The organism is Dietzia sp. 2505 (genome assembly GCF_040546785.1).
GTDB lineage: Bacteria > Actinomycetota > Actinomycetes > Mycobacteriales > Mycobacteriaceae > Dietzia.
In genome coordinates, this window is the sequence record NZ_JBEPON010000001.1 from 283,616 (window position 1) to 398,958 (window position 115,343).

92 protein-coding genes, 3 tRNA genes, 1 pseudogene and 1 riboswitch (2 of these 97 running past the window's edge) are annotated in these 115,343 nt (G+C 70.1%); of the genes and pseudogenes, 51 read left to right on the plus strand and 45 right to left on the minus strand.

What is annotated here, in order from left to right:
* Together ABIE38_RS01325 and ABIE38_RS01330 are read right to left on the minus strand one after the other, a co-directional pair.
* Positions 1-99, minus strand: partial view of a LuxR C-terminal-related transcriptional regulator gene (locus ABIE38_RS01325; RefSeq protein ID WP_354053649.1) — the start only. The gene continues 597 nt to the left of window position 1, outside the view; only the first 99 of its 696 coding nucleotides appear in the window; its start codon is at positions 97-99; the stop codon falls past the left edge of the window.
* Positions 96-923 (minus strand): sensor histidine kinase, encoded by an 828-nt coding sequence (locus tag ABIE38_RS01330; RefSeq protein WP_354053650.1) that lies wholly within the window; start codon positions 921-923, stop codon positions 96-98. The genes ABIE38_RS01325 and ABIE38_RS01330 overlap by 4 nt, the downstream gene beginning before the upstream one ends.
* Positions 924-1,025: 102 nt before the next feature.
* Here ABIE38_RS01330 and ABIE38_RS01335 point away from each other — a divergent pair, with 102 nt between their 5' ends.
* Both ABIE38_RS01335 and ABIE38_RS01340 read left to right on the plus strand, forming a co-directional pair.
* Entirely contained in the window at positions 1,026-1,733 is a 708-nt protein-coding gene (locus tag ABIE38_RS01335; RefSeq protein ID WP_354053651.1) for an ABC transporter ATP-binding protein, read from the plus strand.
* Entirely contained in the window at positions 1,730-3,124 is a 1,395-nt protein-coding gene (locus ABIE38_RS01340; protein ID WP_354053652.1) for an FtsX-like permease family protein, read from the plus strand. Before ABIE38_RS01335 ends, ABIE38_RS01340 begins: the two co-directional genes overlap by 4 nt.
* Before the next feature lie 54 nt (positions 3,125-3,178).
* Here the strand turns inward: ABIE38_RS01340 and ABIE38_RS01345 are convergent.
* The 5 genes and pseudogenes from ABIE38_RS01345 to ABIE38_RS01365 all read right to left on the minus strand — a co-directional run.
* A pseudogene (locus tag ABIE38_RS01345) lies at positions 3,179-3,637 on the minus strand (gluconokinase); the annotation flags it as partial.
* A 40-nt stretch (positions 3,638-3,677) separates the two neighbouring features.
* Positions 3,678-4,541 (minus strand): maleylpyruvate isomerase family mycothiol-dependent enzyme, encoded by an 864-nt coding sequence (locus tag ABIE38_RS01350; protein WP_354053653.1) that lies wholly within the window; start codon positions 4,539-4,541, stop codon positions 3,678-3,680.
* A gap of 48 nt (positions 4,542-4,589) precedes the next feature.
* Positions 4,590-6,101: an alpha/beta fold hydrolase gene (locus tag ABIE38_RS01355; RefSeq protein WP_354053654.1), complete on the minus strand. Its 1,512-nt coding sequence runs from the start codon at positions 6,099-6,101 to the stop codon at positions 4,590-4,592.
* Between the two features lie 203 nt (positions 6,102-6,304).
* On the minus strand, positions 6,305-6,442 hold the full coding sequence (locus ABIE38_RS01360) for a methionine/alanine import family NSS transporter small subunit (RefSeq protein ID WP_354053655.1): 138 nt from the start codon (positions 6,440-6,442) through the stop codon (positions 6,305-6,307).
* Between the two features lie 3 nt (positions 6,443-6,445).
* On the minus strand, positions 6,446-8,065 hold the full coding sequence (locus ABIE38_RS01365; protein ID WP_354053656.1) for a sodium-dependent transporter: 1,620 nt from the start codon (positions 8,063-8,065) through the stop codon (positions 6,446-6,448).
* Positions 8,066-8,235: 170 nt separating this feature from the next.
* Between ABIE38_RS01365 and ABIE38_RS01370 the strand changes: the two genes are divergently transcribed.
* The 3 genes from ABIE38_RS01370 (at position 8,236) to ABIE38_RS01380 (ending at position 18,956) form a co-directional block, all read left to right on the plus strand.
* Positions 8,236-8,730 carry a hypothetical protein gene (locus ABIE38_RS01370; RefSeq protein ID WP_354053657.1) on the plus strand — a complete coding sequence of 165 codons (495 nt, stop codon included), beginning with the start codon at positions 8,236-8,238 and terminating at the stop codon, positions 8,728-8,730.
* 318 nt (positions 8,731-9,048) lie between these two features.
* The gene (locus ABIE38_RS01375; protein WP_354053658.1) at positions 9,049-18,441 is read left to right on the plus strand and encodes a fatty acid synthase subunit beta domain-containing protein; all 9,393 of its coding nucleotides are present in this window, start codon (positions 9,049-9,051) and stop codon (positions 18,439-18,441) included.
* A complete protein-coding gene (locus ABIE38_RS01380; RefSeq protein ID WP_354053659.1) occupies positions 18,441-18,956 on the plus strand; it encodes a holo-ACP synthase in 516 nt (171 codons plus the stop codon). Before ABIE38_RS01375 ends, ABIE38_RS01380 begins: the two co-directional genes overlap by 1 nt.
* 29 nt (positions 18,957-18,985) lie before the next feature.
* On the opposite strand, the gene ABIE38_RS01385 is transcribed toward ABIE38_RS01380, so the two are convergent.
* Positions 18,986-19,696, minus strand: coding sequence for a TetR/AcrR family transcriptional regulator (locus ABIE38_RS01385; RefSeq protein WP_354053660.1), 711 nt, complete (start codon positions 19,694-19,696; stop codon positions 18,986-18,988).
* Between the two features lie 8 nt (positions 19,697-19,704).
* Complete coding sequence (locus tag ABIE38_RS01390; RefSeq protein ID WP_354053661.1) at positions 19,705-20,205, minus strand: peroxiredoxin; 501 nt, start codon at positions 20,203-20,205, stop codon at positions 19,705-19,707.
* Between the two features lie 148 nt (positions 20,206-20,353).
* Here ABIE38_RS01390 and ABIE38_RS01395 point away from each other — a divergent pair, with 148 nt between their 5' ends.
* The gene (locus ABIE38_RS01395; protein ID WP_354053662.1) at positions 20,354-20,629 is read left to right on the plus strand and encodes a DUF3618 domain-containing protein; all 276 of its coding nucleotides are present in this window, start codon (positions 20,354-20,356) and stop codon (positions 20,627-20,629) included.
* Between the two features lie 178 nt (positions 20,630-20,807).
* On the opposite strand, the gene ABIE38_RS01400 is transcribed toward ABIE38_RS01395, so the two are convergent.
* A tRNA-Lys gene (locus ABIE38_RS01400) sits at positions 20,808-20,880 on the minus strand.
* Between the two features lie 200 nt (positions 20,881-21,080).
* On the opposite strand from ABIE38_RS01400, the gene ABIE38_RS01405 reads away from it, so the two are divergent.
* Positions 21,081-22,313, plus strand: a complete 1,233-nt coding sequence (locus ABIE38_RS01405; protein WP_354053663.1) for a L,D-transpeptidase — start codon at positions 21,081-21,083, stop codon at positions 22,311-22,313.
* A 51-nt stretch (positions 22,314-22,364) separates the two neighbouring features.
* Here the strand turns inward: ABIE38_RS01405 and ABIE38_RS01410 are convergent, their stop codons facing one another.
* Positions 22,365-23,600, minus strand: a complete 1,236-nt coding sequence (locus ABIE38_RS01410) for a cation:proton antiporter domain-containing protein (protein WP_354053664.1) — start codon at positions 23,598-23,600, stop codon at positions 22,365-22,367.
* A gap of 125 nt (positions 23,601-23,725) precedes the next feature.
* Here ABIE38_RS01410 and ABIE38_RS01415 point away from each other — a divergent pair, with 125 nt between their 5' ends.
* Complete coding sequence (locus tag ABIE38_RS01415; protein WP_354053665.1) at positions 23,726-24,715, plus strand: DUF2804 domain-containing protein; 990 nt, start codon at positions 23,726-23,728, stop codon at positions 24,713-24,715.
* A gap of 19 nt (positions 24,716-24,734) precedes the next feature.
* On the opposite strand, the gene ABIE38_RS01420 is transcribed toward ABIE38_RS01415, so the two are convergent.
* Genes ABIE38_RS01420 through ABIE38_RS01440 form a run of 5 tightly spaced genes read right to left on the minus strand, consistent with a single transcriptional unit; the run spans position 24,735 to position 30,349 of the window.
* Positions 24,735-26,093, minus strand: a complete 1,359-nt coding sequence (locus tag ABIE38_RS01420; RefSeq protein ID WP_354053666.1) for an ABC transporter ATP-binding protein — start codon at positions 26,091-26,093, stop codon at positions 24,735-24,737.
* A 2-nt stretch (positions 26,094-26,095) separates the two neighbouring features.
* On the minus strand, positions 26,096-26,893 hold the full coding sequence (locus ABIE38_RS01425) for an ABC transporter permease subunit (RefSeq protein ID WP_354053667.1): 798 nt from the start codon (positions 26,891-26,893) through the stop codon (positions 26,096-26,098).
* On the minus strand, positions 26,890-27,828 hold the full coding sequence (locus ABIE38_RS01430) for an ABC transporter permease (protein ID WP_354053668.1): 939 nt from the start codon (positions 27,826-27,828) through the stop codon (positions 26,890-26,892). Before ABIE38_RS01430 ends, ABIE38_RS01425 begins: the two co-directional genes overlap by 4 nt.
* Positions 27,828-29,348, minus strand: a complete 1,521-nt coding sequence (locus ABIE38_RS01435) for an ABC transporter substrate-binding protein (RefSeq protein WP_354053669.1) — start codon at positions 29,346-29,348, stop codon at positions 27,828-27,830. The genes ABIE38_RS01430 and ABIE38_RS01435 overlap by 1 nt, the downstream gene beginning before the upstream one ends.
* 53 nt (positions 29,349-29,401) lie before the next feature.
* On the minus strand, positions 29,402-30,349 hold the full coding sequence (locus ABIE38_RS01440) for an NAD(P)/FAD-dependent oxidoreductase (RefSeq protein WP_354053670.1): 948 nt from the start codon (positions 30,347-30,349) through the stop codon (positions 29,402-29,404).
* A 174-nt stretch (positions 30,350-30,523) separates the two neighbouring features.
* Here ABIE38_RS01440 and ABIE38_RS01445 point away from each other — a divergent pair, with 174 nt between their 5' ends.
* From ABIE38_RS01445 to ABIE38_RS01470, 6 genes are all read left to right on the plus strand, one after another.
* Positions 30,524-36,382 carry an amino acid adenylation domain-containing protein gene (locus ABIE38_RS01445; RefSeq protein ID WP_354053671.1) on the plus strand — a complete coding sequence of 1,953 codons (5,859 nt, stop codon included), beginning with the start codon at positions 30,524-30,526 and terminating at the stop codon, positions 36,380-36,382.
* Entirely contained in the window at positions 36,379-44,820 is an 8,442-nt protein-coding gene (locus ABIE38_RS01450) for a beta-ketoacyl synthase N-terminal-like domain-containing protein (protein WP_354053672.1), read from the plus strand. The genes ABIE38_RS01445 and ABIE38_RS01450 overlap by 4 nt, the downstream gene beginning before the upstream one ends.
* Positions 44,817-45,962 (plus strand): class I SAM-dependent methyltransferase, encoded by a 1,146-nt coding sequence (locus tag ABIE38_RS01455; RefSeq protein ID WP_354053673.1) that lies wholly within the window; start codon positions 44,817-44,819, stop codon positions 45,960-45,962. Before ABIE38_RS01450 ends, ABIE38_RS01455 begins: the two co-directional genes overlap by 4 nt.
* Positions 45,959-47,704: an ABC transporter ATP-binding protein gene (locus ABIE38_RS01460; protein ID WP_354053674.1), complete on the plus strand. Its 1,746-nt coding sequence runs from the start codon at positions 45,959-45,961 to the stop codon at positions 47,702-47,704. Before ABIE38_RS01455 ends, ABIE38_RS01460 begins: the two co-directional genes overlap by 4 nt.
* The gene (locus ABIE38_RS01465) at positions 47,701-49,401 is read left to right on the plus strand and encodes an ABC transporter ATP-binding protein (protein WP_354053675.1); all 1,701 of its coding nucleotides are present in this window, start codon (positions 47,701-47,703) and stop codon (positions 49,399-49,401) included. The genes ABIE38_RS01460 and ABIE38_RS01465 overlap by 4 nt, the downstream gene beginning before the upstream one ends.
* A gap of 83 nt (positions 49,402-49,484) precedes the next feature.
* Complete coding sequence (locus ABIE38_RS01470; RefSeq protein WP_354053676.1) at positions 49,485-49,907, plus strand: hypothetical protein; 423 nt, start codon at positions 49,485-49,487, stop codon at positions 49,905-49,907.
* A 34-nt stretch (positions 49,908-49,941) separates the two neighbouring features.
* Here ABIE38_RS01470 and ABIE38_RS01475 read toward each other — a convergent pair whose 3' ends face one another.
* The 3 genes from ABIE38_RS01475 to ABIE38_RS01485 form a co-directional block, all read right to left on the minus strand.
* Entirely contained in the window at positions 49,942-50,679 is a 738-nt protein-coding gene (locus ABIE38_RS01475) for a haloacid dehalogenase type II (protein WP_354053677.1), read from the minus strand.
* Positions 50,680-50,742: 63 nt separating this feature from the next.
* On the minus strand, positions 50,743-51,456 hold the full coding sequence (locus ABIE38_RS01480; RefSeq protein WP_354053678.1) for a flavodoxin family protein: 714 nt from the start codon (positions 51,454-51,456) through the stop codon (positions 50,743-50,745).
* A 166-nt stretch (positions 51,457-51,622) separates the two neighbouring features.
* Positions 51,623-52,780 carry a CoA transferase gene (locus ABIE38_RS01485; protein ID WP_354053679.1) on the minus strand — a complete coding sequence of 386 codons (1,158 nt, stop codon included), beginning with the start codon at positions 52,778-52,780 and terminating at the stop codon, positions 51,623-51,625.
* 45 nt (positions 52,781-52,825) lie between these two features.
* Here ABIE38_RS01485 and ABIE38_RS01490 point away from each other — a divergent pair, with 45 nt between their 5' ends.
* Both ABIE38_RS01490 and ABIE38_RS01495 read left to right on the plus strand, forming a co-directional pair.
* Positions 52,826-53,800 carry an enoyl-CoA hydratase/isomerase family protein gene (locus ABIE38_RS01490; RefSeq protein ID WP_354053680.1) on the plus strand — a complete coding sequence of 325 codons (975 nt, stop codon included), beginning with the start codon at positions 52,826-52,828 and terminating at the stop codon, positions 53,798-53,800.
* A complete protein-coding gene (locus ABIE38_RS01495; RefSeq protein ID WP_354053681.1) occupies positions 53,787-55,157 on the plus strand; it encodes an amidohydrolase family protein in 1,371 nt (456 codons plus the stop codon). Before ABIE38_RS01490 ends, ABIE38_RS01495 begins: the two co-directional genes overlap by 14 nt.
* Here ABIE38_RS01495 and ABIE38_RS01500 read toward each other — a convergent pair.
* On the minus strand, positions 55,120-56,754 hold the full coding sequence (locus ABIE38_RS01500; RefSeq protein WP_354053682.1) for a diflavin oxidoreductase: 1,635 nt from the start codon (positions 56,752-56,754) through the stop codon (positions 55,120-55,122). The genes ABIE38_RS01495 and ABIE38_RS01500 overlap by 38 nt on opposite strands.
* A 253-nt stretch (positions 56,755-57,007) precedes the next feature.
* Between ABIE38_RS01500 and ABIE38_RS01505 the strand changes: the two genes are divergently transcribed.
* The 6 genes from ABIE38_RS01505 (at position 57,008) to ABIE38_RS01530 (ending at position 62,690) form a co-directional block, all read left to right on the plus strand.
* Positions 57,008-57,502, plus strand: coding sequence for a nuclear transport factor 2 family protein (locus ABIE38_RS01505; RefSeq protein WP_354053683.1), 495 nt, complete (start codon positions 57,008-57,010; stop codon positions 57,500-57,502).
* Entirely contained in the window at positions 57,495-58,727 is a 1,233-nt protein-coding gene (locus ABIE38_RS01510) for a cytochrome P450 (protein ID WP_354053684.1), read from the plus strand. Before ABIE38_RS01505 ends, ABIE38_RS01510 begins: the two co-directional genes overlap by 8 nt.
* Positions 58,724-59,752: an NADP-dependent oxidoreductase gene (locus ABIE38_RS01515; protein ID WP_354053685.1), complete on the plus strand. Its 1,029-nt coding sequence runs from the start codon at positions 58,724-58,726 to the stop codon at positions 59,750-59,752. Before ABIE38_RS01510 ends, ABIE38_RS01515 begins: the two co-directional genes overlap by 4 nt.
* A gap of 4 nt (positions 59,753-59,756) precedes the next feature.
* Complete coding sequence (locus tag ABIE38_RS01520) at positions 59,757-60,992, plus strand: acyl-CoA dehydrogenase family protein (RefSeq protein WP_354053686.1); 1,236 nt, start codon at positions 59,757-59,759, stop codon at positions 60,990-60,992.
* A 22-nt stretch (positions 60,993-61,014) separates the two neighbouring features.
* Positions 61,015-61,797, plus strand: a complete 783-nt coding sequence (locus ABIE38_RS01525) for an SDR family NAD(P)-dependent oxidoreductase (RefSeq protein ID WP_354053687.1) — start codon at positions 61,015-61,017, stop codon at positions 61,795-61,797.
* A gap of 110 nt (positions 61,798-61,907) precedes the next feature.
* Positions 61,908-62,690, plus strand: a complete 783-nt coding sequence (locus ABIE38_RS01530; protein WP_354053688.1) for an SDR family NAD(P)-dependent oxidoreductase — start codon at positions 61,908-61,910, stop codon at positions 62,688-62,690.
* A gap of 128 nt (positions 62,691-62,818) precedes the next feature.
* Here ABIE38_RS01530 and ABIE38_RS01535 read toward each other — a convergent pair whose 3' ends face one another.
* The 4 genes from ABIE38_RS01535 to ABIE38_RS01550 form a co-directional block, all read right to left on the minus strand.
* Positions 62,819-63,913, minus strand: a complete 1,095-nt coding sequence (locus tag ABIE38_RS01535; protein WP_354053689.1) for an ABC transporter permease — start codon at positions 63,911-63,913, stop codon at positions 62,819-62,821.
* Complete coding sequence (locus tag ABIE38_RS01540) at positions 63,910-65,418, minus strand: sugar ABC transporter ATP-binding protein (RefSeq protein WP_354053690.1); 1,509 nt, start codon at positions 65,416-65,418, stop codon at positions 63,910-63,912. The genes ABIE38_RS01535 and ABIE38_RS01540 overlap by 4 nt, the downstream gene beginning before the upstream one ends.
* 2 nt (positions 65,419-65,420) lie before the next feature.
* Positions 65,421-66,560, minus strand: a complete 1,140-nt coding sequence (locus ABIE38_RS01545) for a sugar ABC transporter substrate-binding protein (RefSeq protein WP_354053691.1) — start codon at positions 66,558-66,560, stop codon at positions 65,421-65,423.
* 233 nt (positions 66,561-66,793) lie between these two features.
* The gene (locus ABIE38_RS01550; protein WP_354053692.1) at positions 66,794-67,636 is read right to left on the minus strand and encodes a FadR/GntR family transcriptional regulator; all 843 of its coding nucleotides are present in this window, start codon (positions 67,634-67,636) and stop codon (positions 66,794-66,796) included.
* 251 nt (positions 67,637-67,887) lie between these two features.
* On the opposite strand from ABIE38_RS01550, the gene ABIE38_RS01555 reads away from it, so the two are divergent.
* The 16 genes from ABIE38_RS01555 to ABIE38_RS01630 all read left to right on the plus strand — a co-directional run bounded on the left by ABIE38_RS01555 (position 67,888) and on the right by ABIE38_RS01630 (position 83,376).
* A complete protein-coding gene (locus ABIE38_RS01555; RefSeq protein WP_354053693.1) occupies positions 67,888-69,225 on the plus strand; it encodes a CaiB/BaiF CoA transferase family protein in 1,338 nt (445 codons plus the stop codon).
* Positions 69,225-70,442, plus strand: coding sequence for a CaiB/BaiF CoA transferase family protein (locus tag ABIE38_RS01560; protein ID WP_354053694.1), 1,218 nt, complete (start codon positions 69,225-69,227; stop codon positions 70,440-70,442). The genes ABIE38_RS01555 and ABIE38_RS01560 overlap by 1 nt, the downstream gene beginning before the upstream one ends.
* Positions 70,435-71,628 carry a thiolase C-terminal domain-containing protein gene (locus ABIE38_RS01565; protein WP_354053695.1) on the plus strand — a complete coding sequence of 398 codons (1,194 nt, stop codon included), beginning with the start codon at positions 70,435-70,437 and terminating at the stop codon, positions 71,626-71,628. Before ABIE38_RS01560 ends, ABIE38_RS01565 begins: the two co-directional genes overlap by 8 nt.
* Entirely contained in the window at positions 71,625-72,053 is a 429-nt protein-coding gene (locus ABIE38_RS01570; RefSeq protein WP_354053696.1) for a Zn-ribbon domain-containing OB-fold protein, read from the plus strand. Before ABIE38_RS01565 ends, ABIE38_RS01570 begins: the two co-directional genes overlap by 4 nt.
* Positions 72,050-72,481, plus strand: a complete 432-nt coding sequence (locus ABIE38_RS01575) for a Zn-ribbon domain-containing OB-fold protein (RefSeq protein ID WP_354053697.1) — start codon at positions 72,050-72,052, stop codon at positions 72,479-72,481. Before ABIE38_RS01570 ends, ABIE38_RS01575 begins: the two co-directional genes overlap by 4 nt.
* On the plus strand, positions 72,478-73,626 hold the full coding sequence (locus ABIE38_RS01580; protein WP_354053698.1) for a thiolase family protein: 1,149 nt from the start codon (positions 72,478-72,480) through the stop codon (positions 73,624-73,626). The genes ABIE38_RS01575 and ABIE38_RS01580 overlap by 4 nt, the downstream gene beginning before the upstream one ends.
* Before the next feature lie 34 nt (positions 73,627-73,660).
* Complete coding sequence (locus ABIE38_RS01585; protein ID WP_354053699.1) at positions 73,661-74,968, plus strand: acyl-CoA dehydrogenase family protein; 1,308 nt, start codon at positions 73,661-73,663, stop codon at positions 74,966-74,968.
* Entirely contained in the window at positions 74,965-76,065 is a 1,101-nt protein-coding gene (locus ABIE38_RS01590; RefSeq protein ID WP_354053700.1) for a phosphotransferase family protein, read from the plus strand. The genes ABIE38_RS01585 and ABIE38_RS01590 overlap by 4 nt, the downstream gene beginning before the upstream one ends.
* Positions 76,062-76,355 (plus strand): hypothetical protein, encoded by a 294-nt coding sequence (locus ABIE38_RS01595; protein WP_354053701.1) that lies wholly within the window; start codon positions 76,062-76,064, stop codon positions 76,353-76,355. The genes ABIE38_RS01590 and ABIE38_RS01595 overlap by 4 nt, the downstream gene beginning before the upstream one ends.
* A gap of 6 nt (positions 76,356-76,361) precedes the next feature.
* Positions 76,362-77,861: a class I adenylate-forming enzyme family protein gene (locus ABIE38_RS01600; protein ID WP_354053702.1), complete on the plus strand. Its 1,500-nt coding sequence runs from the start codon at positions 76,362-76,364 to the stop codon at positions 77,859-77,861.
* A 5-nt stretch (positions 77,862-77,866) separates the two neighbouring features.
* Positions 77,867-78,943 carry an acyl-CoA dehydrogenase family protein gene (locus tag ABIE38_RS01605; protein ID WP_354053703.1) on the plus strand — a complete coding sequence of 359 codons (1,077 nt, stop codon included), beginning with the start codon at positions 77,867-77,869 and terminating at the stop codon, positions 78,941-78,943.
* 34 nt (positions 78,944-78,977) lie between these two features.
* Positions 78,978-80,468: an aldehyde dehydrogenase family protein gene (locus tag ABIE38_RS01610; protein WP_354053704.1), complete on the plus strand. Its 1,491-nt coding sequence runs from the start codon at positions 78,978-78,980 to the stop codon at positions 80,466-80,468.
* A gap of 26 nt (positions 80,469-80,494) precedes the next feature.
* Positions 80,495-81,250 carry an SDR family NAD(P)-dependent oxidoreductase gene (locus tag ABIE38_RS01615; protein ID WP_354053705.1) on the plus strand — a complete coding sequence of 252 codons (756 nt, stop codon included), beginning with the start codon at positions 80,495-80,497 and terminating at the stop codon, positions 81,248-81,250.
* Positions 81,251-81,324: 74 nt separating this feature from the next.
* Positions 81,325-82,581, plus strand: coding sequence for an MFS transporter (locus ABIE38_RS01620; protein WP_354053706.1), 1,257 nt, complete (start codon positions 81,325-81,327; stop codon positions 82,579-82,581).
* A 260-nt stretch (positions 82,582-82,841) separates the two neighbouring features.
* On the plus strand, positions 82,842-82,967 hold the full coding sequence (locus tag ABIE38_RS01625) for a hypothetical protein (RefSeq protein WP_354053707.1): 126 nt from the start codon (positions 82,842-82,844) through the stop codon (positions 82,965-82,967).
* A gap of 115 nt (positions 82,968-83,082) precedes the next feature.
* Positions 83,083-83,376, plus strand: a complete 294-nt coding sequence (locus tag ABIE38_RS01630; RefSeq protein WP_354053708.1) for a glycine zipper domain-containing protein — start codon at positions 83,083-83,085, stop codon at positions 83,374-83,376.
* Positions 83,377-83,620: 244 nt separating this feature from the next.
* On the opposite strand, the gene ABIE38_RS01635 is transcribed toward ABIE38_RS01630, so the two are convergent.
* The 3 genes from ABIE38_RS01635 to cmrA form a co-directional block, all read right to left on the minus strand.
* Positions 83,621-83,693, minus strand: a tRNA-His gene (locus ABIE38_RS01635).
* Positions 83,694-83,801: 108 nt separating this feature from the next.
* Complete coding sequence (gene orn / locus ABIE38_RS01640; RefSeq protein WP_354053709.1) at positions 83,802-84,470, minus strand: oligoribonuclease; 669 nt, start codon at positions 84,468-84,470, stop codon at positions 83,802-83,804.
* Positions 84,471-85,046: 576 nt separating this feature from the next.
* Entirely contained in the window at positions 85,047-85,865 is an 819-nt protein-coding gene (gene cmrA, locus ABIE38_RS01645) for a mycolate reductase (RefSeq protein WP_354053710.1), read from the minus strand.
* A gap of 234 nt (positions 85,866-86,099) precedes the next feature.
* Here cmrA and ABIE38_RS01650 point away from each other — a divergent pair, with 234 nt between their 5' ends.
* On the plus strand, positions 86,100-87,440 hold the full coding sequence (locus tag ABIE38_RS01650; RefSeq protein WP_502914706.1) for an MFS transporter: 1,341 nt from the start codon (positions 86,100-86,102) through the stop codon (positions 87,438-87,440).
* Between the two features lie 30 nt (positions 87,441-87,470).
* Here the strand turns inward: ABIE38_RS01650 and ABIE38_RS01655 are convergent, their stop codons facing one another.
* The gene (locus ABIE38_RS01655; RefSeq protein ID WP_354053711.1) at positions 87,471-88,145 is read right to left on the minus strand and encodes an HAD family hydrolase; all 675 of its coding nucleotides are present in this window, start codon (positions 88,143-88,145) and stop codon (positions 87,471-87,473) included.
* A 101-nt stretch (positions 88,146-88,246) separates the two neighbouring features.
* On the opposite strand from ABIE38_RS01655, the gene ABIE38_RS01660 reads away from it, so the two are divergent.
* The 3 genes from ABIE38_RS01660 (at position 88,247) to ABIE38_RS01670 (ending at position 91,389) form a co-directional block, all read left to right on the plus strand.
* Entirely contained in the window at positions 88,247-89,239 is a 993-nt protein-coding gene (locus ABIE38_RS01660; protein WP_354053712.1) for a TIGR03557 family F420-dependent LLM class oxidoreductase, read from the plus strand.
* 124 nt (positions 89,240-89,363) lie between these two features.
* Positions 89,364-90,611 (plus strand): MFS transporter, encoded by a 1,248-nt coding sequence (locus tag ABIE38_RS01665; RefSeq protein WP_354053713.1) that lies wholly within the window; start codon positions 89,364-89,366, stop codon positions 90,609-90,611.
* Positions 90,604-91,389, plus strand: a complete 786-nt coding sequence (locus tag ABIE38_RS01670) for a MerR family transcriptional regulator (protein WP_354053714.1) — start codon at positions 90,604-90,606, stop codon at positions 91,387-91,389. The genes ABIE38_RS01665 and ABIE38_RS01670 overlap by 8 nt, the downstream gene beginning before the upstream one ends.
* A 60-nt stretch (positions 91,390-91,449) precedes the next feature.
* On the opposite strand, the gene ABIE38_RS01675 is transcribed toward ABIE38_RS01670, so the two are convergent.
* The 4 genes from ABIE38_RS01675 to ABIE38_RS01690 form a co-directional block, all read right to left on the minus strand.
* Positions 91,450-92,505: an ABC transporter substrate-binding protein gene (locus tag ABIE38_RS01675; RefSeq protein WP_354053715.1), complete on the minus strand. Its 1,056-nt coding sequence runs from the start codon at positions 92,503-92,505 to the stop codon at positions 91,450-91,452.
* Positions 92,502-93,281 (minus strand): ABC transporter permease, encoded by a 780-nt coding sequence (locus ABIE38_RS01680; RefSeq protein ID WP_354053716.1) that lies wholly within the window; start codon positions 93,279-93,281, stop codon positions 92,502-92,504. The genes ABIE38_RS01675 and ABIE38_RS01680 overlap by 4 nt, the downstream gene beginning before the upstream one ends.
* Positions 93,278-94,117, minus strand: a complete 840-nt coding sequence (locus ABIE38_RS01685; RefSeq protein WP_502914698.1) for an ABC transporter ATP-binding protein — start codon at positions 94,115-94,117, stop codon at positions 93,278-93,280. Before ABIE38_RS01685 ends, ABIE38_RS01680 begins: the two co-directional genes overlap by 4 nt.
* A riboswitch (TPP riboswitch) is annotated at positions 94,100-94,197 on the minus strand. Its footprint overlaps the gene before it by 18 nt.
* Before the next feature lie 400 nt (positions 94,198-94,597).
* Positions 94,598-94,670: transfer RNA gene (locus ABIE38_RS01690), tRNA-Arg, on the minus strand.
* Positions 94,671-94,777: 107 nt separating this feature from the next.
* Between ABIE38_RS01690 and ABIE38_RS01695 the strand changes: the two genes are divergently transcribed.
* From ABIE38_RS01695 to ABIE38_RS01730, 8 genes are all read left to right on the plus strand, one after another.
* The gene (locus tag ABIE38_RS01695) at positions 94,778-96,808 is read left to right on the plus strand and encodes a bifunctional copper resistance protein CopD/cytochrome c oxidase assembly protein (protein ID WP_354053718.1); all 2,031 of its coding nucleotides are present in this window, start codon (positions 94,778-94,780) and stop codon (positions 96,806-96,808) included.
* Between the two features lie 168 nt (positions 96,809-96,976).
* Positions 96,977-97,489 carry a single-stranded DNA-binding protein gene (locus ABIE38_RS01700; protein ID WP_354053719.1) on the plus strand — a complete coding sequence of 171 codons (513 nt, stop codon included), beginning with the start codon at positions 96,977-96,979 and terminating at the stop codon, positions 97,487-97,489.
* Positions 97,490-97,615: 126 nt separating this feature from the next.
* Complete coding sequence (gene ettA, locus ABIE38_RS01705; protein WP_354053720.1) at positions 97,616-99,289, plus strand: energy-dependent translational throttle protein EttA; 1,674 nt, start codon at positions 97,616-97,618, stop codon at positions 99,287-99,289.
* Positions 99,290-99,294: 5 nt separating this feature from the next.
* Positions 99,295-99,744 (plus strand): acyl-CoA thioesterase, encoded by a 450-nt coding sequence (locus ABIE38_RS01710; RefSeq protein WP_354053721.1) that lies wholly within the window; start codon positions 99,295-99,297, stop codon positions 99,742-99,744.
* On the plus strand, positions 99,741-100,202 hold the full coding sequence (locus ABIE38_RS01715; protein WP_354053722.1) for an acyl-CoA thioesterase: 462 nt from the start codon (positions 99,741-99,743) through the stop codon (positions 100,200-100,202). Before ABIE38_RS01710 ends, ABIE38_RS01715 begins: the two co-directional genes overlap by 4 nt.
* Positions 100,199-100,684 (plus strand): acyl-CoA thioesterase, encoded by a 486-nt coding sequence (locus ABIE38_RS01720; protein WP_354053723.1) that lies wholly within the window; start codon positions 100,199-100,201, stop codon positions 100,682-100,684. The genes ABIE38_RS01715 and ABIE38_RS01720 overlap by 4 nt, the downstream gene beginning before the upstream one ends.
* Complete coding sequence (locus ABIE38_RS01725; RefSeq protein WP_354053724.1) at positions 100,681-101,388, plus strand: DUF8185 domain-containing protein; 708 nt, start codon at positions 100,681-100,683, stop codon at positions 101,386-101,388. The genes ABIE38_RS01720 and ABIE38_RS01725 overlap by 4 nt, the downstream gene beginning before the upstream one ends.
* Positions 101,385-102,575 carry a site-specific DNA-methyltransferase gene (locus ABIE38_RS01730; protein WP_354053725.1) on the plus strand — a complete coding sequence of 397 codons (1,191 nt, stop codon included), beginning with the start codon at positions 101,385-101,387 and terminating at the stop codon, positions 102,573-102,575. Before ABIE38_RS01725 ends, ABIE38_RS01730 begins: the two co-directional genes overlap by 4 nt.
* Positions 102,576-102,594: 19 nt before the next feature.
* Here the strand turns inward: ABIE38_RS01730 and ABIE38_RS01735 are convergent, their stop codons facing one another.
* Genes ABIE38_RS01735 through ABIE38_RS01745 form a run of 3 tightly spaced genes read right to left on the minus strand, consistent with a single transcriptional unit; the run spans position 102,595 to position 105,365 of the window.
* The gene (locus ABIE38_RS01735) at positions 102,595-103,338 is read right to left on the minus strand and encodes an SDR family NAD(P)-dependent oxidoreductase (RefSeq protein ID WP_354053726.1); all 744 of its coding nucleotides are present in this window, start codon (positions 103,336-103,338) and stop codon (positions 102,595-102,597) included.
* A gap of 15 nt (positions 103,339-103,353) precedes the next feature.
* Complete coding sequence (locus ABIE38_RS01740) at positions 103,354-104,934, minus strand: glycoside hydrolase family 13 protein (protein ID WP_354053727.1); 1,581 nt, start codon at positions 104,932-104,934, stop codon at positions 103,354-103,356.
* 35 nt (positions 104,935-104,969) lie between these two features.
* Positions 104,970-105,365, minus strand: a complete 396-nt coding sequence (locus tag ABIE38_RS01745; protein WP_354054064.1) for a globin — start codon at positions 105,363-105,365, stop codon at positions 104,970-104,972.
* A 204-nt stretch (positions 105,366-105,569) separates the two neighbouring features.
* Between ABIE38_RS01745 and ABIE38_RS01750 the strand changes: the two genes are divergently transcribed.
* Positions 105,570-106,181 (plus strand): HNH endonuclease, encoded by a 612-nt coding sequence (locus ABIE38_RS01750; protein WP_354053728.1) that lies wholly within the window; start codon positions 105,570-105,572, stop codon positions 106,179-106,181.
* Positions 106,182-106,301: 120 nt separating this feature from the next.
* On the opposite strand, the gene ABIE38_RS01755 is transcribed toward ABIE38_RS01750, so the two are convergent.
* The 10 genes from ABIE38_RS01755 to ABIE38_RS01800 form a co-directional block, all read right to left on the minus strand.
* Entirely contained in the window at positions 106,302-107,093 is a 792-nt protein-coding gene (locus ABIE38_RS01755) for a TSUP family transporter (RefSeq protein ID WP_354053729.1), read from the minus strand.
* Positions 107,094-107,100: 7 nt separating this feature from the next.
* Positions 107,101-108,117 carry a sulfate/molybdate ABC transporter ATP-binding protein gene (locus ABIE38_RS01760; RefSeq protein WP_354053730.1) on the minus strand — a complete coding sequence of 339 codons (1,017 nt, stop codon included), beginning with the start codon at positions 108,115-108,117 and terminating at the stop codon, positions 107,101-107,103.
* A complete protein-coding gene (locus ABIE38_RS01765) occupies positions 108,107-108,991 on the minus strand; it encodes a sulfate ABC transporter permease subunit (RefSeq protein ID WP_354053731.1) in 885 nt (294 codons plus the stop codon). Before ABIE38_RS01765 ends, ABIE38_RS01760 begins: the two co-directional genes overlap by 11 nt.
* Positions 108,984-109,832 (minus strand): ABC transporter permease, encoded by an 849-nt coding sequence (locus ABIE38_RS01770; protein ID WP_354053732.1) that lies wholly within the window; start codon positions 109,830-109,832, stop codon positions 108,984-108,986. The genes ABIE38_RS01765 and ABIE38_RS01770 overlap by 8 nt, the downstream gene beginning before the upstream one ends.
* Positions 109,833-109,834: 2 nt before the next feature.
* Positions 109,835-110,863 (minus strand): sulfate ABC transporter substrate-binding protein, encoded by a 1,029-nt coding sequence (locus tag ABIE38_RS01775; RefSeq protein WP_354053733.1) that lies wholly within the window; start codon positions 110,861-110,863, stop codon positions 109,835-109,837.
* A 207-nt stretch (positions 110,864-111,070) separates the two neighbouring features.
* Positions 111,071-111,784 carry a class II aldolase/adducin family protein gene (locus ABIE38_RS01780; RefSeq protein ID WP_354053734.1) on the minus strand — a complete coding sequence of 238 codons (714 nt, stop codon included), beginning with the start codon at positions 111,782-111,784 and terminating at the stop codon, positions 111,071-111,073.
* Positions 111,781-112,986 carry an LLM class flavin-dependent oxidoreductase gene (locus tag ABIE38_RS01785; protein WP_354053735.1) on the minus strand — a complete coding sequence of 402 codons (1,206 nt, stop codon included), beginning with the start codon at positions 112,984-112,986 and terminating at the stop codon, positions 111,781-111,783. The genes ABIE38_RS01780 and ABIE38_RS01785 overlap by 4 nt, the downstream gene beginning before the upstream one ends.
* The gene (locus ABIE38_RS01790; protein WP_354053736.1) at positions 112,983-114,071 is read right to left on the minus strand and encodes an LLM class flavin-dependent oxidoreductase; all 1,089 of its coding nucleotides are present in this window, start codon (positions 114,069-114,071) and stop codon (positions 112,983-112,985) included. The genes ABIE38_RS01785 and ABIE38_RS01790 overlap by 4 nt, the downstream gene beginning before the upstream one ends.
* Positions 114,068-115,129 (minus strand): substrate-binding domain-containing protein, encoded by a 1,062-nt coding sequence (locus ABIE38_RS01795; protein ID WP_354053737.1) that lies wholly within the window; start codon positions 115,127-115,129, stop codon positions 114,068-114,070. Before ABIE38_RS01795 ends, ABIE38_RS01790 begins: the two co-directional genes overlap by 4 nt.
* Before the next feature lie 2 nt (positions 115,130-115,131).
* Positions 115,132-115,343, minus strand: partial view of an ABC transporter ATP-binding protein gene (locus tag ABIE38_RS01800; RefSeq protein WP_354053738.1) — the end only. The gene runs 655 nt beyond the window's last position; 212 of the gene's 867 nt are visible here — the last part of the coding sequence; its start codon lies beyond the right edge, outside the window — the gene reads right to left on this strand; the stop codon is at positions 115,132-115,134.

Below are 115,343 nucleotides of genomic sequence, written 5' to 3' on the forward strand. Positions count from 1 at the left end.
GGAACAGGCCTGCGCGATGACCTCATGGCCCTGCCGTTCGAGGATTCCGGCCAGGCCCTCGCGCAACAGGGCCGTGTCGTCCGCGATGATGAGTTTCATCCGGGGGGTGTCCCTTCGCCGTGGCGCTCAGCTGTCGACATCAGTGGGCTTCCGGCGGCGAGGAGTAGGGGCACTCGGCCGCTGAGGGTGGTAGGTCCGCCCGCAGGACTGGCGAGCTCGAGGCTGCCGCCGAAGGCCGCGAGCCTCTCGGTCATACCGGCCAGGCCGTGACCGGGTCGGATGCGAGCCCCGCCGGCACCGTCGTCGACCACGGTGACGTGGAGTTCGTCATCGACGCTGAGCAGGATGGTGGACCGGGCATCGGGGGCGTGCTTGGCGATGTTGGCCATCGCCTCGGAGATGAGAAAATAGGCGGTGGCCGCGACCGCCTCGGGCAGCGTCGGCAGCGTGTGCGGAACGCGCACCACCACGTCGACAGGGGAGCGCGCGGCCATCTCACGGACCGCTGACTCCAGACCATGGTCCGAAAGGACGGTGGGATGGAGTCCGGACACCGTCTCGCGCAAGGCGGCGAGGGCGGAGTCCGCTGCGTCCTGGGCTCCGGTGAGCAGGTCGGTGACCCGGCGGAGGGTGCCGGGCGTATCCCCGGCCGAGGCGAGCAGCAGGAGCGCCTCCCCGATTCTCAACGACGACACGACGAGATGCTGCTGCGCGCCGTCGTGGAGATCGCGCTCCACCCGCCGACGTTCGATCTCGTAGGCGTTCACGATCTCCATCCGGGAGGACCGCAGGTCCCGCACGTGCCTCGCCCATTTCTTGGGGGAGATGGAGGCCGCGGACCGCCTCTCACTCGCCAGGAGAGCGAGAAGCCCGAGGCAGCAAAGAACCGACAGGCAGAGCAGGGCCACCAGTGTGCCGGTCATGTGCGAAGCATATCGAGGGGTGGTCGGGGGTGGAGCTGGCTCTACCTCGGGACGGGAGGTGTCGTCATGGTGCCCCTGCCGTGACTGGTGTGGAGTGGAGACATGGATTCACCGACTTCACCACCCGTACTCATCGGCCGGGATCTGACCAAGCTTTACGGTTCGGTCCGAGCGCTGTCCGGGGTCTCGATCGAGATATCCCCGGGCGAATCCACGGCGATCATGGGTCCTTCCGGGTCCGGCAAGTCCACCCTTCTGCAGTGCCTCGCGGGCATCCTCCCGCCGGACAGTGGCAGGGTCCAGCTCGGCGACACCGTGGTCTCGGAGCTCTCTGATGCGCGTCGCTCCCGGTTGCGGCGCGAACGGCTGGGATTCGTGTTCCAGGACGGGCAGCTCCTCCCAGAACTGCCCGCCAATGAGAACGTCGCCCTGCCCCTTCTTCTCGCGGGCAGTTCTCGTGCGGGCGCTCTGCGCGCGGCTGAGCACTGGCTCGAGCGTCTGGGCTTGGCGGGACTCGGGGGTCGGCGCCCCGGGGAGATGTCCGGCGGGCAGGCCCAGCGTGTCGCCATCGCCCGCGCGATGGTCCACTCACCGGCCGTGGTTTTTGCCGACGAACCCACCGGTGCCCTCGACCAGGCGACCGGTCACGAGGTGATGCAGATCCTCACGACGACCACAGGCATGTCGGGGACCACCCTGGTGGTGGTGACCCATGACCGGAAGGTCGCGGGATGGTGTTCCCGACTCGTCGAGCTCCGCGACGCCATGATCCACTCCGACCGACTCCTGACGGGAGGTGAAGCGGGATGAACTCTGCTCTGACGCTGGCACCCCGACTGGCGCTGGGGCGGATCCGCGGCTCACGTGGCGGTGGCACCCTCGATGTGCTGGCCGTTGTCGCGTTCTCCGTCTCGACTTTCCTATCCCTGACGGTGACGGGTGGGGCGTGGATGTTCCTCCAGCGCTGGAGGGCGCCGGACGGTGACCTCCTGGGTGGGCTGGGTATGAGTCCGGCCGCGGTTGAGGGGACCCTGGAGAACTACGTGATTCTCGCGGTGGGCGCCTGCGCCCTGTTGGGCGTCCCGCTGCTCACCCTGGGTGCGGCCGCCGCACGGCTAGGAGCCCGCGGACGAGCCCGCCGGCTGGCATCGCTGCGCCTCGTCGGCATGACCGGTCGCGAGGTCCTGGCGATGTCCGTCGTCGAGACCCTGGTCCAGGCTGTCGCTGGGTTGGTGGTGGGGGCGGGTCTGTGGCTGCTGAGCGTGCCCGCCTGGCAGGCGGTGTCGTTCCAGGGGCAGGACATCGCCCCGGGTGAACTGTTTCCACCCTGGTGGGTACTGGTCGCGCTGGCCGCCGTGCTGTTGGGTCTGGCAGCGGCCTCCACCGCGGTGGGGCTGCGGCGGGTGCGGATCTCGCCCCTGGGGGTGGCTCTCCAGCAGACTCCCCGGGGACTCCGGGCCTGGCGGCTGCTCGCCTTCGTCCTAGCCCTGCTCGCCTTCGGCCTGTTCAGTCGGTTCTTCAGTCCCGGATCCCTCGATCTACTTCCGTACGTCTTCCTGGCGGTCATGGTGCTGATGGTGGTGGCGACCCTGAACCTCGTCAGTCCGTGGGCGCTCCAGTTCCTCGCACGTGGCGGAACCCACACCGCGTCGGTACCGCTGATGATCGCGATGAGGAGGATCATCGACGACCCCCGCGGCGCCTGGGGCAACGTCTCGGCCATCGCGCTACTCGGTCTGATCGGGGCCTACCTCTCGGTCTTGCCCGCCGACGATGAGGCTCTGGGGGCGTCTCCCGCCTCCATACTCATCATCACCGACATGCGAACAGGTGCGGTCATCACCTTCGCGGTCGGCTTGGTCCTCGCCGCCACCTCCACTCTGGTCAACCAGGCCGCGTCGGTGGTGGACCGCGCGGAGGAGAGCATCACTCTGGACCGGATGGGGGTCCCGCGGAAGGTCCTGGTGGCAACCCGTCGTCACCAGGTTCTTCTCCCGCTGCTGGTGACCCTTACCATCTCGATCGGGGTGGGACTGCTACTCGCAACGCCATTCATCGGCGAGTTCGGGGCCAGTTCCTCCGGGGTGGCGTTGATCGGAGTGACCGCCGTCCTGGGTGTCGCGGTGATGGCGGGTGTCACCGAAGCCTGCCGGCCCCTCGAGCGGCGCATTCTGCAGAGCGCGGCCCGGCGCAACGACTGACTCCGGCGGAGATCGATCAGCGCGGAGCGCGACCAGGACGGTGTCGGCGATCTCCTCCACAGGCAGCGCGATCGGGCAGCCGATCCCGTCTTCGTCGGGCCCCAGGGGCTCCAGGGTGGCCAGTTGAGATTCGAGGATCCGGCGGGACGCGAAGTGCCCCCGGCGGGCGGCGAGTCGGGCGGCGAGGAGCTCCGGGTCCGCACCGAGTTCGACGAAGAACACGGGCCGGTCGACGTCCCGGAGGACATCGCGGTAGGCGCGGCGCAGAGCCGAACACGCGACGACGACGCCGGGGTCCGGGCCGGCGCGGGCTCCCACCCGGTCACGCTCCCGCATCCTGTCCCGGACCGCCTCGAGCCACGGTCCACGGTCGAGGTCGGTGAGCGGCTCTCCGGCGCCGAGCTTCCGGCGGTTGGCGGGAGGATGCAGGTCGTCGGCGTCGAGGAACAGAGCACCTTTCCGCTCGGCGATCGCGCGGGCGACGGTCGACTTACCGGCCCCGGACACTCCCATCACCACGACGTGCGGACCTGTCGGAGTCGCCACCGGCCTGTCAGATCGTGAAGGCCATCGACCGGAGGATCTTCCTGCCCAGGTCCTCGTCGCCACTGATCTCCACACCGTCGCCGGGTTCCGCGGTGATCCTCCCGGTCGCCGCACGCACGAAGGTCGGGGTGTCGAAGACCAGCTCGACCGTGATCCGCGCGGAGTCGTCGACGTCCACGAGTCCCGCCCGGCCGGCGACCATCACATCGGTGGCGAGTGACAGATCGGTGTCGGACTCACCCGTGACCCGGAACCGGACGCGGGAGCCGTCCGGTGCGCCGGCGTTCTTGCCCACGATCCTGGGGAGGGCGCGCACGATCTCCTCGAGGGCGAACCGCCCCGGGCCGCTGCCGAGGTGGTGCTGCATGCCGAGGGCGTGTCGGATGTCGTCCTCGTGGACCCAGCAGTCGAAGACGCGCACGCCCATGAAGCGGCGGAACGGGACGCGACCGACGGGGGAGTCGGTCTCGGCCTCCAGGTCCTCGGCGGTCATCTCGGAGAGCTGCTCGGTGCGCTCGGCCACGACCTCGCGGAAGTCCGCGAACGCGTCCTCGACCGCCAGGGACCGGGCCTCCTGCACGAACTTCTCGTTGAGCTCCCCGATGGGGTTGCGGACGTACTCGTGGACGGAGGCGGGCAGGTCGATGTCCGGCACCGGCTCGCCGGCCAGCAGGTGCTCGGTCCCCGCGATGTGCGCCACCACGTCGCGGACGGTCCATCCCGGGAGGGCCGTCGGCGCGGTCCAGTCGTCTCTCTTTAACCCCGCCAGCAGCTCGTCGAGGCGCTTCCATTGCTGGATCAGGTGGCGCACCTCCACGGGTGCGCTGCCGGTGGGTTCTGTGGTGGTGGCGTCGCGGCCCTCGGTCTCCATGGTCATCAGGCTACTGCCGAGATGGGAACGGACCCGGCGACTTGAGCGTCAGCGTCCTGCGGCGGACACCGCGAGGACGACTCCGGTCATGAAGTCGTGGAATCGCGAGGGTTCGTCCAGATGCGGGGTGTGTCCGGAGAGGGGGAAGACCTCCAGCTCCTTGGCCGGGGCGTCCAGCAGGTCGAACCACTCCCGGGCCAGGTCGGAGCGGCCCGGGGATTCGAACTCGCCGAGCACCACGAAGACCGGGACGTCCAACCGCGGGACGTCGCGGCGGAAATCGATGTCCTGCAGCTGCGGGTAGAGGACCGAGAAGGTGTCGATGATCCCGCCCATGCCCCGGATCTGCTCGGTGAGTGTGTACTCGGGGACCAGCAGACTGGCGGGGTACGCCGACGCCGGGTCGTAGTCCTTCCCGTGTGGGAACTCCCGGTACTCGGGATTGGTGGACAGCGCGTCCGGGTAGGCCAGCATGTCCTCGTAGGGGGGTGGGCCGTTGTCCCGCAGGCGTTGGGCGAAGTCGTCCTCGCCGGCCCGCTCCGCCCAGTCCAGGGTCTCGGCGTACATCCTGCGGTCGGTCTCCTGCTGGTCGACCATCTGCCCGGTGCCGACGAAGGCGTGGTACTTCTCCGGTGCGCGCTGCGCCGCGAGCACTCCCAGGGTGGAGCCCCAGGAACTGCCCACCAGGTAGATGCGCTCCTGCCCGAACCGCTCGCGCAGATGGTCGGTGACCTCGAGGGTGTCGGAGATCATCTGCTCCACCGTCAGCGTGTCCGTCGGCTCCAACGCGGACAGGGATTTGCCGGTCCCACGCTGATCCCACACGGCCAGAACGAAGTCCTCCTCCAGCTGCTCTCCGGAGGCCCTCATCGCCCCGATGGCCGTGCCGCCGGGCCCGCCCTCCAGGAACAGCAGCACAGGCGCGTCGCGGTCGTGGCCACGGAGCATCACCGCCTGCTCGTGACCGCCGACCGGGAGGGTGACCAGCTCGGCCACACCGGCCGGTAGCTCGCGCCCGTCGGGTCCGGTGATCGGGGCGGTCGACGCCGGGCGAAGCAGAGCGATGGCGAGGACGACCACGGGCAGGGTCACCAGGACCGCTCCGAGTGCACGGAGTCGCCGGCCCGCCACCGACCGCCGAGGCCCGGCGACGGCACGTCGCCGACGGCCGGCCGCGGCGCCCCACAGCGCCCCGACCGCCAGGGGCAGGCCCATCACCAGCAGGTCGAAGCCCCGCCCGACCACCAGTGCCATCGCCCCGTAGATGCTGCCGAGATAGATCCCGTCGACCGTGGGCCCCTGCGCCGGGATCCGTGCCAGTTCGAAGGCGGTCAGGAAGGCGACCGGTGCCACGAGCGTGGCCCAGCGGGTGCCGGAGAGAGAGCCTGCGGCGGCGCCGAGTCCGAGGCAGACGAGCAGCATCGTCACGGAGTGGACGGTGGTGACCGGACCGCGGGGCAGGATCACGCCTGTCACCAGACCGGCCACGGCGATCGCTACCGCGGCCCCGGCGAGGACGAGCCACAGGGGTCGGTTCGGAGGTCCAGGAGGAGGAGTCATCGCGGGTCCCGGTCGGTCGATCGTGCGAAAATAGCAGATCAAGCGTGCCCGGGAGGGCTGTTCGGAACACGATGGGGTCACAGGACCGACCCCCTCGACGACTCCGGCCCCCTCGACGACTCCGGCCTCCTCGACGCCGCCGGCCCCGGCGCCGCTGTGGTGTGCGGACGCCGGGGCCGGCGATCAGGTCGTGCGGCGAAGTGTCAGAGTTCGCGCGCGGGACGGCCTGTGGTCCCGTCCGGGTCGTCGGGGTGACCGACGTAGTGCACGATGCTGGCGACGAGTCCGCCCCAGATCACGAGCAGGAACAGCACCATCATGATGATCGCGGGAGCGTCCATGGCTCAGGCCTCCTTGGGCGTGTGGGTGGGTGCCGGGTTCTCGTCGGGACGGGTGAGTCCCTCCTCGTAGCTGTAGTCGCTCGGGTCGTCGTCGACGCTCGGCGGCCCGTCGAGCTGGCGGGCCCCCCGCCAGGGTAGGGCCGACAGGACGATCGACAGGACGAGGATCGTCCCGATCATGCCCCAGCCCCAGACGCCCAGGATGGCGGCGTCGTATCCCTCGTAGGGCTCGGAGACGAGGGTCATGATCTCGCGGATCAGGGCGTAGCCCAGGACGATCGGCGTGATGACCGCCAGGCAGACGATCCAGAACGTGCCGACCTTCCACGAAGACACCGAGTTGAGGTGGTCGCGCAGAGTGGGGGCCAGCCGCATCACGAAGATCACCACGATGAGTGCGATGAGGGTGATTCCGACGATGCCGAGGCTGTTGACGAACTTGTCCATCACGTCGAGGTTCTGCAGCCCGGTCTCGGTGGGCATGAGCAGGATCGAGGCGCCCGCCATCGGGATGCCCACGGCCAGGACCGAGACGGTGCGGCTGCTGCCCATCTTGTCCTGGAAGGACGAGATGACCACCTGGACGATGGAGATGAGCGAGGTGATGCCGGCCAGGATGAGGCAGATGAAGAACACCACGCCCCAGATCGGGCCGCCGGGCATCTGCGAGATCAGCGCCGGGAAGGCGATGAACGCCAGACCCGGACCGCCGCCGACGTCCTCCCAGCCCGCGCCCGCCGACGTGGAGACGAGGAAACCGAGCGTCGCGAACACGCCGATGCCGGCGAGGACCTCGAAGGCGGAGTTGGAGAAGCCCACGACCAGGCCGGAGCTGGTCAGGTTGGACTTGCGCTTGAGGTAGGACGAGTAGGTGAGCATGATGCCGAAGCCGACCGAGAGCGAGAAGAAGATCTGGCCATAGGCCGCGATCCACACGCTCGGCTCGGTGAGCACGCCCCAGTCCGGGGTGAAGAAGTTGTTCAGGCCGTCCATGGCGCCGTCGAGGAAGAGCGACCGCACGACGAGGGCGGCGAAGAGCGCGACGAGGAGCGGGACGAAGAGCAGTGCGGTGCGGCCGATGCCGTTCTGGACACCAGCCAACAGGACACCCAGCGTGACGATCCACACGACCACCAGGACGATCGCGATGCCGGGAACGAAGTCGATCCCGAAACCGCTGCCGGCGCGGAGGAAGTCCTCGGCGAAGAACGAGGCCGATTCCTCGTAGGTCTCGCCCCACCGTTCGTCGACGGAGAACCAGGCGTAGGACGCCGCCCAGGCGATGATCACCGCGTAGTACACGGCGATGACGAAGGACACGAGGACCTGGATCCAGCCGATCGGCTCGGCGAACCGGTTCATCCGCCGGAAGCTCAGCGGCGCGGAGCCGCGGAAGCGGTGGCCGATGGCGTAGTCGAAGAACAACAGCGGGAGACCCGCGGTGAGCAGTGCCACCAGGTAGGGGAGCAGGAAGGCGCCGCCACCGTTGTCGTACGCGACGAAGGGGAAACGCCAGATGTTGCCGAGGCCGACGGCGGAGCCGATGGCGGCGAAGACGAAGACGGAGCGACGGGAGAAGGTCTCTCTCGGTGTCACCCCACTTCTGGTGGGCGGGCTGGTCATGGTCGACTCCTCGTAGGGCGATCGGGCGGCGGATCCGCCGGGTGTGACGGAACGACGATAGGTGTGGTCTCCTCAACTCCCCACATCTTCTCGGCGGGTTGACGTTTTGGTGACCATTTCGACGCATTCGCGGCATCAGTTTGTGTTACTGGCGGGACTACAGTGACCTCATGAGGACGCAGCGAACGAGCCGGAGGGTGGGACGCGGGTTGGCCGCGGCCGCGTTGGCGGTGTCCATGGCCGGGGTGTCCACCCTCGTCGCCGCCCCGACGTTGGCCGTCCCCGTTCCCTCTCCCGCCGAGGTGGTCCGCGAGACCGGGTCGTGGTACTCGCACGGGTACACCCTCGACCTGCGCTCGGACGGGACGGGGATGCTGGCGGCCTGGGTCGGTGCGTTCGACGGCACCAGGGTCCAGTTGCGTCTGATCCCCGCACCGGGTCCGGCGACCGTCGCCGAGGTGACCGCGGTCGAGACGGTCGGGCTGGGGGGACTGTCACCGGACGAGCAGCCGGGCGTCGGGGGACTGGTCACCATCGCCGTCGGTGAGGCCGTGCGTACGGCGCACGTCGAGTGGTCGTCCGGACCGCGCCGCCTGGCCGCCGACCTGTGTCCCACCGAGGGTCTCGACGCCGAGATGATGGCCGTTCTCCGGTGCGGCGCCTGACGGCTGCGCGAGGTCGCGCGGGGCGTCGGCGACACGCCGTGATCGGGCGGATCACCCCTGAGAACGAGATAACGATTCGGTAACGTAGGTACCCCGAAACCTGAGGTGCCCCTCACCTGTGTATATGAGGTAACCATCAGCTCCGTAATGTGATCGGGGTCACGCGTGGGCCCTCTCGGGCAGCCCCCGAACGGACGGTCGTACCCCCTCAAGCTGAGGGGTGCCTCAACTTCCTGTGGCAGTCTGTGCCCTGCGTCGGACCAGCAACTGGTCTCGGCGCGGAGATGTCCCAGACGAAGTTGCCAAGGAGTTCCACACGTGACGATCGACGACCGCGACCTCACACCCCGCCCGCTCGAGACCGGACACGCGGCCCGCCGCCAGGCCCGCGCGCTCGCGGACGACCTGCGTGAGGGCACCGCCTACGCCCTCGCCTTCGGGGGACAGGGGATCGCGTGGCGCGACGCGTTGAGCGACCTCATCGACGGCACCGGGATCGGCCCCGAACTGCAGGACCTCGTCGACTCCTCCGTCGCGCTCACCGAGCCGGTCCACGACGAGATCGCGGTGGTCCGCCCGCACGGCTTCCGGCCCATCGAGTGGGCCAACACCACCACCGGCGAGGACGAGGACCACGGTGACCTCCCCGACGAGGCGTCGCTCTCCTCCGCCGCGGTCTCCCTGCCGGCCGTCCTGCTCACCCAGGTGGGCGCCGTCCGCGCGCTCGCCGCCGAGGGCTTCGACGTCAACGACACCGCCCCCGCCGCGGTGGTCGGACACTCCCAGGGCATCCTCGCCGTGGAATCCGTCGAGACCTTCGGGTCGATCGACGACCGCCTCCTGGCGATGGCCGAGCTCATCGGCGCCGCCGCCACCCTGATCGGGCGCCGCACGGGCCTGTTCCGCCGTGGTGAGGCCAGCCCCATGGTCGGAGTGTCGGGCATCGACGGCGCGGACCTGCGAGCCCTCGTCGACGAGGTCTTCTCCGCGGTCGACCCCTCGCTGCGGCCGACCGTCTCCATCCGGAACGCGCAGCGCCGTCACGTCGTGGTGGGCCTTCCGGACGATCTCGAGGACCTGCGCCGCCACTGTGCGGACCTCGAGGCCGAGTCCCGCCGCCGTCGCGAGGCCAAGCTCACCGGCGGCGAGGTCTTCGCCCCCGTCTTCGACCCGCTCGAGGTGGAGGTCGGCTTCCACCACCCCGCGATGGCCCCCGCGGTGGACATCGTGTCCGACTGGGCGGCCCGCTGTGGCCTGGACGCCGACCGGGCGGCCGCGTTGGCCCGCCAGGTCTTCGCCGAGCCCGTCGACTGGGTCGAGGAGATGGCCGAGACGCTGCACTCCGGCGCGGAGTGGATCCTCGACATGGGTCCGGGCGAGGCCCTGACCCGCCTCAACCGATCGGTGGTCCGCGGGCAGGGCGTCGGCGTGGTCGCCGCCGCCACCCGCGGCGGTCTGCGCAACCTCTTCACGCCGGGTGCCACCCCGTCGATCGAGCGCCCGTGGACGGCCTACCAGCCACAGCTCATCACCCTGCCCGACGGCAGCGTGCACGTGGAGACCTCGTTCACCCGCCTCACCGGCTGCTCGCCGATCCTGCTGGCCGGGATGACCCCGACCACCGTGGACCCGGAGATCGTCGCCGCCGCGGCCAACGCCGGCCACTGGGCCGAGCTCGCCGGCGGCGGTCAGGTGACCGAGCCGATCTTCGCCGAGAACACCCAGCGCCTGACCGAGCTCCTCGAGCCCGGCCGCAGCGCCCAGTTCAACTCCCTGTTCCTCGACCCGTACCTGTGGAAGCTGCAGGTCGGCGGCAAGCGACTGGTCCAGAAGGCCCGCGCCGCGGGCGTCCCCTTCGACGGGGTGGTCGTCACCGCCGGCATCCCCGAGCTCGACGAGTCCGTGGCCCTCATCGAGGAGCTCACCGAGGCGGGACTGCGCCACGTGAGCTTCAAGCCGGGCACCGTCGCCCAGATCCGCCAGGTCGTGCGGATCGCGGCCGAGGTCCCGCACATGCCGGTGATCGTCCATGTCGAGGGCGGCCGGGCCGGGGGACACCACTCGTGGGAGGACCTCGACTCGCTCCTGCTGGCCACCTACCCGATGCTGCGCGACCGGCCCAACGTGGTCCTGTGCGTCGGCGGCGGGATCGGCACCCCGGAGCGGGCCGCCGACTACCTCACCGGGTCCTGGGCCAACGCCCACGGCTACCCGGCCATGCCCGTCGACGGCATCCTCGTGGGCACGGCCGCCATGGCGACGCTTGAGGCCACCACCAGTCCGCAGGTCAAGCAGCTCCTCGTGGACACCGTCGGTGTGGACCACTGGGTGGGCGCCGGCCAGGCCGAGGGCGGAATGGCCTCCGGCCGCAGCCAGCTCGGAGCGGACATCCACGAGATCGACAACACGGCCGCCCGTACGGGGCGTCTGCTGGACGAGGTCGCCGGCGACGCCGAGGCCGTGGCCGAGCGCCGCGAGGAGATCATCGCCGCGATCAACGGCACCGCGAAGCCGTACTTCGGTGACCTCGAGACCATGACCTACGAGCAGTGGCTGCGGCGGTTCGCCGAGCTGTCGCTCGCCTCCGCGCCCGCCGCCGGCACCGCCTCCGAGGCGACCGCCGACAGCGCCCGCTCGGTCTGGCTCGACCCCACCATCCGTGAGCGCTTCCACCGCATGGTGCAGCGCACCGAGGCCCGGCTGGACGCCGCGGACTCCGGTCGGATCGTCTCGGCCTTCCCCCGCGTCGAGGCGATGGAGCGCCCCACCGAGGTCGTCGACGCACTCGCCGCCCGCTACCCGGACCTGGCCACCGCGACCCTCCACCCCGCCGACGCCGCCGAGTTCCTCGACATCTGTCGCATGCCGGGCAAGCCCGTCCCGTTCGTCCCCGTCATCGACGGCGACGTCCGTCGCTGGTGGCGCTCGGACTCGCTCTGGCAGGCCCACGACGCCCGCTACAGCGCCGACGCCGTGTGCATCATCCCCGGCACCACCGCTGTCGCCGGGATCACCCGGGTGGACGAGCCGGTCGGCGAGCTGCTCGATCGCTTCGAGTTCGCCACCGTCGACCGCGTCCGCGGTTACCTGCCCACCACCGAGGCCGTGAGCAGCCGCCGCCGCGGCACCGTGACCACCGAGCAGGGGCCGGTCGCCGACGTGCTCAACGCCCCCGACGTCTCGTGGGCGGGCCGACTCGTGGTGAGCCCGGTCCACCGCCTCGGCGTCCTGCACGCCTGGGAGATCGATTCGAACGGCGTCGGCCACCATCCGGTCTCCGGCGCGGTCCTGACCCCGGCCGCGGACGGGCGCACCGTCGACCTGACGCTGCCGATCGGGCCGACCCAGATGACCATCACGATCACCCTGGGCGACTCCGTCGCCACGGGCGCCGCGCCGGTCGTCACCGACGCCGCCGCGGAAGCCGCCATGCGCACCCTCCTGAGCACCGCTGCCGGCGTGGGCCGCGGCGGAGCCGGTGGGACCGCGATCGAGGCGCTGCCCGAGGTCGCCGATGGTGTCGCCACCGCACGGTTCACCTTCGATCCCACCCTCGCCTCCGACCACACCGGCGTCACGGCCGGCAGCCTGCCCACCCCGCTCATCACCTCGGACGGCGTCCCGGACGCCCTCGTGGGTGCGGCGTGGCCGGCGGTGTTCGCGGTCCTCGGCGAGGCGCGTCGCCCGCGCGGCGCCGGAACCGTGGTCGAGGGCCTGCTGGACCTGGTCCATCTGGACCACGGGGTCCGCATGCACTCCGCGCTCCCCGGGCGGTCGACCGACCTCGTCGTCGTCGCCCGGTCGGGAGACGTCCGCGACACCGACCTCGGACGTGTGGTCGAGGTGTCTGTCGAGGTCGCCTCGGTCTCCGCCGACGGTGCGCAGGCCCCCCTGTGCACCCTGTCGGAGCGGTTCGCGATCCGTGGCCGCACCGGTGGTGCCGAGGTGGGCGACCCCCGCCCCGCCGGCGGCGCACTGGTCAACCCCGAGGGCGCATCGGTCACCCCGGCCGAGACGTCCCGCCAGCAGCGGGTGTCCACCTCGCTCATCGCGCCGCACGACATGACCGCCTTCGCGCTGGTCTCCGGCGACCACAACCCCATCCACGTCTCCGACACCGCGGCCGACCTCGCCGGCCTGGGCGGCGTGATCGTCCACGGCATGTGGCTCTCGGCCGCCGCGCAGCACGCGGTCCAGGCCTCGGACGGGAAGACCCCCGCACTGCGGATCGCCGGCTGGACCGCCCGCATGCTCGCCCCGGTCCGGCCGGGCGACCACATCAAGGTCCGTGCCGTCCAGACCGGCCGTCTCGCCGGTGGCCAGGTCCTCGAGGTCACCTGCACGGTCGACGGTGCCACCGTCATGGCCGCCACCGCCCTCACCGAGGCCCCGCGCACCGTCTACGCCTTCCCCGGCCAGGGCATCCAGGCCAAGGGGATGGGCATGGAGGGACGCACCCGCTGCCCGGCCGCCCGCGAGATCTGGGACCGCGCCGACGCGCACACCCGCGAGGCCCTCGGCTTCTCCATCCTGGCGCTCGTCCGCGAGAACCCGACCGAGGTGACCGTCCGCGGCACCGTCCACCGGCATCCCGACGGCGTGCTCTACCTGACCCAGTTCACCCAGGTCGCGATGGCGTGCCTCGCCGTGGCGCAACGCGCCGAGCTCGAGGCCGACGGGTTGTTCATCGACGGTGCCTACTTCGCCGGCCACTCGATCGGCGAGTACGACGCGCTGGCGGCCATCTCCGGCACGCTCGAGCTCGAGCCGCTTCTGGAGATCGTCTTCCAGCGCGGAGCGACCATGCACGAGCTGGTCCCGCGCGATTCCGAGGGCCGGTCCGACTATCGGATGGCCGCGATCCGGCCGTCGCAGATGGGCATCAGCGACGACGAGGTCGTGGACTGGGTGGCCGCTGTGGCCCGCGACTCCGGCGAGTTCATCGAGATCGTCAACTACAACCTCGCGGGATCCCAGTACGCGCTGGCCGGCACCGTCGCCGGATGCAAGGCGCTGGAGAAGGCCGTCGAGCGGGAGCTCGAGCGGTCCGGGGGCAAGAACGCCTTCATCCTGGTGCCGGGCATCGACGTGCCCTTCCACTCCACAGTCCTGCGAGGCGGCGTCCCGGACTTCCGGGCCACCCTCGACGCGCTGATCCCGCACGACATCGACATCTCGGTGCTCGTGGGCCGCTACATCCCCAACCTGGTGCCGCGCCTGTTCAGCCTCGAGCGCGAGTTCGTGCAGGAGATCGCCGACCTCGTGCCGGCCGACTCCCTCGCCGAGGTCCTGGCCGACTGGGACTCCTGGTCCGCCACCCCGACGCGCCTGGGGCGTCTGCTGCTGGTCGAACTGTTGGCCTGGCAGTTCGCCAGCCCGGTCCGCTGGATCGAGACCCAGGAGCTGCTGTTCACTCCCGTCGAGCGCGGCGGACTCGGCATCGAGTGCTTCGTCGAGGTCGGTGTGGCGAACGCCCCGACCGTGGCGAACCTCGCCTCCAAGACCCTCGACCTGCCCACGCACCGGGGCCCCCGCGCCCAGGTCCTCAACGTCGAGCGCGACTCGGCGGCGTTGTACGGCACCCTGCCGCCCAGCGTGGAGGTCGACGACGACGACCCGGTGGACGCCACCGAGTCCGCCACCGGTTCGACCACCACTGGTTCGACCACCACCGCGGCCGCCGACCAGGCGGCCCCCACAGACCCCGCACCGGCCGTCAACACCCCCGGCACGGCCGGTGCGGACCGATCCACCACCCCGGCGGCAGCCGAGGCCGCCCCCGGCGCACCCCGCCCGGACGACCTGGAATTCGGCGCCCCCGCGGCCACCCGCATGCTGGTGGCGCTGCGCACCAAGGTCCGTCCCGAGCAGATCGCGCCCGGTGACTCCATCGAGACGTTGTGTGACGGCGTCTCCTCGCGCCGCAACCAGCTGCTGCTGGACCTGGGCACGGAGCTGAGCCTGGGAGCCATCGATGGCGCCGCCGAGGCGGACTTCCCGACCCTGTCCGACCAGGTCTCGCGCCTGGCCCGCGGCTACGCACCCTTCGGCCCCGTCCTGTCCGACGCGGTCGGCGAGGCGCTGCGTGCGGTCCTGGGCCGCACCGGTAAGCGGGCCGCGTACATCACCGAGCGGGTCACCGGCCCCTGGGAGCTCGGGTCCGGCTGGGCGCAGCACGTCACCGCCGAGATCGCCCTCGGTACCCGCGACGGTGCCTCGATCCGCGGCGGCGACCTGGCGACGCTCGACGCCTCGGGCGTCAAGGACGTGGCCGGGCTGGACGCGCTCATCGACGCGGCCGTCCGCTCGGTCGGGGCGGCGAACGGCGTGGCCGTGGCCATGCCGTCCTCCGGAGCCGGCGGCGGCGGGGTCGTCGACTCCGCGGCACTGACCGAGTTCGCCGACGAGATCACCGGGACCGACGGCGTCCTGGCCCGGGCCGCGCGTGGTGTGCTCACCCGTCTGGGGCATCTCGAGCCCGACGCTGTCGACCTACTCGCGGAGGCCGACCCCGACACCGAGCTCGCCGACCTGGTGGCCGCCGAGCTGGGCGCCGACTGGCGCCGCGTGGTGGCCCCGGCCTTCGACTCCGGTCGTGCGGTCCTCATGGACGACCGTTGGGCCTCGGCACGCGAGGACCTGGCCCGGCTCTGGACCCGGACCGACGTCCCCGCCGACGCCGCGGAGGCCTTCCGCGGTGCCGGCGACATCGTGGCCGAACAGGCCCGGTGGTGGGCCGAGCGGGCCGCCGGTGCCCGGCGGGACTCCCTCGCGGTCTCCTACCGGGAGATCTCGGAGGCGGCCTCCGAGGAGTTCGTCGGCGAGTACGCGGGCGACGTCGCCGTCGTCACCGGTGCGGGCAAGGGCTCCATCGCCGCCGCCGTGACGGGTGCGCTCCTGGCGGGAGGGGCCACCGTGGTGGCCACCACCTCGAACCTGGACCAGTTCAAGCTGGCCTTCTTCAAGGACCTCTACCGCTCCCACGCCCGCGGCGGTGCGACCCTGTGGGTGCTGCCGGCCAACCTCACCTCGTACTCGGACGTCGACGCGCTGGTCGAGTGGGTCGGATCCGAACACGCCGAGTCGGCCGGGGGCCAGACCACCGTCCTCAAGGCGCCGCTCACACCGACGCTGCTCTTCCCGTTCGCCGCCCCGCGTGTCCAGGGCTCGATGGCCGACGCCGGTCCGCGGGCCGAGACCGAGATGCGCGTCCTGTTGTGGGGCGTGGAGAAGCTCGTCACCGGGCTCGGCGCGATCGGCGCCGACACCGACGTCGACTCCCGACTGCACGTGGTGCTGCCGGGCTCGCCCAACCGCGGGATCTTCGGCGGCGACGGCGCCTACGGCGAGGCCAAGGCCGCGCTCGACGCCATGATCGCCAAGTGGGGCTCGGAGAAGTCCTGGTCCGAGCGCGTGACGTTCGTCCACGCGATCATCGGCTGGGTCCGCGGCACCGGGCTGATGGGCCACAACGACCCGCTCGTCGACGCCGTGGAGGCCGCGGGCGTGTCCACCTGGTCCACCGCGGGGATCGCCGCCGAGTTGCTGGACTCGTGCACCCCGGACGTCCGTCGGTCCGCCGGCGAGGCGCCCCTCACGGTCGACCTCACCGGGGGTCTCGGCACCGCCGACCTGGACATGGCCGCGCTCGCCGCGGACCGGCCGACCCCGGCCACCGAGGCCTCGACCGAGGACGCCGACGGGACCCTCGCGGCCCTGCCCTCGCTGCAGACCGTCACCGCCGACGAGCGCCCTGAGTGGGGCCAGGTCACCCAGGACCTCGAGGACATGGTCGTGATCGTGGGGTCCGGCGAGGTCGGGCCCTACGGCAGCGCCCGCACCCGCTTCGAGGTGGAGACCACCGGCGATCTCAGCGCCGCCGGCGTGGTCGAGCTGGCCTGGTCGACCGGGCTCATCACCTGGGAGGACTCGCCGCGCGCAGGCTGGACCGTGACCGAGTCCGGTGACCCCATCGACGAGGCCGACATCGCCGAGCGTTTCCACGACGAGGTGCTCGCCCGGGTGGGCGTGCGCACCTACGCCGACGATTCGCGCGCGGAGATGTTCGATAACACCTCGCCGCAGCTGACCTCGGTGTTCCTGCCGGAGGACCTGTCCTTCGTCGTGGACGACGAGGGCCAGGCCCGCGCGTACCAGGAGGACGATCCGGAGAACACCGTCGTGACCCGCAGCGAGGACGGCGAGTGGACGGTCACCCGCAGGGCGGGCACCGAGATCCGCGTCCCCCGCCGCACCACGCTCACCCGCATCGTGGGTGGCCAGATCCCCACCGGCTTCGACCCGACGGCATGGGGCATTCCCGCCGACATGGTCTCCGGTATCGACCGGGTGGCGGCGTGGAACCTGGTGGCCACCGTGGACGCCTTCATCTCCTCGGGTTTCACCCCGGCGGAGCTGCTGGCGCACGTACACCCGGCCGATGTCGCCAACACGCAGGGCACCGGCATGGGCGGCATGACGAGCATGCGCTCGCTCTACATCGACGGGATCCTGGGTCGCAGCCGCGCCAACGACACGCTGCAGGAGGCGCTGCCCAACGTGGTGGCCGCCCACGTCATGCAGTCCTACGTCGGCGGCTACGGCTCGATGGTCCACCCGGTGGCGGCCTGTGCCACCACCGCGGTGAGCGTCGAGGAGGGGTTCGACAAGATCCGCGCCGGTAAGGCCGAGTTCGTGGTGGCCGGCGGGTTCGACGACCTGTCCACCGAGGGCATCCAGGGCTTCGCCGACATGTCCGCCACGGCCGACTCCGCGGCGATGGCCGCCAAGGGGATCGACGAGCGCCACTACAGCCGGGCCAACGACCGGCGGCGCGGCGGGTTCGTCGAGTCCCAGGGCGGCGGCACCATCCTGCTGGCCCGCGGCGACGTCGCGGCCCGCATGGGGCTGCCGGTCCACGGGGTGGTGGCCTGGGCGGGGTCGTACGCCGACGGCGCGCACACCTCGATCCCGGCACCGGGGCTGGGCGCTCTCGGCGCCGGGCGCGGTGGGACGCGGTCGCCGCTGGCCCGGGGTCTCGCAGAGCTCGGACTGACGGCGGACGACCTGGCCGTGGTGAGCAAGCACGACACCTCCACCAAGGCCAACGACCCCAACGAGTCGGACCTGCACGAGCGTCTCGGGGCGGCGATCGGTCGTTCCGACGGCAACCCGTTGTTCGTCGTCTCACAGAAGTCGCTCACCGGGCACGCCAAGGGTGGCGCGGCCGCGTTCCAGCTCATCGGGCTGACCCAGATGCTGCGCTCGGGGACCCTGCCCCCGAACCGGGCCCTGGACTGCGTCGACGACGTCCTGGACCGGCACCGGCACCTGGTGTGGCTGCGCGAGACGCTGCAGCTGGGCGGGGACCTGCCGCTCAAGGCCGGTCTGCTCACGTCGCTCGGGTTCGGTCACGTGTCCGGACTCATCGCCGTCACGCACCCCGAGGCGTTCCACCGCGCGGTCGCGGCGCAGCTCGGCGAGCAGGAGTCGGAGCGCATCCGCGAGGCGGCGCTGGGACGCGAGCGGGACGGCGCCCGGCGTCTGACCGACGCGATCTACGGCGGCGAGTCCCTCTACAGCCGTCCGGAGTCGCGTCGACTGGGCGAGGGGTCCGCCGACGAGGTCAAGGAGCGCGAGGCCGCGATGCTGCTGGACCCCGCGGCCCGGATCGACGCCGACGGCGTGCTCGCGGCGAGCGACTGGGTGTAGTGAGCCCGGCGGTACGGGGCGTCGGGGTCGACATCGTCGACCTCGGCGCCTTCGCCGCGTCCCTGGCCGAGCCGGGGACGCGCTTCACCGGCGCCTTCTCCGCCACCGAGCGGCGGCAGTGCCGCGAGCGGGCCGAATCCCGGGGGGCCGGCCGCGGCGCCGCCACGGCGCGGGCGGACGGGCCGGATGCGCGCACCTCGTCGTCGTCATCGGACCGGTCCGACCCCCTGGCCCGCCACCTCGCCGCCCGGTGGGCGGTGAAGGAGGCCGTGGTCAAGGCCTGGTCGGCCGCGCTCTACGGCGCGCCCCCGCCGATCGCCCCGGACCTACTGGTGTGGTCGGAGATCGAGACCGTCTGCGACGCGTGGGGCCGCCCCTCGGTGCGACTGAGTGGTGAGGTCGCGCGGCACGTCGCGGCCACGGTGGGGGAGGGCGTCCGCTGGCATGTCTCGCTGAGCCACGACGGAGACTCGGCGCTGGCGTTCGTGGTGCTCGAGGGCCCGGTGGACGGGTAGCGCCGCCGACCCGCCACCGCCGACGGACGTCAGCCGACCTGCGCTTCCTTCTCCGCCAGCCACAGGTAGGCGGTGAGCATCCGCTTGAGTTCGGTGACGGTGGCGTCGTGGATGTCCTCGCCCGTGGCGGAGCCGGCGCTGACGGAGAAGTTGAGCATCGAGTAGGACACGTGGACAAGCACGTCGGCCATGAACGCGCGGCGCTGGCGCTCTGTGGCCGGCATGAGCGGGGCGAGCACGCTGGCGATCATCCTGGCCAGTTCGCGCTCGTTGACCGCGGCGGTCGCACGGGTCGCCGGGGTGGCCTGCGTGGCCAACCAGACCGCACGCCGGGAGGGATCGCTCAGCCACAGGTCCGCCAGGTGGTCGAGGAAGTCGTTGAGCAACTCCGGCCAGTCCAGCGCGGGGATCTTCTGCGCGAACCGCTCGATCTCCTCGATCACGCCGTGGGCGTCCTGGCGATCCAGTTCGCACACGAGAACGTACTTGTTGGCGAAGAACTGGTACAGCGTCCCGATGGGGACCCCCGCGCGGGAGGCCACCTCTTCGCAGGTGAAGGAGTCGAAACCGACCTCGACCAGGACATCCCTCGCCGAGGACAGCAGAGCCTGGAACTTGCGGCGGCTCCTCTCCTGGATGGGCCGGCGGCGGGGCACCAGGATGTTGGGCTCGTCCTGGACTGCCTCGTCCGCGGGATCCCGTGTCGGTTCCTGCACCCGCTCGGGCTGATCGGTGGGCATGGGTTGGCTCAGCCCTCCGTGGGTTCGGGCAGTTCCACGCCGAGGAGCTTCGCGAGCATCGCCACGTGGCCCTTGGCCCGGACGTTGTACCGGGCGAGGGAGAGCGTCCCGTCGGACTCCACCACGAAGGTCGAGCGGATGACACCCATCACGGTCTTGCCGTAGTTCTTCTTCTCCCCGAACGCACCCCACTCGGTGAGCATGGTCTTGTCCGGGTCGGACAGCAGGGGGAACGTGATGCCGTGCTTGTCCCGGAAGCGCACGAGTTTCGCCGGCGGGTCGGGGGACACACCCACGACCCCGATCCCGGCCTCCCGCAACTCCTGGAGGGCTCCCTCGAAGTCCACCGTCTCCGTGGTGCATCCGGGCGTCATGGCGGCCGGGTAGACGTACAGCAGCACACGTCCGTGCGCGGCGAGCAGGTCCGCGAGCGACGTGGGGGTTCCGTCGGCGTCGGGGAGGGTGAAGGCGGGGGCCGTCTGGCCCGCCTCGAGCCGAGGTGTGCTCACCGGTGCTCCTGATTCGGGTCGGGGTCTGTGATCACTCCAACCTATCCGATGCGTCGGCGCGTGGGCGCGGATCACCGACGGGTGCAGTAGCGTGGGCGGGGTCCAGAATCCGCGGCTAGCCGCGTGACGAGCGATCGACGGAGGTCTCGTGTCCAGGAGTTACGACAGCATCGAAGGCGACATCGCCAAGGCGCGTGACGATCTAGCGACGACGTTGGACGAGATCGTCGACCGGGTCAATCCCAAGAACCTCGCCGAAGAGGGCAAGGAGAGGGCCGTCGCCGCCCTCACCGATCCCCGGGTCCTCGCGGTGCTCGGCGGAGTCGCGGCGCTGGTCATCGGGGGCATCACGGTGTCCATGGCCAACAAGCGCAAGGAACGTCGGCGCATCGAGGCCTACCTCGAGGCACGTCGGGCCCTCTGAGCGGCCGCCGCTCACCACAGCCCATCGAGAAGAGCGTTTCGCACATTCCCACTCGGGAAACGTGTGCGGAACGCTCTTCTCGTTGAATGACGGGGGTCCCGGTCGCGCTGCCGACACGACGAAGCCCCGGGCGACACGACGAAGCCCCGGGTCGTGGACCCGGGGCTTCTCGGTGTTGTGCGCCATCAGGGACTCGAACCCCGAACCCGCTGATTAAGAGTCAGCTGCTCTGCCAATTGAGCTAATGGCGCCCGCGTGGTGCGAGAGAAACAGTAACAGGACCCCGCCGCGATCACGAAATCGGCAGGTCAGGGCGGGGGAGGCGCATCGACGGCCGACCATCCTTTATCAATTCGATATCGAATACCGCCGGATACACATGCATACTTGTGAAGACTTCCCGCGGTCCGATCACGGCCCGGCGGGAGAAGACGCTCGAAGGGAACTGTTGGTGACGTTGCGCGGTACGGATCGGCTCGGACGACGTGACCGGCGAGCTCTGTCCAGAACCCGTCTCGCTCTGGCCGCCGTGCTCGCCGGTTCGCTCGTGTTGACGGGGTGCACGATCGGCGCCGGTGGCGCGGGTGAGGCCCAGGTCGCCGAGGCTCCGGCGGAGCCGGCCGCGGTCATCGACCTGTCGGTCGAGGACGGATCATCCGACGCCAACCCCGCCGAGCCGGTGGTTCTCACCGCCAGCGACGGTCGCCTCGACACCGTCGTCATGCGGAATCCCGAGGGCGTCCAGGTCCAGGGCGAGTTCAACCCCGACCTCACGGAGTGGCGGACCACCGAGGACCTGGGGTACTCCCGCCAGTACACGCTCGAGTCCACCGCGACCGACGAGGACGGCCTGGTCACGCGGAAGAACGTGACGTTCAGCACCCTCACCCCGCGCATCATGACTGCGGCCTATCTCACGACCGGCCAGGGATCGACGGTCGGCATCGGTCAGCCTGTCGCGGTGATGTTCGACGAGCCGATCTCGGATCGCCGGGCCGCACAGGACAACATCCACATCCGGACCGAACCCGAGGTCGAGGGCGCCTTCTACTGGGTCTCCAACCAGGAGGTCCGGTGGCGTCCGGCCGAGTACTGGGCCCCGGGAACCACCATCGATGTCCACGTGGACATCTACGGCGAGGATCTGGGCGGCGGTATGTACGGCCAGGAGGACGCGCGCAGCGACTTCCGGATCGGCGACGCGGTCATATCCCGGGTGGACGACTCGACCAAGCAGATCGTGATCGAGCGCAACGGCGAGGTCATCAAGACCATGCCCACCTCGATGGGCAAGCCCGACACCCCGACCCCCAACGGCACGTACGTGATCGGCGAGAAACTGGCCTCGATGGTCATGGACTCCTCGACCTATGGCGTTCCGGTCGACTCGCCGGAGGGCTACCGCACCCCGGTCCAGTACGCCACGCGGATGTCCTACAGCGGCATCTTCGTCCACGCCGCGCCGTGGTCCGTCTGGGCCCAGGGCAGCCAGAACGTGAGCCACGGGTGCCTCAACGTCACCACGGCCGACGCCAAGTGGTTCTACGACAACGCCAAGCGGGGCGACATCTTCGAGGTCTCCGGCACCGTCGGGCCGACCCTGCCGGGCTGGGACGGCCTCGGCGACTGGAACATCCCGTGGGAGACGTGGAAGGCCGGCAACGCGGACGCGGGCACGGCCTGAGGCCCGAGCCCCGCTCCGAGAGAGCGGGCGCGCAGGGCTCAACGTGATCGGTCAACGTGATCGATCGGGATCCCGGTCGTCGCGTCGTGCGGCGGCCCTGAACATGGCGCGACCGGGAGCCGCGGAGGCGCCGTGGGCGAGGGTGCTGGCCACCACGACGAGGGTGCCCACTCCCAGCAGCAGCGGATCCGCACCCGCTCGGGACGCCTCCTCGGTGAGATAGAACACCGCCGCGACCCCGACCGGTCCGAACCAACCGAGGAACGCGGCGTCGCGGACACGCAATCCGAGCGGCCGGGCGAAGACCAGTAGCACCGGCGGGCGCCGCAGGACGAGCACGGCGGCCGTGAGGATCACCGCTCCCCAGCCCAACCCCGCCCACTGGTCCCACGGCAGCATCGCTCCGAGGACCAGGAAGAACGGCAGGACCGCGAACTGGTTTATCGCCTCGTCGATCTCCACCTCCACCTGTCTCTCGCGCCCGACGCTGGTCAGGTTGAAGGCCAATCCGGAGACGAAGGCCGCGAAGACCCCGTTGACCCCCAGTAGCCCCGAGCCGCCGAGGACGAGTAGCGCCAGGAGCAGGGTGAACAGCAGGATCGGGCCGTTCTCCGCAGCGTGGTGGCGCTCCGAGAAGTGCAGCGCTCTGGCCGCCGACACTCCGGCGAGGACGCCCAGCACGAGTGCGCCCAGGATCTGCCAGCCGATCTCCAGTGCGGCCTGCCCGGCGGTGAGGGGAGTCGCGACGGCGAGCGCGATGACGACCAGGGCAAGGGCCAATCCGTCGTTCGCCCCCGACTCCAGAGACAGCAGTTGCCGGTCGTCCTCCGGCAGGTCCCTCTCGGCGGCGTCGCCGGTCACAGCGGCGGAGGAGAGGACGGGATCCGTGGGACAGATCGCGGTACCGAGGAGCAGCGCCACCGCGAAGGGGATACCCAACACCCAGATCGCGAGACCGGTGGAGATCAGTGCCATCGCGGGCATCACCACCACCAGCAGGAGCGCCAGTCGCCGCCAGTGACGGCGGATCGCCGAGAAGGGGTAACGGAGAGCCACACCCATCACGGAGATGGCCAGAAGGATCTCCGCGCCACGATGAAGCGTCGAGGGGTCGGTGACGATGTTGGGGACGTCGAGAACACCGAGGACCACCGGGCCCAGGACGATGCCGACACCGAGAGCGATGAGCGGCTCCGACACGGGCCACCGGTGTAGTCGCGCGGACAGTGCGACGATCACGACTCCGAGGGCGCCGACGGTCGCGAGCAACAGATCGAGTGTGGACACGGGCCCTCCGGGTCAGTCGGGTCCACCGCACCATAGGCAACGCGCCGCGGTCGCGCCATCGGTCCCTCCCTTACCGCGGCGGACCGCAGGATGGGCGCGACCGGCGCGAATGGAAAGGTGGGAGTATGACCGATGAGCGTGAGATCACCCGGCCCACCGACCTGGCCCGCGGCAACCTACTCGATCCGGCCGCCGTCGGCTGGACCCGCACGCCGCTGCACCGCACCGCCATCGCCGGGTGGGGTCGCACCAAGCGCTGGGAGTACTGGGGCATCGTGACCGACCGGTTCGTGGTGGGGCTCACCGTGGCCGGTCTCGACTACCTGTCCACCTGCGCGGTCTACGTTCTGGACCGCCGTACCGGGGTGGAGGCCACCCGCAGCGGGGTCAGCCCGCTCGGCCGGCCCGCCTTCAGCGACGAGGCGGGAGTGGGGACCGTGCACGCGTCGGCCGGCGTGGGTTCGGGGCGGGTGGGAATCGAGATCGACGACGACGAGGGCGCCACCGCGATCCGGGTGCGCGCGACCGGGCTCCAGGTGGATCTCGAGATCGTGCGCCCGGGCCACGACAGCCTCGGAGTGGTGGTGCCGTGGAGTGAGCGCCGCTTCCAGTACACCCTCAAGGATCTCGCCAACCCCGTCACCGGGTCGGTGACCCTGGACGGGGTCGCCCACGACCTCGGGAGAGGGTGGGCCGTGTTGGACCGCGGGCGCGGGCGCTGGCGGTACGCCACCCGGTGGAACTGGGGAGCGGGCAGCGGCGTGGTCGACGGAGTGCCGTGTGCGCTGCAGGTGGGTGGCCGGTGGACGGACGGGACCGGGTCCACGGAGAACGGGATCATCGTGGACGGCCGACTGCACAAGATGGGCGAGGACTTGCAATGGTCCTATGACCTGGCGGATCCGGCGGGGGTCTGGCGGGTCCGTGGCGATCGCTTGGACGTCACGCTCACCCCGTTCCATCTCCGCCGGGACATCACCGAGTTCGGGGTCCTGGCCGTGCGCACCCACCAGGCCTTCGGCACCTGGTCCGGCACCGGGGTGCTCGACGACGGCACCACAGTGCGCCTGGACGGCCTCACCGGGTGGGCGGAGGAGTCACATAACCGCTGGTAGGGCGCGGGGCGCGCCAGAGCTATCCGGTGCCGGACAGCGTGAGAACCGAGTCGCAACGGGCGATCACGTCTGCCTCATGAGTCGCCACGAGGATCGCGGTACCGGCGGCGGACGCCCGCTCGAGACTGGCGAGCACCGCGCTGCTCGTTACCCGGTCGAGCGCCGCGGTGGGTTCGTCGACCAGGAGCACGTCGGGCCGGCGGAGTAGCGCTGCGGCCAGGGCGATGCGTTGCCGCTGCCCTCCGGAGAGTGCACCGGGCCGGCGGTCCAGCAACTCCGTCCCGAGCTTGAGGTCCTCACAGACCCGCGCCAGGTCGGTGCGGTGGTCGCGGGCGAGTCGGCGGAGTCTGCGGCCAACGGCGACCGCAGGGGCCAGGGCCAGCGAGGAGTCCTGGGGCACCAGGGCCAGGGAGTCGATGTGGGTCCGAGGCCGGTCCTCGACCCGTGGCGCCAGTGGCCCCCCGTGCAGCAGTACGCGTCCCAGTTCCGGAGGGTGGAGGCCCACGGCAGCGCGCAACAGCGTCGACTTTCCTGAGCCCGAGCGGCCTGCCAGCGCGACGACCGACCCGGTCGGCACGACCGCGTCGAGTGGCCCGATAGGCGCGGTGTTCGGGTGCGCCACGGTGAGTGAGTCGAAGGCCAGGCCGGTGGTGGTCCCTGCGGAGGTGGGCGCCACGCGAGCCGGCCACCGGACCGCGGCCGAGGGTGGTGCGGACTCCTCGATGCGGCCGGCGTTCACCGTCACGATCCTTCCGCCCACCTCGTGGGCCAGACGGGCATCGTGGGTGACGAGCACGAGTGTGCGTCCGGTGGTCACCGAGAGGAGAAGCTCGGTGAAGGCCCGCGCGGTGTCCGGATCGAGTCCGGCCGTGGGCTCGTCGAGAACCACGAGGCCCGGGTCGACGGACAGGGCGCGCGCGATGGCCACTCTGCGTCGTTGGCCGCCACTGAGCTGGGCCGGTCGGCGCCGCAGCCAGTCGTGGTCGACGGGGAGTCCCAGTTCCCGCGCGTAGTGGATGCCCAGCCCCGGGCGGGCCGCGATCTCCTCGGTGAGCTGGCCGATCCGGCGCCACGGGGTCAGCGCCACGCCTGGGTCCTGGTCGACAAAGCAGCTGCGACGACGCAGCAGGCGGACCTGCCGGGCGCTCGCGCCGAGCGAGTCCATGCCGTCGACGGTGACCGCACCGGAGGTGACGCACAGGCCGGGGGAGAGGTCGCCGAGAAGCGCGCGGGCGAGGGTCGACTTGCCGGCGCCGGACGGGCCCACCAGCACCAGGCGTTCACCGGGCTCGATCTCCAAGCGCGGGACTTCGAGACGCGGCGCGCCGGTCCGGTCCCGGACCACCAGGTCACGTACGGCGAGGGCAGAGGCGGCCACCATCACAGGGTCCCGTGCCCTTCCCGGTCGGCGAGCAGTGCCGGCGGCACCGTCAGGAGCGCGATCCCGATCGCCGGCACGATCACGGACCACGGATTGAGCGTCACCCCGGCGATCGAATCCCGGATGGTCGACGCCCAGTCGTCGCCGCCGCCTCCTAGTCCACCGCCCAGGAACGCCAGCGTGCTGACCAGGTAGACGGTGCTGGTGAAGCGCACGGACAGCTCGGTCAGTAACGGCCGGGACAGGCCCGGGACTACCTCCCGCACGGTGACGTCCAGGCGTGACCGGCCCTCCGCGCGAGCGACCTCCACGAACCCGGACTCCAGGAGCGGGGCGCTCGCGGCCTCCAGGTAGCGGGAGCTGACAGGAATGAACAGCATGGTCGTCACCGCGCCCACGACCACGACCGAGCCGTTTCCGGCCGTGGCCACGACCAGGATGATGAGCACGGGGGGGAGGGTGACCAGCACGTCAGTCGCGAATCGCACGACCGGGCGCAGTGGTGGGATCCAGGCGAGCGTGAGACCGACCACGGCCCCGGTCGCGGTGGCCAGGAACGCGGCTGTCACCGAGAGGGCGACGAGCGTCAGATTGCCGTGCATCGCCCGCGCCAGCACGTCCCGGCCCAGCCGGTCCGTCCCCCACGCGGCGCTGTCCTGGCTGAAGGCATCGCCGACGACGGAGTCCGGGGCGGGCAGTCCGACTACGGGCGCCAGGACAGGCCCGAGCAGCGCGAGCGTGAGTCCGGTAGTGAGCAGTCCCACGAGGAGGGCGCGCACGAGATGGGCGTGAGTCACCGGAGCCACCGCCGGGGTCCGGAACCGGTGAGCAGATCGGCGACGAGTAGCGAGGCCGCGGTGACGGCCGCGGCCGCGGTGACCAGGGTGGCGACCGGAACGGTGTCGCGGTTGGCGATGAGGGTCACGAGCAGGCTTCCTGCGCCGGTGTAGCCGAACGCCACCTCCACGACCAGGGCCGCGCCGATGAGACCGGGCACGGCGAGCGCGCAGAGCTGGACGAGTGGTGCCATCGCCCCGGGAAGCAGGTGCCGGCAGAGGACGGCCAGCGGTGGGATCCCGGCCAATCGTGCGGCGCGGACGTGTGGTCGTGCGGCTTCTGCGGCCACCACGGCGCGGACGGTTCGCTGCAGCCACGCGCCGACGACCGCACCGGCGGTGACCGCCGGGAGCACGAGAATCTGCGGGCGGTCGAGGGGGCTGCCGCCCAGCGGGACGAGTGAGACCGGCGGGAGCAGACCGAGCTGGATCGACAAGACCGTCACGAGGATCATCGCGAGGACGAACTCGGGGGTGGCGAGCACCACGGACGCGGTGAGCGAGGTCGTCCGGTCCGTACGGGACTCGGCGCGAGCTCCGGCGAGCACCCCACCACCGAGTCCGAGCACCACGGACACGGGGACCGCCGCGAGCAGGAGTAGACCGGTCCGGGCCAGGGGCTCCCTGATCAGGTCGACGACCGGGATGCCCGAGGCCGAGAGCCCGGGTTCACCCCGGACCATCCCTCCCCACCACTCCACGAACCTTTCGGCGACAGGGATGTCGAGACCGAGTTCGGCGCGTCGGCGGGTGAGCCAGGAGGCGTCGGTGGTCACGAACGAGGTTGTCGCGGCGTCCCCGGGGAGTGTGTCGACCAACCAGAAGGCCAGCACGACGGTGACCGCGAAGGTGAGGAGCGTCTGGGCGATCCGCACCCCCGCGCATCTGGGCGTCATCAGTCGGGGCGGGACCCGAAGAACGGAGCCGACTGGCTCGAGGGGACGTCGCCGGCGGCATCGGTGATGCCGTTGAGGAATGGTTGGTACCCCCAGATGAGCTGGCCACCCTGGGTGGATACCGCCACGGCGAGCTCGGAGACCGCCGCCTGGCGTTCGGCGTCGTCGGTGATCGCCGCGGCGTCGGCCAGACGCCGGTCCCACCTCGCATCGGCACCGAATCCGTCGAGGTTGAAGCCGCCTGCGGTACCCGTGGTGAACGGCAGCGCGGTGGCCGTCGAGCGGTTGACCCAGTAGATCGAGAACAGCGGCAGCTCCATCAGCCCCGGGATGTCGGCGAAGTAGGCGGCCGGGTCCCGACGGTCGAGAGTGAGGGTGAGTCCGGCCTCTCGGGCCTGGGTGACCAGGAGTTCGGCGGCATCGTTGAGGCCGGGGACCACGTCCGAGGTCACCAGGGTCAGCTCGCCGACCCCTGCATCCTCGAGAATGGTCCGTGCCCGGGCCACGTCGCGGGTGACCTCGGACAGGTCGTCGGGGTAGCCGCTGATGCCCTTGCCCAGGACGTCCTCGCCCACGACCGCGCCGTGACCGAGGACAGTGTTGACGAGGTTTTCCCGGTCGACCAGTAGCTTGAACGCGGTCCGCACCCGCTCGTCGTCGAACGGCGCGACACGGGTGTTGAGGATAAGGCCCAGCGCTTTGGAGTCCGCAGGGCCACCCTCGGTGATCCGGGCGGGGTCGGTCACCGTGCGCGCGGCGGTGACGGGGAGGTCGTTGGCGTAGTCGACTTCGCCGGAGACCACGGCGCGGGCTCGCGCATCCGGGTCCGGGATCGACCGCACCTCGAGTCGGTCGATGCCGACGCCCGGGTGATGGTCGTTGGGCGTGAAGACCCAGCCGTCCTGGGCCGATCCGGACTCGAGGACGAACGGTCCCGATCCGATACCGGCTCGGGGGTCGCCGCCCTTGAACACGGCGCTCTGGGGGGCCAGGACCGTCTCGACGAAGTCGGCCCGCGGAGCACTCAGGCGCAGTTCCAGGGTTCGCTCGTCGACAGCGCGGGATGCCTCGGTGTCGAGCGGGGCGAGGAACGACCCGGCCATCGGGGAGGCGGCCGTGTAGACCAGCGAGGCCAGGGCGTCCTCGGCGGTCACCGACGAGCCGTCCGAGAAGGTGGCGTCGGGCCGGAGTCGGATCGTCCACACATCGGCCGCGTCGTTCGAGGTGATCGACTCGGCCAGTTGGGGTACCGGCTCGTTGTCGAGGAGGACGACCAGAGAGTCGTAGACCGCGAAGATGCCGACCCACGCTCCCGGTGAGGTCGCCGCGGCGGGGTCGAGCGTGTCCCCAGGGGAGACCATTGCCGCCACGCGGACGGTGCCCCCCTCTCCGCTCGAGCCCGAGCTGTCGCCGACCCCGGGTGCGCCTCCGTCCTCGGTGGCGCAGGCGCCCAGGGTGAGTCCGGCGCCGGTGACGGCACCGCTGACGGCGAGGAGACGGAGGAAACCGCGGCGATCCATGGGCGTGGTGGTCCTTAAATGAGTGGGCGGTGATGGGTGTGGCGGGGGTCGTGTCAGCCGAGGCCGGCCCGGACGCGGAAGAGGTCTTGATCGATCCACAGCGCCGCGGCCTGCCCGGCGGCGACGGCACGGGCCACGAAGGCGAGCGGGACGGGATCATCGCGACGACGGGCGCAGTCACCGGCCGCGAACACGCGCGGGTCGGACGTACGCTGCTGCCAGTCCACCAGGATGTGCGCTCCCTCGGTCTCGATCTCGAGCCCCGGAACGGAGTGACGTGGCAGTTCGCGGGGCGTGTGGAACACCGCTCCGAAGCCGAGGTCCTCGCCACCGACCGAGACCGTGAGGTCGCCGTCGGCCCCGGCGACCTCGGTGACGGGACGGTGGTCGACGCCGACGCCGTTGCGTGTGAGGGTCGCGTTGATCTCGTCGGGTACCGGGTGGCCGTTGGTGAGCAGGGTGACGTCGCGGGAGAAGTGGGTGGCGAGATAGACCGCCTGCAATCCCGGTTGGGCGGGATTCTCCGGGGCGTCGGTGAGGACGGCGAGTCGCCGCCCGTCAACCTCGTGACCGTGGCAGAACGGGCAGTGAAAGACCCCCTGGCCGAAGCGCTCCGCGACGCCCGGGATCCCGCTCACGTCGTCGCGGACACCGGCGGTGACCAGCAGCCGCTCGGCAAGGAAGCCTCCACCGTCAGAGGTCGAGAGTCGGATCGGCGTGTCTGGGTCGGTCACCTCGAGGCCCGTCACGGTGGAGTGCACGATCTCGACGTTCGGATGACCGGCCACCTCCTCCATCCCCACACTCCGCAGCTGCTCGGGAGGCCGGCCGTCGAGTCCGAGATACATGTGCATCTCGGTCGCGGGGGCGTTGCGGGGCTGTCCGGCGTCGATGAGCACGACCGTCCGCTTCTGGCGGCCAAGCACGAGGGCTGCGGTGAGACCGGCCGGTCCGGCGCCGATCACGGCTACCTCGACCGCCGTGGGGGTGGGTGATGGCATGGCGGCTCCCTGGTGATGGTTCGCGGACACGCGGTCGTCCCTCTCGCACAGGGGGACAAGCAACGACTGTAGAGACTGTATTGAAAACGAGTCCCATTATCAATAGAGTCGTCCCGGTGGCGCCGTGGTTCCGTCCGGACGGCGACAGTTCCCGTGTGAGTGAGAGGTGGGGTCATGCCGTCGAACCGGTCCGTGGTCGCAGCTGCCGTCTGCGACGTCCTGGACGTCGACTCGGTGGGACCGGGGAAGCTGGTGGACCTCGGGCTGGACTCCCTCTCGGCGGTGCGGCTCCAACGCCTGCTGGTGGAACGGACCGGGGTGAAAGTGCCCCTGCGGGACTTCGTGGGAGACATCGACCTCGAGTCACTCGAGCGGAGGTGTGCGGCCGCACAGTCGTCGGCAGGGGCGTCGGCAGCGGTATCACCTGGGGGCGAGGGCGGGGTCGACGATGAGGGGGAGACCTCGATCGACGGGACGGACCGGGGCTCGGTCCCGGATACGTTCGCCCTGAGTCCCGTGCAGAGCACCTACTGGGTCGGCCGAGGTGACGACTACCCTCTCGGCGGGGTTTCGACCTACTTCTACTCCGAGTACGAGGTCGTTCCGCCTCCCGGTACGGACGCCCTCTCGACCGTCAGAGACCTCCAGTCGGCGTGGAACCGTGTGGTGGCCCGTCACCCGATGCTGCGTGCGGTGGTCGGCCGCGACGGAGTGGGCCGGATCCTCGACGACCCGGGGGTCCACCGGTTCGAGATCGTGGATCTGCGCTCGGACCCGGATCCGCTGGCGGCCGAGGACGGGGCGCGGCAGGACCTGTCCCACCGTCGCGCGCCCGCACACAGATGGCCCGTACACACGCTCGCCGCTGTCCTGCGCCCGGACGGCTCCCTGGTCCAGTGCGTGGGATTCGATGTGGTGCTCATCGACTTCCCCGGTATCCGACGGGTTCTCGACGAGTGGGGCTCGGAATACAGGCACGAACGTGGGGGTGACGCCGTGCCGGGGACCGGGGTGGTGCCCCCACCCGCGCTATCGCGCTCCGAGGCTGCCGAGCGCGCCGCCATGGAGTTCTGGCGTGGGAGGTCGCAGGACCTACCGGGTGGCCCGTGGGACACCGTGCATCTGCAGGCCGAGCAGCTCACCCCCCCGCGGTTCCGGCGCTCGGAGGGCCGCGTGGACTCCGACGTCTGGGGGGATTTCCGCTCGGCGGCCCGCGCACACGGTGTCTCGCCCGCAGGAGCGCTCGCGGCGTTGTTCGCGGTCGCGCTCCGGCGCTTCGGCGCCCGGGACCGCTTTTGCCTGGTCACCACGCTGTTCGACCCCGAGGCCCGAGAGGAGCCGGGGGTGGGGGACACCACCCGGACCGCTCTCCTCGACACCGATCGGACGGAGTGCGCCGAGGGGTTCGGGGACTACGCAGTGCGGGTGACACGCAACTTCTGGGAGGCCGTCGACCATTCCGCGGTGCCAGCGTCGCGAGTGGTCGGCGAGATGCTCGGGCCGTCGACCGGCATCCCCGAACACCCCGTCGTCTTCACCTCGTCCATCGGGGACCGCGCCGGTGCACGCACGGACGCCTGGCTCGGGCGACGGGGGTTCGGGGTGTCCCAGACGCCCCAGGTCCTCCTCGACGCCATCCACTGGGAGGAGGACGACGAGCTCGTCCTGGCCTGGGACCACGTGGTCGGGGCGGTCGACGAGAGCGTCGTCGACGGCATGCGCCGAGCGGTCCAGGCGGCCCTCGCGGTGTTGGCCCGCAACGAGGCCGCGTGGGTACGACCGGGGCTGTTTCTCGACCCCTGGGTCCGTATCCCGCAGCCGCGGCCGGTGTCCTACGACTCCGGCCCGGGTCTCCACGAGCCGGTGCTGGCAGTGCTGGACGCGGACGGAACGCGACGGGTGGTCTCGCAGGGTGACAGGGTCGCCGATGCCGACGAACTCGCATCCATCGCGGCGTGGACCCGCGGTGAACTGGCTTCCCGGGGGGTCCGTCCCGAGGAGCCGATCCTCGTCCAGCTCGGCAAGTCGGTGGAACAGATCGGCGTCGTCCTCGGGATCACCTCGGCGGGCGCAGCCTACGTGCCCGTCGACCCGGCGTGGCCGCTCACACGCGTCGAACGGATCGCGGCCCGCGCCGGTGCCCGGTACGCCTTTGCCGCCGACGGCACGACCCTGCCCGGCGGGGTCACGGTGATACCCGCTGTGGCCCCGCGGCAGGCGGACGGGGCGGTTCGCCCCGATCCCGCCTCCGTCGAGGGGACCGGCCTGGCGTACACGATCTTCACCTCGGGCTCGACAGGGGAGCCCAAGGGCGTCGCCATCGAGCACGGCCAGGCCAGGACGACGATCGATGATCTGGCCCACCGGTTCCAACCCGGTCCGACGGACGTGGTGCTGGGGCTGTCCGCGTTGAGCTTCGACCTGTCCGTGTGGGACATCTTCGGCGGCCTGTCCGCCGGCGCGCGACTGGTCCTGCCCGAACGCGGGTCGGAGGCCGATCCCGAGCAGTGGCTGCGCACGATCGCGAGCGAGGGCGTGACGGTCTGGAACTCCGCACCCGCACTGGCCGAGATGCTCGCCGACTACGCGGAATCGGATCCCGAGCACGCCCGCACGGCGCTGGGTTCGCTCAGGCTCGTGATGATGTCCGGTGACTGGATCCCGGTGACGCTGCCGGACAGACTCCGCGAACTCGCCCCGCATGCCGTCGTCGTGAGCCTCGGTGGGGCGACGGAGGCCTCCATCTGGTCGATCCACCACGTGATCGGTGACGTCCATCCGCAGTGGCCGTCCATTCCCTACGGCACGGCGCTGGACGGACAGTGGTTCCGGATCCTCGACGGCCCGGACGGGGAACCGGTCCCGGTCGGCGTGGCGGGCGAGTTGTTCATCGGTGGAGAGGGCGTGGCGCGCGGGTATCTGGGCGACGAGGAACAGACCGCGGAGCGGTTCCGGGTCCATCCCGTCTACGGCGAACGCCTCTACCGCACCGGCGACGAGGGGATGTGGTTGCCCGACGGGACCATCCGGTTCCTCGGGCGCGTCGACCGCCAGGTCAAGGTCAACGGGTATCGCGTAGAGCTCGGTGAGATCGATGCGGCTCTCACGCGCCTCGACGGGGTGCGGGCAGGGGTCTGCAGCGCGGTCGACGGCCCCGGCGGTGGCAAGCGCCTCGTCGGGCACGTCGCCCTCACCCCGCGGTCCGGTCTCGACCAGCGTGCGATCCGCGCCGCGCTCCGGGACGCGCTTCCGGCGTACATGGTCCCCACCGCTGTCATGATTCACCGGGAGCTGCCGGTGACGGCAAACGGCAAGATCGACCACAAGGCACTCCCCGATCCCTTCTCCACCGCGTCGACGACCCGGGTGCCGGCAGCGCCCTCGCAGTCGGAGCCCGCGGCGACCACGTCCATGGCGCCGGCTCCCGTCGAATCGGAGCTCCCGCGGGACGTCGAGCCCGACTCCGCGCGGGAGCGGGCGCAGGTCCGTGCGACAGCCTCCGAAGGACTGGTGCCCGAGCTGGCAGCTCTGCTCCCGGACGACGTGGACCCGACTCTCGAGCCACTTGCTGCCGGGCTCGACTCACTCGCCGTGGTGCGCATAGCGAATCTCGTCGAGGACCTCACCGGCTCCCGGCCGGACCTCGAGGAACTCCTGGTGACACCGTTGGGCCGGATCCTTCGTGACGACGCGGACCTCGAACCCGGGGGCCAGCCCGCACAGGTGGCCGCAGTCCCACGGGCCGCCGTGCCTGCCACGCCGACTCTGTCGACCACACCTGCTACGTCGACCACACCTGCTACGTCGACCACACCTGCTACGTCGACCACGCCGGTCGCGCCCTCGGCCGCGCAGCAGACCCAGCACGAATCGGGGACGGACCTCCTCGATGTGGCCTGTGCCGGATCCGGTGTGGAGGTGACGATCGCCGCCGGAGACGGTCCGCTCGGGTCGCAGCTGCTCGCGGCGGGCCGATGGCTGAGCCGGATCGAGCAGGCCGCACCCGAGGGGGGCCTGGAGATGGAGGCCACGGTTGGTGGGCCAGACCAACTCGTCACGCTGCGCCTCGGCCGGAGGGCCACGTCGTCGTCGGCCTTCGCACCGCGGTCGCCAGGTCGGGCCGCGCCCCCGGTCGCGACGTCGAGCCCGTCGCGCGTCGTCGACGCACCCGCCACGGCTGAGGCCGTCACAGTCGCGTCCGGCATACAGGAGCCCACCAGGGCGGCGGTCACGAGCGCCCCGCTGACGGAGATGCAGATGGCCTATCTCGTCGGCCGTGCGGACCCGTGGCTGGGGCGCCCGGTCGCGCCGCGCTATCGAACCGAGGTCGACGTGGAGGACCTGGACCTCGCGGCGCTCGAACGCGCGCTGGACGCGGTCGTGGACGCCCATCCCATCCTGTCGGCACGCGTCGACGACCACGGCCGACAGGTCATCGACAGCTCCGCCCGGCCGAGACTGCGGATCGAGGATCTGAGCGAGGCGACGATCCCGGAGGTGCGCGCCGACCGTGAACGCCGCCGGGTCGAGGAGATGTCCCAGATCCACGACCCCCAGGGTGGGCGGCCCTGGCTCGAGCTCCACGCCGTACGGCTACCGGCGCCCGCCTCGGAGGTGTCCCGGTGGATGGTCGTGCTCATCCTCGACATGCTGTTCTGCGACGTACGTGGAGCGGAGATCATCGCCCGTGACCTCACCGCGGCGTATCGGGGCGACCCCGTCGATCGACCCCCGGTGGGCTTTCTCACCTGGGCGGACGCCCGCGCCGGCGTGGCCGCCTCGGCAACACCGTCGCGAGGGGACTCGAGGGAAGATGTCGGGACGGCGCAGGCGGGGACCCCGAGGCCGCCTGTCCTGTTACCGGTCCGACCCCCCGAGAGCTCGGGGTTCGCCCGCCGCCGTCGCCAGATCGACTCCCGGACCACGGGGGAGTTGATCCGTCGGTGCGCAGTCCACCGGACCACGCTCGACGCGCTGCTCGTCACCGCCTTGGGGGCGCTTCTGGCCACCGATGAGGGACACCGCCCGCCAGTCGTGGTCACCGTGCTCGATCGCCCCGCCGAGCACCGCGACGTCGTGGGCGAGTACACCTCGACCGTCGTCGTCGACCCCCCGGACGGCCGGTCCACGAGCGAGCGCGCCCGAGTGGCGGCGACCCGTCTGCTCGAGGGTGTCCGCGATCTCGGACGCGACGGATCCGGTCACGGCAATCACCGGGTACGCGAGCACCTCCGCTCGGGCGGGAGCACCGGCGTGCTGCCCGTCGTCTACTCCTCGGGTCTGACCGGGTGGACCGGCGGACCGGCTGCGTGTGATGCGCTGGCGGAGTTGGGTCAGCCGGTCCACTCGATCAGTTCGACCCCGCAAGTGCTGATCGACCTCCAGAGCTTCCGCGACACCGACGGTTCGCTACTGCTCGTCCTCGACGCGGTGGAGGACGCCTTCGTCGGCGGCGCGCTCGACAGCATCGCGGATCTGCTCGCCGCGACCGTGACGGCGCTGGCCGACGGAGACGACCGCTGGCACGAGCCCGGCTTCCCCTCGACGGCGACGCCGGGTGTGCCCCGACGCGATGTCGCCGGGCTGGGCCGTACCCGGTCCGCGGGTCCCCCGGGCCGAGGCGCACGCGATGAGGGCGATGGCGGCCTGCTGACCCTCGTGCGGGAGACGGTGGCCGAGGTGCTCGGCCGTACCCCCGGGCACGACGAGCTGGACCGGGGCTTCTTCGAGCTCGGGATGACGTCGATGGATCTGGTCCGCCTCCGCCGGGCACTCGCCGACCGGGGACGCCGGGTGGAGCTCGCGGAGCTCTTCGCCCACCCTGACATCCGATCACTCGCCGCGGGCATGCAGTTCATACCGATGCGGGACCCTGGCCCGAACCCGAACCCGAACCCGAACCGGAGCCCGAGCATCCACCCCGGCCCGGACCGTGCCGGGCTCGCCACCGATCCCGGTGCGCACGATCTGCTCGCGCAGGCCCGTCAGCGCGGGCGTCAGCGCCGCCGCATCCGGCAGGAGACCCTTTCATGACCCGTTCCGTCGATCCGCGACTGGCGCACCACGAGTCGGACATCGCCGTGATCGGCATGGCGTGTCGTCTCCCCGGAGCGACCGACGTCGAGTCGCTGTGGCGACTGCTGCTCGACCAGAAAGAGGGCGTGCTGCGGACCGATCGCGAGACCGCTCGTCGTGACGGCGCGCCATCGGAGCTCGTCGACCACCCGGGCTTCGTTCCCACCGGATCGGACCTCGGCCCGATCGACGGCGTGGACCTCGCCGCGTTCGGATTCTCCCGGCACGAGGCCAGGTACCTCGACCCTCAGCACCGCGTCTTCGCGGAGGAGGTCTGGCACGCGCTCGACGACGCGGGCCACGGGCACGGCTCGGGCGTGGACCGGGTGGGGCTGTTCGCCGGGTGCTCTCCCTCGGCCTACCTTCATCACGCCTTCCGGCAGTCCTTCGACCCGTCCGGGGGGACCGATCCGGCAAACGCCATGCAGATAGCGCTGGGGACGATGCCGGACTACCTCGCGACCGGCATCGCCTACCGGATGAACCTCACCGGGCCCGCGCAGACCGTGCTCACCGCCTGCTCGACCTCGCTGGTCGCGGTCCACCTCGCGGCCGAATCGCTGCGCAGCGGGGAATCGGACATCGCGGTCGCCGGCGGGGTCACCGTGCGGGTGCCCGCGTCTCGCGGGTACGTCCACATCCCTGACGGGCCGTTCTCCGTCGACGGGCACACCCGCAGCTACGGCAGCGGGGCCTCCGGAGCCGTGTTCACCCAGGGGGCGGGCGCGGTCGTCCTGCGCCGGTACGGCGACGCCGTGCGGTCCGGAGACCGGATCCGTGCGGTGATCCGGGGCAGTGCCGTCAACAACGACGGAGCCGCCAAGGCGGGGTTCGTCGTCCCGGGGGTCGACGGACACGCCACCGTCATCGCCGAGGCACTGGCCGGCGCCGGTCTGGAGCCACGAGACATCGGCTACATCGAGGGGCACGGCACGGGCACCCGGATGGGCGATCCCGTGGAGGTCGCGGCCCTGCACCGGGTGTTCGGCCGGGCGGAGCAACCCTGGTGTCGGCTCGGCTCGATCAAGTCCAACATCGGGCACGCCGAGGCTGCCGCCGGGGTCGCGGGGCTCATCAAGGCGGTGCTCGCTGTGGAGCGGGGAGTCATCCCGGCCTCGCTCCACTGCGCTGACCCCAACCCCCACCTCGGACTCGCCGGCTCCGCGTTCCGCTGCGCCGACACCACGACCGACTGGGACCCGGACCGACCCCGCGTCGCCGGGGTGAGCTCGCTCGGGTTCGGCGGAACCAACGCCCACGTCGTCGTGACGCAGCCCGAACCCACACCGGGCGCCGACCCCGACCCCCGTCCGCAGCTGTGGTTGCTCGGCGCGGCCAGCCGCACCGCGCTCGCCGGGGTGATCTCCACCGCCCGGGCCGCGGCATCCGCGCCCTCCGGTGGACGCAGCGCGACCGCGGTGACCGACCTCGCCCACTCACTGTCGAGATCCGATGGACCCCGGGGGTTCCGCGCCGCGCTCGTGGTCGATGCCGCCGACGGCGCGGTGCTCGAGGCGGTCTCCTCCGCCGGATCCGGTGAGACACACGTCCCCGCCGTGGTCGCGGCCTGCCCGGGGGGTGGCGCACAGCGGGCCGGGATGGCGGAGGATCTCTACAGCACCGAACCCGCGGCCAGGGAACTGATCGACGAACTCGCCTCGGTCGCCCGGGAGATCGTGGGGGATGACCTTCGGCGGGTGTGTTGCCCGTCCGCCGCCGGGGTGACCCCGGCCGATGCCGACGACCCCCTGCTCGGCCTGCCCGCGCTGTTCGCCACGACGGTGGCCGTGGGCCGCCTGTGGCTACGGGGCGGGGTCCGACCCGACGTCTGGATCGGCCACTCCTCGGGCGAGTACGCCGCCGCCGTCCTGTCCGGGGCCCTCGACGCCACCGAGACGATGCGACTCGTCGCCCGCCGGGCCAGGGCCCTGTCGACGCTCGAGCCCGGGGGCATGGCGCGCGTCCGCCGCGGTGCCGACTCGATCCCGGATCTGCTGGAACGTTTTCCCGGGCTCGAGGTCGCGGCGCGGAACTCGCCGCGATCGTCGGTGCTGGCGGGATCGACCACGGTGATCACCCGGTTGGTCGACGAACTCGGTGACGACGCCACCCGGGTGCGGATCTCCGTCCCGGGGCACTCGACGCACGTGATCTCGGCGATTCCGGAGCTCCGCGCCGCGGCCTCCGGTCTCGCGGCGCGGGACCCCCTGGGCGCTCTCTACAGTTGTCTCACGGCGGGGCAGGTAACCGCGGCGCAGATCGGGGATCCCGATCACTGGGCCGACCACCTGCGCGGCTCCGTGCGCTTCGATGAGACCCTAGCGCGGATCGCCGATGACGTGGGGGGACCGTTCACCCTGGTCGACCTCGGGCCCGGATCGGTGCTCGCCTCCCTCACCCGTGAATGCGCCCCGCCCGGGCTCGAGAAGATCGTCACGCTTGCCGAGGACGACGGCGCCCTGCGCCGCGCGGGGGTGTTGCGGGGCCTGGGCCACCTGTACGTCGCCGGCCGCGACGTGCACGTCGACGAACTCGTGCGAGGACGCCGGGGCGTACACCCGTTGCCGCGGTACGCCTTCGACCGCACCCGGGCGTGGATCGAGCCGGAGGAGCAGACCTCGGTGGCGATGCCGTCCGAGCTGCGTCGCAGGGCCCTGCGTGACCGGCGTGCTCCGTCGGCCGTCGACCCCGCACCCGAGGGCGCGATCATCTGGCGTGCCGAGGGGCCGCCGCTCAGCGCACTGGACGGGCTCCGCACCGTCATCCGGGACGCACTGCGGTCCGGTGGACCGCTCGTCGTCATGGTCGACGCCCGTGCGGGCGATCCTGAGGCGTCGGCGGCCGTGCTGGCCGCGCTGCCGTCGGTGCGCGCCGAGCACCCGGAGCCCGCCGTGGCCGGGATCATCGTGCACTCCGGCAACCCCGACGCCGCCGGATACGCGCTGGCAGCCGACCTCCACCGCCACGGGCAGTCCCGCTGGCCCACCACTGTCCACGTCACCGGGGACTCGTGGCGGGACGAGGTCGTCGTCGATCACCCCGTGTCGACCGAGCCGGACGACCCCCGGGACCAGGCGCCACCGCGGGTCGTGGTCATCGGCGGTCTCGGCACCGTGGGACGGTACATCGCCACCTCCTTCCTCGCGGCCGGGGCGAACGTCACCCTGACCACCCGTCGCGACGCGGGCGACGTGACCTCCGAGCTCGTCCCCCGAGGCGCATCCGTGGCCACCTGGGATGGCGTCGACGCCGCGCAGCTCGCCGGCGTGTTGCGCGACCTCCCGGGCAGCGGCCCGCTGATCGTGGTGCAGTCCACCGGAGTGGTGGGAAAAGAGAGCTTCGCGACCGTTCAGGAGTCGGGGGCGCAGACTCTGCGGGCCCACGATCGTGCGCGGGTGCAGGTCTGGGACGCCCTCGAGGATGTGGTGGCCGACCTCGCCGAGCGAGCTCCCGACGTACTTGTGGCGATGTCCTCGTTGGCCTCCGTATCGGGAGGCTTCGGCCTGGCCGCGTACGCCGTGTCGTGCCGGGCCGTGGAACTGCGCTGCGAGAGCGCCTCGCCGGCGGACCGGACCCGGCGGATCGCGGTGGCCTGGGACGGGTGGCGGACGACCGGTGCGGATGACGCCGCGTTCGCCCGGAACCTCCTGCGCCACGCTCTGGATCCGGAGTACGCCGCGACCCTGTTGCGCCGGATCACCGCGGGGCCGGCGCGGGGAACGGTGATCGCCAGCCGCCGCCCGCTCACGATCGAGGGTGCGGACGTCGAACAGAAGCCCGGCCCCGGGAGCTCCCGGCGGACCCCCGGGGAATCATCCAGCGTGGCCTCCCCCGACAGCTCCGGCAGCTCGGAGGGATCGGAAGGGGACGGGGGCCGCGCGTCGCTTGACCGTGTGTGCGAATTGTGGGCCGATGCCCTCGGCCTCCACCGTGACGAGGTCGGCCAGGACTCCGATTTCTTCGCACTCGGGGGCCAGTCACTGGCCGCCACCAGGTTGCTCGGCACTCTCCGCGACGAACTGGGCCTCGACCTGCGGCTGCGTGATCTCCTCGACGATCCGACGCCGCGGGGAGTCGCAGGAGCGGTCATGGTGGATCAGGGCGGCGGGACGGGGCCGGCGGGTGCTGTGCCCGCCACTCCCACAGCCACAGCCTTGACCCCGCACCGGGACGCCGGCCGGGACCCGGACCCGACGGGCCCGGCCCCGCTGACCCCGGTCCAGCGCGCGTACCTTCTGGGTCGCGAGGACGACTACGGGATCGGGGGCGCGGCGTGCCACAGCTTCGTGGAGTTCCGGTCCCGGTCGCTCGACCCGGGGTGCTTCGAAGCCGCCTTCCGCACCCTCGTGCAGAGGCACCCGATGTTGCGGACGGTCGTGGAGCTGGACGGGATGCACGAGGTCGACATCAGACCCGAGGACTTCCGCCTCGACGTGACCGATCTGAGGCACTCCGACGACCCCGACAGCGGGCTCCAGCGGTGGCGGGACCGCCTGTCGATGCGGCGCGCCCCGGCATCGCGGTGGCCGCTGGTGTGCCCGTACCTGGCGATCACCGCCGACGCGGTGCATGTGGGGTGGAGCATCGATGTGCTGGTCTGCGACGCCGACAGCTTCGGCCTCCTGCACTCCGAAATGGGAGTGGTCTATCGCGGGGAGGACCCGGGCCCGGCGCCGCTGCGCACCTTTGTCGACCATGTGCGCATCAGCGCGGCGGGTGGGGATGAGGGCGGCGCCAGGAAAGAGGAGGACCGTCGCTGGTGGGCCGAGCGGGTCGCGCGCCTTCCCGCGGCGCCCGAGATCACCGGCGGAGAGGTGGCCCCCGATCAGGTGCCGGTCGGGGGTTTCGCCCGGCACCGCTGGACCCTCGGTCCGGAGCTGAGCGAGGCGGTGGTCCGCACGAGCGCCCGCAGGCGGACAACGCCGGCCGCGCTGCTGCTCACCGCATACGCCCACATGCTGCGCGAGTTGTCCGGGTGCTCGGAATTCGCCGTGATGCTCACGACCTTCGGTCGCCCGCCGGAGATGGCCGGGGTCATCGGGGAGTTCACCGAGCTCTCTCTGGTGGCACTGCACACCTCGACCGATCCCCTCGCCACTCTCGACTCGGTGGGCACCTCGCTGTTCGAGGCGCTCGACCGGTCGAGTGTGTCGGGGATCGACGTCCTCGCCATGCGCAGTGCCCAGGAGGGTCGGCGGTTCTCGGCACCGGTCGTGTTCACCAGCACCCTCGGTGGGGAGGAGGAGTCCGGTTTCGACGACGACTGGAGCGGTGAGCTCGTCGGCGGGACCAGTCAGACTCCCCAAGTGGTGTTGGACCACCAGGCCTATCGCTGGGGTAGGAGCATCATCGCCCAGTGGGACTATCTCGCCTCATCGGTCGACGCCGGCCGCCTCGAGCGGGCCGTTGCCGTCTACGCCGACGCGGTGCGCACACTCGTGGACGACGACGGTGCGGACCCGGCGGACCATGCGGACCAGGTGGCCGATCCGGTCGCGACGCTGCTGGACCTGATCCGGGGAGCCTGGGCCGACGTGCTGGGGCTGGACCCCGGTGACGTCAGCGACGATGCCGACTTCCTGGGTTTGGGGGGCGACTCGCTGACCGCCGTGCGAGCGGTGGCCGGGCTACGGGGCATCGGCGTCACGGTCCCCGTCGCCGACATCCTCAACGGGGTGACTCCCGAGCAGATCGCCCGCCAGGCGACGGCGGCGGGTTGGCGCGTCGGTGATGCCGAACCGGTGCAGCTCGTTCGCGGGGAGCCGGGGCGGCCGTTCCCGCTGACCCCGCTGCAGCAGGCCTACTGGGTCGGCGCCCAGGGGGGCTGGCAACTCTCCAACGACGCAGCGCACTTCGTCGTCGACTTCTTCGACCCGCTGTGCGACCCCGAGCGGCTCCGCGCGGCCGCCCGCCGACTCATCGATCACCAGCCGATGCTGCGCGCCGTGGTCACCGAGGACGGCTACCAACGCGTCCTCGATCCAGACGACCCCCGGCTCGACGCCGACCCGGTCGAGATCGTCGACCTCACCGGGGGCTCGGACGAGGAGGTCTCCCGCGCGATCGGGGACACCCGGTCGGCCTGGGAGGTCGACGGGCCCGATCCCGAGCAGTGGCCGGCATTCCGTATCCGGGCGCACCTGCTGCCCGGGGGCGGTGCCCGCGTCCACGTGGTTGCCGCGCTCGTGTTTGTGGACGGATGGTCCTTCTACCTGTTCTTCGACCAGCTGCTCACCTTCCATGACGAGCCCAACGCCTACTTCCGGTCGCCCGAGGTGAGCTTCGCCGACCACGTGGCGACCCTAGAGGCGGGCGCGACGCGTCCGGCCGCACGTCGTGCGCTGGAGAACTGGCGGCGCCGTCTACCCGAGCTCCCGCAGGCACCACGAGTTCCGGTGCGGTCGGTACCGGACCGGGTGCGGCGGATGGAGCGCCGTTCGTTCCGACTCGACACCGATACCGCCGCCGCGCTGACAGAGCGGTGCCGCGCCGCGCGGGTCACGCCCACGGCGGTGTTCGGGGCGGCGTATTCCCATGCGCTCGCCGAGTGGTGCGCCGAACCGCGATTCCTGCTCACCGTCCTGTACTTCAACCGTCCGCCGATCTCCGGCGACATCGACAGGGTCCTGGGCGCGTTCTCCTCGACGGTGCTGGTGGACATCGCGGTGCCCGACTCGTCGGACCCGGCGGTGCACGCCGGCGGTTTCGGCGAAGCCGTCGGTCGTTCGCTCGACGACTCCGCTGTCGATGGCGTCGACGTCGCCCGGGAGCTGTCGCGTCTCCGGGGCACACGCGGCCTCGTCTCTCCCGTCGTGTTCACCTCGACGCTGGGCTTCAGCGATCCCACGGCGCAGTCGGTGACCAGACGCATCGACCCGACCGATGTGTGGGAGCGGGTCCGCACCCCACAGGTCCTGGTCGACCTGCAGGTCGCGTCAGAGCACGACCAGATCGTGTGCAACGTCGACTGCCCCGAGGGGGTCATCGACCCCGACGACCACCAGCGCCTGGTCGATCGGGTGCGAGACTTCATCGACGCCGTGCTAGAAGAACGGTTCCTCGATCGCGTCGACTGGCCGCAGCTCAGAAGGGGTGAAGGGGACGGGCCGTCGTCGGGCCCACGATCGCTGGCCGATCTCGCCTCCTGGTCGCCGGGCGGCGTCACGGACGGCACGGGGTCCCGGCCGCTGCGACCCGCCGCACAGGGCACACTGGCCCACGTCCGCGATGCCGTGACGTCTCAGCTGGGGCGAACCCCCGGAGATTCGACCGACTTCTTCTCGGCGGGTGGAGACTCACTTGGTCTGGTCCGTGTTCTGGTCGACCTGCGGCGCCGCACCGGGTTCGCGGTGGCCCCGGCGGAGGCCGTGGTCGATCCCACCATCGAGCGCATCGCGGCCCTGGTGGACGAGCGGCGGGAAGCCAAACAACCGGAGCGCCCCGAGGTGACCGAGAGCCCGGCGCGCGTCACGGTGACCGCTGGGGTCAGCACGCTCGATCCGGAGACCCACCTCGTGCCCATGTCCGGGTCCGGGGGCGGGCCCGTCTACCTGCTCCACCCGTCGGGTGGCGACATTTTGTGCTACTCGGACCTGGTCGCCGAGCTTCCGGACCATCGGGTGCTGGCGCTTCCCGATCCCCGGTACTTCGACACCCCGATGCCGGACGATCTCTCGCTCGTCGTCGCCGCCTACGCGGACCTGCTCGAGGCCGCCCATCGCGGTGAGGACCACCCATTGGTGGTCGGGGGTTGGTCGATGGGAGGCACGGTCGCGCATGACGTGGCCGTGGAGTTGCACGGGCGTGGAGTCCTCGTGGGTGGGGTGATCATGATCGACTCGACCACCCCGGACCGGATCCGGCGGATCGCGGGACTCGCACCGGGAGAGGTCGACGCCGAGGTGGCTCTGCGCTACCTGCGGTCCGTCCAGGCCTTCGCCGGCGGCGGTTCCCGGACGGATTCGGTGGTCGAGCCCTCAGAGACGTCGGTCCGGCGAGGTATGGCCGCCGCGTCCGACCCCGCCGCCCGTGGTGACGTCCTCGCGGAGCAGCTGCGGGTCGCGGGACTGGCCGCGACGGATGCCCGCCGGCGGCTCGAGGTGTTCACCTCCCATCTGGCGGGTCTGGCGGAGCATCACGCCCGCTCACTTGAGGGCACCGACGTGCCCGTCCTGCTGCTGCGGGCCGACGAGACCTCCCCGGTGAACTCCGGAGTCGGCATGGGCGTGGACGACGCGGCGGGCACGGAGGATCTGGGGTGGGGGACAGCTCTCGGCTCCAGCGCCACGATCCTCGGAGTGGACGCGCACCACTACTCGGTGCTCAGGAACCCCGCCGTGGGGCAGATCGGGTCGGCCATCCGGGAGTTCCTCGCCGAGCGCGGTGCCGGCCGATGAACCGCACGCTGACGAGTGCCCAGGTCGACAGGGTTGACGCGTGGGCCACGGTCTACGAGGAGATCTACACCGACGGTCACGCCCGGGGGACCGCGGCCGGCGGTCTCGAGGGATGGGTCGACGCGCTGTCCGGCCGTCCCCTGCCCGCCGAGATCATGTGGGAGTGGCGGGACGCCACGGTCGACCTTCTGCGGGGCCTGCGTCCGGAGCGGGTGCTCGACGTGGGCACCGGCACCGGTATGATCGCCCGTGTCCTCGGACCGGAGGTCCGGTCCTATCACGCGGTCGATCTCACCCTCGCCGGGGTCCGGGACCTCATCGACGATCCGGATCGACCCGCAGGCCTGACGTTCGACCGCCGCGCCGCCCACGAGCTGAGCCTGCAGTCGCTTCCCGGCGACAGGCCGGACCTCATCCTCCTCAACAGCGTCGTTCACTACTTCCCCGACCGCGACTACCTCGACGCGGTGCTCACCAATCTGCTCGACCTGCTGGCTCCCGGTGGGGTGCTGTTCCTCGGCGATCTGCGGGACGCCCGACGGGACCCGAGTCGACTCCGCGAGCGCGCGTGGAGATCGGAGCCCTGGGCGGATCCGCACCGGCTCGACGAGCTGGTCGCGGACCTCGCGCGACGGGACCGCGAACTCGCGCTCGATCCCTGGGAGCCGGGGGAGTCCGTCGGCGCGGACACCACCGTTCTTGCGCGCTGCCTGCAGGACAGCGATCTGGCCCGATACCGCGTGGACGTCCTGCTCCGGCCCGGCGGCCGAGCTCCCGGCGGGCAGGTGGCCGGTGGCCGGAAAGCCGAGGTCCGGAACGCCGACCCTCAGGCCACCCACCTCTGGGAGCACCTGGGCGACGACGAAGAACATCGGGAGACCGAGGCTCGCGCGGTCCTGAGCGCGGACGGCGTGGTCGACGTGCCGGACGGGCTGATGTGCCCCTTCGGTCCGTCGGCGCTGGAGGCCTCCTGGTGGACCCCGGCGGGTAGCGCGGGGGTTCACATGAGCCGGCAGTCGCCGGACCGCTTGATCCTCACCGCGCAGCCGCTGACCCCGACCGGTCGCCAGTCTCAAGCCGGACAGCGCGACCAGGCCGGCGCCCGGGCACAGACCGCCCACCCCACAGAGGAGTCGAAGTGAGTGCCTCGGGATTCGACTATCGGGCCGTGCCGCGACTGGTGTGCCCCCACCTCGGCGGGTCCCGTCGCCTGCTCGTGGCCGCGGTGGCGCTCGCCGTGGTCTCGGCCTTCGCGGAGCTCGCGGTGCCCTACGCCGTCTACCGACTGCTCGTGCACCTGGTGGTGGGGGACGGGGGGCTGGCGGCTGCGCAGGCGGTCGCTCTCGCGGCTGCGGGCGTCGTCGTCACCTACGTCACCTTCGGCGCGGCCACAGCACTGGCGCACCGGGCCGCCTTCGACGTGATCGCCCGGATCCGCATCGCACTCGGCGAGGCGTGGTCCGCGGCGGATCTGTCCGACCTGTCGGACGGGCACACGGCCTCGGCCCGCTCAGCCGCGGGGGAGGAGGTCGAGCGGCTCGAAGGAATCCTCGCGCACGGCGTTCCGGAGTTCGCGGCCAGTGTGACCGTGTGGCTTGCCATGACGGTGTGGCTCCTGCGCGAGGATTGGCGACTGGCGCTGGCGTGCGCGGCGGTGGCCCCGATGGCCTTCTGGACGATGCGGCGAGCGATGCGGTCCAACGCCCACCGGATGGGCGAGTTCGTCGTGGCGAACGCGGTGATGGGCCGGGCGATGATGGACCAACTCACCGCGCTCGCGGAGATCAGGGTCTTCGGCGCCCGGACACCCGGGTCCACGGCCGTGTCCGCGATCCGACACACCGCGAGCCTCCAGTCAGCGTGGGGAGCGGCGTTCCTGCGGTGGGGCGCCTGGTTCTCACCTCTGGTCACCGCCTCACCGGCGGTCGTCGCAGTCCTCGGGGCCTGGCTGCTCGCTGCCGGCCGGCTGGAGGTGGACACGTTCCTGCTCTTCATCGTCCTGGCCCCGGCCTACACCGTTCCGCTCGTCACGCTCTTCTACCGGATGCACTCTCTACCCCTGGCGGCCGCGAGTGCCCGTGCGGTCGAGGACCAACTCGACCTGGCCCCGGTGGACCCGACGACTGCGACCGGCCGGGAGCCGCGGGATCGCGCTGTGGTTGTCGACGGACTCGGCTTCGGTCACCGGGGCCGCGCGAGCACCCTCCGACAGGTCTCCTTCCGGGTCGCGGAGGGCGCGACCGTCGCTCTGGTGGGGGAGTCCGGATCGGGCAAGACGACCCTGCTGGAGCTGATCGCCGGGGTGAGGACACCGCCCCTCGGAGAGGTGACGCTCGGGGGCGTGCCCACCGCTGAGCTACTCACCGCACCCGGTCGACGCCGCGTGAGCCTGGCCGCCCAGAATCCGCTGCTGGTCGCCGGCTCGATCGCGGAGAACCTCCGGACCGGTGCGCCCGACGCCCCCGACGGGCTCCTTCTCGACGCGCTGGATGCTGTCGGTCTCCGAGACGAGTTGGGGGACTCGGCCCTCGATCGGCGTCTGGGGGAGGCGGGGGCAGGTCTGTCCGGGGGGCAGCGGCAACGCCTCGCGCTCGCGCGGGCCCTCGTCGTCGACGCCTGGGTCGTGCTGATGGACGAGCCGACCGCCTCGGTCGACCCGCTCACCGAGGACGAGCTGTGGAGATCGATCTCGCGGTGGTGCCGGGGGAGGACACTCGTGCTGGCGACTCACCGGATCGCGTTGGCCCGCCGGGCGGACCACATCGTGGTGCTCGACCGGGGCGCGGTCGCCGAGCAGGGCACCCACGACGAGCTGCTCGACCGTGGCGGGCTCTACGCCGAGTTGAACGATGCCGAGTCGCGGGCGAGGGCGGGGATCCGATGAGCGGCGTGGCCACGATGTGGCGGATCGCCGGTGCCGAACGGGTCCGCGTCCTACGCGGGGTGGGATGGCGGATCGTCCAGTCCCTGCTCGGCGGGCTGCTCTACGGTGTGCTGATCACCATCGTCGTGGACCTGGCGCGTGGCGGGCAGGTGGACGAGTCCCGGGCCGTCCAGGTGACCGCGGTGGCCGTGGTGACACTCCTCGGTCAGTTGATCGCCTCCTATCTGGCCGCCAGGGACTCGTGGCTGGCCTCGTACCAGGTATCCGCTCATGCCCGGGTGTGGGTGCTCGAGCACCTGCTCCGCGTGCCCGTGCCGACGGCCTCCGGTCGTCGCCGCGGGGAGATCCAGGCGCTGCTCACCGGCGACATGCAGCAGATCGAGGACTTCCTGACAGAGGGACTGCCCAAGCTCGGTCAGGCCCTCGGACTACCGGTGTTCGTCATCGCCGCGGCAGCCGTCTATGACCCGGTCGTCGCACTCGTGCTCGGCGGAGCCGTCGTGGCGGCGATCCCGGCGACCGTGTGGGCGGGCACCCGGACCACCGCCGCGGCCCGGGAGCGGACTTCACTCCAGGCCGAGTCCTCGGCACGGTTCGTCGACGTGCTCACCGGGATCACGGTGTGGAGGGTCCTCGCGGCGCCGGGTCGGATCGCCGACGTCCTCCGCGCGACCGCGCTGGACCTGCGTGACTCCTCGGTGCGGATGCTCCGCAGGCTGATACCCCCGCTGATGCTGGCTTCGGCCGTCCTCATGGCCGGGGTGCCGGTCCTGATGGCGGTGGTGGCCGGCCGCGGAACGGAGGTCGCCATAGGGTTCCTCCTCGCGGCGACAGCGGTCTACCGCCCGCTGGTGGCTGCCCTGTCGGTGGGGGAGCAGTGGCACGTGACCCGCGCCGCGATGGAGCGGTTGCACTCAGTGACCGAGATCCCTCCGCTCTCCGAACCCTCGGAGGCAAGAACGCCCCGAGGCGTCGAGGTGCGGTTCGACGGTGTGGGGTACGAGTACCCCGACGGCACCCCGGCGCTGCACGGGATCGACGTGGCACTCCCCGAGAGGGGCATGGTCGCGGTGGTGGGCCACTCGGGCAGCGGCAAGTCCTCGCTCGGGGGACTGCTCTCGAGGTTCGACGACGCCACCGCCGGGTCGGTGAGGATCGGCGGCGTGGACGTCCGCGAGATGGCCTCGGACACCCTCGCGGCCACGGTCACCCAGGTGTTCCAGCACACCCATCTGGTGCCGGGGACGGTGGCCGAGAACATCGCGCTCGGCCGCCCCGATGCCGACCGTGCCGACGTCGTGGGCGCGGCCCGGCGCGCGCAGCTTCACACCGCGATCAGCGACCTTCCCCACGGTTACGACACGCGCCTGGGGGAGGACGGCGCCGGACTGTCCGGCGGACAGCGCCAGCGTCTGGCCATCGCCCGGGCGCTGCTCGTGGATGCGCCGGTCGTGGTGCTGGACGAGCCCACCTCGGCCCTGGACACCCGGACGGAGGGAGAGGTCTCCGAAGTGATCGCCGAACTGGCCCGCGGACGAACGGTCCTGCTCATCGCTCATCGCCTGAGCACGGTCACCCACGCCGACGAGATCGTCGTCCTGGAGCAGGGACGGGTGATCGAACGCGGCACCCATGCCGAGCTCGTGACTGCCGACGGACGGTATCGACGGATGTGGGACCGGCTCGAACCGCCGTAACCCCGCGAGCACGGCCACTGTCCACGTCCAGGAAAGCCCCCCCGTGCCCGGCTGACAGCAGGCACGGCCGAGAGGAGTAGACCATGTCGGATTTCCAGACCCCGGAGAACGTGCATTCCCCGGACCCGGGTGGGGGAGGAAGGAACGCTTTCACGGTGGCGTACTGCGGCACCTGCGGAGGCGAGAAGGAGTCCGCCCTGGTCTCCGCCCTGAGCCGGGCGGTGGGTCGATCGGCTCACGGCGTGCTGGCGCGCGCCACCTGCCTGCTAGGCGGCAGGTGCGGCTCCGCGGGTGAGCCCGAGGCGGACGGACCTGTCGTCCTGGTACAACGGTGCGATCGCGTCACCCGCGAGCCCCGGGGCGGTGTGGTGATAGTCGGACCCGTCCGGACCACCCCGGACGTGAACGGACTGATCCGGTGGCTCGAGAACTCCGATCTCACCGTGGACGAACTTCCGATGCCCCTGCGGCGGGCGCACTACAAGCGTATGGCGTCGCTGAACTGATCGGATCCGTCACCGCCGCTGTCAGTGGGAGGTTTCATCGACGCAGCTGGTCGGCCAGGTCTGAAAGGGACGTTGCCGTGACGTCCGGCGACCTGAAGTATCCCGGGTAGGGCGCGCCGTGCCTGGTGATCCAGGCGGCGCCGAGTCCCGCCCGAGCGGCGCCGTCGATGTCCCAGGGATGAACGGCGACGAGCATCGCGTCCCTGGGGTCGACGACGTCGCACCGGGCGAGAGCGTGCGCGTATGCCCTGCCGGCCGGTTTCCAGGCGCCGGCGTCCTCCACCGAAAGAAGTGCCTCGAAGTGCTCGCGTATCGATGCGCGGTCGAGTAGGCCTTCGGCTATCGCCGCCGAGCCGTTGCTCAGAGTCACCAAGCGGATCCCGAGGTCCGTCAGTGCGTGCACTCCATCCGGTACGTCTGAGTGCACGGGGAGGACCGAGAACCCGCTCATGATGTGCTGGACGGCCTCGTCCGGGTCGCGATCGAGCGACGTGCCGTGGAGGCTGATCCGCAGGGACTCCGCGGCGAGGTGGGCGAACGAGTCGCTCGCCGACACGACCGTGAGGGCGAAGCCGTCCCGGAGGAGCCCCGCGAACCAACTCGACGCCAGGTGCGCAGGCGCGCCGACGTCCTCGAACCGCTGGGCCATCGGCGACATGTCCGAGAGCGTCTCGTTGACGTCGAAAATGATCAGGGCAGGTGCCCGGGGTCCGTCCGGGCTCACCGGGTGGTCCCGGCTCGCGATGGCCTCAAGGGGGAGCTCGGGGGTCATGGAACCCTCCTCGGTCAGTAGCGGTGCTCGGTCTGGCTCGGCGCTCGACTGGTTGAGGACCGCTCAGGATCGGTACTCGGGGTTCTCCCAGCCGAAGCGGGCCCCGGAGTCCCAGGCGGAGCGCTGGTTGCCCTCGACTGGGATGCCGCCGGCCGCCTTGAGCAGCCGAGCAAGATGCATGAGGTTCCAGGTCAGGAAGGTCGTGTTGCGGTTGGTGAAGTCGTTCTCAGGCCCACCGCTGCCGGGGTCCAGGTATGACGGCCCGGGGCCTACCTCGCCGATCCAACCCGCATCGGCGTTGGGCGGGATCGTGTAGCCGAGGTGTTGCAGGCTGTAGAGGATGTTCATCGCGCAGTGCTTGAGCCCGTCCTCGTTGCCGGTGATCAGGCACCCGCCGACCCGGCCGTAGTAGAGGTGCTGGCCCTTGTCGTTGAGCATCCCGGACAGTGCGTAGAGACGCTCGATCACCCGCTTCATCACGCTGGAGTTGTCGCCCAACCAGATGGGTCCGGCCAACACGAGGATGTCGGCCTCGAGAATCCGCGGGTAGATCTCCGGCCAGGCGTCCACGTCCCACCCGTGCTCGCGCATGTCCGGGTAGACGCCCGTGGCGATCGGGTGGTCGACCGCGCGGAGTATCTCCACCTCGACTCCGTGCGTGCGCATGATCGAGGCACTCGCATTGATGAGTCCCTGGGTGTGGCTGAGACCGGGACTGCGCGTGAGAGTGCAATTGACGAACATCGCCCGCAGGCCGGTGAAGTCGGGCTCGCTCATCGGGACTCCTCGACGTGGGTGCGGGCGTGTATCCGAGCGTAGCCACCAGCGGGGTCCGCATGGCAGCGATCGAGGGAGGCCATTCTGCGGATCACACCGCCGGCTGCTGCCGACCGAACGCGCTTCGTGGCGTTAGCCCACCCGCACCCGCGTCGCCTCGGCGGTCTCAGCCCGTGATGTCGCCGGCAGCGCGGGCGGTCGCGGCGGTCCACGCGAGGCAGGTCCGCACGACCGTCTGGCGGTCCGGTCGGTGGTTCGCGGCGGCAGCGAGCGCACCGACGAGTCCGGTCAGGGGGTCGGCGACGGCGTCGCCGTAGAAACCCGGGACCTCATCCGGACCGATGATCACGACTCCGCCGGCGACGGCGGCGTCGTCCCCGAAGCCCACCCGCTGCGGCTGCTCCGGACCGTGCCCCGTGATCTGAAGCCACGTTCGCGCGCGGCCGTCCCCCATGATGGTGCCGGGGCCGACGCCGAGTCCCTCCAGTGCGCGGGGTCGGCTGGCCTCGATCACGACATCGGCCGATGAGACCAGATCGTGCAGCGCGGCTCGACCCGCGCCCGTCGTGACGTCGATCGAGCGGACCTCGGCTCCCGTGCGCAGCTCGGCGTAGAACGCGGGACTCCCCGTGCGGGACGCGTCGGGACGCTCGCTCGACTCGACGTGCACGACCTCGGCTCCGAGTCCTGAGAGCAGGTGGGCGGCGAGTGGCGCGGCCCAGAGCGATCCCAGGTTCACGACCCGGAAGGAGTCCGACCGGGTCCGCGCGGGGACGGCGCTCGTCCGCCAGGGCGCGTCGGGGACGGGCGTCTCGCCCAACATCGAGGCGGGGATGCCGAGCATCGTCGCCCGGTCGACGACCACCCGTGCAGGGAGCCGCGACGCCCACCGCTCGACGTCCGTCCATACATCGCCGACCTCGCGCTCCACCAGGGCGGGCACCAGCTCGACGTCGCTCGGGCGTGCCAGGTTGACCGCCCACCAGCCGTCCGCCGCACGTAGGAGTCGGGCCTCGCCCCCGCGGTCACCGGTCGGCCCGTCGGCGGAGAGGCGGTCGCGGCGGCCCAACACCTCGGCTCCGTCGAGCGACAGCGTGACGTCGAATCGGTCGCGGGCCACGGATGTGAGGGCCGCGGTCAGGGCGCGGGCCAGTGTGGCGGGCCGGCCGTGCGCGACCGATCCGGCCGGGAAGGGTGGGACGCGGGCGCCCGCCAGACCTGTGGCGACCCAGTCGTCGAGCGCCCGGTCGGGATCGACGTCGAGATCGCGGCGGAGGCCGAGCAGTACCTCGGCGTCCGCCGCGGAGACGTCACCTCGACCCATGTCCTCATCCTGCCCGATCTGCGGTCCGGGTGAGATGATGACGCCATGGCGACAGTCCCTGGACTCACGGATGACCGCGGCGGTCAGACACACCGCCCCGGTGTCGTGGTCGTGCGACCCGGGGACGTCGTGGACCCCGATGACGATCGCATCTCCCTGCTGGTCCTCGGGTCCGAGACCGACGCCGAGGGGGACCTCGACGCCGTCGACCTTGTCCTCGCCCCGCAGGGGTCGGTCGCGGCCGCGCGCCGCGAGGTCGTCGGGGTGGCCGACGTCGACGCCGCGGTCGAGATGGTCACGCTAGCCGTGGCCGAGTGGCCGCTGGCGGCGGGTGCGCTGGCACGCCTCCTGCCCCACGTCGTCGAGGCCGACGTCGACCACGGGCTCGCGCTCGAGTCGCGGACTTTCTCGGCGCTGCTGGCCGGCCCCGAATTCGCCGCCTGGCTCGCCGCCCGCGGCGCTCCCCGTCCGCCGGGTGCCCCTCACCGCGTGCAGCTCGAGCGTATCGGCGACGACCTCACCATCACCCTCGACCGTCCGGCGCGACGCAACGCCTACGACGCGGTGATGCGCGACGCCCTGCTCGAGGCGTTGGAGGTCGCCCGGCTCGATCCCGACGTCCACGTCACGCTGCGCGGAGCCGGACCCGACTTCTGCGCGGGTGGCGATCTCAACGAGTTCGGGACGGCCCAGGACCTGGACTCCGCGCACGAGACCCGCCTCGCCGCCAGTCCGGGCGCCGTCATCCACGCGATACGGGACCGGGTCACGGTTCAGGTACACGGCAACGCCGTGGGATCCGGCATCGAGATCGCGGCATTCGCGGGCCACGTCCGCGCCGGCGCTGACTCCAGGTTCCGGCTGCCCGAGGTCGCGATGGGTCTGATCCCGGGCGCCGGCGGCACCGTGAGCCTGACTCGGAGGGTCGGCCGGCACCGTCTTCTGTGGTGGGCTCTGAGCCGTGCCGTACTCGACGCCACGACGGCCCACCGGTGGGGACTCGTCGATGAGCTCTTCTGACAGGGGTCTGCTGGTCCGCGACGTCACGCTCGACGGTGCACGGGTCGACTGCCGCGTCGTCGCAGGGATCGTCGCCGAGCTCGGCCCGGGTCTGACGCCACAGCGGAGTGATCGGGTGATCGACGGTGCCGGGGGCGCGTTGCTGCCGGGGCTGCACGATCACCACGTCCACCCCTTCGCCGCGGCGGCGGTCGCCGGATCACTCGATCTGCGGAGTGGTCCGTTGCCCTCACCCGGCCGCGCGACCGCGTCAGGCCCCGGCCGTACCTGGGTCCGTGCCATCGGTCTGGGGGACGACTACGCCACCTCCGCCGATCTCGATCTCGTGTGGCCGGACCGTCCGGCTCGCGTACAGCACCGCTCAGGCGCATTGTGGGTGCTCAACACCCGTGCGATCAGGCTGCTCGAGGGCGTCCTCGAGCCCGCGGAACAGCTCGATGGACGCGTGTGGCGCGGCGATACGCGGCTCGCCGAGGCCCTGGGTCGTCTCGACCCGCGGGGCGTCGAGGACGACCTCCGGGAGTGGGGGGAGCGGCTCGCCGCCCGGGGCGTCACCGGACTGACCGACGCCACCGTCGGTCTCGCGCCCTCGGACCTCGCCGTGGTGCGTGCTCACGTGCCGCAGCGGGTGATCTCGCTCGGCGCGGAGGACGACGGACTGCCGGTCAAGGTGATCGCGGGCGACCACGGGACCGATACCTGGTCCGCCCTCGGGTCCGCGGTGCGCGCGGCCAGAGAGCGGGGGCGCCCCGTCGCGGTACATGCGGTCTCGGCGACGGCGCTCGCGATGGTCCTGGCCGTCCTGGACGACGTCGGCGTGGTCCCGGGCGACCGCGTCGAACACGCGGCGGTGTGCGACGACGACACCGCCGACCGATTGGCCGAGCTCGGGGTGATCGTCGTGACGCAACCCTCGATCGCCGCGCGGCGCGGGCGGTCGATGAGGGACTCGTCCGACCCCGAGGACCGCCCGTGGTTGTGGCGGATCGCCGGACTGCGCGACCGAGGGGTCCCGGTGGTGCTGTCGAGCGACGCGCCCTACGGTGACCCCGATCCGTGGGCCACGATCCGGTTGGTGACGGTCGGACTGCCGGCGGACCGGTCACCGTGGCTTCACGACCAGACCATTCCGGCGCGCGTGGCACTGGCGTCCTACCTGACCCGCCCCGAGGACCCGGCCGGGCCCGTGAGGACGGTGCACCCGGGCGTGCGGGCCGACCTCTGCGTCCTCGACGCGCCTCTGGACACCGTGCTCGACCGCGTGGTGGGCGGTGACGCCGACTCGCCCGTTCGCCTGACCGTCATCGACGGTCGGGTCGTCAGTACACGTCCTGGCTGTAGCGCCGCTGACGCTTGAGGTCGGCGAGGTAGTCCGAGGCCGCGTCCTCGGTCAGGTGTCCGTGCGTCGAGATCACCTCGACCAGCGCGGCCTCGACGGCGTGCGACATGCTCACACCGTCGCCGCAGATGTAGAAGTGCGCGCCGTCCTGGAGCCAGGCGAAGACGTCGGCACCCTGCTCGCGCAGCTTGTCCTGCACGTAGATCTTGTGCTCCTGGTCGCGGGAGAAGGCGGTCGACAGCCGGGTCAACAGGCCGTCCTGCTGCCACCCGGTGACCTCGTCGCGGTACAGGAAGTCGCAGGTCTCGTGCTGGTCGCCGAAGAACAACCAGTTCTTCCCACCGGCGCCGCGTGAGCGTCGCTCCATGAGGAAGGACCGGAAGGGAGCGACGCCCACTCCCGGGCCGACCATGATGATCGGGGTGTCGTCGGCCGGCAGGCGGAAGCTGGGGTTGGGGGCGAGGAACACGGCCACCTGCGAGGCCTCGGGCACGGCGGTGGTCATCGTCGCCGACCCCGCACCGACGCGGTAGCGGCCGTCGCGGTGATAGCCGACGCAGGAGACCAGCAGGTCGGCAGTCGTGGGCGAGTCGGTCGGACTGGAGCTGATGGAGTACGACCGGTGCTGGAGGGACCCGAGCAGGGTCGCGACGTGTGCGGCATCCCGTCCGTCCTCAGGAACCATCTCGACGAGGTCGAGGGCGTCGCGTCCCCACGACCACGCGTCGAGCGCCTCACGGTCACGAGTCTCGAGCAGGCGGCCCAGCTCCCGGTCCCCGGACTGCTCCGCTACCCACTCGAGGAGGTCGCGGGAGGGCAGGCGCAGCTCCAGTCGATGGGTCAGGAGGTCGCGCCACGTGTCCCCGTGCCCGGTCGGGATGTCGTCAGCATCGACACCCAATGAGGCGAGCAGGCCCTCGACGAGGTCGACCGGGTTGACAGGGACCACGCCGAGCGAATCGCCCGGCAGGTACTCGATGCCGCTGTCGCCGAGATCGACCTCGACGTGGTGGACCGACTTGTGTGACGCGGTGCCGGAGAGCTTCGTCGCGTTCGTGATGGTCGCGACGAAGGGGTCCAGGCGGGTCCAGCGTGCGACCGGCGCCTCCGACGGTGTGATGTCGAGGCCGGTGCTCTCCACGGAGACCGTGTCGGGGAGCGTGGCAAAGGTGGTGGTGACGACCTTGATCCACTGCTGTGACGGGCGTTCGTAGTCGAGGTCGCAGTCGAGCCGGTCGACCACCCGCTGGGCCCCCAGCTCGGCCATCTTCTCGTCGAACATTCGGCCGGCGGCGCAGAAGAACTCGTAGGACGAGTCGCCCAGCGCGAGCACGCAGTAGCGGAGGTGGCTCAGGTCGGGCGCCTCGCCCTCGAGCTCGTCCCAGAGGTCCTGGGCGGTGTCCGGCATGTTGCCGTCATCGTAGGTCGATGAGACGAGCACGACGTGTTCCATCACGGCGAGGTCGGCCACGCTGAGCTCGTCGGTCGACATCAGCTTCGTCGGGTAACCGTCGGCGTCGAGCGCGTCGGCGGTGTCCATCGCGATCACTTCGGCGTTCCCCGTCTGTGAGCCGAACAGCACATTGACGAAGGGACGATCGCTGGTGGATGACATGGGCACTCCCTGCCGATAAGGCGCTCACTGAGCATTCTTGTGACGGGTGTCACGCTTGATCATCATGAGGAATGGAGCCCGCCGTTGTCAAGCTCCACGGTCCGTAAACCTCATGAGGAAAATTCCTCAGGAGGATTGACTTTCGGCCTTCGCGCCGGTGTAATCGGGATCACGTCATTGTGACTGGCGTCTCACGACCCCGGTAGGCGGTCCGGACGCCGTCTTCGGCCCGAGCCCGATGAAAGGCATCAGCATGAACGAGGCGACACCCGACCAGGCCCTGAGCCGGGCGGTACAGACCCAGCGGGCCCGTGAGGTGCTCGGCAGGTACGCCATTGCCTGCGACGAGAGCGACGAAGGCGCACTCGCGGCGCTGTTCCACCCCGAGGCGACCGCGGTGTACGACAAGGACGCCGATCTGACGGGCAACACCGAGATCGCCGCCTGGGTCATCAGCGCGACAGCACACCTCGTATGGCAGCAGCACGCACTCGGCGTCATGACCGTGGACCTCGACGTCGACGGCGCGCACGCCAAGGTCGTCGCGTACCTGACGTCGCACCAGGTCGCCTCCGAGACGCCCGACACCGCCATGATGATGAACAGCCGGTACGACGCCGATCTCGAACTCGTCTCCGGCGCCTGGCTCATCCGGCGCCTGCATCTGATCGTCGGCACGGTTGAACACCGAGCGATCCAGCTCGGCACGTTGGTGCCGACCGCGGCCAAGGAGACGCAGCATGCCTGACACGCCACTCATCGAGGTCCTCGAGGGACAGCAGAAGGGTGGATGCCCTGTCGTCAACTTCGACTTCAACCAGCCTCTGCCGATCCACTCGTACCACGAGGAACTGGACCGCATCCGCGCCCTCTCGCCAATAGTATGGAACACCTACGGTGGTGGGTTCTGGATGCTGCTCAACGACGAGACCGTCCGTGACGCCTTCCACGCCCACGAGGTCTTCAGCAGCGAGGCGACCATCCCGACGGTCCCGGAACCCGACTGGCACTGGATCCCCACGATGGAGAACCCGCCCAAGCACAAGCTGTACCGTCGCGTGCTCAACGCGCCGTTCTCTCCGCGCGCGATCCGCGACCGGGAGGACCGGATCCGCGAGCACGCGATCGACTTCATCGAGCCGCTCGTGGCGCAGGGTCGGGTGAACTTCGTCGACGCCTTCGCCAAGGAGTACCCGACCAAGGTCTTCCTCGAGATCCTGGGTCTCCCGCACGAGGACTCCGCCAAGTTCGTCCCGTGGGTCGAGACGGTGTTCGGCGGCCTCGGCGCGGAGGACGGTGACGCGACCACGGCGATGGCCGACGCCCAGGCGGGTATCCGCAACTACTTCGTCGACCTGCTGGCCGATCGCCGGGAGAACCCGCGCGACGACGACTTCTTCACCGACCTCTCGCGGGCGCGCATCGGCACCGAGCAGATCACCGATGAGGAGTTCCTTAACATCTGCGGTGTCCTCGTGCTCGCCGGGCTCGACACGGTAAAGAGCCAGCTCGGCTACATGATGCTTCACCTCGCCGAGAATCCCGAGGACCGCCAGCGCATCATCGACGAGCCGGAACTCATCCCGGTCGCCGTCGAGGAGATGGTCCGCGTCTACTCGATCGTCATGGACGGTCGCAAGATCGTCCAGGACACCGAGTTCCACGGCTGCCCGATGAAGGCCGGCGACATGGCCATGTTGACGGTGCCGTCGGCGACACGCGACGAGACGAAGTACGCCGACCCGGGGAAGGTCGACTTCAACCGCACCGACGCGACGGGGCACCTCGCCTTCGCCGCCGGCCCGCACAAGTGCCTCGGTACCCACCTGGCCCGCCGGGAGATGAACATCGCGCTGGAGGAGTGGCACAAGCGGATTCCGCATTACCGGGCCGTCGACGTCGACGAGCTCCGCGAGACGGGGCCGCAGCTCGGACTCGAGGATCTCTGGCTCGAGTGGGACGTCACCGGATGACGTCGGTCCGCAGCCGCGAGGTTCACCTGGCCAGGCGTCCCGAGGGTGGAGCCCCGCACCCGGACGACGTGACGATCGAGACCGTCGACGTCGAGGCCGGCGCCGGGCAGGTGCTCGTCCGCAACACCGTCATGTCGGTCGAGCCGTACATGCGTGGACGCATGTCCGAGGGCACGACCTACGTCGATCCGTACGAGATCGGTGCCCCCATGGACGGGCACGCCACGGGCGTTGTCGAGTGGTCGGACGTCCCGGACGTCCCCGTCGGATCCGTTGTGGTCCACCAACTAGGGTGGCGCGAGTACGCCGCCCTCGACCCGGGCGATCTCGAGGTCGTCGACGTCGATGGGCTGAAACCCACCGATCACCTCGGGGCGCTGGGTCAGACCGGTCTGACGGCGTGGGTCGGCGTGAACGTGATCGCCCGGGCCCAGCCGGGGGACACGGTCTTCGTGTCCTCGGCGGCCGGCGGCGTCGGCGCGATCGCCGGCCAGCTCGCCAAGGTCAAGGGGTGCACGACGATCGGCAGCTGCGGATCTCCGGACAAGGTCGCAGCCGTCGTGAAGGACTTCGGGTTCGACGCGGCGTTCGACTACCACGACGGGCGGATCCGAGACCTCTTGCGGGCCGCCCTCGAGCAGGTCGCCAGGCCCGGGCTGGACGTCTACTTCGACAACGTCGGCGCCGAGCACCTCGAGGCCGCGATCCGCGAGATGAACGAGCGGGGACGCATCGCCCTGTGTGGCGCGATCGCGGTCTACAACGCCACCGAACCGGTCCCCGGCCCGCGCAACCTGCTGCTCATGATCTGGCGCCGGTTGCAGATGGAGGGTTTCATCGTCGGCGACCATGATGATGTCCGGCCGCAGTTCCTCGCCGAGATGACCGACCTGGTTCGACGCGGCCAGGTGACCAGTCCCGAGACGTACGTCGGACACGGAATAGAGGAGGCCTTCTCGGGCTTTCTGACCCTGCTCGAGGGCCGTGCCGTCATCGGCAAGGCGCTCGTGAGCCTGGGGGACTGAGCCGATGAGCGACACGATCTCGACCGAGACCGTCGAGCAGTTCTCGGTCCGCGTGGCGGCGTGGTTCGCCGGTCAGGGTATCGCCCGCAAAGGGCTCGACCAGGACCCGACCGAGCACAGCAAGGCGGTCTTCCACAACCTCTCGTTCGACGACGAGCTGGCGCTGCTGCGCCAGCTCACCGACTGGATACGCACCCGCTACGACGCGGGCCTCGGGGCCGTGGCCTGGCCCGAGTCGTTCGGCGGTGCCGGTCTGACCCACGCGCACGAGGCTGCGCTCATGCGGATCGAGGGCGACCACGACGTCCCGAGCCCGCACGAGCTGGTATCGGTGACCCGACACCTGATCGCTCCCACCCTGAAGGTCTACGACCGCACGCCGCAGCTGCGCGAGCTCATCACGCCGATGCTCCGAGGCGACCTACTGGCGTGCCAGCTCTTCTCCGAACCCGGCGCCGGGAGCGACCTGGCGAGCCTGGCGACCCGCGCCCGCCGCGACGGCGACGACTGGGTCATCACGGGCCAGAAGGTATGGACCTCGGGCGCGCAGTTCGCCCAGTGGGGTGAGCTCCTCGCCCGGACGGACCCGGACGTCCCCAAGCACCGCGGTATCACTGCGTTCATGGTGCCGCTCGACGCCGACGGTATCGAGGTCCGACCGCTGCGGCAGATGTCGGGCGGGTCCAGCTTCAACGAGGTCTTCCTGACCTCGGTGCGCGTCCCGGACGCCTACCGCATCGGCGAGGTCGGCGAGGGATGGAAGGTCGCGCTGACGACCCTCGGGTTCGAGCGCGATTCCAGCGGTGACAACACCGACGTCGGCGGCACCATCGATCAGGCCATCGAGCTCGCCCGTACCACGGCTTCCCTCGAGGACCCCGTCCTGCGCCACCAGTTGGCCGACCTCGTGATCACGCACCGTCTAGCGGAGATCGCCACGGCGCGTGACGCGGCCACTCCCGACACGACCGGCGTGGGCGGCTCGATCCGCAAGCTCCAGTGGACCCAGCGGCTCACGCAGATGTCGGAGTTCGTGGCCGCGGTCCTGGAGGGCGATCTCGTGGTCGACGACGGCTCGGGTTCGTTCGACTGGACCGAGCACGTGCTCGGCGCACCGGGCTACCGGATCGCCGGTGGGAGTGACGAGGTGCAACGTTCCCTCATCGCCGAGCGGTACCTCGGCCTGCCCGCTGAACCACGGGGCGACAAGACGACGCCATGGCGGGACATCCCCCGTTGACCAACGACACGAAGGACATCTGATGGGAACTCTGGACGGCAAGGTTGCACTGGTCACCGCCGGGACACGCGGCATCGGTCGCGGGATCGCGGAGGCGCTACTGGCTGAGGGGGCCTCGGTCGTGATGACCGGGCGCTCGGCCGACAAGGGTGCCAATGCGCTGGCGGAGATCGGGTTGCCGGATCGCACCGCATTCCTCACCGGTGACGCGCGTGAGCGGGACGAGGTGGCCGGATGGGTGTCCGGCGCGGTCGAGGCGTTCGGTCGGCTCGACATCCTGGTCAACAACGCCGGCGGCAGCGACGGTTTCGCGCCGGTGCACGAGTTGTCGGACGAGGCGTGGGACAACGCGTTCACGTTCATCGTGGACTCGGCGTTCTGGGCCACGCGGGCCGCGTTGCCGGTCATGCTCGGCAACGGCGGCGGGCGGGTCATCAACGTCTCCTCGGTCGAGGGCAAGATGGGCAACAAGGCGGCGGTGTCGCATTACATCTCGGCCAAGCACGCGATGAACGGCTTCACGAAGGCCGTGGCGTTCGAGTACGGGCAGCAGGGGATCACGTCCAACGCGATCTGTCCCGGAGCCATCGAGACGGACCTCATGATCGAGGTGGGTCCGTCGTTCGCCGCCGAGACCGGCGTGACCTACGAGGAGTACAAGGCCGAGTACGCCAAGGATTCAGCGATAGGGCGGCTGAACACGGTCGAGGAGGTCGGCGCGATGGCCGTGTTGTTGGCCGGTCCCGCCGGCGCCGGCATCACCGGCGCGCTGCTCAACGTCGACGGCGGCACGTCGCCCTTCTGACCGTGTCGTGCTGACCGGCTGGCGTTGATCGAGCACTGTCAGGACCTCTCGTGCGCCGCACCTCGTGCGGCGCACGAGTCATTTCATCATCGGATCGAAAAGGACATCTGATGGGAACTCTGGACGGCAAGGTTGCACTGGTCACCGCCGGGACGGGCGGCATCGGTCGCGGGATCGCGGAGGCGCTGCTGGCTGAGGGGGCCTCGGTCGTGATGACCGGGCGCTCGGCCGACAAGGGTGCCAATGCGCTGGCGGAGATCGGGTTGCCGGATCGCACCGCATTCCTCACCGGTGACGCGCGTGAGCGGGACGAGGTGGCCGGATGGGTGTCCGGCGCGGTCGAGGCGTTCGGTCGGCTCGACATCCTGGTCAACAACGCCGGCGGCAGCGACGGTTTCGCGCCGGTGCACGAGTTGTCGGACGAGGCGTGGGACAACGCGTTCACGTTCATCGTGGACTCGGCGTTCTGGGCCACGCGGGCCGCGTTGCCGGTCATGCTCGGCAACGGCGGCGGGCGGGTCATCAACGTCTCCTCGGTCGAGGGCAAGATGGGCAACAAGGCGGCGGTGTCGCATTACATCTCGGCCAAGCACGCGATGAACGGCTTCACGAAGGCCGTGGCGTTCGAGTACGGGCAGCAGGGGATCACGTCCAACGCGATCTGTCCCGGAGCTGTGGAGACCGAGCGCACCAAGGAGATCGGACCGGCCTTCGCCGCCGAGAACGGTCTCACCTACGACGAGTTCCTGGCCGACTACGCCAAGGACGCTGCGACCGGCCGCCTGAACACGGTCGAGGAGGTCGGCGCGATGGCCGTGTTGTTGGCCGGTCCCGCCGGCGCCGGCATCACGGGGGCCCTGCTCAACGTCGACGGCGGCACGTCGCCGTACTGACCGGTGCCGTATCGACCGGTGCCGACGCTCCGACCCCTGGCGAAGGGCCACGGCGAGGGGGTGGGCCCACGGCGAAGGGGCAGAGCCGATGGCTCTGCCCCTTCGCCGTGTCGCCGACCGTCAGGTCGTCACCGAGGTGGTGGCGCGGCCTCGTCGGCGTCCTGTGCCTGGCCCGCCGCCGCCTCCCGTTGGAGCTGACGACTCCGTTTGGTCTGCCCGACCACGCGACTGGCGAGGGCGACCGCGATCAGCAGTGCGGCGCCCTGAAAGAGCGGTTGGATCCAGAACGTGCCGGGGCCGAAGGTGAGCTGCAGGCCCTTGACGCCGAAGGCCAAGGCGAAGTACGCGATGAGCGTGCCCCACACATTCGGTCGGCGCGCGAACTGTGAGGCGCCGAAGAAGACTGCGGCCAGGGCAGGGAAGAGCAGGCCGGGACCGACGCTCGAGTTGTATGTGCCGACCTTCATCGAGAAGACGATTCCGGCGAATCCGCCGATGACCGCCGAGGTGATGAGTGAACCGTAGGTCAGACGCTCCACGTTGAGTCCGGCCAGGCGGGCCGCCTCCGGGTTGCTGCCGACGGCGAACAACCGCCGGCCGACGGGCGTGTGCTCGAGGACGAACCACAGTGCGACGGCCAGGACCAGCAGGTACAGGGCGACGACCGGAACACCGAGGATCTGGGCGTTACCGAAGTTGAGCCACGTTGAGTTGAAGGCCCCTGTCAGCTGCCGATTGTCGGCCATGAAGAGCTGGAACGCCAGGAGCACCTGACTGACGCCGAGGGTGGCGATGAGTGATTGCACCCGGAATTTCACGATCACCACCGCGGAGCAGAACCCGATCAGCGCGCAGAACGCCAGGACGCCGATCGCGACAAGCCACAGGGAGAGACCTGGGTGGTTGATGCCGAACCAGTTCATGAGCACCAGTCCCGTGGCCATCGTGGCTCCGACCGAGAGGTCGTACACTCCCGCGGCCAGCGGCACCAGAAACGCCAGGGCGACGATCGCGGTGACCACGCCCTCGCTGAAGGTCAGGCGCCACGTGACCGACGAGAGGAACGTGTCGGGGCGGAGAATGCCGAACAGGATGGTGAAGCCGAGCCACAGGATGATCGCGCTGTAGCGGCCGAGCGTGACGCTCAGCGGAGTGGTGACGGCGCCGGACGCCGTCTTCAGGCTGGCCGACGGTGTGGCCGGCGAGCTGGAGATCGTTTTCATAGAGCAGCTCCTGCGACTTGCGCGTGATCGATGGAGGGAGCGTCGAGGTCGACGCCTCGACGGAGCTCGGCAACCACCCGTCCGCGGGACATGACGAGGACGCGATCGCACAGGCGTGCGAGCTCGTCGCTGTCGGTCGACGTGATGAGGACCGACATGGCGGCACTGGCGTGGTCGGCGATGATGCCGTGCACCTGCTCGCGGGCGCCGATGTCGATCCCGGCCGTGGGGTCGTCCAGCACCAGGAAAGCGGGATGCAGCCGGAGTGCTCGCGCCACCAGTACCTTCTGCTGGTTACCGCCTGACAGCGTCGTCATTGCGGCGTCCGGTCCTGCGGCCACGATGCCGAGGTCGTCGATCCAGCGTGCGGCCTCTGCGCGTTCCGACTTGTGATCAAGTCGTCCGGCCGTGGTGTGAGGGCTTAGATCGCTGATCGTCAGATTGGTCCCGACGCTCATCGTGCTGAACACGCCGAACCGCGCGCGTTCACCACAGATCCACGCCATGCCAGCAGCGATGGCGTCGATCGGGTCGTCGGGAGCCACCGCGGTGCCGTTGATCGTCACGGTGCCCGCGGACCGTGGCGTGCGGCCGATTATCAGGCCCGCCAACTCCTCGCGACCGGAGCCGGTGAGACCGGCCACGCCTACGATCTCCCCGGGCCTCAGGTCGGCACTGAAACTGAGCAGCGCTGTTCCTTCCAGGTCCGCGATCCTCACGTGCGGAGGCTCGTCGATCGAGGCCGCGCGGGGCCGGTCGACGTTCTTGACCAGGGAGGCGCCGATGATCAGGTCCGTCAGCTTGTCGTGATCGACCTCGCTGGTCGCCACGCAGGCCACCTTCACACCGTCGCGAAGGACGGTGATCGAGTCGGAGACGCCGAGGATCTCGTCGAGGTGGTGCGAGACGAGGATGACGGAGTTCCCGGCCGCCGTCAGGCCGCGAATGGTGCCGAACAGGGCCTCGACGTCCCGCGCCGGCAACGCGGCCGTCGGTTCGTCCAGGACGATGAGCGCCGGATCGTCGTTGTCAGGGAGGGCGCGAGCGATCGCTATGCGTGTGCGCTCGGCGATGCCGAACTCCGCGACCACGCGGTTGACGTCGATCGCGGGACCCGTGCGCGCGAGACAGTCCCGCGCGATCTGACGAGCCTTCCCCCAGTTGATCTTCACGCCGGCGGTCTTGGGGTAGGTGCGTCCCAGCATGATGTTCTCGGTGATACTCAGGTCGTTGACCAGACCCAGGTCCTGGTGGACGAAGCGCACGTTGAGCCGGTCGGCCGCGGCGGCCGAGCCGAGCTCGAGCTCACGGTCCAGGACCGTGGCGGTCGCACCCCGGTCGGGCGAGTGGTACCCGGCGAGAACCTTGATGAGGGTCGACTTGCCTGATCCGTTCTGACCCACCAGGGCGTGGACCTCACCCGCCTTCACGGTGAGGTCCACGCCGTGGAGCACCACGTGACCGGAGAACGTCTTCGAGAGTCCTCGGATGTCAAGGGCGTTCATGATCAGTTGAGACCCCAGAGGGTCTTGTACTGGTCCTTGAATCCGTCCGGTCCGGGCCAGCCGTCCTGCAGGTCGACGATCGCCTCGGCCTCTTCCGTGGTGTCGACGATGTAGATCGGAGGGACAGCGGCGGTGCGCTCCTGCTCCTTGTTCCAGTCGCCGGTGGCGTAGCGGGCCATCTGGTCGGCCAGCGTCCACATCGCGTTCTCCTGCGGGGTCGCGATCCACGCATCCGTCTCGCCGTTGATCAGCGACTGGATCTGCGCCTGCTGGGGCTGCACGCCGACGACCTTGACGTCGTCCAGGCCAGCGCTCAAGAGAGCCTGTCCGAGACCGGGTTCGAAGTTGCCGAAGGCCAGGTAGAGATAGTTGACGTCGGGGTTCGACTGGAGGAACGAGATGATCGCGTTGGTCGTACCGCCGCTGCTCAGGACGTCGAGTGAGATGTCGATGGGCTGGCTCGTGCAGGTGTCACAGAATTCTACGAGCGTCTCCTCGACGCCAGGGACGGCGTTGGACAGAGTCGGGAACTCCGGCACGTTGACCACGCCGATCGACGCGTCCGCGCCGCTGTCCTCGATGATCCACGAGGTCAGCACGCGGGAGTAGGTCTCGACAGCAGTCAGGTCGTAGCAGTTGGCGATCAGGTTGTTGTCATCGCCCTCGGGGATGTCGCTCGAGTAGCAGCTGAAGTACGGGATGCCCGCGTCGGCGGCGCTGTCGAAGGCATTCTGGAACGTCGCGATGTCGCTGCCGGTGCCGGCGATGTAGTCGACCCTCTGGTCGACGGCCTGCTGGACGGCCGAACCGAAGTCGGTGGCCGGCGCGTTGATACCGACGTAGTCCCACCCGAAGTTCTCGACCGCGTCCTGGAGGGCGTCGCCGAGGATCGAACACGTCGGGTCCGCGCAGACGATGAAGGCCACGGTCTTCTTCTCGGGGACGGCGCTGAGCGGCTCGGTCTGCTTGATCTCGGTCGGAGCGTCCTGGTACTGGGCCACGAGGTCGGTGACCTCCTGCGAGACCTCGCCACCACCGGAGCGCCCACCGTCGTCCGGCGAGCTGCAGGCGGTGAGGGAGAGCGAGCCGATGGCTGCTCCCGCGATGAGCAGGCCGAGCCTGCGGTGCCACACGGAATTCATGGTTCCTCCATCGGGGGTGTGTCCGTCCACCGCGGCCCCGAGGTGAGGGACCACACCGTTCGATGTGACGTGGGACACGTGAATGTGTGGGACCACTACAGCGCATGAGGGGTCTCCGCGTCAAGAGAACATCATGATCAATTTCAGAATTCATGATGAGCAATGACAATGCAGGGCCTCCACGAGGGCGATGTGCCCCTCCGTAGGGACGAGCGGTCGGCGACGAGGTCGGCTCAGAGGCGCCAGTCGATGCGGCGTTCGCCGGCCTCCGGATCGCGCTCGAGGTAGGTGCTCGTGACCTCGAGGATGTGTCCGGTCATGAGCTTGTGGGCCTTGGACGGGCGCCCGTCGAGGATGGCCTGGGCGACGTCGGCGTGCGAGTGCGACAGCATCTCCCGCTCGGCCACAGGATCGACCGTCTGCAGCACCTGCTCGGCGACGATGTGCGTGACGGCCTGCGTGACCAGCGTCAGTACGCGGTTGCCGGAGAGGCCGGCGATCAAGGCGTGGAAGTTGTTGAAGTCGTCGAAGAGCTCGACCTCGACGTGCGACTCGGTGTCGTACTGCAGGAAGGGGGCGAACATCTCGCGCTTGGTCTTGCTCGACGGCAACCGCGCCGCGCGCTCGGCCAAGGTGGGCTCGAGCGCCGCCCAGGTGTCGAGCAGCTCGGCGTACGTGGCGCCGCTGAGATGGAAGTACAGCGACGACGTGCGCGCGAGGTACCCGGAGTTGAGCGGAGCCACGAACGGGCCCCCGCCGGGCCCACGCTTGATGTCGACGATGCCCTGGATCTCGAGCAACCGCAGTGCCTCGCGCAGGGATTCGCGACTCACCCCGTACCGCTCGAGCATCTCCGGCTCCGTGGGCAGCTTGTCGCCGACGCGGACGCTCCCCTCGAGGATGTCGTCGACTATGCGCGAGGCCGTGACCTCTGCCGCCTTGGGTGCCCGTCGGCGCGGTCCCTGGGTGTCGGCCGCGCTGAATCCGCGAGGCGCGTAGACGATCGGCAAGCCGTGCGCTTCGCCGTCCCGTCCGCCGGTCGTCGAACCGCGGTCGTCGGGCGGGAGAGCACTCATGGGGCGTCCTTGCTCGGTGGGGCGTCAGCGGATCATGTTACTCCGGGCGCTCCGGGGGAGGGCGTGGCCACTCCGACAACTTCCTACGGAGGATTTCCCTGACCGCGGTCGGCCCGCAGCCGCGCACGTCGTCCGCGATCGAGTTGAAAGATCATGATCTTTCACGGCGGTTTTCGCCCATTCGGTCGGGCGCGCGAACCGGCGCTGATCGATCCCTTGACTTAGTTCATCATGAGGAATAATCTTCGGGCGTGATCCAGAACACGTCAACGCACCGCGTCCCCGAGCCGAGCACAGGCCTCGACGGCGACGCGTCCCGAGGACCTCGGCCGCGAACCGGCCCGTTGGCCGGCGTCAAGATCGCCGACTTCTGCTGGATGGGAGTCGGTGCCGTTGCGACGCGACTCCTGGCCGACTTCGGTGCCGACGTCATCAAGATCGAGAACCGCAAGCGGCTCGACATGCCGCGGCGACTGCCGATCTACAAGGGCGAGGTTCGCTCCTACGGAGCCGAGGACCCGAACCCCGACCCGAACAAGGGCGGGCTGTTCAACAACTACTCGCGTAACAAGCTCGGTGTGACGGTCGACATGGCCGACCCACGCGGTCGCGAGCTCGTGATCGATCTGATCGAGCACTGCGGCATCGTGACCGAGAACTTCGCACCGGGGGTCATGGAGAGATGGAACCTCACGTACCCCGAGCTCTGCGAGATCCGCGACGATGTCATCTTCGCCCGAATGAGCGGCTACGGGCACACCGGACCGCAGGCGCACTACCGCAGCTACGGCCCGGTCGTGCAGGCCGTGAGCGGTCTGTCGTTCAACAGTGGACTCCCGGGTCGCGAGCCCTCCGGCTGGGGCCTGTCGTACATGGACAACCAGGCGGCGTACTACAACTCCGCCGGGTTGCTGCTCGCGATCTACCGTCGCATGCTGACGGGGCAGGGCACGGAGGTCGACGTCTCGGCGATCGAGGCCGGCATCGGGCTACTCGGGTCGGACCTGCTCGACACGGTCGTCAACGGCCGGCCGAGTCGACGGCCCGACTTCCCCCGAGGCAACCGCCTGGAGCATCCCCACGCCGCTCCACACGGCGTCTACCCGGCAGCCGGGGACGACCAGTGGATCGCCATCGCGGTGTTCGGCGACGACGACTGGACCTCCCTGCGCACCGTCATGGGCGACCCGGCCTGGGCGAGCGACCCGCGCTTCGCGTCGTCCGCCGACCGCGTGGCCCACCAGGACGAGCTCGACGCGGCCCTGTCCGCCTGGACGAGCCACCAGGACAAGCACGACCTCATGACCCTGCTGCAGGGCGCCGGCATCGCCGCCGGGGCGGTGCAGGACTCCCGGGACCTTGCCGAGCACGACCCGCAGATCGCGGCGCGTGGCACGTTCTTCCAGCTCGACCACCCGGTCATCGGTCCCGCCCTGTTCGAGGGGTTCCCCGGCCAGTTCGGGACCTCGAAGCCCGACCACTGGCGCTCGGCACCCCTCCTCGGTGAGGACAACGATTTCGTGTTCGGCGAGCTGTTGGGACGGGATCCCGACACCCTCGCTCAGCTATCGGCAGAAGGGGTCATCTGATGGTGGCTGCACAGGTGCTCGGCGGGACGAGCCCGCTCCAGAGCCTCACCGTCGTCGAGCTCGCGCAGACCCCGGCCGGTGAACAGACCGGCAAGTTCGTCGCCGACCTGGGGGCGCACGTCGACAAGGTCGAGCCCCCCGGCGGCGTCGCGAGTCGGCGAGTCGGCCCGTGGGCGCACGGCCAGGAGGACCCCGACCAGAGCCTCGAGTTCTGGGCCTACAACACCAGCAAGGCCAGCCGGGTCATCGACGCCGCCTCCGAGGAGGGCCGTCGCCAGTTCGCCGGGCTCCTGGCGGCCGCGCAGGTGTTGATCGTGGAGGATCGCGGCTGGCTGCTCGAGTTCGGCACCGAGCTCGATGAGCTCCTCGCGCAGCGTCCTGACCTCATCGTCGTCTCGGTGACACCGTTCGGGCTCACCGGTCCGTGGAAGGACTACCGGACGAGCGACCTGGTCGCGCTGGCGGCCGGCGGCATGCTGAACAGCTGCGGCTACGACGACCACTCGATCCCGCCGATCCGTCCCGGCGGCAACCAGGGCTTCCAGCTCGGGGCCAGCTTCAGCTGGTGCGGCCTTCTCCTCGCGCTCATCGAGCGTCAGCGCACGGGTCTAGGTCAGCTCGTCGACGTGTCCGTGCACGAGGCGAACGCCGTCAGCGGCGAGCTCGCGAACCCGTACTGGTTCTATCCCAAGGCCATCGTCCAGCGGCAGACCTGCCGCCACGCGCAGCCCGAGCCGACCCAGCCCGCCCTCTTCGAGTGCGGTGACGGGAGCTACGTCTACTTCGCGCTCATCCTCGCCGAGCAGAAGGCGTGGTCGAGCCTTCTCGGCTGGATGTCCGATCTCGACATGGCCGCCGATCTGATCGATCCGGCCTACCAGGACATCGCCTACCGCCAGCAGCAGTTCAGCCACGTTCAGGAGCTCATCGAGGTCTTCTTCCTCGTGCAGGACGCCGACACCGTGTACCACGAGGGACAGCGCCGCGGCCTGCCGATCGGCCGACTCAACGCCTTCGAGGACCTGCCCCAGGACGTGCACCTGCAGGAGCGTCAGTTCTTCGTCGACCTGCCGACGGCCGAGGGCGGGACCGTGACCTATCCGGGTCTGCCCTACCGCTTCTCGTCGTTCGAGACCGAACCCGGCCGACCTCCCCGGCTCGGCGAGCACGACCGGCCGATGGACGTGGCCCGCACGAACGGCGCCGACCATGGCTGACGCGTCCTGGACCCCGGGTGCCTGCGCGATCGTCGGTATCGGCACGACCGACTACTCGAAGGCCTCGGGCCGCTCGCCGCTGACCCTCGCCGCCCAGGCCAGTCGTGCCGCCCTCATCGACGCCGGCATCGATCCGCGCGAGGTCGACGGGATCGTGCGGTGCGACATGGATCTGGTCTCGGCCCCGGCCCTGGCCGACTCGTTGGGAGTCCGCGACCTCACCTACTGGGGCGAGACCGGACCCGGCGGGTCGGGGCCGGCAGCCATGGTGGGACAGGCCGTCGCCGCCGTCCGGGCAGGACTGGCCTCGACCGTCGTGGTCTTCCGGGCGCTCAACGGCAGGTCAGGAAACCGGTACGGCCTGGTCGACGACCGCGGCGCGGTCGGCGGCGACGCCAGCTACGACGAGTTCTTCCTACCCTTCGGCATGCAGACACCCGGTCAGTTCTTCGCGGTGGTCGCCCGTCGGTACGCCCACGAACACGGGCTTTCGCTCGACGAGCTCTCGAACGGGCTCGGCTCGATCGCCCTGGCCGGTCGCGCCCATGCGAACAACAACCCGGCGGCCCAGTTCTGCGATCGCACGATGACGCGGGACGACTACCTCGCCTCGCGCATGCTCGCGGACCCACTACGCCTGTTCGACTTCTGTCTCGAGACCGACGGCGCGGCCGCGGTCGTCGTCACGACGACCGAACGGGCCCGCGACCTCGCGGGCTCCGCCGTGCCGATCCTCTCGGTCGCCCAGGGCACCGGTCGCGGTGTCCAACCCGGCCAGATGTTCCCGGCCCTGCTGCGTCCGTCCGCGACCTCGTGGCCGTCGGCCGCCACGGCGCCGACCCTGTTCGGGCGTGCCGGGGTCGCAGCCGGCGACATCGACGTGGCGCAGGTCTATGACTGCTTCACCATCACGGTCCTGATCCAGCTGGAGGACTACGGGTTCGTCCCGCGCGGGACGGCGGCCGGCCTCACGGACGCGGATCTCTCCGTCGGCGGCATGCTGCCGGTCAACACCAGCGGCGGCCACCTGTCCGAGGGCTACATCCACGGCATGAATCACGTCGTGGAGGGCGTGCGTCAGATCCGTGGCACCTCGACGAACCAGGTCGAGGGAGCGGAGCTCAGCCTCGTCACCTCCGCACCCCCCCCGGGCGCCAGCGCCCTGATCCTGGGAGCCGACCGATGACCGACCTCACCCCTGCGCCGCTCCTGCCGGTGACCGACGACGTCGACACCGGAGGCTTCTTCGCCGCTGCGGCCCGCGGCGAGCTGGCGATCCGCGTCTGCAGCGAGTGCCGCACCGACCTGCACCTGCCGCGCGAGAACTGTCCCCGGTGCGGGGCCTTCTCCCGCGAGTGGCGCGCAGTGCCCCGGACCGGCACCCTCTACAGCTGGACCGTGGTGGAGCACCAGGTTCACCCGGCGTTCCCCGTGCCGTACACCGTGGTCCTCGTCGAGGTCGACGACACCGACGGCGTGCGGCTGCTCGGCCGGATCGACGGGCGACCCGACCTCGAGATCGGCCAGGCCATGGAGGTCTGGTTCCAGCAGGTCGGTGATGTCACGCTCCCGCAGTGGCGTCCGGCCGCGAGCCAGGAAGAGAGCGCATGACGACCACCGCTGCCCGGTGGGTCGACGAGGACCTCGTCGTCGACCCCGCTGCCGGTCACGCCGTAGAGCTCGCCGGTGGGCGGTGCCCCGCGTGCGCCACCACTACCTTTCCCTACCAACCGGGCTGCTCGCGCTGCGGCGGTGACGCCATGAAGCGCGTCGCCCTGCCCACGACGGGCACCCTGTGGTCCTACACGGTGCAGTATTTCGAGCCCAAGCCGCCGTACCGCGGGCTCGAGCCGTTCGAGGCGTTCGGCGTCGGTTACGTGGACCTGGGCGACGTGTGCGTCGAGTCCCGGTTGACGGTCAACGACCCCGACGCGCTGTCACTCGGCCTGCCGATGCGACTCGTCACGATCACGGCGTTCCTGGACGGCGACCAGCCCGTCCTGACCTTCGCCTTCACACCTGAAGAGGATGCCTCATGAGCACTGACGTCGCCATCGTCGGCATCGGCATCCACCCGTTCGGCCGTACCGACGGTGTCAGCGGGCGGGCCCAGGGTGCCTTCGCCGCCCGCCAGGCCCTCGCCGACGCCGGCGTGCAGTGGTCCGACATCCAGTTCGCGTACGGCGGCAGCCACTCCGCCGGCGACGCGGACTCGCTCGTGTCGGACCTGGGCCTGACCGGTGCCCCCTTCATCAACGTCCACAACGGATGCGGCACGGGTGGCTCCGCTCTCATCTCTGCGAGGAGTGTCCTGCTCTCGAGCCAGTACGACCTGGGAATGGTGGTCGGGTTCGACAAGCACCCCCGCGGCGCATTCGCCACCAAGCCCTCCAGCCTCGGCATCGGCGACTGGTACGGCGAGACCGGGATGATGGTCACCACGCAGTTCTTCGCCCAGAAGATCGTCCGGTATATGGAGCAGTACGGCATCGGCCAGGAGACGCTCGCCGCCGTGGCCGAGAAGTCGTTCTCGCTGGGCGCCGCCAATCCGAACGCATGGCGCCGCACGCCGATGTCGCGACAGCAGATCCTCGACGCGCCCATGGTCAACTGGCCGTTGACGCAGTACATGTTCTGTTCCCCCGGTGAGGGCGGCGTCGCGCTGGTGCTCGCGAGGGGTGAGGTCGCACGTCGGTACACCGCGAACCCCATCTACTTGCGGTCTGCCGAGTTCCGCTCGCGTCGGTTCGGGTCGTTCGAGGTCTTCAGCCCGTGGACGACGCCCGAGACGCTTTCCGGTCCGACCGCGGACACCGCCGCAGCGGCCTTCGCCTCGGCCGGCATTGGTCCGGACGAGATCGACGTGGCCCAGATCCAGGACACCGAGTCCGGTGCCGAGATCATGCACATGGCCGAGACGGGGCTGTGCGCGCACGGCGACCAGGAGAAGCTCATCCTCGGCGGAGAGACCCGCCCGGACGGGTCCCTCCCGATCAACACCGACGGAGGCGTGATCGCCAACGGGGAGCCGATCGGGGCCACCGGGTTGCGGCAGGTCTTCGAAGCGGTACTGCAATTGCGCGGCGACGCCGGCGAACGGCAGGTCCCCGGGAGCCCCAAGACCGGTTTCACCCACGTGTACGGCGCCCCCGGCATCAGCGCCTGCACCGTGCTGAGCCGCTGAGACCATCATCGACCACCAAGACCAGGAGAACGCCATGACGTGGGGATTCGAGACCGACCCGGAGTACCAGAAGGACCTGGAGTGGGCCGAGGAGCTCGTCCGGACCGAGATCGAGCCGGTCGACCAGCTCGTCGAACACGCCTGGGACGTGGGTGACCCGGTGCGCAACGCCTTGATCCGTCCGCTGCAGGCCAAGGTGCGCGAGCGCAACCTGTGGGCCTGCCACCTCGGTCCCGAGCTCGGCGGTCCCGGCTATGGGCAGCTCAAGCTCGCCCTGCTCAACGAGGTACTGGGACACACGCACTCCGGGCCGGTCGTCTTCGGCAACCAGGCCCCGGACTCCGGAAACGGCGAGATCCTGGCGCACTACGGGACACCGGAGCTCAAGGACCGCTACCTGAAGCCGCTCATCGAGAACGAGATCGCCTCCTGTTACTCGATGACCGAGCCGCAGGGCGGGTCGGACCCCACGGCGTTCGTGACCCGTGCGATCGACGACGGTGACAGCTGGGTGATCTCCGGCGAGAAGTGGTTCTCGTCGCACGCGCGCTTCTCCAGCTTCTTCATCGTCATGGCCGTCACCGATCCTGACGCCGACCGGCATCGTCGCGCCTCGATGTTCGTGGTGCCGGCCGACACGCCGGGCATCGAGATCGTGCGCAACGTGGGCGTGTACGGGCACGACGAGGTCGAGGGCACTCACGCCTACATCAGGTATCACGACGTCCGGATACCGAAGGACCACCTCCTCGGCGAGCGAGGGCAGGGCTTCGCGGTCGCGCAGACGCGCCTCGGCGGCGGACGCATCCACCACGCGATGCGCACGGTCGGTCTCGTCCGCGAGTCGATCGACATGATGTTGGAGCGAGCGGTGTCGCGTCAGAGCGGCGGCGGAACCCTGGCCGACCGTCAGCTCGTCAAGACGATGATCGCGGACTCGTGGATCCAGTACCAGCAGTTCCGGCTGCTCGTCCTTCAGACGGCGTGGAAGATCGACCGCCACCAGGACTATCGCAAGGTGATCACCGACATCTCCGCCGTGAAGGCCGCGATGCCGAAGGTGCTCAGTGACGTGGTGGGTCGCGCCATCCAGCTGCACGGATCGCTCGGCATCTCGACCGAGCTGCCGCTCGGCACATGGTCGGCCGAGGCCCATCACATGGCGCTCGCCGATGGCGCGACCGAGCTGCACCAACTCCAGGTCGCGAAACAGCTGCTACGCGACGCGACACCGGCCCCCGGCCTGTTCCCGACGCGCCACAAGATCAGTCTGCGCGAGGCCGCTGAGCGCAAGCTCGCCGACCGGCTCGCCTCGGTGGACGACCTGGTCGGTGCCGAATGAGCGGCGACCACACGGGCGTGGAGGCCACGACGGAGACGGCCCCCGTGCGGGCGGGGGAGGAGCTCGACTGGCCCCGGCTCGAGACCTTCCTGCGTGAGCACGTCGAAGGGCTCGAGGGTGAGTTCTCGGTCCTGCAGTTCCCGAGGGGGTCGGCCAACCTGACGTATCAGGTGACGATCGGTGAGACCCGACTCGTCGTGCGTCGTCCGCCGATGGGCCAGGTCGCCCCGGGCGCCCACGACATGGTGCGAGAGCACCGGGTGCTGTCCCGGCTCCATGCGCAGTACGACCGGGCTCCCCGCGCCGTCGCCCTGTGCGAGGACGTCGACGTGATCGGCGCTCCGTTCATGGTCTCGGAATACCGCAGCGGTGTCGTCATCTGGAACGAGATCCCGGCGACGATGGCGGACCGTGCCGACGCGGGACGGGCCATCGGGTTCGCCGTCGCGGAGGCGCTGGCCGACCTGCACGAGGTCGATCCCGCCTCCGTCGACCTCGCGAACCTGGGACGTGTCGAGGGCTATCTCGAGCGCCAGGTCGGCGGCTGGCTGAAGCGCTGGTCGGCCGTCGCCGAGGAAGGCAAGGAGGTCGTGGCCGAGGTGGGGGCCCGTCTGGAGGCGCTGCTTCCGGACCGGGCCTCGGGCGCGATCATCCACAACGACTTCAAGATCGACAACTGTCAGTTCGATCCCGCTGATCCCTCGAGGGTCACCTCGGTGTTCGACTGGGACATGGCAACCCTGGGCGATCCGCTCTCGGACGTCGGCACGCTTCTCAACTACTGGCCCGAGGGCGGCGCCGAGGCGGCGCTCGCGATTCCCGGTCTCGAGAACCTGGGGCTGCCGAACAAGGCGGAGATCGTCGAGCGGTACGCCCGGCGTCGCGGCGTTGACCTGCACCGTGACGATCTCCTCTGGTACGAGGCGTTGGGCTGCTGGAAGACCGCGATCATCATGCAGCAGCTGTACATGCGGTGGGTGCGCGGCGAGTCGACCGATCCGCGCATGGCCGAGCGCGGCGGGCCGGTCGTGGCCCTGGCCGAGCGTGCCCTGAACCTGCTGGACGGCGTCCAGCCCTACGAGAGGAACCCTTCATGAAGGTCGGTCAGCGACTCAAGAGCCCCGTCTGCGCGACCAGCGTGGTAGTGGTCCGTGCGGCGGACGTCACTCTCTCCTGTGGGGGTGCGCCGATGGTCGAGAAACCGGAGGGCGAGCCGAGTGGCGAGGTCGCCGCGGGATTCGACGGGGGCACCCAGCTGGGCAAGCGCTACCTCCACGCCGGTTCCGGCCTCGAGGTCATGTGCGTCTCGGCCGGCACCGGTGCCCTGTCGGTCGACGGTGAGATCCTCGAGCTGAAGGCGGCCAAGTCGCTGCCCGCGTCGGACTGATCCGTCATGAGCATCCTGATGTTGCTGACCATGGCGGTCGAGCTCGATCCGGAACGCGTCGCGGTGACTTCGAGCGACGAGAACCTGACCTACGGTGAGCTGCTCCAGCGCTCTCGGGCCGTCGGTGAGGTCCTGCGCCGTGACGGCGCCGACCACGTGGCGCTGCTCGACCTGAACACCGCGGCCTTCCCGGTCGCCCTGTTCGGCGCCGCGGCCGCCGCGGTGCCGCTCGCACCACTGAACTATCGACTGGCCGACGACCGCCTCACGGAGGCCGTCTCGCGGCTCAGCCCGGTGGTCCTGTACCGAGGCGCCGGCGTAGAGGCTGCGGTCGACCTCGGGCCTGGCGACGTGCTGCGACCTACCGGTGACCTGGTGGCGGCGAGCGGTGCTCCGGAGGCGGAGGCGGAACTGGCCGACGCCGAGTCCGCTGCCGTGCTCCTGTTCACCAGCGGCACGACGGGGACCCCGAAGATCGCGATCCTCCGGCATCGGCACCTGTTCTCGTATGTCACCTCGACCGTCGAGTTCGGGCACGCCGGACCGGAAGAGGCCATCATGGTGTCGGTCCCGAACTACCACATCGCGGGCATCAGCTCGGTCCTCGGCTCGGTGTTCGCCGGCCGCCGGATCGTGCAGCTGCCGAGCTTCACCCCGGAGTCCTGGGTGGCGACGGCCGCACGCGAGGCCGTCACCCACGCGATGGTGGTGCCGACCATGCTCGGGCGCATCCTCGACGTCCTGGAGGAGAACGGGGACACGTTGCCCGCCCTCCGGCACCTGTCATACGGAGGCGGCCGCATGCCGGTGGAGGTCGTCGAGCGTGCGGTGCGCATGCTGCCGCACGTCGACTTCGTCAACGCCTACGGTCTCACCGAGACGAGCTCGACCGTGACGATCCTCGGACCGGACGACCACCGTGATGCCATGGCGAGCGACGATCCGGCCGTCCGTGCACGCCTCGGATCGGTGGGACGTCCCGTGCCGAGCATCGAGCTGGAAATCCGTGGCGACGACGGCACGGTGGTGGGGCCCGACGAGATCGGTGAGGTCTACGTCCGTGGCGAGCAGGTCTCGGGCGAGTACACCTCGCACAGCATCCTCGACGCCGACGGCTGGTACGCCACGCGAGACCAGGGGCGTCTCGACGCCGACGGTTTCCTGTTCCTGCGAGGTCGTGCTGACGACATCATCGTTCGCGGTGGCGAGAACATCTCCCCCGAGGAGGTGGAGGACGTGCTGAACAGCCACCCCCGGGTGCGGGCTGCCGCGGTCGTCGGTGTCCCCGATGTCGAGTGGGGCGAACGCGTCGAGGCGGTGGTCGTGATCGACGGCGACCTCGCCGAGCTGGAGCAGGAGCTGGTCGACCGGGTGCGCGCGACGCTGCGATCGACCCGTGTGCCGACCGCCTTCCACGCGTGGCCCGAGCTCCCGTTCAACGAGACCGGCAAGCTGCTACGGCGCTCGGTCCGCGCAGAACTGTCCGACAAGGCAGGCATCACATGATTAATGTGGAGACGTCGGAGATCGCCGACGTCCGCTCCGTCGCGGCCGACTTCTTCGATCGGCACCGGGTCGTCCTCGACGACGATGACGCGCCCCGCTACGACCGGGCGGTGTGGACGAGGGCCTGCACCGACCTCGGCGTGAGTGCGATCCTCGAGCCCGAGGAGGACGGCGGGCTGGAGGGCGGGGCCGCGATGCTCTCGGCCGTGTTGGTCGAGGCCGGCCGCACCCTCAGTTCGTTGCCCGTCATGAGCTCGGTCGTGCGCGCCCAGACCGCGATCCGGATGTTGGCGACCCCGCCCGCACGAATCGAGCTGCTCCCGGGGCTCCTGTCCGGAGAAGTAATCGCGACCCTTGCTCCGTGGGACGATTCCGTCCGGTCGGTGCGGGCGGTCCGGGACGACGGACAGCAGGACCCGAACGGAGGGTGGACGGTGACCGGCACGGTCAGCCGGGTCCTCGACGGTCTCGCGGCCGACCTCCTGCTCGTCGTCCCGGTGGGCGACGAGGTCGGACTCTTCGCGGTCGACGGGGACGTCGACCGCGTGACGCAGGAGACCATCGACGTCACCCGCCAGTTCGCCCGGGTCACCTTCGACTCGACCCCGGCCCGGCTGCTCGGCACGGCCGCCCCTGCCGCCCGTGCTGCGATTGACCACTGGACCGCGCTCGCCCTGGCCGCCGACGAGGTCGGTGGCGCTCAGGCCTGTCTCGACCTGACGGTCGAGTACCTCAAGACCCGCGTGCAGTTCGGGCGGGTGCTGGGCTCGTTCCAAGCTCTCAAGCACCAGTGTGCTGAGCTCGCCCTCCGGGTCGACGAGGCCCGTTCGGCGCTCGCGCACCTCGTGTGGGCGCTCGACGAGTCACCGGCCGACGCGGCAGAGGCGGCCGCCATCGCGACCGTCACGGCGTCGACGGCATATGTGACGTGCGCCGAGGAGACCGTGCACCTGCACGGAGGAATCGGCTTCACCTGGGATCACGACGCGCACCGCCACGTCCGCCGTGCTCTGACCGACCGGTCGGCCTTCCACTCCGTGCGTGCCGCGCGCGACGTGGTCTTGGCGGCCCGCGGACTCTGACCTGACCTGAATTTCGCCACCTGAGAGGTACCAGATGACCACCGATGTCTCACCCACCCTGTCCCACGTCTCAGCCCGGACCGAGGCCTATCTGAAGGACAAGTTCTTCGGCCACGTGATAGACGGCTCGGTCGTGGAGTCGATCGGCGGTGCCACCATGCCGGTCATCGATCCGTCCACGGGGATCGAGATCGCCACGGCGGCCAGCGGCGACGCCGCCGACGTCGACCGCGCCGTCGCCAGTGCCCGCCGCGTCTTCGACGACGGCACGTGGCGCCACGTCGCGCCGCTCGAGAAAGAGCACCGCCTGCACCGGCTCGCCCAGCTCATCGACGAGAACCGCACGATCTTCGGCGACCTCGACGCCCTGGATGCCGGCCTGCTGCGCACCTACACGGCGTTCCTCGAACACTTCGGAGTCAACGCGACGTCCTACTTCGCCGGCTGGCCGAGCAAGCTGCACGGCTCCATCCCGCCGGTGCCGGCCGGCATGAACGTGCAGCACCGCCGGGTCCCACGGGGTGTGGTGGGCATCATCGTGCCGTGGAACGGGCCCACCGCCGTCGTGGCGATGGTCGCCGCGGCGCTCGCCGCAGGCAACTCCGTGGTCCTCAAGGCCGCCGAGAACACGCCGATGAGTGCCGTGCTGATGGCCGAGCTGGCCGTCGAGGCGGGCATTCCGGAAGGCGCCTTCAACGTCCTGCAGGGCACCGGGCAGGCCGTGGGTGCGGCGCTCGTCGAGCACCCCGGCACGGACTACATCAGCTTCACGGGGTCGGCGGCCACGGGTCGCGCGATCCAGACCGCCGCGGCCAAGACCCTGACCCCAGTCGCCCTGGAGCTCGGCGGCAAGAGCCCGTTCATCGTCTTCGAGGACGCCGAGATCGAGCCGACGGCGGCCGCCGCCACAGCGGCGGTCTGGAGCGGGCAGGGACAGATCTGCACGGCGGGCTCGCGCGTGCTCGTCCAGCGCTCAATCCACGACGAGTTCGTCGCCGCGATGGTCGAGGCCAGCCGTGCGGTCACGGTGGGACACGTGTTCGACCCCTCGGCCACAATGGGTCCGCTCGTCTCGCAGACCCAGCTCGATCGTGTCGTCGGTTACGTCGACCTCGGTCGCTCCGAGGGCGTGGACGTCGCCCTCGACGGCGGTCTGGCCGGCGACGGCGGCTTCTTCCACGAGCCCGTTATCTTCACCGGCGTCCGCAACGAGATGCGCATCGCCCAGGAGGAGATCTTCGGACCGGTGATGTCCGTCATCCCGTTCGACGACGAGGCCGACGCCGTGCGGATCGCCAATGACGTCGAGTACGGCCTCGCGGCCGGCGTCTTCACCAACGACCTGCGTCGAAGCCAGCGCATGATCGACGAGCTCACCGTGGGCACGGTGTGGGTCAACACCTATCAGGCGGGGTACCCCACGGTCTCCTACGGCGGCGTCAAGCAGTCCGGCTACGGCCGCACGCTCGGCGAGGAGATGGTGCACGAGCTCACGCACGTCAAGAGCGTCTGGATCGCCCAGTGACGTCCCGGGCTCCCGAGGAGGGGAGCATGACGCTCCCGCTGGCCGGAAAGGTGGCACTCGTCACCGGGGCGACCCGCGGTCTGGGTCGCGCCATCGCCGAGGGCCTGTCGGCTGAGGGTGCCACGGTCGTCGTGTCGAGCCGGAAGGCGGACGCGTGCGAGGCCGTGGCCCGCGAGATCGCCGAGCGCACGGGTGCCCGGACGATGGCCCTGCCCCTGCACGTCGGGCGGTGGGACGACATCGCCCCGGCCATCGCGCGGATCGAGGCCGAGCTCGGACCCCTCGACATCCTGGTCAACAACGCCGGCATCGCACCGCTGGCGCCGACGCCGCTCGACATGACCGAGGCGTTGTACGACAAGACCATGGAGGTCAACCTCAAGGGTCCGTTCCGGCTCATGGCCGTCGTCGGGGACCAGATGGCTCGCACGGGCGGGGGATCGATCGTCAACATCTCCAGCATCGGTTCGCAGCGACCCAGTACCGGGGAGGCCACGTACTCGGCCGCCAAGGCAGGCCTCAACGCCCTGACCCAGGCCTTCGCCCAGGCGTATGCCCCCGCGGTGCGGGTGAACTGCGTCATGCCCGGTGCCTTCGCGACCGATATGGCGGCCGGGTGGGACGAGGACTTCGTCGCCCTGGTCGTCGACGGTCTCCCTGCGGGCCGGCTCGGTGTACCGAAGGAGCTCGTGGGCATGGTGACCCACTTGGCCAGCGATGCCAGTTCCTACACGACGGGCGCGGTGATTCCCGTCGACGGTGGACGCCTGGCGGTGTACTGACCCCGTGACGACGTGGTGCTCGTGACCGGCGGGAGCGCGATCGTCCCGTCGAGCCCGCCCCGCTTCGGGGCGAGGTGAGCCGAGGTCCCGGTGCGACGGCCTGGGCCGTCTGGGGGCTGGCGGTCTCGGCGTACGCGATAGGAGCCTTCCACCGGTCCTCCCTGGCCGTCGCCGGCCTGTACGCCGCGGACCGGTTCGACATCCCGGCGACCGGGCTCGCGATCTTCGTCGTGCTGCAGCTCGCGGTCTACGCGATTCTGCAGGTCCCGGTGGGCCTGCTCGTAGACCGTTTCGGGGCACGACGTGTGCTTCTCGTCGGCCTCGCGGCGATGAGCGTGGGGCAGGTCGCCTTTGGCCTGACCGACTCCTACGCCGTCGCGCTGGTGGCCCGTGTCCTGGTCGGGGTGGGGGACGCGACCACCTTCGTCTGCGTGCTGCGGTTGATCACCTCGTGGTTCCCACCGCGCAGCGTCCCGGCGATGGTCCAGCTGACCGGCCCCCTCGGGCAGGTCGGCACCATCGCGGCGGCCGTCCCGATGACATGGGCGCTCGGGCGGTTCGGCTGGGAGAGCTCCTACCTCACGGTGGCGGGACTTGGTCTCGTCGTGGCGGGGCTGGTGCTCGTCGCCGTCCGGGACGACCCGGAGGCACGCACGCTGACGGGGGAGACAATGAGCCTCGCCGCGATGCGCACGAGCCTGAGGCTCTCGTGGGCCGAGCCCGGCACCCGGCTGGGATTCTGGATCCACTTCTCCCAGCATTTCAGCGCGTCGCTTCTGGGGCTGCTCTGGGGATTCCCGTTCTTCGTCCGAAGCGAGGGGACATCCGAGGCGACCGCGGGTCTGTTGCTCACCGCGATGGTCGTGGCGGTCATCGTTTCGGCCCCGGTGCTGGGGTGGTTCGTCACGCGGCACTCGCGATGGCGGTCCGAGCTCGCACTCGCCTCCATCGCGGCTGTGGCCGGGGTCTGGACCGTCGTCTTGGTGTGGCCCGGACACGCGCCCGTCGGGCTGCTCCTCCTGCTTGTCGTCGTGGTGGGAGCTGCCGGCCCGGTGGCGATGATCGGCTTCGACTACGCTCGTCTCGCCAACCCTCCAGAGCGCCTGGCCTCGGCGATCGGGATGGTGAACCAGGGCGGGTTCCTGGCGAGCCTGACGATCATCCTGGCCGTCGGGGTGCTGCTGGACCTCGGGTCAGTCGGTTCGCCCGACGGTACCTACGTACCGGGCGCCTTCGCCCCGGCACTGTGCGCGCAGTTCGTGTGGTGGGCCGTCGCCGCCGTGCAGATTTGGCGTCTGCGGACCCAGGTCCCGAGCGAGTACCGCGCGTGACGCGGTGCGACCGGAATGGTCGGGGGAGCCGTCGGCGTCGGCGGTCTGGGGACCTATCAGTTCGCCGTCCTCGAAGAGGGACGACCCGCACAAGCGATTTCCCTCGAGACCTGTGCCGTGCCGCCACGTCGTATCCGAGCAGTTCCGCTGTCTGAGCGAGCAAAAAGTGTCCCAGCGTGACTCGCGGAGCAACTATCCTCCGACGTGCTAAACCTTGAGTGAGAACCCAGGAAACCCACCTTTGACGACAGAGGACCAGCGTGCCGCCTGTCGCATCACTCGACGACTGCCGAGCCCCGGACGTCGACGATGTGCTCGACCGAGGCACCGCTGAGGCGCGTCGGCACGACGAGGCTGACGGCGCGCAGGAGGCGTCGCTGCGGTGACCTCGAGGAACTGGACGGCGCACGCGACATCCCTGGGCTCTCCCGAGGCATAGGCTGCGCGAGCAACAATGCCGAGGCACCGAAATCGCAACGTCGTCGGTCAGGAGGGAGGCGCATGAAGAACGAGAAACTCGGTGCCGGCATCGCTATCGGTCTGGCCGTCGGAATCGCGCTCGGTCTTGCGATGGATAACATCGGAGCCGGCATCGCAATTGGCATGGGCATCGGAGTCGCTTTCGGGGTTGCGTTCTCAGACGGCAACGACGATGGGGTCGAAGCGCCGGGGGATTCGCCGTCCGAGACCGAGACCGAGACCGAAACGGAGATCGAGGTCGAGGGCCGACGACGGCCCGGCAAGGACGCCAGCGAGGAGAACCACAACCCGGGGGGCGACCGAGACGGCGGGTGACCCCTCTTGAGGGCCTGGCGGGCGCCTGCCTGTTGGGCGATACACATGTTCACTTGGGAAGTGCGGGCGGTCTTCGTCCATGCTCGCGAACGCCGCGTCGATCTCGCCATCCATCATGGTCGTCGTAACGCGACGTCACTGTGGGGCCCGGCCCGCAGTGCCCGCCTCGAGAGCCCAGCCCGGCGGGAAATGAGAACGGCGGGTGACTCGCACAATGTGCGGGTCACCCGCCGTTTCCGGTGGGGGTGGCTGACGGGACTCGAACCCGCGACAGCCAGGATCACAACCTGGTGCTCTACCAACTGAACTACAGCCACCATCGCCGTCCTCGCGAACAGCGTTGACGATGTTACCCGGTCTGAGCCCCGGTCAGGAAATCGGCAGGTGTCGACGCGGACTGGGCCCGCGCACGGGCGGCAGGGCGCTCAGTCCACCGCGGGCAGGGCACTGGCCGCGGCGCGCACCTCGTCGGTGGTCGGACCGGGCTGGGGCACGAACGCCGTGGCGCGGTAGTACTTCAGCTCGCGGATCGACTCCTTGATGTCCGCCAGGGCGCGGTGGGACATTCCCTTCTCGGGCTGGCCGAAGTAGATGCGCGGGTACCAGCGGCGGCACAGCTCCTTGATCGAGCTCACGTCGATCATCCGGTAGTGCAGGTAGGAGTTGAGCTCGGGCATGTCCCGGGCGAGGAACCCTCGGTCGGTGCCGATCGAGTTGCCGGCTAGGGGAGCGGTCCCGCCCACCGGGACCCAGGCGCGGACGTAATCCAGGACCTGCTTCTCGGCCTCCGCCACCGTCACGGCGGAGGCGCGGATCTCCTCGGTCAGGCCCGACGAGGAGTGCATGTCCCTCACCACGGGCAGCATCGCGGCCAGCTTGGCGTCGGAGGCGTGGATGACGATGTCCACGCCCTCGCCAAGGACATTGAGTTCGGAGTCGGTGACCAGTGCGGCGATCTCCACCAGCGCGTCGTTGGTGGTGTCGAGGCCGGTCATCTCGCAGTCGATCCAGACGATCCGGTCGTTCTTGGATTCCTTGTGGGGCGTCGGGGTCGACGTCGTGACAGGGGTGGGACCGGGGTTCGACTCTGGCATTGCTCGACTATATCGCCGCAGCGTTCCAGGCTTCGTCCCACGTATGCGTCCCAAGTCGCAGCGTCCGGCTTATATCCCTCTAGAGCACCGCCGTGTGCCAGCTGAATTCCTCAGTAGGGTTAGTTCATGCCTTCGTCCGCAGCCGACCCCGAAAAGCGACTATCGATGGGCACTGAGGAGTGGAACCTACGATTTCTCGCGGAGATGGGTCAGATTCTGGCAGAGCGGCCCGGAACGGAGTTCGATCCTCCCGGGGCTATTCGCTACAGGGTGGAAGAACTGGCACTGACGGGCGGATTCGTAAGACTGGTCTGGTCTTTCCCTGGAATTCCGGATACGAGGAAGAGTCCGGTCCGCGTCGGACGATTCATGAACCTGGTGGAGCTGCGAGGCGGGTTCTCACCAGATGATCCAGACATTGTTGCCGGGGCAGTACTGCTCAACGATTTCTATCCGGCTCACCCTCCCGCGGAGGACCGAGAGCACGCAGACGGCATTCGTTGGCTAGGGCCGCCGCCTCCCTAGCAGCCGGGCCATTCTTGGCAACTGCCGGAGACTGCTCGCGACGTCAGCCGATCAGCCCTCCGCCTGCCCTTCGCCGAGCTTGGCGTAGAACCGCCCCACCACAGGGGCCATGAGCGCGCGCGGGGTGTAGTTGCCCGCCACGGACATGGCCTGGCCCAGCGGGCCCGGGACCACGCGCATCTTGTTCCGGGCGAGCGCGTCCAGCGAGATCCGGGCGGTGTACGTGGTGTCCACCCAGAAGCGATCGGGGACCAGGCGGTCGACGAAGGTCTTGTCCTCTTCGAGGATCTCCTCGGTGCGCACCGGGCCGGGCGCGAGCAGGGTGACGTTGACCCCGGAGCCCTTGAGCTCGCCGCGCAGCGACTCGGAGAAGGTGTTGAGGAACGCCTTGGTGGCGGCGTAGGTGGCGTTGTTGGGGATCGGCATGTTGCCGGCCGCCGAGCCGACATTGAGGATCGCGCCCGAGCCACGCTCGACCATCCCGGGCAGGACCGCCAGCACGAGATCGTGGCAGGCCACGGCGTTGACCTGCACCTGGCTCCTCTCGTAGTCGGGGTCGAGCGCGGCGACCGGCCCGAACGAGGCGATGCCGGCGTTGTTGCACAGGATCGAGACCTCGCGGCCCGCCAGCTCGTCCAGCAGCGGTGCACGCTCGGCCGGATCGGACAGATCGCAGGCCCGCACCTCGACCGTCACCCGGAACTGGCTCTCCAACCGCTCCTTGAGTTCCTGCAGCACCTCGCCGCGCCGCGCCACCACGATCAGGGAGTGCCCGCGGCGGGCCAACTCGGCGGCCAGCGCCATGCCGATCCCGGAGGAGGCGCCGGTGACGACAGCACGATTCGTCGCGGTGGGCAGGGGAAGCGGCATCTTGCGTCCTCGGGTCAGGTGGTCAGGGCCGAGGGTGAGCGTACCGGCGAGGGCGCGGAGCGGGGGAGTCGGTGACCGCGATGAGCGAGGACGAACGGACATCGGTCCGGCATCGGCCCTCTCGCGGCCACCGACGACCCTCCTGCCACTAGGTTCGAGTGCGTGAGCAGCACCGGGTCCCCGCGCCCTTCAGAGACCGCCACCTCGTCGTCGTCATCATCGTCCTCGCCGTCGTTGACGCCCGATCTCCGCCCCGCCACCCGCGGCCAGGTCTTCTCGTGGGCGATGTGGGACTGGGGTTCGGCGGCGTTCAACGCGGTGATCGTCACCTTCGTCTTCTCCGTCTATCTCACCGACTCGGTCGGGGCGGACCTCGACGGACCGTTCTCGGCTGCCACGTGGTTGTCGATCTCGATCGCGCTGGCGGGGCTGGTGATCGCGCTGACCGCGCCGGTGATGGGCCAGCGCGCGGACCGTGGTGGGCGTCGCCGGCGGTCGCTGGCCATCTGGACCTACCTCACGGTGGCGCTCACCGCTCTGATGTTCCTCGTCGACTCCGACGCGCCCTACCCGTGGTTCTTCGTCGGGTTGCTGCTGCTCGCTCTGGGGTCCATCACGTTCGAGTTCGCCGAGGTGTCCTATTTCGCGATGCTGCGGCAGGTCTCCACCCCGGCCACCGTCGGGCGGGTCTCCGGCTTCGGCTGGGCGATGGGCTACTTCGGCGGGATCTTCCTGCTGCTCGCCGCGTTCGTCGGCTTCATCTCCGGGGACGGCGACGAGCGGGGACTGCTGGGCATCTCCACCGACGGTGGCCTCAACGTGCGGCTGGTGTGCCTGGTGGCCGCGGTGTGGTTCGCCGTGTTCGCGCTGCCGGTGCTGCGGTCGGTGCCGGAGAACCGGCCCAGGAGGAAAGAGGGCGACGACGACGAGGTCGGCTTCATCGAGTCCTACCGCATTCTCTGGCGGGATCTCAGGGCACTGTGGCGCCGGGACCCGCGGACCGTGAAGTTCCTCGTGGCCAGCGCGATTTTCCGCGACGGGCTGGCGGGGGTGTTCACCTTCGGGGCGATCCTCGCGGTCACGGTGTACGGGCTCGCGCCGGGTGATGTGCTGATCTTCGGGGTGGCGGCCAACGTGGTGGCTGCCCTGGGGGCGGCCGTCGCGGGAGTCGTGGACGACCTGGTGGGGCCCAAGGCGGTGATCATCGGCTCTCTCGCGGCGATGCTCGGCACCATGACCGTCCTGCTGTTCGTGGACGACACCGGCATGTTCTGGCTCTTCGGCCTGCTGATGTGTCTGTTCGTGGGCCCGGCCCAGTCGGCCTCGAGGTCGTTCCTGGCCCGCCTGGCCCCGCCCGGTGGCGACGGCCAGATGTTCGGCCTCTATGCCACCACCGGACGTGCGGTCTCGTTCCTCGCCCCGGCGTTGTTCGGGCTGTTCACGTGGGGTTTCGGCACCGACCGCGCGGGGATCGCCGGGATCGCCCTGGTCCTGCTCGTGGGCCTGCTCCTGCTGCTGCCCGTGCGGACCCCGACCCGCGCCGAGGCGTCGACCACGTGGGCGGCCTCCGCCTGACCTCTTCAGTCGCCGGCCTGGACTCTGGGCCTAGAGCGCTCCGGAGGTCAGGAGGTCGAGCACCCCGGCGGCGTCGTCGGCGATGTCGGAGAACCCGGCCTCGCGGAGCTCGGCGTCACCGATGCCTCCCGTGCGGACGCCGACCGAGCGGATGCCCAGCTTGGTGGCCGCGATGGCGTCCCACGTCGCGTCGCCCACCATGACCGCGTCCGCGGCGTCGACGCCGGAGCGCTCCAGGGCGATCGCCACGATGGTGGGGTCGGGCTTGGCCTGGTCGACGTCCTCGCCCGTCGTCACGGCATCGATGAATTCGTCCACGTCGAGGAGCTCTCGCGCCTGCTCGAACTCCGAGGGCGCCGCCGAGGTCGCGAGCACGGTGACCCAGCCGCGCTCCTTGGCGCCGCGGACGAGTTCACGGGCGCCCGGCAGCAGGCGGAGCGAGGCCTCGGCGTAGTACTCCGAGTGCAGGTCCTTGGCCCGGCTCGCCACGCGGTCGCTGTCGGTGTCGTCGTCGATTCCCGCGATCTCCAACAGTTCGGCCACCAAGGTGGATCCGTCCTTGCCGATCCGGCGGTGCACCTCCACGAAGGGCACCGGCGCACCCGCCTCGACCAGGGCGCGGTGCCAGGTCCAGACGTGGACGTACGTGGAGTCGACCAGGGTGCCGTCGACGTCGAGGAGCAGGGCGCGCGGTGAGGTGGTCATGCGTCCGACCGTGCCCGGCCCCCGTGCGGGTGGCAACCGGTGGCCCCCGCGCGGGTGGCAACCGGTGGCGACACGGCCGTGCCCGGCGCACCCTCGGATCCATGACACGTTTCGGATACACCCTCATGACCGAACAGTCCGGCCCCAAGGAACTCGTGCGCTACGCGGCCAAGGCCGAGCAGGCGGGATTCGACTTCGAGGTGGCCTCGGATCACTACTTCCCGTGGCTGTCCTCACAGGGGCACGCTCCCTACGTGTGGAGCGTCCTGGGCGCCGTGGCGCACGTGACCGAGCGGGTGGACCTGTGCACGTACGTGACGTGCCCGATCCTGCGTTACCACCCCGCGGTGGTGGCGCAGAAGGCCGCTACCGTGCAGATCATGTCCGACGGCCGGTTCATGCTGGGCATCGGCGCGGGGGAGAACCTCAACGAGCACGTGGTGGGGCAGCGGTGGCCCTCGATCGACGAGCGCCACGAGATGACGGTGGAGGCGCTGGAGATCATCGGCGAGCTGTTCGACGGTGGCCTGGTGACCTACTCCGGCGAGCACTTCCGCGTGGACTCGGCCCGCCTGTGGGACCTGCCGGAGAAGCGGGTGCCGATCGGTGTGGCCGCCGGCGGGGAGAAGGCTGTCGCCCGGCTCGGGCCGCTCGCCGACCATCTCATCGCCACCGAACCCGAGCCCGCCCACGTCGAGAACTGGAACGCGCTCGACGGGCAGACGAGGATCGGTGACGGCGCCCGCGCGATCGCCCAGATCCCCATCAGCTGGGACCCCGACTCGGAGAAGGCGGCCGTCGAGCGCGCGCACGACCAGTTCCGCTGGTTCGCCGGTGGCTGGGCCGCCAACGCCGATCTGCCCACCACCGCAGGGTTCGCCGCGGCCACCAAGTTCGTGCGCCCCGAGGACGTGGCCGAGCAGATCGCGTGCGGCCCCGACCTGGACGCGATCGTCGAGAAGGTGCGTCCCTACTGGGAGGCCGGGTACACCGACGTCGCGCTGATCCAGATCGGTGACTCCACCCTGGACAGGTTCCTCGAGGAGGCCGCCGAGCCGTTGCTCGCACGGCTGCGGGAGGCCGCCCCGAACTGAGAATCGGTGGCCCCCGGGGCGGGGAGTCTGTCCCGTCCCGGGGCCTGATGCGGTCGATGGCGCTCTGTTGACGGCCCGACCCGACGCTTGACTCCGCCGCTACGTCGTAGTTTTGGCTGGGGTCATGAACAGGTCGCTCCCCGCCGCTTATCTCGGGTCCTACACGCTTTCCGCGCTCGGCAACTCTATCGCCGGGATCGTGCTGCCCCTGGTCGTCCTGCAGACCACGGGCAGCGCACTGGCCGCGGGCACCGTCGCCGCCGCCACCATCGTGCCCGCCGTCCTGGCCGGGCTCTTCATGGGCGTCGTGATCGACCGGATCAATCGCCGCACCTCCTCCGTGCTCACAGACGTGGTCTCCGGAGCGGCCATGCTGGCGTTGCCGATCGTCGACATCCTCACCGGCCTCACGGTCGGCTGGTTCATCCTCTTCGGGATCATCGGGGCCATCGGCGACATCCCGGGGATCACCGCTCGTGAAGCGCTACTTCCGGCGATCATCCGACACAGCGGGATCACCGCCGAACGCATCACCGGCACACGAGAAGCACTGGGCGCTGTGGCCCTGCTCGTGGGCCCGGCGGTCGCAGGAGTGTTGGTGACGGTGTGGGGCGGCACCACTGCGCTGTGGATCACGGCCGCGACCTCATTGACCGCCGCCGCGATTACCCTGGCCATACCGCACGCGGTCGGCACGTTGAGCAAGAAGCCGACGGTGCAGGGGACCCGGGTGGGCATCGTGCGGCAGCAACTGCGGGAGGGCTGGATGGAGCTGTGGCTGAACAAGTTCGTCCTGGTCACGACCGTTCTGACAGTCGCCGCCGTCGCCGCGATAGCCGGCCTGCAGGGAATCATCCTGCCGCTGTACTTCACGGAGATCGAGCGACCGGGGATGATCGGTGTCGTCATGAGCGCCCTCGCTGCGGGATCACTACTCGGCGGAGGCCTCTACGCGGCGGCCGGAACGCGTGGTTCGCGCCGGGCATGGCTGGTGGCCGGGGTGATGGGAAGCATCCTGGGTCTGGTCATCATGGCGACCCTCGTGGCGGTATGGGTGCTCCTCGCCGGCGCATTCGTGCTCGGCTTCTCGGTGGGACTCTTCGGAGCACTGGTCGGGGTGCTGTCCATCGAGCGAATCCCCGAACTCAAGCGCGGACGGGTGCTGGGTACCCAGAACACGTTCGTGACCGCTGCCGCCCCGATGGGCATCTTTCTCGCAGGAGCCATCGCGGAGGTGGCCGGGATTCACACCGCCCTGGTGGTGATCACCGCCGTGTGGACCCTGGGACTGCTGACGATGCTCTTCGCCCGAAGCATGCGTGATCTCGATTCCGCGCCGCCCGTCGACATCAGTGAGGTGGCCGATGCGTAGCAGTGACCTCGCGCGTCTGGCCGGAATCACCGTGCGCACGCTCCGCCACTACCACCAGGTGGGAGTACTTCCCGAACCGCCGCGCTCCAGCAACAGCTACAGGGACTACGGCACCCGGGATCTGGTGATGGTGTTGCGGATCCGGCGACTGGCAGATCTCGGCCTCTCCCTCGACCAGATCTCGACCATCCTCCACAGCACCGGTCCGGCCCCCGGCGAGCTACTCGCCAGCCTGGATGCGGAAATCACCGAGCAGATCGAGAACCTCAGCCGAAAGCGCGAGCTCCTGGCGCACCTCGCCCGGCACGAGGCGCCCCCCGATCTCCCTCCGGAAGTCGCCGCTGCCCACTCGAGCCTGAGAAGCGCCGGGTTGCCGACAGCAGCGGCCGATCTGGACCGGGACCACATGCTGCTCCTGGCACAGCTGACCGGCGCGGCCGGGCAGGCGTACCTGCGGACGGTGTACGACATCATCACCACACCCGCCACCGTCGAGGCCACGGTGGCGGTCATGACGGCATGGGCGGCGCTCGACGACACCAGCACGGATCGCGAGATCCACGAGGTGTCCGAACGACTGCTCGACCTTCTCACGCCGGTGATGGCGGAACTCGCTACCGGCGGACCGGAGCTACCCGACCTGACCGAGGCGCAGTATCGGGACACGACCACCGGCTATCTCACCTCAGCGCAGAAGCAGGTCCTCGAGCTCGTGCGAGCACATGCCGAGGGCGTGATCCCCCACGCCGGGGATCGGGAAGAGAGCCGGGAGATCTAGGCGTCGCGACCGCCGGCCAGGTTGGCGCGGAACGAGCGGCCCGCAGCGCCGGTGCTCGCGCTACCTGCCGGCCTGCGGAAGGTAGTCGTTGGTCGTGGCGCCGGCGCCGTCGACCTCGGTCTCCAGCAGTCCGTTCTGGTACATCCACGTCGCGTAGGCCGCCCAGTCTTGAGCCGACTGCCGCCCGAACCCGTCCTCGGGAAGCAACGCGAGGGTGGCGTCGATCATCAGCTCCAGCACGTCCGGATCGTAGGAGCCCTCGGTCTCGGGGGTGAGGGCGTCGATGGCGGCCTGGCGGTCGTCCAGAGCCGTGGCCTGACCGGCCGCCGTCCCGGCGAGGAAGCCCCGCACGCGCTCGGCGTAGTCGGCGTCGTCGGCGAGGCGACTCGGGTTGGCGATGATCACCAGCTCCGCGTAGTCCGGCACACCGAGCTCCGTGGCCGGCATCACCACGAAGTCGCCCTGAGCGGTGAGCTCGACCCCCTCGATGTTGCGGAAGGCCCCGAAGATCGCGTCCACCTGGTCGGTCAGGAGCGCCTGGTTGAGGCTCTGCTGGACGTTGGGGGTGGAAATCGAGTCCGGATCGATCCCGGCCTCCCGGGCGATGAAGTCGAGGGTCGGCTGCTGGGAGGCCAGACCCGACAACCCCACCGTCTTGCCCTCCAGGTCGGCTGCGGTGGTGATCCCGGACTCCGTCCTGGCGATCAGGGAGGTCAACGACGTCGGCATGAGGGCGGCGACGGAGACCACGTCGAGGCCCTGCTCCGCGGCGATGAGGGTGTCGGGCTCATACGAGATTGCCAGGTCGGCGCGCCCGAGGGACACCTCCCGAGCGGCGTCGGCCGTGTTGGCGGGCGTCATGAACGACACGTCCACGCCGGCGTGGTCGTAGGCGCCGGTGTACTGCGCGGTGTACAGCGCCACATGATCGGGGTTGGGGCTCCAGTCGAGCAGCACACTGACCGGTGCGGCGGCGGTCCCGTCCGGCTCGGCGTCGTCCGAGGCTGCCTGACAGCCGGTCAGAGTCACCGCGGCAGCGGCCGCGACCGCGAGCATGCGGACCCCGGGTCGCGTGCGGGCCCGGCTTCGGATCGTCCTGGGTCGTGTGGTCGTCATGATGGGTTCCTTTCCCCGGTGGGAGTGTTCCACGGGCAGATGAGGCGTTCGAGGATGGTCACGCTGGCCAGCAGGACGCTGGACATGATCGTCAGCACGACCACCTGGGCAAAGACGAAATCGGTCTGGAGCCGGGGGATCGCCTGGAGCATGAGGTAGCCCAGGCCGTTGGTCGAGCCCGTGTACTCGGCGAAGACCGCGGCGACCGGGGCGAAGGTGACCGAGACGCGCAGTCCGGCGAAACCGCGTGGTGCGGCGTAGGGCAGACGCACCCGCCAGAAGAGCGACCACCTGGTGGCGTGCAGGCTCCGCAACGTGTCGATCAGCCTGGCGTCGACCGTGCGGACCCCGGAGAGGAGGTTGAGCGCGACCGGGAAGAAACACAGCAGGGCGACGACGATGACCTTCGGTGCCATCCCGTAGCCGAGGGAGATCGTCAGCAGCGGGCCGATCACGATGACCGGGATGGCCTGGGAGGCGACCAGCAAGGGGGTCATGGCCTGCCCGACGGTGGGCACGAACGCGCTGATGATCACCACCACCACCGCGACGACCACCCCGAGGACCACCCCGATGAGGGTCTCGGTGGCGGTGAGCAAGGTGGCGGAACCGAGCCGGTCGGGCCAGGTACTCACGAGCGACTCGAGCACGGCCCGGGGCGCGGGGATGACGTAATCCGGTACCAGCTCCAGCGTGGTCACCGTGGTCCAGGCGGCGAGCACCAGCAGGACCGTGACGCAGGCGGGAGCGGCGGACCGCAGGAACCGCGCGGTCATCGGGCGGTTCCGCCGTCGGTCAGGTGCGACTCCCGGGCCAGGGCCTGGAGCACTTCCCGGCGGGCTGCGGCGAACGCCTCGTCGCCGAGGAGGACCTCGCGGGGGCGGTCGTCACTGAACCATCCCGGCCAGGTGGAGACCACACGCGCCGGGGCATCGGCCTCGTGCCGCGCCAGCAGGACCACGCGTTCGGCGAGGAGCAGGGCCTCATCGACGTCGTGGGTGACCATGACGAGCGTGGCCGAGGTCCCGGTGAGGGTCTCGCGCAGCCACTGTTGGACGTCGGCGCGGGTGATCGCGTCGAGCGCCCCGAGCGGCTCGTCGGCCAGCAGCACCGACTTGCGTGCGAGCAGTGCACGCGCGAGTGCTGCGCGCTGGCGCATCCCCGCGCTGAGCGCTGCGGGACGGGCCCCGGACCAGACGCCCAGACCTAGGCGGTCCAGCAGGCGCTGGGCCTCGGCACGGGCCACACGCCGGTTGACGCGTTGATTCCGGAGGCTGATCGCGACGTTGTCGAGCAGGGTCAACCAGGGCAACAGGCTGTCGCCCTGGGGCATCAACGCGCAGGACTCCAGGCGTCGTGCGGGCTGGGCTTCGTCGAGAACGTGGGCGGACCCGGTTGTCGGTTCGACGAGGCCGGCGATCAGCGACAGGAGCGTCGACTTGCCGCATCCGCTGCGCCCGACGACCGCGATGTGCTCGCCCACCGGAACGGAGAGGTTGAGGTCCGCGAGAACCGCCCGCCGCGCGCCCGGATAGGTGTGTCCCAGATCCCGGAGCGCCACCGCCGCGGTTCCCGGGTGACTCACCACAGCGTGCACCAGCGCATGTGACATCCCTCCGCTCGTGTGAACGAGTTCAGGTTCAGCGGGTGTGATCTCAGCCCCGTTCGGTAGGGGCACCCCGTGTCATCGGCGCCGATTCTGAGAATCGGCCCGAAGAAGAAAGGTATCACCGGCGAAATCCGTGATGCGAGGCCCGTCCGTTATAGGAGCGACTGTCGGGGAGTAGCCACCCGCAGCAGGTGGGTGGCGGCCGGCAAGAGCCCTGCCACTACCCCGCCTTCCAGCGACAAGGGCCGCACACGATGTGCCCACTCGTCGAGTGGTCACACCTGTACGGTTGCGCAGAAACTCACCTGGGAAAACGTGATCAGAAGTGACCGCGCGGCGGGTCGTGACCCGGGGCCGACGACGATGCGGGCGCGGCTACCGGCTGACGGTCGCCGTACCTGACACATGCCGACTGACGATCGCCGTCCCGGGCACATGCCGATCGCCGTACAGAAAACATGGCCTGAACAGCGGCAACACAGGCGCCCCCGAGAGGATTCGAACCCCTGACCAGCCGGGTAGAAACCGGATGCTCTATCCACTGAGCTACGGAGGCCTGCGACGCTCGCGTCCGGCGTCGCCGGAAGAATGGTAGCCGATCCGGGGGTGTGCGCAGCAGCCGCGAATCGGCCCGGGGGCGATCGGGTTCCTACGATGGTGGTCATGACGTCGTCGAAGTCGGCAACCGCCACCGCCGGACCGCTCAGGACCCGCAGCGTGGTATCCGTCGTGATCCTGCTCGCGGTGGTGGCCGCCGCGGTGGTGACCCCGCTCTCGGGAATGTCCACCGAGGTGGCGCTGGCGCTGGTGGGAGTCCCGGACCCGGGCGTCCTCACCACGGCCGGGCTCCCGGCAGTCCGCGCGATGGGCGAGCTGCTCGCTGCGGTGGCGGTGGGAACGGCCCTGTTCGCGGCGTTCTTCACCCCTCCCCAGAAGGACAAGACCCTCGACGTGGACGGATACCGCTCGCAGCGGATCTCCTCGTGGGCCAACATCGCCTGGGCGGTGGCCGCGGCGCTGCTCATCCCGCTGACCCTCTCGGACGTTTCCGGCCGAACCCTCTGGGAGTCGTTGCCGCCGGATCAGTGGATCGTGGCGATCAACCAGATCGACGTGGCCTCGTCCTGGCGGTGGGCGGCGGTGATCGCACTGGTGGCCGGGATCGGGCAGCGGCTCACCCTGAGCTGGCGCTGGTCGGTGATCTGGCTCGGCGTCACGGTTCTCTCGCTGCTGCCGGTCGCGGCCACGGGCCACGCCTCCGGCAGCACGGCACACGACATCGCGACCAACTCGCTGATCATCCACCTGTTCGCCGCGGCGTTCTACGTGGGTGGGTTGGTCGCGGTGCTCGCCCACACCATGCGGGGCGGCTCCCGCGTGGCACTGGCGCTGCGCCGCTACTCCGTGGTGGCCACCATCGCGATCATCGCGCTCGGGTTCTCCGGCATCATCAACGCACTCGTGCGACTGCATCCCGCCGACCTGTTCTCCTCGACGTACGGGCTGCTGGTGCTGGCCAAGGCGCTGCTGCTGGTCCTGCTCGCGATGTTCGGGTTGGCGATGCGCCGGCGGATCATCGCCAGGATCGAGTCCAGATCGGCCAACGCCCCCGTCGACCGCGGAACCCTGCTGCGGATCGGGCTGGTCGAGGCCGTGGTGATGGCGGGCACCATCGGGCTCTCGGTCTCGCTCGGCCGTACCCCGCCGCCGGCGCCGCTCTACGTCCCCACCCGCCAGGAGGCGCTGCTGGGCTTCGAGCTCCCCGGCCCGTTCTCGTTCGGCACCGTGCTCGGGCTGTGGCGCTTCGACCTGGTGCTGGGCCTGGCCGCGGTCATCCTGCTGGGCCTGTACGTGTGGGGACTGCTCACTCTGCGCCGTCGCGGGGACTCGTGGCCTGCGGGCCGGACTGTTGCCTGGGTACTCGGCTGTGTCCTGCTGTTCCTCACCACCAGCTCCGGTATGGGGATGTACATGATGGCCGACTTCGCCAGCCACATGGTCGGGCACATGCTCATCTCGATGCTCGTGCCGGTGCTCCTCGCGCTCGGCGGGCCGCTGACCCTGGCGTTGCGAGCGCTCCCGGCGGCGGGGCGTGGCAACCCGCCCGGGCCGCGCGAGTGGATCGTCGAGTTCATCAACAACCCGCTCTCGCGCTTCCTCACCCACCCGATCGTCGCGTCGGTGCAGTTCGTGGCGGGTTTCTACATCATCTACTTCGGCGGGTTCTACGAGGCCCTGGCCTCCGAGCACCTCGGCCACATGTTCATGAACGTGCACTTCCTCATCAGCGGCTACCTGTTCTACTGGGTGATCATCGGGGTCGACGCGGCGCCGCGGCACTTCTCGCCGCTCTACAAGCTCATGGTGCTGCTCAGCTCGCTGCCGTTCCACGCCTTCTTCGGCATCATGCTGATGAACTACAAGACGGTGCTCGCCGAGAACTGGTACGGCGGGATCGGGCTGCCCTGGATCCCGGACCTGCTGCAGAGCCAGCAGGTCGGCGGCGGCGTCGCGTGGGCGGCGGGAGAGATCCCGCTGTTCATCGTCATGTTGGCCCTGGCGTGGCAGTGGTACCAGAGCGACATGCGGGACGCGCGGCGCGGCGAGCGGCAGGCCGATCGCGACGACGACGCCGAGCTCAGGGCCTATAACGAGATGCTCGGCGAGATGTCCCGCGCCGACCGCCGGGCCTGAGAGTCGCCCAGCCCGTCGTCGTAGGGCTCCTCGCTCCACACCCCTCCCGCCACTCCACAGTGCGGGGACCGCGAGCGGTGCGACCGGGATACGACGACGACGAGGTGGGGCACGCTCTGGAGCACGAGGCCGACGCACGGTCGGTCCGAGTGTGACAGGAGCGAGACCATGAACGAGACCCACACCACCGTCCGCGGAACCGTGATCACCGACCCCACCACCCGCCGCGTCGGAGAGGACTCGGTGTTCTCCTTCCGGGTGGCCAGCAACACCCGCTACCAGGACCGCGACACCGGGGAGTGGAAGACCGGCGGCACCCTGTACTTCTCGGCCAACTGCTGGGGCAGGCTGGCGCAGCGGGCGTCCGGGAGGCTGGTCAAGGGCGACGGCGTGATCGTCCAGGGTCGACTTCTCACCAACGAGTACGAGAAGGACGGCAGGATCCAGCGCGACCTGGAGATGCGGGTCACCGCCCTGGGCCCGGATCTGTCGCGGATGGACGTGACCATGCGCAGGGCCCAGCCGGAGGGGGCCGGCAGCTCGCCCGACGGGGAGGGGGCGGGGCAATCGCAGGGTACGGGCGGCGTGGAGGACGTCATGGAGATCGGCTCCCGGGACGCCGACGACGCGCCGGAAGAGCAGGGCGCCGACAGCGCGTTCGCGGAGGCGGTCCGGGTCTGAACCGGCAGGGCCGCGGGCAGCCCTCCGCCGTGCTCACCGAGGCCGCGGGTGGGCACGTAACATGGGGGTCGTGCCCGCGGCCTGGCCGCGGCGATGTGAACTATTTGCGCAGGTGAGAGGGCAGAAGTGGCCGAGTTTATTTACACGATGAAGAAGGTTCGCAAGGCGCACGGGGACAAGGTGATCCTCGACGACGTGACCATGTCCTTCTATCCCGGTGCGAAGATCGGCGTCGTGGGGCCCAACGGCGCGGGTAAGTCCTCGATCCTCAAGATCATGGCCGGCCTCGACCAGCCCTCCAACGGTGAGGCGTTCCTCGACCCCGAGGCCAGCGTCGGCATCCTCATGCAGGAGCCCGTGCTCGACGAGACCAAGACGGTCAAGGAGAACGTCGAGGACGGCCTCGGCGAGACCATGGTGCAGATCCGCCGGTACAACGCGGTGGCCGAGGAGATGGCCACCGACTACACCGACGAGCTCATGGAGGAGATGGGGCGGCTCCAGGAGCAGCTCGACGCGGTGGACGCGTGGGACGTGGACTCCCAGATCGAGCAGGCCATGGACGCGCTGCGCTGTCCGCCGGGCGACTCGCCAGTCACCCACCTGTCCGGTGGCGAGATGCGTCGCGTCGCGCTGTGCAAGCTGCTGCTGAGCAAGCCCGACCTGCTCCTGCTCGACGAGCCCACCAACCACCTCGACGCCGAGTCGGTGCTGTGGTTGGAGCAGCACCTGGCCGCCTACCCGGGCGCCGTCCTGGCCGTCACACACGATCGCTACTTCCTCGATCACGTGGCGCAGTGGATCTGTGAGGTCGACCGCGGCAAGCTGCACCCCTACGAGGGCAACTACTCCACCTACCTGGAGAAGAAGGCCGAGCGTCTGGAGGTCCAGGGCAAGAAGGACCAGAAGCTGCAGAAGCGCCTCAAGGCCGAGCTCGAGTGGGTCCGCTCCGGCGCCAAGGCCCGCCAGTCCAAGTCCAAGGCGCGACTGGCCAAGTACGAGGAGATGGCGGCCGAGGCCGAGAAGCACCGCAAGCTGGACTTCGAGGAGATCCAGATCCCCACCCCGCCGCGGCTGGGCAACGTGGTGGTCGAGACGGACAAACTGCAGAAGGGCTTCGACGACCGGGTCCTCATCAAGGACCTGTCGTTCACCCTGCCGCGCAACGGCATCGTCGGTGTGATCGGCCCCAACGGTGTGGGTAAGACCACCCTGTTCAAGACGATCGTGGGACTCGAGGAGCCGGACGCGGGTTCCGTGCGGGTCGGCGACACGGTCAAGCTGAGCTACGTGGACCAGTCCCGCGCGAACATCGACCCCGAGAAGTCGGTGTGGGAGGTCGTCTCCGAGGGCAACGACTTCATCGAGGTCGGCCAGAACGAGATGCCGTCGCGCGCGTACGTCAGCGCTTTCGGCTTCAAGGGCCCGGATCAGCAGAAGAAGGCCGGCGTGCTGTCCGGCGGTGAGCGCAACCGCCTGAACCTCGCGCTGACCCTGAAGGTCGGCGGCAACCTGATCCTGCTGGACGAGCCGACCAACGACCTCGACACCGAGACCCTGGGCAGCCTCGAGAACGCCCTCGAGGACTTCCCCGGCTGCGCCGTGGTGATCTCGCACGACCGGTGGTTCCTCGACCGCACCTGTACCCACATCCTCGCGTGGGAGGGCAATGTCGCCGAGGGGCAGTGGTACTGGTTCGAGGGCAACTTCGAGGGCTACGAGCAGAACAAGGTCGAGCGTCTGGGCCCCGACGCCGCCCGCCCGCACCGGGTCACCCACCGCAAGCTGACGCGGGACTGACGCGGATGGGATCGCACGCCGCGCCCGACACGCAGACCCGCGGTGCCGTCCACCGGGTCCACATCCCCCTGCGCATCGCGGACTTCGTGGGGCAGCACGTCAACAACGTGCGGTTCCAGGAGTTCTCCCAGGACGCCAGACTGATGTGGTTCCGGGACAGGTTCGATGTCCCCGGATCTCGGGTGCCGATCTCGCTGGCGCGATGGATGGAGATCGACTTCCGCCGTGTCATCGGGTACGGCGCCACGAGCGTGTGGGTGGACGTCGAGGTCCTCCGGGTCGGCCGTACCTCCTTCACGATGAGGACCTCGATCGGTTCGGATTCCACGGGCCCGGAGCCGTGCGCTGTCGTCGACACCGTGTTGGTGGTGACGGCGCCGGACGAGACCACGACACTCGAGATCAGTCCCGAGGAGCGCGCGGCGCTGCTCGGTGAGCGCGAGGAGGCGAGATGAGTCCCGGTGAGCAGACCCCGGACCGGGGGACGTTCCGCTGCACCCTGCAGGTGCGGTGGGCGGACTTCGACCAGTTCGGGCACGTCAACAACGTCAAGTACATCGAGTACGCGCAGGAGGCGCGGATCCTGTTCGTCCGCAGCCGGTTCGGGCCGTTCGGGCTCGGCAACCTGCCGCAGGTCGTGCGCCGGGTGGAGATCGACCACCTCCGCCCGGTGCTGCGGGACTCGACGTCGGTGGACGTGGAGATCGAGGTGGAGCACGTGGGGACCACCTCGTACCAGATCAGGCAGACGATCTTCGACGCCGCGGGCGAGGTCTGCTGCGCGCTGCGCGTGGTGATGGTCGCCTACGACGCCTCCACCTCTACGGCCGTGGAGATCCCCACCGGGGTGCGTCACGTCCTGGAGGCCGCGCACCAGCGCGTCGCGATCACCGACGAGGGACCCGCGGAGTGACCGAGCAGCTCGTCTACGAGGCCGGGGGGCCGCTCGGTGCCTCGGGTGAGCCGGGACGACGGGTGTTCACCGCGGCGATGCCCGTCCGCTGGTCGGATCAGGACCTCTACCACCACGTCAACCACGCGCGGATGATCACGCTGATCGAGGAGGCCCGGATCCCCTGGCTCTTCGAGGAGGGCATCCCCACCGCCACCCTCACCGCCGGCGCCGTGATGACCGAGCTCGCCGTGAAGTACCGCGGCCAGGTCACCCGCGCCGACGGACCGATCAGGGTGCGTATGTGGTGCGAGAAGGTCGGCGCCGCCATGTTCGTGGCCCGTCACGAGGTCCGTGGGCGCGCCACCCCCGACTCGGCGCCCGCGGCTGTCGACTGCACGGCCACCATCGCGGCGTTCGACCTCGCCACCCAGCGGCCGCGCCGGTTCACGCGGGCCGAGCGGGAGCACCTGATGGAGTTCCGCCACGGGGCCCCGGCGTGACGCTGCCGGGCGCCGGCGGGGCGCAGGGGACCGGCGGCACCGCCGGCGCCATGATCGCGGTGCCCGACCCCGCCGACCGGGATGACCTGCGGACCCTCCTGCGCCGGCTTCTCCGGCTCGACGAGGCGGCGGTGGTCCGACTGACCAGTGGCGACGACGGCAGGATGCGGGTGTGGTCCCGGACGCCGTTCGGCGCCCTGGTGGTCCGCGCAGTCGGTGGACGCTGCCCGGGTGGCGACGTGGTGTGCGGAGCCGACCACCTGCTCACCGAGCTCGACCTGCTGCCGCGCGGCGACACCGCCGGTCTCGTCGACCCCGGGATGCCCCTCACCTCCTCCTGGCAGGGGCTGCTCCCGCCCACCGACGGGTTCCAGATGCTCGAGGCGATACCGGCGCAGGTCCTGCTGGACCTGACCGAGTCCGGTCGCGGCGCAGCCCGCGAGAACGCCGGGCCGGCCGGGCTGCCGCCCTCGCTGCTGGACCAGGAGGTGCTCACCGTGCGCGCGGACACCGACAGCCCCGTGGGCGTGGACATGCGGACCGTCTTCTCCATGGTGATGTGCGGGTTCGTGCCCGAGCGGGCAGGGCGCGCCCCGGAGGGTGAACCGGTCCGGGTGAGTGAGCGCGGCGCGTGGCTCCGGGTCGACGCCCGATACGGCACGGCGTTCCGCCGGACCGACTCGCTCACTCTCGAGCCGCGATGACGCCACCGGGATTCTCGGTCTCCTGGCCCGGGAGGGGCGAGCCCGAGGTCCCGGGAGAGCACGGTCCGGCGCCGGAGGTCGCGACGGTCGACCGGGATGCCGGCGGACGGGTGACCGGCGCCGTCCTGGGCGGCGACGGGGCGCGGATCCCCGAGATCGGTGACGTCCTGGACGAGTTCGGCCTCGGGACCTCGGGCGCGACCCAGCTGGTGTACCTCGACCCGCCCTACAACCGTGGCGGCCGCTTCGACGGCTACCACGACAACATGCCGCGCCACCGGTGGCTGGGGTACATCGAGCACCGACTGGTGGTGGCGCGCGGGCTCCTCGCCGACACCGGCACCGTCTGGGTGCACCTGGACGACGCGGAGGCCCACCGCGTCCGGTGCGTGCTCGACGAGGTGTTCGGCCCGGATGCCTTCATCGCCGACCTCACCGTGGAGAGCAACCCCAAGGGGCGTCAGCTCGACCGGTTCTTCGCCGGATCCCACGACCGGCTGATGGTCTACGCGCGGGATCCCGCGCGCGTCCGGCTGGCCGGGGGGGTCGCCTCCGCGGTCGACCCCTCCGACTTCCCGCACACCGCCGAGGACGGGGTCAACTACCGTCTGCTGCCGCTGCGCAACACCAACAAGCGGTTCAACCCGCGCACCACGCCCACCATGACCTACCCGCTCTACGGCGACCCGGACACCGGTGCGGTCTCCGTGGACCCGGGGCCCGGGCTCACCGAGATCCTCCCGGTGTTCGGCGACCTCAGTCCGGCCGTGTGGCGCTGGTCGCGCGATCGCGCGCAGGAGCGGAGCGACGAGTTGGTCTGTCGGATGGTGCGGGGTCGGACCGGGCCGCGGGTCGATGTGTACCAACGCGACCGGCACGAGGTGGGCCGGATCAAGAAGCTCAAGTCCATCTGGCTGGCCCAGGAGGTCGGGTCCACCGACACCGCCCGCGCGGAACTGCGCAGCGCGGGGGTCGACGGTTTCCGCACGCCAAAGCCGGAGTCGCTGATGCGGCGGATCGTGGAACTGGCGACCGAGGCGGACGACCTGGTGGTGGACCTGTTCGCCGGCTCCGGGACCACCGCCGTGGCGGCCCGCGACCTGGGCCGCCGCTGGGTGGTGGTGGAACGCAACCCGGAGACGGTCCGCGACGTGATCCTGCCGCGGTTGCGCGTCAGCGGAGCGTGACCCCGACCGGAGCCCAGTGCTACCGGAGCTTGACGCTGCCGCCGTCCGCCATGAGAGTCTGCCCCGTCATGTAGCGGGCGTCCTCGCTGGCGAGGAACACCGCGACGCGGCCGATGTCCGCCTCGGGGTCGCCGAACCTGCGCATCGGGGTCCCGGACAGCAGGTGCTTCTCGATACCGGGGTTGGCCTCGAGGTACGCCTCGACCCCTTCGGTCAGGGCCAGCGGCGAGATCACGTTGACGTTGATGCCGTCCCGGGCCCACTCGTTGGCCGCCACCCGGGAGATGGCGCGGATGGCCTCCTTGGCCGCCGCGTACGAGGCCTGGGTGGGGCTTCCCTCGATGCCGGCGCCCGAGGCGAAGTTGATCACCGAGCCACCCCCGGTGGCCAGGTGTGGGTGCGCGGCCTGCATCAGCCAGAAGGTGGGGTAGAACCCCGTGTCGAAGGACAGGTCCAGCATCTCCCGGGTGGTCTCCAGCAGTGTCGCCTGGCGTGACGCGTGGGCGTTGTTGACCAGGACGTCGAGCCGTCCGAAGTGTTCGACAGCCGTCTCGACGATGACGCGGGCGTTGTCCTCGACCGAGATGTCCGCCGCGAGGTAGCGGACGCTATCACCCAGTTCGTCGGCCAGGGCACCGCCGGCCGCGTCGTTGATGTCGACCGCAAGGACGCGGGCTCCCTCCTTGACGAACGCCCGGACGATGCCCCTGCCGATCCCGCCGGCGCCGCCGGTGACAATCGCCGTCTTCTCCGCCAACCTCATGGTTAATCCCCGTTCTTAGTGTGGCCGTAACCATACTGCGGTGTCCGGCGGGAGGATCTCGCCGGTGGGGGATTCCGGGTTGGGTGGTCCTGGGGAGAGGGGTCCGGAGGAGAGCAGCACCTCGCCCCGGGGCAGGGGCACCGACCGGTCTGACGTATTGAGCGCGCACACCACGCCGTCGTTGCGCCGGAACGCCAGGCAGCCGGACGGCGCCCCGTACCACTCGACGGACGCGGTGCACGGGCCCCGCCACGAGCGCCGGGTCTCGATGGCGGCCCGGTACAACGACAGGGTGGAGGCCGGGTCCTCGATCTGGGCCTCCACTGTCAGGTGGTCCCAGTTGCCCGGCATCGGGAGCCAGGTGTGATCGGTGGTCGAGAAGCCGTACGGCGGCGTGGAGCCCTCCCACGGGATCGGGACGCGGCAGTGGTCGCGACCCATCTCCGCGTGGCCGCTGCGTTCCCAGGTGGGGTCGGTCAGCCGGTCGTGGGGGATCGAGAAGTCGCTCGGCAGACCCAGCTCGGACCCCTCGTAGAGGAACGTGATCCCCGGTAGGGCCAGCTCGACCAGCAGCATCGCCCGGGCCCGCGCGGTGCCGACGGCGCCGTTTCCGTATCGGGTCACCTCTCGTACGACGTCGTGGTTGGACAACGCCCAGGTCGGGGCAGAGTCGGCGATGCGTGAGGCCTCGAGCGTGGCGTCGATCGCCTCGCGCACGGCGCCGGCCTCGAAGGGGGCGCCGGTGAGCGGGAAGTGGAACGCGAAGTGCAGCTCGTCGGGGCGGAGGTATCGGGCGAACCGGTCGGCCGGGCCCACCCACACCTCGCCGAAGGTCGCCGCGCCCGGGTACTCGTCGACGACCGCGCGGATCCGCCGGTGGACGTCGTGGACGCCGGGCCGGTCCCACCGTGCGTCGCGCTCGTCGACGACGAGTTGGGCGATCTCCACATCGTCCGGCAGGTCGGCCAGGTCGTCCGGTTTGGCCAGTCCGTGCGCCACGTCGATCCGGAACCCGTCGACCCCCAGGTCGAGCCAGAAGTGCAGGGTCTCCTCTAGGTCGTCGCCCACGTCGGGGTGCGACCAGTCGAGGTCCGGCTGCTCCGGGGCGAAGAGGTGCAGGTACCACTGCCCGGGTGTGCCGTCCGGCTCGGTGACGCGGGTCCAGGCGGGCCCGCCGAACACCGAGGGCCAGTTGTTGGGCGGCTGGGAGCCGTCCTCTCCGAGGCCGTCGCGGAAGAAGTAGCGTTCGCGCTCGGGGCTGCCGGGACCCGCCGACAGGGCGGCGGCGAACCACGGGTGCTCGACGCTCGAGTGATTGGGCACCAGGTCCATGATCAGGACCATCCGCGCGGCGTGAAGCGCCTCCACCAGTCGGCGCAGCGTCTCGACGTCTCCGAACAACGGATCCACGTCCCGAGGATCCGAGACGTCGTAGCCGTGGTCGGCGCCGGGGGAGCGCATGATGGGGGACAGCCACACCCCGTCCACGCCCAGCAGTTCCAGGTAGCCGACGCGGTCGATCACACCCTGCAGATCACCGGTGCCGTCGCCGTCGGAGTCGGCGAAGGAGCGCGGGTAGATCTGGTAGAGAACCATGTCCTCCCACGGCCGAGTCGCATGGGCCGGGGAGGTCACACGTCCTCCGGGGTGTTGACCATCATCGCGGCGGCCCGCGTGAGGTACTCGACCATCGCCGCCCTGTGCTCGTCGTCCATGGTCGCGCGGTCGATCGTGTCCACGGCGGCGAGCATGTGCGTGAGCCAGGCGTCGTGGGCGGCGCGGTCCACGCGGAAGGGGTTGTGGCGCATCCGGAGCCGGGGGTGGCCGCGCTGCTCCGAGTAGGTGGTGGGGCCGCCCCAGTACTGCTCGAGGAACATCCGCATGCGCTCCTCGGCCGGACCCAGGTCGTCCTCCGGGTACAGCGGCCGCAGCACCGGGTCGACCTCGACCCGCCGGTAGAACTCGTGGACCAGCTTCCGGAAGGTCTCCGCGCCGCCGATCTCGTCATAGAAGGTAGTGCTGCTCATGCCCCCCATCATGCCCTCGGGATCCGCCAGGGGGTCCGACCCCACCACCCGTCGGCAACGGCCGGAGAACACTGCGGACAACCGGTACGCGGTGATCGCGCGCGAAGTGTTCATCGAGGGTGCATCATCGTTGCAGGCGAGGTTCACTACGGGCCCGGTTGACAGTGTTGCACTGGGCTCGGAGCAGACGAGCGGAGACCGACTATGGGCACAGCCGTGCGCGAGAATTCGGAGTACCGACAACCGGGGTCGCGTCCCCCTGTTCGACTCGAGCGTGTCCCGGACCCGCACGTCCCGCTGGCCTCCGCGCCCCGGGTTCTCCTGCTCAACGCCGGCTACGAGGCCCTCACCGCCCTCCCCGCCCGCCGCGCCGTGGTGATGCTGCTCGGGGGCAAGGCGGTGGTGGTCCACGATCACCCGAACGAGATCCTGGTGCGGTCGGTCGACACGGCCGTTCGCGTGCCCTCGGTGATCATGCTCCGCGAGTACGTGCGGATCCCGTACCGGGCGCAGGTGCCCATGACGCGGGCCGCCCTGATGCACCGCGACTCTCACCGGTGCGGGTACTGCAATGCCCGCGCGACCACGGTCGATCACGTGATCCCGCGCAGCCGCGGGGGCCAACACGTGTGGGAGAACTGTGTGGCTTCCTGCGCGCCGTGCAATCACCGGAAGGCCGACAAGCTCCTGTCCGAGCTGGGGTGGGAACTGCGTGTGCCGTTGGTGGCGCCGAGGGGCCGGACGTGGCGGCTCGTCTCTCAGCTCCGGGAGATCGGCCCGTACTGGGAGGACTACCTGTACCTCGACGCCGCCTGACCCGGATCGGGGCTGACGCTGGACTGCCAGTGACTCACGTGATCTCGCGGCTGCTGACTGTCGACCCGCGCCAGCCGGTCCCGGCACCCGCGGACCCGTGGCATCTGCGGATGGGGGAGTTCACACGAGGAGCTGCACGAGGTAGAGGGTGGAGACGACGAGGGCGGCCACACCGAGGCCCGCCCGGAGTCCGCGCTCCGGGATCCGCGGCTGCAGCACCACCCCCAGATATCCGCCGATCAACCCGCCCAATCCGCAGGCGAGGCCGATTCCCCACGCCGGTGAGACCGGGTCGGTCGAGAACCGTGCCAGCACGGTGAACGCGATCGCGCCGACCACTGAGGTGATCCACGTGGTGGCCAACGCAGCGGGTGCGACGAGGCCCACGGTCAGTCCCCCGGCGACCAGCAGGGGAGAGAGGAGTGACCCCCCTCCGATGCCGTAGACGCCGCCGACTACGCCAACCACGAACGCGGCCGTGCGCTGGTGACTGCTTATCCACGCCGGGAGCCGGCCGGGATTGCTCGTAACGCCGCCCGGTCGACGAGGACGCAACAGGGAGTAGCTGATCGGTGCCAGCAGAGCTACGGCCAGGAGCCGCACGACGTCCTCGCCGGGTGCCAGGAACACCCGGACACCAGCACCGAGCAGCACCCCCGGGACGGTGCCGGTGAGCAGGCGCACCGTCAAGCCGGCCGAGCCGGTGAAGGCTCTGCGGCGGTGGAACTTCCACAGCGCGCCGGGGGCGGAGACGATGTTGTAGAGCAGGTTGGTGGGCGTCACCTGCGGACTGGAGACCGACAGTAGCTGGAGCTGGACCGGCAGCAGGAAAACCGCGCCGGAGATGCCCACCGGGGTGGTCAGGGTCGCGATCACCAGGCCTGCGGCAAAGGCGACCAGCAGTTCGGTCACGTAGCCGTCAGCCCCGCACGTTCACGACATCCCGCTCCGGCGCTGCCCCCGATGCTGATTCCCGAAGCACGTCGGCACCCGGGTGAGCGCGCACCCACACCCGGTCCCCGTGCCCGATCCCGGTCGCTGTGGCCTCGGTGCGGGTCAGCTGGCCGTGGACCCGCTCCGCGCCGGGAGCGTCGTCGAGTTCCACCTCGTAGCGGATCTCGAACCCGACCCGCTTCCATCGGACGACCCGCCCGGGGAGGCCGCCGGACTCCGGGCCGCTCGAGACCAGCACGTCGTGCGGGCGCAGAAGCACACCTCCGAGCCTGGTGACAGGGCCCAGGAAACCAAAGACGAACTCATTGGCCGGGTGGTCGTACAGCTGTTCCGGAGTGCCGATCTGCTCGACCCGGCCATGGTTGATCACGACGATGGTGTCGGCCACCTCCAGGGCCTCCTCCTGGTCGTGGGTGACGAACACCGAGGTCACGTGGACCTCGTCGTGCAGCCGGCGCAGCCAGTCGCGCAACTCCTTGCGGACCTTGGCGTCCAGGGCCCCGAACGGTTCGTCGAGCAGCAGGACGCTGGGCTCGATCGCGAGTGCGCGGGCCAGCGCCATTCTCTGCCGCTGCCCGCCGGAGAGCTGGGCCGGGAGCCGGTCGCCGAACTGGGCGAGCTGGACCAACTGCAGCAGTTCATCGATGCGCCGCCGGATCTCCGGCTTGGGCACCTTGCGGATCTCCAGACCGAAGGCCACGTTCCTGGCCACCGTCAGGTGCTTGAAGGCGGCGTAGTGCTGGAAGACAAAGCCGACGTTCCGCTTCTGCGCCGGCACGTTCGTGGTGTCGCGGCCGTCGATCTCGACGGTGCCGGAGTCCGCACTCTCGAGACCGCCGAGGATCTGCAGCAGCGTGGTCTTGCCCGACCCGGACGGTCCGAGCAGTGCGGTGAGCCCGCCGGAGGGCACGGAGAGGGTGACGTCGTCGAGTGCGACGAAGTCACCGTACCGCTTGCTGACGCCTGAGATCTCAATCCCCACGGGGGTCCTCTTTCGGTCGAAGAATCATGACGATCACCAGTGCGGCCACGGCGATGAGCGCGAGCAGGAAGCCGATGGCGTACGAGCTCCCCGTATCGAATCCCTGGTGGAGCCGCTGCACGGCGATCGTCGCCGTCTCGGTGCGGTTGACGATGCCGCCGGAGACGATCAGCACGGCGCCGAACTCCCCGATCGCCCTGGCGAAGGTGAGCACCACGCCGTACGCGACCGCCCACTTGATGGCCGGCAGGGTGATCCGCCACAGGACTTGCCGCCCCGAGGCTCCCAGGCTGCGGGCGGCGGTCTCCTGGTCGTCGCCGATCTCCTGGAGCACGGGAACCACGGCGCGCAGGACGAGCGGCAGGGAGACAAAGGTGACGGCCAGGACGATGCCGGTGTAGGAGAAGATCACGGAAATGCCGATCTCTGCGAGCGGCCGGCCGAGCCACCCGTGCGCGGGACCATAGGCCAACAGCAGTGCGAGGCCCACGATAATCGGTGAGACGGAGACCGGTAGGTCCATGAATGAGCTGAGGAGTCGCTTGCCGGGGAACTCGTGGCGCACCAGAAGGATCCCCAGGGTGATGCCGAACACCGTGTTGAGTGCCACCGCCCACAGCGAACTGGAGAGGGTGATGAGCAGGGCGTTCTGCACGGACGGGTTCTGCAGAGCGGAGACAAGGTGGTTGGAGCCGTCGAAGAATGTCCGCTGGACGATCATCAGCAGCGGCCAGCCGATGAGTAGGAACAGGTAGGTGATGACGACGACGAGGCGGACACCCGCCCACGGAGGCACCGACCGGCGCCGTCGAACAGGCACGGTCGCCGGGTCGTCGATATCCGGGGGCCGGGTTGACGGAGTTTGCTCAACCATGGCGCGCCACCCTCCGTGAGATGAGTTCGAGGGTCGCGATGGCCAGTAGTGCCACCGCGAGCAGGACCACGGCGACAGTGGCGGCCGCGGCCACGTTGTCAATCTCGATGTAGCTCTGGATGCGGATCGGGGCGCCTTCGGAGATGTTGGGCCGGTTGCCGGTGAACAGCACCAGCGCGCCGAACTCTCCTACTCCCCGGGCGAAGGACAGGGTGGCTCCGGCGGCGATGGCCGGTGTGAGGGTGGGCAGGACTATCCGCCGGAACGTGACCGCCCGCGACGCGCCGAGGGACCGGGCGGCCTGCTCCACCTGCGGGTCGAGCTCGAGGAGGACGGGTTCCACGGTGCGCACCACGAACGGCAGGGTCACGAACAGCACCGCCAGGAAGACCGAGTACGGGGTCCCCGCGATGGTTAGCCCCATCGGGCTGTTCGGCCCGTAGAGGCTCAGCAGCACCAACCCGGCGACCAGCGAGGGCAGGGCGAAGGGGATGTCGATCACCAGCTCGATCACACGCTTGCCCGGGAACCTGTCGCGGACCAGAACCCAGGCGATCAGCGTGCCGATCACGATGTTGACCACCGTCGCCGCGAGCGCCGAGAGCAGGGTGAGCCTGATGGCGTTGGCGGTCTGGACATTGGTCAAGGTGGCCCAGAAGGTCTGCCAACCACCCTCGGCCGAGGAGATCACCACCAGGGCCAGGGGGATGAGCACCAGCAGACTGAACCACAGCACCGCCACTCCCAGGGCGACGCCGGCCGGCCGGGTGAGGGTGGTGCGCGACGTGCGCCGCCGACGCCGGGTGGCCGGCGTCGACGGCGGTGAGATGACAGTGGCCATCGTCAGTTCAGGCCGGAATTCTGGATGATCTGGGTGATGACTCCGTCGTCGTCGAAGTACTTGTCGACGACCGCCTTCCATCCGCCGAAGTCGCCGTCGACCGTGTAGAGCTCGGCGACCTCCGGGAACGGATCCGTGGGATCGGTAGCGCCGTCGACCTCTCCGATCTCCACCTGATCCGCGAGGTGGCTCAAGGGGCGGAAGCCGTACTGCGCGTAGATCGCCTGACCCTCGGGGCTCAGGGCGTAGTCCAGGAACTCCTGCGCGGTCTCCGGGGCGGAGGTGGTCACGGCCGCGGGGTTCTCGATGAGCAGGTTGCGGTCCGGGACGATGTACTCGAACTCCTGTCCCTGCTGCTTGCCGAGGATCGCTTCGTTCTCGTAGGAGATCAGGACGTCTCCGGTGCCGTCGAGGAACGCCGTGGTGGCATCGCGCCCCGATCCGGGGAACGCGGCGACGTTGCCGATGACGGACTCGAGGAACTCGGCGGCCTCCTCCTCCGTACCGCCCTTCTGCAACACCGAGGCCCACGCCGCGAGGATGTTCCACCGTGCGGCGCCCGAGGAACCGGGATTGGGCGTGACGATCTCGACGCCGTCACGGGCCAGGTCCTCCCAGTCGGTGATGTTCTCGGGGTTGCCCTCGCGCACCACCAGCACCACGACGGAGTCGGTGAGGAATCCGTTGTTGGGGCCGGAGTTCCAGCCCTGGTCGACCAGTCCTGCGTCGACGAGCCGGGTGACATCCGGTTCCACGGAGAAATGGACGACATCGGCCGGCTGGCCGTTGGCCACGGCTCGCGACTGGTCGCCGGACGCGCCGTAGGAGGTGAGCCAGGAGACACCTTCACCGGCCGGAGTCTCGGCGAACGCCTCCTGTACCGCCGCGTTGCCCTCCGCGGGCACTGCGAAGCCGACGATCGACAGCTCGTCCCCGGACGCCGTACCCCCACATCCGGCGACGAGGGCGGCGGTCAGCCCTGTGCCCAGAATGCTGGTCCCCAGCCTCGAGATGGTCCGTCTGTTGATCATGTTGTGTCCACTTTCGCCATGTCTGTCGGTCGGCATCAGAGGCTCAAGGTAATGACAGGGTGCGTGAACACAGAACTGTTTCGTTCAGGGTGAACCAAACCACCGGACGGTCGGGCAGGTCCGGCTAGCGGTCCGACGGGGCCGCCACGGCCGCCACCGCCGCCCGGTGAAGACGGGCGGCGGTGGCGGCTGCAGAACGGGGCCGTCCTACTGCGAGACCAGGCCCCGGTGACGCGCCTCCTCCAGCAGTCCGGTCCGGGACCACTGCTCGACGAGGTTCGTCTCGTCGAACTCCTGCGAACCGCCGAGAGTCTCACCGATGGCCTGGTAGTTGGCCCCCTCCTCCAGCAACACGACGAACTTGGCGAGGGCGATCAGCCCGGAGCGACCGATCACGTGGGAGCCACCGTTCGCCTCGAAGATCGCCACCAGATCCGGGTCGATCTGCAGCTTCTCGAGAATGAAGTCGCCCGCGTTCACCGACCGGTCCAGGTGCGGGTAGACCTGTCGGGAGAGGGTCAGGCGCTGGGAGGCCGCGTAGCGGATGGGCAGGGGCTGGTGGGTCTGCGCCCAGCCGCCGAGCCAGGGGGAGTGCACGTGCACCGCGGAGGTGATCTCGGGGCGCTCTCGGAAGACCCGGCCGAAGGTCGGGACGAACGCGGCGTGGCCGCGGCCGGAGAGGACATGACCGTCGAAGGTCGCGATGACCGGTTCGATGACTGTCTCGGTGGACCAGGGCCCCGGGGGGTTGAGCTGGACGGCGAGGTCCTCGCCGGGCACGCGCTCGACAAAGTTCACGGTGCCGCTGCCGCGCACGGTGCCGGTCTCGTGGAACACGCGGTAGGCGGTCTCGGCATCGCGGGCCGAGGCGGCGGCGAACTCGAGGACTTCGGTGGAGAGCTGGGGTTCGACAGTGGTCATGACGGGATCCTTTCGGTGGTGGTGGTGAGGTTGTCGGTGAGTCCGGCAAGCGTGCGAGGTGAGTCGGGCGGGGTGAGGCGGTGCCGGCCGAGCAGAGGCAGGACCTCCTCGCCCACGCGGTAGGCCTCCTCGAGGTGGGGGTTGCCGGCGAGGATGAAGGCATCGACGCCCAGGGCCACGAGCTCATCCAGTCGCTCGGCGACCTGCTCGTAGCTGCCGACCAGCCCGAACGCCGGCCCGCCCCGGATGAGGTTGAAACCGGCCCACACGTTGGGTTGGACCTCGAGGTCCCGGTAGCCGTTGATGGTCTCCGGAACCCAGCCGGCGATGCGGGCGGCGCCCACCGAGTCACCTCGGGCGGCGGAGCGCGCAGCCTCGCGGTCGACAAAGGCCCAGCCCTTTTCGACCTCCGCCCAGGCGGCCTCCTCGGTGTGGCGGGCGACGATGTCGATTCGCACCGCGAACCGGGGTCGTCGACCGATCCGTTCCGAGTGGGCCCTGACGCTGTCGAATTTGGCGGTGAGATCGGCAAAAGGCTCCAGCCACGAGAGGTAGTAGTCGCTGTGCCGGCCCGCCGCATCCACCGCCGCGCCGGAGGACCCGGAGAAGAACAGTTCCGGGAACGCCTGGCCGGCGAGGCCGGGCGGGAGCGCGGCGCCGCGGGTGCGGTAGAAGCGGCCGTCGTAGTCGAAGGGCTCGCCGTTCCAGACGCCCTTGAGGACGTCGAGGAACTCGCTTGTTCGGGCGTATCGGTCGTCGTGGTCGACTTTGTCGCCCCACCACAGTTGGGCGGGACCGCCGCCTCCGCTGATGACGTTGTAGAGCAACCGGCCACCGGTGGCTCGCTGCATGCTCGCTGTCATCCGCGCGGCCTGGACCGGATGCAGGAAGCCCGGCTGGAAGGCGACCATGAACCGATATGTGCTGGTCTCGCGGGCGAGGGCCGCCGCTGTGGCCCAGGGGTCGTCTGTGACGGGGAACGACGGGAGCAGGCCGCCGAGGAACCCGGCCGACTCACTGGCCTTTACCACCGCTGCCACGTGATCGATGTAGCTGTAGGAGTCCAGTCGACCCTGTCGGATGGTGGGTGCGATGTTGCCGGCCGCGTACCCGCCGGCGTTACCGCGGTTGTAGCGGCGCGGGGTCCGGAGCGACGCGTGGTCTCCCTCCATGCCGATCCGCCAGTAGAAATCGATCGTCATGCGCTGGTCTCCTCGGCGGTGAGCGTGCGTCCGGCCGGGTCGGCGAGGTGCAGCCAGTGCTCCCCGCCCCGATGGAGCTCGTCGATGTGGGGATGCCCGGTTACCACGAAGTAGTCGATCCCGTTGTGCGACCACTCGGCGAATCGCCGGGCCACCCGGTCGTACGAGCCGACGAGGCCGCGAGCGGTCGGGTAGCCGAAGGCGTCGAAGCCGGACCACTCGTCCGGGCGGGCGTCGGGGTCCGGACCCGCGGCGGGGGCGTCCGGGTGGACCTGGTGGAGTAGCCGGTCGATTCGGGACCAGGCCTCGTCGTCGGTCTCCCGTGCGACCACCGGCAACTCCAGGCCCAGCCGCACGGTCCGGCCGTGGTCGGCGGCTCGGCGCTGTACTTCGGCACCGAGCGCCGGGTCATCGTCGAGGGTGAGCAGGTGGATGTCGGCGTGCGCCGAAGACAGCTCCAGTGCCGCCTCCGAGGACCCGGAGAGCAGGACCCGGGAGAATGGGCGGCCCGAGAGGATTCCGCGGAAGCCGCCGTCCAGGACGTGGAAGTACTCACCGGAGTGGGTGGCACCGGTGCCGCGGAAGCCCGCGCCGGGCACCGGGTCGTTGTTCCACACGCCGCGGGCGACGGTGAGGAATTCGTCTGCGCGCCGGTAGCGCTCCTCTCCGGTGAGGTCGTCGCCGAGTGCCCGGGCCTGGTCGGGGTCAACGTCCACGTGGATCCGCCAGTCGAGCCGCCCGGAGGAGATGGTCTGGAGGGTGGCGGACATCTTGGCCGCGTAGACCGGGGTGCCGAAGGTCGGGGTGAACTCCACTACGCCACGGACGTAGCGGGTGGCGCGCAGTGCGGAGGCGGTGACCACCCAGGACTCTTCTCCGAGCGGATCGTGCGGGGCGAGGACCCCGTCCCACCCGGTGAGTTCGGCGGCGTCGATCACCTGATCGAGGTTGTCGAACGGGCTGATTCGCCGGATGTCTGTGGCGATGGTGGGGGCGGGATCGCCGAAGCCGCCGCGGGTGCGCTCGGCGGCCCGAGCGCTGCGCCCGTCTCCACGGGAGGGCAACCGCCAGACGAACTCGCTCATGCGCCTACTCCCGCCGTATGGGCGGTCCGGCGTGCGGTGGCGGTGGCGACGGCACGCTCGAGAGGTGCCGGGTCGGCCCAGGCCGCGACGTCGACGCGGCCGGCGAGGAACCCATGGGTGTAGAGGAACTGCTCCTGCACTGCGAGCAGGTCGAGCCGTTCGGCGTCCAGGGTGGGGGCCAGGCCTGCGTGGAATGTCTCGCCGTAGGCGTCCATCACCCCGGGGCCCTCGGCGAAGGTCTCGCGGGCGAGCAGCCCGCGGACGCCCTCGAGGTCGGTGGCCGCCCATGCTGCGGCGTCGAGGCTGCGGACGAGGAAGTCCTCCACGACCTCGGGGTGATCGGCCAGGAGTTGTTCATGGACGGTGATCGGGCGGGGTGTGCCGTTGTTGACCCGGCCATACGGGGTGGTTGTGGTGTCGAGGTCCACTGCGATCCGCAGCCCGTGCTCGCGGGCGGTGTCGCGGCCGCGGGCACCCTTGACATAGATGGCGTCCACCTCCCCGGCCAGGAGTTCGGCGACCCCGGCGGTGGTGATGGATCGCCCCGGGTCGGATCTGTCGTGATCGGCGCTGTCGCGGACCTCGGGGGCGCGCTCCACATCCACCTCGACGACTACGACCTCGGCCAGCGTGAGCCCGGCGAGGGCAAGCGTCGCGGAGAAGCCGTGCAGAGCCATGGCCCGCGGGAAGCTCCGGGCTCCGTCGGCGGCCCACGCGGGGATGGCGATGCGGCGACCGGCCAGGTCGGCGGCGGAGGTGATGTCGGAGGCTGGGGCCACGAGGATCTGTTGGGCCTCGTCGACCCAGGTCAGTCCTATGAGACGGGTGGGGGCGCCGGCCGCGCGGGCGGCCAGGGCGGGGACATTACCGCCCTCGCGGATCAGCCCGGGAAGCTGGTGGTCGAAGTGATGCAGGGCGGTCGCGGGGTCCGTGTCCTGGAGGATCCTGAAGTCCAGGCCCGCGCTGGAAGCGACGTGGGCGAGCGTGCCGAGTCCGTGGGCGATGCCGCTCGCCGTGGGCACCGGGCAGCGGGTGTACCAGAGAGTATCGATTGTCATGATCAGGTCCTGTCGGTGGAGAGACGTCCCACGCCGAGGCGGGCGAGGAACTGTGTGCGGTAGGTGAGAGCGACCGGGTCGCTACGGTCGCGGGGGCGGGCCAGGTCGATGTCGACGTCGAGTGCGATCCGCCCGTTGTCGAGGACGAGCACCCGGTCGGCCAGCCGGACAGCTTCGTCGACGTCATGGGTCACCATGAGCACGGCGGGGCTGT

Coding starts and splice junctions, on each gene's coding strand:
- ABIE38_RS01330 (WP_354053650.1), bottom strand. CDS start 923: ATGACCGGCACACTGGTGGCCCTGCTCTGCCTGTCGGTTCTTTGCTGC.
- ABIE38_RS01335 (WP_354053651.1), top strand. CDS start 1,026: ATGGATTCACCGACTTCACCACCCGTACTCATCGGCCGGGATCTGACC.
- ABIE38_RS01340 (WP_354053652.1), top strand. CDS start 1,730: ATGAACTCTGCTCTGACGCTGGCACCCCGACTGGCGCTGGGGCGGATC.
- ABIE38_RS01350 (WP_354053653.1), bottom strand. CDS start 4,541: ATGGAGACCGAGGGCCGCGACGCCACCACCACAGAACCCACCGGCAGC.
- ABIE38_RS01355 (WP_354053654.1), bottom strand. CDS start 6,101: ATGACTCCTCCTCCTGGACCTCCGAACCGACCCCTGTGGCTCGTCCTC.
- ABIE38_RS01360 (WP_354053655.1), bottom strand. CDS start 6,442: ATGGACGCTCCCGCGATCATCATGATGGTGCTGTTCCTGCTCGTGATC.
- ABIE38_RS01365 (WP_354053656.1), bottom strand. CDS start 8,065: ATGACCAGCCCGCCCACCAGAAGTGGGGTGACACCGAGAGAGACCTTC.
- ABIE38_RS01370 (WP_354053657.1), top strand. CDS start 8,236: ATGAGGACGCAGCGAACGAGCCGGAGGGTGGGACGCGGGTTGGCCGCG.
- ABIE38_RS01385 (WP_354053660.1), bottom strand. CDS start 19,696: ATGCCCACCGATCAGCCCGAGCGGGTGCAGGAACCGACACGGGATCCC.
- ABIE38_RS01415 (WP_354053665.1), top strand. CDS start 23,726: ATGACCGATGAGCGTGAGATCACCCGGCCCACCGACCTGGCCCGCGGC.
- ABIE38_RS01430 (WP_354053668.1), bottom strand. CDS start 27,828: ATGACGCCCAGATGCGCGGGGGTGCGGATCGCCCAGACGCTCCTCACC.
- ABIE38_RS01435 (WP_354053669.1), bottom strand. CDS start 29,348: ATGGATCGCCGCGGTTTCCTCCGTCTCCTCGCCGTCAGCGGTGCCGTC.
- ABIE38_RS01440 (WP_354053670.1), bottom strand. CDS start 30,349: ATGCCATCACCCACCCCCACGGCGGTCGAGGTAGCCGTGATCGGCGCC.
- ABIE38_RS01445 (WP_354053671.1), top strand. CDS start 30,524: ATGCCGTCGAACCGGTCCGTGGTCGCAGCTGCCGTCTGCGACGTCCTG.
- ABIE38_RS01450 (WP_354053672.1), top strand. CDS start 36,379: ATGACCCGTTCCGTCGATCCGCGACTGGCGCACCACGAGTCGGACATC.
- ABIE38_RS01455 (WP_354053673.1), top strand. CDS start 44,817: ATGAACCGCACGCTGACGAGTGCCCAGGTCGACAGGGTTGACGCGTGG.
- ABIE38_RS01465 (WP_354053675.1), top strand. CDS start 47,701: ATGAGCGGCGTGGCCACGATGTGGCGGATCGCCGGTGCCGAACGGGTC.
- ABIE38_RS01470 (WP_354053676.1), top strand. CDS start 49,485: ATGTCGGATTTCCAGACCCCGGAGAACGTGCATTCCCCGGACCCGGGT.
- ABIE38_RS01475 (WP_354053677.1), bottom strand. CDS start 50,679: ATGACCCCCGAGCTCCCCCTTGAGGCCATCGCGAGCCGGGACCACCCG.
- ABIE38_RS01480 (WP_354053678.1), bottom strand. CDS start 51,456: ATGAGCGAGCCCGACTTCACCGGCCTGCGGGCGATGTTCGTCAATTGC.
- ABIE38_RS01485 (WP_354053679.1), bottom strand. CDS start 52,780: ATGGGTCGAGGTGACGTCTCCGCGGCGGACGCCGAGGTACTGCTCGGC.
- ABIE38_RS01490 (WP_354053680.1), top strand. CDS start 52,826: ATGGCGACAGTCCCTGGACTCACGGATGACCGCGGCGGTCAGACACAC.
- ABIE38_RS01495 (WP_354053681.1), top strand. CDS start 53,787: ATGAGCTCTTCTGACAGGGGTCTGCTGGTCCGCGACGTCACGCTCGAC.
- ABIE38_RS01500 (WP_354053682.1), bottom strand. CDS start 56,754: ATGTCATCCACCAGCGATCGTCCCTTCGTCAATGTGCTGTTCGGCTCA.
- ABIE38_RS01505 (WP_354053683.1), top strand. CDS start 57,008: ATGAACGAGGCGACACCCGACCAGGCCCTGAGCCGGGCGGTACAGACC.
- ABIE38_RS01510 (WP_354053684.1), top strand. CDS start 57,495: ATGCCTGACACGCCACTCATCGAGGTCCTCGAGGGACAGCAGAAGGGT.
- ABIE38_RS01515 (WP_354053685.1), top strand. CDS start 58,724: ATGACGTCGGTCCGCAGCCGCGAGGTTCACCTGGCCAGGCGTCCCGAG.
- ABIE38_RS01520 (WP_354053686.1), top strand. CDS start 59,757: ATGAGCGACACGATCTCGACCGAGACCGTCGAGCAGTTCTCGGTCCGC.
- ABIE38_RS01525 (WP_354053687.1), top strand. CDS start 61,015: ATGGGAACTCTGGACGGCAAGGTTGCACTGGTCACCGCCGGGACACGC.
- ABIE38_RS01530 (WP_354053688.1), top strand. CDS start 61,908: ATGGGAACTCTGGACGGCAAGGTTGCACTGGTCACCGCCGGGACGGGC.
- ABIE38_RS01535 (WP_354053689.1), bottom strand. CDS start 63,913: ATGAAAACGATCTCCAGCTCGCCGGCCACACCGTCGGCCAGCCTGAAG.
- ABIE38_RS01540 (WP_354053690.1), bottom strand. CDS start 65,418: ATGAACGCCCTTGACATCCGAGGACTCTCGAAGACGTTCTCCGGTCAC.
- ABIE38_RS01545 (WP_354053691.1), bottom strand. CDS start 66,560: ATGAATTCCGTGTGGCACCGCAGGCTCGGCCTGCTCATCGCGGGAGCA.
- ABIE38_RS01550 (WP_354053692.1), bottom strand. CDS start 67,636: ATGAGTGCTCTCCCGCCCGACGACCGCGGTTCGACGACCGGCGGACGG.
- ABIE38_RS01560 (WP_354053694.1), top strand. CDS start 69,225: ATGGTGGCTGCACAGGTGCTCGGCGGGACGAGCCCGCTCCAGAGCCTC.
- ABIE38_RS01565 (WP_354053695.1), top strand. CDS start 70,435: ATGGCTGACGCGTCCTGGACCCCGGGTGCCTGCGCGATCGTCGGTATC.
- ABIE38_RS01570 (WP_354053696.1), top strand. CDS start 71,625: ATGACCGACCTCACCCCTGCGCCGCTCCTGCCGGTGACCGACGACGTC.
- ABIE38_RS01575 (WP_354053697.1), top strand. CDS start 72,050: ATGACGACCACCGCTGCCCGGTGGGTCGACGAGGACCTCGTCGTCGAC.
- ABIE38_RS01580 (WP_354053698.1), top strand. CDS start 72,478: ATGAGCACTGACGTCGCCATCGTCGGCATCGGCATCCACCCGTTCGGC.
- ABIE38_RS01585 (WP_354053699.1), top strand. CDS start 73,661: ATGACGTGGGGATTCGAGACCGACCCGGAGTACCAGAAGGACCTGGAG.
- ABIE38_RS01590 (WP_354053700.1), top strand. CDS start 74,965: ATGAGCGGCGACCACACGGGCGTGGAGGCCACGACGGAGACGGCCCCC.
- ABIE38_RS01595 (WP_354053701.1), top strand. CDS start 76,062: ATGAAGGTCGGTCAGCGACTCAAGAGCCCCGTCTGCGCGACCAGCGTG.
- ABIE38_RS01600 (WP_354053702.1), top strand. CDS start 76,362: ATGAGCATCCTGATGTTGCTGACCATGGCGGTCGAGCTCGATCCGGAA.
- ABIE38_RS01610 (WP_354053704.1), top strand. CDS start 78,978: ATGACCACCGATGTCTCACCCACCCTGTCCCACGTCTCAGCCCGGACC.
- ABIE38_RS01615 (WP_354053705.1), top strand. CDS start 80,495: ATGACGCTCCCGCTGGCCGGAAAGGTGGCACTCGTCACCGGGGCGACC.
- ABIE38_RS01630 (WP_354053708.1), top strand. CDS start 83,083: ATGAAGAACGAGAAACTCGGTGCCGGCATCGCTATCGGTCTGGCCGTC.
- orn (WP_354053709.1), bottom strand. CDS start 84,470: ATGCCAGAGTCGAACCCCGGTCCCACCCCTGTCACGACGTCGACCCCG.
- cmrA (WP_354053710.1), bottom strand. CDS start 85,865: ATGCCGCTTCCCCTGCCCACCGCGACGAATCGTGCTGTCGTCACCGGC.
- ABIE38_RS01655 (WP_354053711.1), bottom strand. CDS start 88,145: ATGACCACCTCACCGCGCGCCCTGCTCCTCGACGTCGACGGCACCCTG.
- ABIE38_RS01660 (WP_354053712.1), top strand. CDS start 88,247: ATGACACGTTTCGGATACACCCTCATGACCGAACAGTCCGGCCCCAAG.
- ABIE38_RS01665 (WP_354053713.1), top strand. CDS start 89,364: ATGAACAGGTCGCTCCCCGCCGCTTATCTCGGGTCCTACACGCTTTCC.
- ABIE38_RS01670 (WP_354053714.1), top strand. CDS start 90,604: ATGCGTAGCAGTGACCTCGCGCGTCTGGCCGGAATCACCGTGCGCACG.
- ABIE38_RS01675 (WP_354053715.1), bottom strand. CDS start 92,505: ATGACGACCACACGACCCAGGACGATCCGAAGCCGGGCCCGCACGCGA.
- ABIE38_RS01680 (WP_354053716.1), bottom strand. CDS start 93,281: ATGACCGCGCGGTTCCTGCGGTCCGCCGCTCCCGCCTGCGTCACGGTC.
- ABIE38_RS01685 (WP_502914698.1), bottom strand. CDS start 94,117: ATGTCACATGCGCTGGTGCACGCTGTGGTGAGTCACCCGGGAACCGCG.
- ABIE38_RS01695 (WP_354053718.1), top strand. CDS start 94,778: ATGACGTCGTCGAAGTCGGCAACCGCCACCGCCGGACCGCTCAGGACC.
- ABIE38_RS01700 (WP_354053719.1), top strand. CDS start 96,977: ATGAACGAGACCCACACCACCGTCCGCGGAACCGTGATCACCGACCCC.
- ABIE38_RS01710 (WP_354053721.1), top strand. CDS start 99,295: ATGGGATCGCACGCCGCGCCCGACACGCAGACCCGCGGTGCCGTCCAC.
- ABIE38_RS01715 (WP_354053722.1), top strand. CDS start 99,741: ATGAGTCCCGGTGAGCAGACCCCGGACCGGGGGACGTTCCGCTGCACC.
- ABIE38_RS01730 (WP_354053725.1), top strand. CDS start 101,385: ATGACGCCACCGGGATTCTCGGTCTCCTGGCCCGGGAGGGGCGAGCCC.
- ABIE38_RS01735 (WP_354053726.1), bottom strand. CDS start 103,338: ATGAGGTTGGCGGAGAAGACGGCGATTGTCACCGGCGGCGCCGGCGGG.
- ABIE38_RS01740 (WP_354053727.1), bottom strand. CDS start 104,934: ATGGTTCTCTACCAGATCTACCCGCGCTCCTTCGCCGACTCCGACGGC.
- ABIE38_RS01745 (WP_354054064.1), bottom strand. CDS start 105,365: ATGAGCAGCACTACCTTCTATGACGAGATCGGCGGCGCGGAGACCTTC.
- ABIE38_RS01750 (WP_354053728.1), top strand. CDS start 105,570: ATGGGCACAGCCGTGCGCGAGAATTCGGAGTACCGACAACCGGGGTCG.
- ABIE38_RS01765 (WP_354053731.1), bottom strand. CDS start 108,991: ATGGTTGAGCAAACTCCGTCAACCCGGCCCCCGGATATCGACGACCCG.
- ABIE38_RS01770 (WP_354053732.1), bottom strand. CDS start 109,832: ATGGCCACTGTCATCTCACCGCCGTCGACGCCGGCCACCCGGCGTCGG.
- ABIE38_RS01775 (WP_354053733.1), bottom strand. CDS start 110,863: ATGATCAACAGACGGACCATCTCGAGGCTGGGGACCAGCATTCTGGGC.
- ABIE38_RS01780 (WP_354053734.1), bottom strand. CDS start 111,784: ATGACCACTGTCGAACCCCAGCTCTCCACCGAAGTCCTCGAGTTCGCC.
- ABIE38_RS01785 (WP_354053735.1), bottom strand. CDS start 112,986: ATGACGATCGATTTCTACTGGCGGATCGGCATGGAGGGAGACCACGCG.
- ABIE38_RS01790 (WP_354053736.1), bottom strand. CDS start 114,071: ATGAGCGAGTTCGTCTGGCGGTTGCCCTCCCGTGGAGACGGGCGCAGC.
- ABIE38_RS01795 (WP_354053737.1), bottom strand. CDS start 115,129: ATGACAATCGATACTCTCTGGTACACCCGCTGCCCGGTGCCCACGGCG.